105 protein-coding genes, 1 pseudogene and 1 riboswitch (2 of these 107 only partly in view) are annotated in these 111,918 nt (G+C 72.7%); of the genes and pseudogenes, 54 read left to right on the forward strand and 52 right to left on the reverse strand.

The window, feature by feature from the left end:
• On the forward strand, positions 1–72 hold the 3' portion of the coding sequence (locus SYYSPA8_RS30250; protein WP_323450574.1) for a poly-gamma-glutamate hydrolase family protein. Its footprint begins 393 nt before the window's first position; the window shows 72 of its 465 coding nt (coding positions 394–465); its start codon lies off the left edge, out of view; the stop codon is at positions 70–72.
• 72 nt (positions 73–144) lie between these two features.
• On the opposite strand, the gene pgl is transcribed toward SYYSPA8_RS30250, so the two are convergent.
• From pgl to tkt, 5 genes are read right to left on the reverse strand one after another with little or no spacing between them, the layout of a single operon-like run.
• Positions 145–936, reverse strand: a complete 792-nt coding sequence (pgl, locus tag SYYSPA8_RS30255) for a 6-phosphogluconolactonase (RefSeq protein ID WP_323450575.1) — start codon at positions 934–936, stop codon at positions 145–147.
• Positions 933–1,982, reverse strand: coding sequence for a glucose-6-phosphate dehydrogenase assembly protein OpcA (gene opcA, locus SYYSPA8_RS30260; protein ID WP_323450576.1), 1,050 nt, complete (start codon positions 1,980–1,982; stop codon positions 933–935). The genes pgl and opcA overlap by 4 nt, the downstream gene beginning before the upstream one ends.
• Complete coding sequence (gene zwf / locus SYYSPA8_RS30265) at positions 1,979–3,508, reverse strand: glucose-6-phosphate dehydrogenase (protein WP_323450577.1); 1,530 nt, start codon at positions 3,506–3,508, stop codon at positions 1,979–1,981. The genes opcA and zwf overlap by 4 nt, the downstream gene beginning before the upstream one ends.
• Before the next feature lie 6 nt (positions 3,509–3,514).
• A complete protein-coding gene (gene tal / locus SYYSPA8_RS30270; RefSeq protein WP_323450578.1) occupies positions 3,515–4,633 on the reverse strand; it encodes a transaldolase in 1,119 nt (372 codons plus the stop codon).
• 56 nt (positions 4,634–4,689) lie between these two features.
• Positions 4,690–6,777: a transketolase gene (gene tkt, locus SYYSPA8_RS30275; protein WP_323450579.1), complete on the reverse strand. Its 2,088-nt coding sequence runs from the start codon at positions 6,775–6,777 to the stop codon at positions 4,690–4,692.
• A 228-nt stretch (positions 6,778–7,005) separates the two neighbouring features.
• Between tkt and SYYSPA8_RS30280 the strand changes: the two genes are divergently transcribed.
• The 3 genes from SYYSPA8_RS30280 to SYYSPA8_RS30290 all read left to right on the forward strand — a co-directional run bounded on the left by SYYSPA8_RS30280 (position 7,006) and on the right by SYYSPA8_RS30290 (position 9,600).
• Positions 7,006–8,028: a heme o synthase gene (locus SYYSPA8_RS30280; protein WP_407706114.1), complete on the forward strand. Its 1,023-nt coding sequence runs from the start codon at positions 7,006–7,008 to the stop codon at positions 8,026–8,028.
• An 87-nt stretch (positions 8,029–8,115) separates the two neighbouring features.
• The gene (locus tag SYYSPA8_RS30285) at positions 8,116–8,436 is read left to right on the forward strand and encodes a hypothetical protein (protein ID WP_323450581.1); all 321 of its coding nucleotides are present in this window, start codon (positions 8,116–8,118) and stop codon (positions 8,434–8,436) included.
• A 69-nt stretch (positions 8,437–8,505) separates the two neighbouring features.
• Positions 8,506–9,600 (forward strand): amidohydrolase, encoded by a 1,095-nt coding sequence (locus SYYSPA8_RS30290; protein ID WP_323450582.1) that lies wholly within the window; start codon positions 8,506–8,508, stop codon positions 9,598–9,600.
• A gap of 106 nt (positions 9,601–9,706) precedes the next feature.
• On the opposite strand, the gene SYYSPA8_RS30295 is transcribed toward SYYSPA8_RS30290, so the two are convergent.
• The 4 genes from SYYSPA8_RS30295 to SYYSPA8_RS30310 all read right to left on the reverse strand — a co-directional run bounded on the left by SYYSPA8_RS30295 (position 9,707) and on the right by SYYSPA8_RS30310 (position 13,836).
• Entirely contained in the window at positions 9,707–10,699 is a 993-nt protein-coding gene (locus SYYSPA8_RS30295; protein WP_323450583.1) for a COX15/CtaA family protein, read from the reverse strand.
• Between the two features lie 7 nt (positions 10,700–10,706).
• Complete coding sequence (locus SYYSPA8_RS30300; protein ID WP_323450584.1) at positions 10,707–11,975, reverse strand: hypothetical protein; 1,269 nt, start codon at positions 11,973–11,975, stop codon at positions 10,707–10,709.
• A gap of 170 nt (positions 11,976–12,145) precedes the next feature.
• Entirely contained in the window at positions 12,146–12,913 is a 768-nt protein-coding gene (locus tag SYYSPA8_RS30305; protein WP_323450585.1) for an ABC transporter permease, read from the reverse strand.
• Positions 12,910–13,836, reverse strand: a complete 927-nt coding sequence (locus tag SYYSPA8_RS30310) for an ABC transporter ATP-binding protein (RefSeq protein ID WP_323450586.1) — start codon at positions 13,834–13,836, stop codon at positions 12,910–12,912. Before SYYSPA8_RS30310 ends, SYYSPA8_RS30305 begins: the two co-directional genes overlap by 4 nt.
• A 360-nt stretch (positions 13,837–14,196) precedes the next feature.
• On the opposite strand from SYYSPA8_RS30310, the gene SYYSPA8_RS30315 reads away from it, so the two are divergent.
• From SYYSPA8_RS30315 to SYYSPA8_RS30350, 8 genes are all read left to right on the forward strand, one after another.
• The gene (locus SYYSPA8_RS30315) at positions 14,197–14,934 is read left to right on the forward strand and encodes a helix-turn-helix transcriptional regulator (RefSeq protein WP_323450587.1); all 738 of its coding nucleotides are present in this window, start codon (positions 14,197–14,199) and stop codon (positions 14,932–14,934) included.
• Entirely contained in the window at positions 14,931–16,352 is a 1,422-nt protein-coding gene (gene sufB / locus SYYSPA8_RS30320) for a Fe-S cluster assembly protein SufB (RefSeq protein ID WP_323450588.1), read from the forward strand. Before SYYSPA8_RS30315 ends, sufB begins: the two co-directional genes overlap by 4 nt.
• A gap of 106 nt (positions 16,353–16,458) precedes the next feature.
• Positions 16,459–17,643: a Fe-S cluster assembly protein SufD gene (gene sufD, locus SYYSPA8_RS30325; RefSeq protein WP_323450589.1), complete on the forward strand. Its 1,185-nt coding sequence runs from the start codon at positions 16,459–16,461 to the stop codon at positions 17,641–17,643.
• The gene (locus tag SYYSPA8_RS30330; RefSeq protein WP_323450590.1) at positions 17,640–17,957 is read left to right on the forward strand and encodes a non-heme iron oxygenase ferredoxin subunit; all 318 of its coding nucleotides are present in this window, start codon (positions 17,640–17,642) and stop codon (positions 17,955–17,957) included. Before sufD ends, SYYSPA8_RS30330 begins: the two co-directional genes overlap by 4 nt.
• 7 nt (positions 17,958–17,964) lie before the next feature.
• Positions 17,965–18,729 carry a Fe-S cluster assembly ATPase SufC gene (gene sufC / locus SYYSPA8_RS30335; RefSeq protein ID WP_323450591.1) on the forward strand — a complete coding sequence of 255 codons (765 nt, stop codon included), beginning with the start codon at positions 17,965–17,967 and terminating at the stop codon, positions 18,727–18,729.
• A complete protein-coding gene (locus SYYSPA8_RS30340) occupies positions 18,726–19,982 on the forward strand; it encodes a cysteine desulfurase (RefSeq protein WP_323450592.1) in 1,257 nt (418 codons plus the stop codon). Before sufC ends, SYYSPA8_RS30340 begins: the two co-directional genes overlap by 4 nt.
• 13 nt (positions 19,983–19,995) lie before the next feature.
• Positions 19,996–20,460, forward strand: coding sequence for a Fe-S cluster assembly sulfur transfer protein SufU (gene sufU, locus SYYSPA8_RS30345; RefSeq protein WP_323450593.1), 465 nt, complete (start codon positions 19,996–19,998; stop codon positions 20,458–20,460).
• The gene (locus SYYSPA8_RS30350) at positions 20,457–20,798 is read left to right on the forward strand and encodes a metal-sulfur cluster assembly factor (protein ID WP_323450594.1); all 342 of its coding nucleotides are present in this window, start codon (positions 20,457–20,459) and stop codon (positions 20,796–20,798) included. The genes sufU and SYYSPA8_RS30350 overlap by 4 nt, the downstream gene beginning before the upstream one ends.
• A gap of 60 nt (positions 20,799–20,858) precedes the next feature.
• Here SYYSPA8_RS30350 and SYYSPA8_RS30355 read toward each other — a convergent pair whose 3' ends face one another.
• Together SYYSPA8_RS30355 and SYYSPA8_RS30360 are read right to left on the reverse strand one after the other, a co-directional pair.
• Complete coding sequence (locus tag SYYSPA8_RS30355) at positions 20,859–21,017, reverse strand: hypothetical protein (RefSeq protein ID WP_323450595.1); 159 nt, start codon at positions 21,015–21,017, stop codon at positions 20,859–20,861.
• A 148-nt stretch (positions 21,018–21,165) separates the two neighbouring features.
• Complete coding sequence (locus SYYSPA8_RS30360; RefSeq protein ID WP_323450596.1) at positions 21,166–23,352, reverse strand: tetratricopeptide repeat protein; 2,187 nt, start codon at positions 23,350–23,352, stop codon at positions 21,166–21,168.
• Between the two features lie 216 nt (positions 23,353–23,568).
• Between SYYSPA8_RS30360 and SYYSPA8_RS30365 the strand changes: the two genes are divergently transcribed.
• The 3 genes from SYYSPA8_RS30365 to dapD are packed head-to-tail and all read left to right on the forward strand — an operon-like array spanning position 23,569 to position 25,513.
• Positions 23,569–23,889: a DMT family transporter gene (locus SYYSPA8_RS30365; protein WP_323450597.1), complete on the forward strand. Its 321-nt coding sequence runs from the start codon at positions 23,569–23,571 to the stop codon at positions 23,887–23,889.
• A 28-nt stretch (positions 23,890–23,917) separates the two neighbouring features.
• On the forward strand, positions 23,918–24,514 hold the full coding sequence (locus SYYSPA8_RS30370) for a TetR/AcrR family transcriptional regulator (protein ID WP_323450598.1): 597 nt from the start codon (positions 23,918–23,920) through the stop codon (positions 24,512–24,514).
• Between the two features lie 9 nt (positions 24,515–24,523).
• Entirely contained in the window at positions 24,524–25,513 is a 990-nt protein-coding gene (dapD, locus tag SYYSPA8_RS30375) for a 2,3,4,5-tetrahydropyridine-2,6-dicarboxylate N-succinyltransferase (protein ID WP_323450599.1), read from the forward strand.
• Positions 25,514–25,517: 4 nt separating this feature from the next.
• Here dapD and dapA read toward each other — a convergent pair whose 3' ends face one another.
• Entirely contained in the window at positions 25,518–26,411 is an 894-nt protein-coding gene (gene dapA, locus SYYSPA8_RS30380) for a 4-hydroxy-tetrahydrodipicolinate synthase (protein ID WP_323450600.1), read from the reverse strand.
• A gap of 177 nt (positions 26,412–26,588) precedes the next feature.
• Here dapA and SYYSPA8_RS30385 point away from each other — a divergent pair, with 177 nt between their 5' ends.
• Complete coding sequence (locus SYYSPA8_RS30385; protein ID WP_323450601.1) at positions 26,589–27,314, forward strand: antibiotic biosynthesis monooxygenase; 726 nt, start codon at positions 26,589–26,591, stop codon at positions 27,312–27,314.
• Positions 27,315–27,682: 368 nt separating this feature from the next.
• On the opposite strand, the gene SYYSPA8_RS30390 is transcribed toward SYYSPA8_RS30385, so the two are convergent.
• Complete coding sequence (locus SYYSPA8_RS30390) at positions 27,683–27,910, reverse strand: hypothetical protein (RefSeq protein WP_323450602.1); 228 nt, start codon at positions 27,908–27,910, stop codon at positions 27,683–27,685.
• Between the two features lie 73 nt (positions 27,911–27,983).
• On the opposite strand from SYYSPA8_RS30390, the gene SYYSPA8_RS30395 reads away from it, so the two are divergent.
• From SYYSPA8_RS30395 to SYYSPA8_RS30410, 4 genes are all read left to right on the forward strand, one after another.
• Positions 27,984–28,844 (forward strand): helix-turn-helix domain-containing protein, encoded by an 861-nt coding sequence (locus SYYSPA8_RS30395; RefSeq protein ID WP_323450603.1) that lies wholly within the window; start codon positions 27,984–27,986, stop codon positions 28,842–28,844.
• Positions 28,841–29,047 carry a DUF397 domain-containing protein gene (locus tag SYYSPA8_RS30400; protein WP_323450604.1) on the forward strand — a complete coding sequence of 69 codons (207 nt, stop codon included), beginning with the start codon at positions 28,841–28,843 and terminating at the stop codon, positions 29,045–29,047. The genes SYYSPA8_RS30395 and SYYSPA8_RS30400 overlap by 4 nt, the downstream gene beginning before the upstream one ends.
• A complete protein-coding gene (locus tag SYYSPA8_RS30405; RefSeq protein WP_323450605.1) occupies positions 29,044–29,247 on the forward strand; it encodes a DUF397 domain-containing protein in 204 nt (67 codons plus the stop codon). Before SYYSPA8_RS30400 ends, SYYSPA8_RS30405 begins: the two co-directional genes overlap by 4 nt.
• 398 nt (positions 29,248–29,645) lie before the next feature.
• On the forward strand, positions 29,646–30,704 hold the full coding sequence (locus SYYSPA8_RS30410; protein ID WP_323450606.1) for an SGNH/GDSL hydrolase family protein: 1,059 nt from the start codon (positions 29,646–29,648) through the stop codon (positions 30,702–30,704).
• A 59-nt stretch (positions 30,705–30,763) separates the two neighbouring features.
• Here the strand turns inward: SYYSPA8_RS30410 and SYYSPA8_RS30415 are convergent, their stop codons facing one another.
• Positions 30,764–32,614 (reverse strand): endonuclease/exonuclease/phosphatase family protein, encoded by a 1,851-nt coding sequence (locus SYYSPA8_RS30415; RefSeq protein WP_323450607.1) that lies wholly within the window; start codon positions 32,612–32,614, stop codon positions 30,764–30,766.
• A 399-nt stretch (positions 32,615–33,013) separates the two neighbouring features.
• Here SYYSPA8_RS30415 and SYYSPA8_RS30420 point away from each other — a divergent pair, with 399 nt between their 5' ends.
• Positions 33,014–34,465: a hypothetical protein gene (locus SYYSPA8_RS30420; RefSeq protein ID WP_323450608.1), complete on the forward strand. Its 1,452-nt coding sequence runs from the start codon at positions 33,014–33,016 to the stop codon at positions 34,463–34,465.
• Between the two features lie 83 nt (positions 34,466–34,548).
• Here SYYSPA8_RS30420 and SYYSPA8_RS30425 read toward each other — a convergent pair whose 3' ends face one another.
• From SYYSPA8_RS30425 to SYYSPA8_RS30435, 3 genes are all read right to left on the reverse strand, one after another.
• Complete coding sequence (locus SYYSPA8_RS30425) at positions 34,549–34,746, reverse strand: hypothetical protein (RefSeq protein WP_323450609.1); 198 nt, start codon at positions 34,744–34,746, stop codon at positions 34,549–34,551.
• Between the two features lie 92 nt (positions 34,747–34,838).
• Complete coding sequence (locus tag SYYSPA8_RS30430; protein WP_323450610.1) at positions 34,839–36,008, reverse strand: sensor histidine kinase; 1,170 nt, start codon at positions 36,006–36,008, stop codon at positions 34,839–34,841.
• Positions 36,005–36,715 (reverse strand): response regulator transcription factor, encoded by a 711-nt coding sequence (locus SYYSPA8_RS30435; protein WP_323450611.1) that lies wholly within the window; start codon positions 36,713–36,715, stop codon positions 36,005–36,007. The genes SYYSPA8_RS30430 and SYYSPA8_RS30435 overlap by 4 nt, the downstream gene beginning before the upstream one ends.
• A gap of 192 nt (positions 36,716–36,907) precedes the next feature.
• Here SYYSPA8_RS30435 and SYYSPA8_RS30440 point away from each other — a divergent pair, with 192 nt between their 5' ends.
• From SYYSPA8_RS30440 to SYYSPA8_RS30455, 4 genes are all read left to right on the forward strand, one after another.
• On the forward strand, positions 36,908–37,570 hold the full coding sequence (locus SYYSPA8_RS30440) for a M15 family metallopeptidase (RefSeq protein ID WP_323450612.1): 663 nt from the start codon (positions 36,908–36,910) through the stop codon (positions 37,568–37,570).
• Between the two features lie 43 nt (positions 37,571–37,613).
• The gene (locus SYYSPA8_RS30445; RefSeq protein WP_323450613.1) at positions 37,614–38,438 is read left to right on the forward strand and encodes a S1 family peptidase; all 825 of its coding nucleotides are present in this window, start codon (positions 37,614–37,616) and stop codon (positions 38,436–38,438) included.
• Between the two features lie 241 nt (positions 38,439–38,679).
• On the forward strand, positions 38,680–40,107 hold the full coding sequence (locus tag SYYSPA8_RS30450) for an alkaline phosphatase PhoX (protein WP_323450614.1): 1,428 nt from the start codon (positions 38,680–38,682) through the stop codon (positions 40,105–40,107).
• A gap of 779 nt (positions 40,108–40,886) precedes the next feature.
• Complete coding sequence (locus tag SYYSPA8_RS30455; RefSeq protein WP_323450615.1) at positions 40,887–42,440, forward strand: vWA domain-containing protein; 1,554 nt, start codon at positions 40,887–40,889, stop codon at positions 42,438–42,440.
• 164 nt (positions 42,441–42,604) lie between these two features.
• Here the strand turns inward: SYYSPA8_RS30455 and SYYSPA8_RS30460 are convergent, their stop codons facing one another.
• The gene (locus tag SYYSPA8_RS30460) at positions 42,605–43,864 is read right to left on the reverse strand and encodes a TerD family protein (protein WP_323450616.1); all 1,260 of its coding nucleotides are present in this window, start codon (positions 43,862–43,864) and stop codon (positions 42,605–42,607) included.
• A gap of 110 nt (positions 43,865–43,974) precedes the next feature.
• Positions 43,975–44,799, reverse strand: coding sequence for an NAD-dependent epimerase/dehydratase family protein (locus SYYSPA8_RS30465; RefSeq protein WP_323450617.1), 825 nt, complete (start codon positions 44,797–44,799; stop codon positions 43,975–43,977).
• Positions 44,800–45,056: 257 nt separating this feature from the next.
• Here SYYSPA8_RS30465 and SYYSPA8_RS30470 point away from each other — a divergent pair, with 257 nt between their 5' ends.
• The 4 genes from SYYSPA8_RS30470 (at position 45,057) to araD (ending at position 50,345) form a co-directional block, all read left to right on the forward strand.
• On the forward strand, positions 45,057–46,001 hold the full coding sequence (locus SYYSPA8_RS30470; RefSeq protein WP_323450618.1) for a 5-dehydro-4-deoxyglucarate dehydratase: 945 nt from the start codon (positions 45,057–45,059) through the stop codon (positions 45,999–46,001).
• On the forward strand, positions 45,998–47,170 hold the full coding sequence (locus SYYSPA8_RS30475; protein WP_323450619.1) for a hypothetical protein: 1,173 nt from the start codon (positions 45,998–46,000) through the stop codon (positions 47,168–47,170). Before SYYSPA8_RS30470 ends, SYYSPA8_RS30475 begins: the two co-directional genes overlap by 4 nt.
• A 500-nt stretch (positions 47,171–47,670) precedes the next feature.
• Complete coding sequence (locus SYYSPA8_RS30480; protein WP_323450620.1) at positions 47,671–48,567, forward strand: dihydrodipicolinate synthase family protein; 897 nt, start codon at positions 47,671–47,673, stop codon at positions 48,565–48,567.
• Positions 48,568–48,629: 62 nt separating this feature from the next.
• On the forward strand, positions 48,630–50,345 hold the full coding sequence (gene araD / locus SYYSPA8_RS30485; RefSeq protein ID WP_323450703.1) for an L-arabinonate dehydratase: 1,716 nt from the start codon (positions 48,630–48,632) through the stop codon (positions 50,343–50,345).
• A 25-nt stretch (positions 50,346–50,370) separates the two neighbouring features.
• Here the strand turns inward: araD and SYYSPA8_RS30490 are convergent, their stop codons facing one another.
• The 4 genes from SYYSPA8_RS30490 to SYYSPA8_RS30505 all read right to left on the reverse strand — a co-directional run bounded on the left by SYYSPA8_RS30490 (position 50,371) and on the right by SYYSPA8_RS30505 (position 54,885).
• Positions 50,371–51,819 (reverse strand): peptidoglycan D,D-transpeptidase FtsI family protein, encoded by a 1,449-nt coding sequence (locus SYYSPA8_RS30490; protein WP_323450621.1) that lies wholly within the window; start codon positions 51,817–51,819, stop codon positions 50,371–50,373.
• A 98-nt stretch (positions 51,820–51,917) separates the two neighbouring features.
• Positions 51,918–52,592 (reverse strand): response regulator transcription factor, encoded by a 675-nt coding sequence (locus tag SYYSPA8_RS30495; RefSeq protein WP_323450622.1) that lies wholly within the window; start codon positions 52,590–52,592, stop codon positions 51,918–51,920.
• Entirely contained in the window at positions 52,589–53,989 is a 1,401-nt protein-coding gene (locus tag SYYSPA8_RS30500) for a histidine kinase (protein WP_323450623.1), read from the reverse strand. Before SYYSPA8_RS30500 ends, SYYSPA8_RS30495 begins: the two co-directional genes overlap by 4 nt.
• A gap of 125 nt (positions 53,990–54,114) precedes the next feature.
• On the reverse strand, positions 54,115–54,885 hold the full coding sequence (locus SYYSPA8_RS30505; protein WP_323450624.1) for an IclR family transcriptional regulator: 771 nt from the start codon (positions 54,883–54,885) through the stop codon (positions 54,115–54,117).
• Positions 54,886–55,107: 222 nt separating this feature from the next.
• Between SYYSPA8_RS30505 and SYYSPA8_RS30510 the strand changes: the two genes are divergently transcribed.
• The 3 genes from SYYSPA8_RS30510 to SYYSPA8_RS30520 all read left to right on the forward strand — a co-directional run bounded on the left by SYYSPA8_RS30510 (position 55,108) and on the right by SYYSPA8_RS30520 (position 58,759).
• On the forward strand, positions 55,108–56,727 hold the full coding sequence (locus SYYSPA8_RS30510; RefSeq protein ID WP_323450625.1) for an aldehyde dehydrogenase family protein: 1,620 nt from the start codon (positions 55,108–55,110) through the stop codon (positions 56,725–56,727).
• A 110-nt stretch (positions 56,728–56,837) separates the two neighbouring features.
• Complete coding sequence (locus SYYSPA8_RS30515) at positions 56,838–57,587, forward strand: DsbA family oxidoreductase (protein WP_323450626.1); 750 nt, start codon at positions 56,838–56,840, stop codon at positions 57,585–57,587.
• A gap of 65 nt (positions 57,588–57,652) precedes the next feature.
• Entirely contained in the window at positions 57,653–58,759 is a 1,107-nt protein-coding gene (locus SYYSPA8_RS30520) for an aminotransferase class V-fold PLP-dependent enzyme (RefSeq protein WP_323450627.1), read from the forward strand.
• A gap of 118 nt (positions 58,760–58,877) precedes the next feature.
• Here SYYSPA8_RS30520 and SYYSPA8_RS30525 read toward each other — a convergent pair whose 3' ends face one another.
• Positions 58,878–59,396: a MarR family winged helix-turn-helix transcriptional regulator gene (locus SYYSPA8_RS30525; protein ID WP_323450628.1), complete on the reverse strand. Its 519-nt coding sequence runs from the start codon at positions 59,394–59,396 to the stop codon at positions 58,878–58,880.
• Positions 59,397–59,563: 167 nt separating this feature from the next.
• On the opposite strand from SYYSPA8_RS30525, the gene SYYSPA8_RS30530 reads away from it, so the two are divergent.
• Entirely contained in the window at positions 59,564–60,640 is a 1,077-nt protein-coding gene (locus SYYSPA8_RS30530; RefSeq protein WP_323450629.1) for an alkene reductase, read from the forward strand.
• Between the two features lie 147 nt (positions 60,641–60,787).
• Here the strand turns inward: SYYSPA8_RS30530 and thpD are convergent, their stop codons facing one another.
• The 5 genes from thpD to SYYSPA8_RS30555 all read right to left on the reverse strand — a co-directional run bounded on the left by thpD (position 60,788) and on the right by SYYSPA8_RS30555 (position 65,708).
• Positions 60,788–61,717, reverse strand: a complete 930-nt coding sequence (gene thpD, locus SYYSPA8_RS30535) for an ectoine hydroxylase (protein WP_323450630.1) — start codon at positions 61,715–61,717, stop codon at positions 60,788–60,790.
• Between the two features lies 1 nt (position 61,718).
• Positions 61,719–62,123, reverse strand: a complete 405-nt coding sequence (locus tag SYYSPA8_RS30540) for an ectoine synthase (protein ID WP_323450631.1) — start codon at positions 62,121–62,123, stop codon at positions 61,719–61,721.
• A gap of 162 nt (positions 62,124–62,285) precedes the next feature.
• Positions 62,286–63,554, reverse strand: a complete 1,269-nt coding sequence (ectB, locus tag SYYSPA8_RS30545; RefSeq protein WP_323450632.1) for a diaminobutyrate--2-oxoglutarate transaminase — start codon at positions 63,552–63,554, stop codon at positions 62,286–62,288.
• Positions 63,555–63,614: 60 nt separating this feature from the next.
• A complete protein-coding gene (gene ectA / locus SYYSPA8_RS30550; RefSeq protein ID WP_323450633.1) occupies positions 63,615–64,268 on the reverse strand; it encodes a diaminobutyrate acetyltransferase in 654 nt (217 codons plus the stop codon).
• A 339-nt stretch (positions 64,269–64,607) separates the two neighbouring features.
• Positions 64,608–65,708, reverse strand: a complete 1,101-nt coding sequence (locus SYYSPA8_RS30555) for a pyridoxal-phosphate-dependent aminotransferase family protein (RefSeq protein WP_323450634.1) — start codon at positions 65,706–65,708, stop codon at positions 64,608–64,610.
• A gap of 286 nt (positions 65,709–65,994) precedes the next feature.
• Here SYYSPA8_RS30555 and SYYSPA8_RS30560 point away from each other — a divergent pair, with 286 nt between their 5' ends.
• Complete coding sequence (locus SYYSPA8_RS30560) at positions 65,995–67,086, forward strand: amidohydrolase family protein (protein WP_323450635.1); 1,092 nt, start codon at positions 65,995–65,997, stop codon at positions 67,084–67,086.
• Between the two features lie 285 nt (positions 67,087–67,371).
• Entirely contained in the window at positions 67,372–68,304 is a 933-nt protein-coding gene (locus SYYSPA8_RS30565) for an SCO1860 family LAETG-anchored protein (protein WP_323450636.1), read from the forward strand.
• 135 nt (positions 68,305–68,439) lie between these two features.
• Here the strand turns inward: SYYSPA8_RS30565 and cobC are convergent, their stop codons facing one another.
• Together cobC and SYYSPA8_RS30575 are read right to left on the reverse strand one after the other, a co-directional pair.
• Positions 68,440–69,504 carry an Rv2231c family pyridoxal phosphate-dependent protein CobC gene (gene cobC, locus SYYSPA8_RS30570; protein WP_407706116.1) on the reverse strand — a complete coding sequence of 355 codons (1,065 nt, stop codon included), beginning with the start codon at positions 69,502–69,504 and terminating at the stop codon, positions 68,440–68,442.
• A gap of 836 nt (positions 69,505–70,340) precedes the next feature.
• Positions 70,341–71,216: pseudogene (locus SYYSPA8_RS30575) on the reverse strand (cobalamin biosynthesis protein); the annotation flags it as partial.
• A gap of 154 nt (positions 71,217–71,370) precedes the next feature.
• Between SYYSPA8_RS30575 and SYYSPA8_RS30580 the strand changes: the two are divergent.
• Positions 71,371–72,093 (forward strand): ZIP family metal transporter, encoded by a 723-nt coding sequence (locus tag SYYSPA8_RS30580; protein ID WP_323450638.1) that lies wholly within the window; start codon positions 71,371–71,373, stop codon positions 72,091–72,093.
• A 116-nt stretch (positions 72,094–72,209) separates the two neighbouring features.
• Here the strand turns inward: SYYSPA8_RS30580 and SYYSPA8_RS30585 are convergent, their stop codons facing one another.
• The 7 genes from SYYSPA8_RS30585 to SYYSPA8_RS30615 all read right to left on the reverse strand — a co-directional run bounded on the left by SYYSPA8_RS30585 (position 72,210) and on the right by SYYSPA8_RS30615 (position 80,746).
• Positions 72,210–73,565 (reverse strand): cobyrinate a,c-diamide synthase, encoded by a 1,356-nt coding sequence (locus tag SYYSPA8_RS30585; RefSeq protein WP_323450639.1) that lies wholly within the window; start codon positions 73,563–73,565, stop codon positions 72,210–72,212.
• Complete coding sequence (cobO, locus tag SYYSPA8_RS30590) at positions 73,559–74,158, reverse strand: cob(I)yrinic acid a,c-diamide adenosyltransferase (RefSeq protein WP_323450640.1); 600 nt, start codon at positions 74,156–74,158, stop codon at positions 73,559–73,561. The genes SYYSPA8_RS30585 and cobO overlap by 7 nt, the downstream gene beginning before the upstream one ends.
• A complete protein-coding gene (locus SYYSPA8_RS30595; RefSeq protein ID WP_323450641.1) occupies positions 74,158–76,347 on the reverse strand; it encodes a putative cobaltochelatase in 2,190 nt (729 codons plus the stop codon). Before SYYSPA8_RS30595 ends, cobO begins: the two co-directional genes overlap by 1 nt.
• Positions 76,344–77,912, reverse strand: coding sequence for a cobyric acid synthase (locus tag SYYSPA8_RS30600; protein ID WP_323450642.1), 1,569 nt, complete (start codon positions 77,910–77,912; stop codon positions 76,344–76,346). Before SYYSPA8_RS30600 ends, SYYSPA8_RS30595 begins: the two co-directional genes overlap by 4 nt.
• Complete coding sequence (locus SYYSPA8_RS30605) at positions 77,909–78,874, reverse strand: cobalamin biosynthesis protein (RefSeq protein ID WP_323450704.1); 966 nt, start codon at positions 78,872–78,874, stop codon at positions 77,909–77,911. The genes SYYSPA8_RS30600 and SYYSPA8_RS30605 overlap by 4 nt, the downstream gene beginning before the upstream one ends.
• A 116-nt stretch (positions 78,875–78,990) precedes the next feature.
• Positions 78,991–79,123: riboswitch (cobalamin riboswitch) on the reverse strand.
• Between the two features lie 123 nt (positions 79,124–79,246).
• Positions 79,247–79,468, reverse strand: a complete 222-nt coding sequence (locus tag SYYSPA8_RS30610) for a hypothetical protein (protein WP_323450643.1) — start codon at positions 79,466–79,468, stop codon at positions 79,247–79,249.
• A 12-nt stretch (positions 79,469–79,480) separates the two neighbouring features.
• Positions 79,481–80,746, reverse strand: a complete 1,266-nt coding sequence (locus SYYSPA8_RS30615; RefSeq protein WP_323450644.1) for an inorganic phosphate transporter — start codon at positions 80,744–80,746, stop codon at positions 79,481–79,483.
• A 282-nt stretch (positions 80,747–81,028) separates the two neighbouring features.
• Between SYYSPA8_RS30615 and SYYSPA8_RS30620 the strand changes: the two genes are divergently transcribed.
• The 3 genes from SYYSPA8_RS30620 to SYYSPA8_RS30630 all read left to right on the forward strand — a co-directional run bounded on the left by SYYSPA8_RS30620 (position 81,029) and on the right by SYYSPA8_RS30630 (position 85,536).
• Positions 81,029–81,688 (forward strand): class II aldolase/adducin family protein, encoded by a 660-nt coding sequence (locus tag SYYSPA8_RS30620; RefSeq protein ID WP_323450645.1) that lies wholly within the window; start codon positions 81,029–81,031, stop codon positions 81,686–81,688.
• Between the two features lie 1,157 nt (positions 81,689–82,845).
• Complete coding sequence (locus SYYSPA8_RS30625; protein WP_323450646.1) at positions 82,846–83,979, forward strand: alpha/beta hydrolase; 1,134 nt, start codon at positions 82,846–82,848, stop codon at positions 83,977–83,979.
• Positions 83,980–84,069: 90 nt separating this feature from the next.
• Positions 84,070–85,536, forward strand: a complete 1,467-nt coding sequence (locus SYYSPA8_RS30630; protein ID WP_407706117.1) for a hypothetical protein — start codon at positions 84,070–84,072, stop codon at positions 85,534–85,536.
• 96 nt (positions 85,537–85,632) lie between these two features.
• Here SYYSPA8_RS30630 and SYYSPA8_RS30635 read toward each other — a convergent pair whose 3' ends face one another.
• The gene (locus SYYSPA8_RS30635) at positions 85,633–86,049 is read right to left on the reverse strand and encodes a VOC family protein (protein ID WP_323450647.1); all 417 of its coding nucleotides are present in this window, start codon (positions 86,047–86,049) and stop codon (positions 85,633–85,635) included.
• Between the two features lie 431 nt (positions 86,050–86,480).
• Between SYYSPA8_RS30635 and SYYSPA8_RS30640 the strand changes: the two genes are divergently transcribed.
• The 3 genes from SYYSPA8_RS30640 to SYYSPA8_RS30650 all read left to right on the forward strand — a co-directional run bounded on the left by SYYSPA8_RS30640 (position 86,481) and on the right by SYYSPA8_RS30650 (position 89,846).
• The gene (locus SYYSPA8_RS30640; protein WP_323450648.1) at positions 86,481–88,079 is read left to right on the forward strand and encodes an ABC-F family ATP-binding cassette domain-containing protein; all 1,599 of its coding nucleotides are present in this window, start codon (positions 86,481–86,483) and stop codon (positions 88,077–88,079) included.
• A gap of 515 nt (positions 88,080–88,594) precedes the next feature.
• Positions 88,595–88,816 (forward strand): helix-turn-helix domain-containing protein, encoded by a 222-nt coding sequence (locus SYYSPA8_RS30645; RefSeq protein WP_006123601.1) that lies wholly within the window; start codon positions 88,595–88,597, stop codon positions 88,814–88,816.
• A 226-nt stretch (positions 88,817–89,042) separates the two neighbouring features.
• On the forward strand, positions 89,043–89,846 hold the full coding sequence (locus tag SYYSPA8_RS30650; protein WP_323450649.1) for an enoyl-CoA hydratase/isomerase family protein: 804 nt from the start codon (positions 89,043–89,045) through the stop codon (positions 89,844–89,846).
• Between the two features lie 170 nt (positions 89,847–90,016).
• Here SYYSPA8_RS30650 and SYYSPA8_RS30655 read toward each other — a convergent pair whose 3' ends face one another.
• Positions 90,017–90,718 (reverse strand): hypothetical protein, encoded by a 702-nt coding sequence (locus SYYSPA8_RS30655; RefSeq protein ID WP_323450650.1) that lies wholly within the window; start codon positions 90,716–90,718, stop codon positions 90,017–90,019.
• A 124-nt stretch (positions 90,719–90,842) separates the two neighbouring features.
• On the opposite strand from SYYSPA8_RS30655, the gene SYYSPA8_RS30660 reads away from it, so the two are divergent.
• The 5 genes from SYYSPA8_RS30660 (at position 90,843) to amaP (ending at position 93,208) form a co-directional block, all read left to right on the forward strand.
• The gene (locus SYYSPA8_RS30660; RefSeq protein WP_323450651.1) at positions 90,843–91,319 is read left to right on the forward strand and encodes an Asp23/Gls24 family envelope stress response protein; all 477 of its coding nucleotides are present in this window, start codon (positions 90,843–90,845) and stop codon (positions 91,317–91,319) included.
• A 28-nt stretch (positions 91,320–91,347) separates the two neighbouring features.
• A complete protein-coding gene (locus SYYSPA8_RS30665) occupies positions 91,348–91,539 on the forward strand; it encodes a hypothetical protein (RefSeq protein WP_323450652.1) in 192 nt (63 codons plus the stop codon).
• Positions 91,540–91,634: 95 nt separating this feature from the next.
• The gene (locus SYYSPA8_RS30670; RefSeq protein ID WP_323450706.1) at positions 91,635–91,934 is read left to right on the forward strand and encodes an Asp23/Gls24 family envelope stress response protein; all 300 of its coding nucleotides are present in this window, start codon (positions 91,635–91,637) and stop codon (positions 91,932–91,934) included.
• The gene (locus SYYSPA8_RS30675) at positions 91,931–92,623 is read left to right on the forward strand and encodes a DUF6286 domain-containing protein (RefSeq protein WP_323450653.1); all 693 of its coding nucleotides are present in this window, start codon (positions 91,931–91,933) and stop codon (positions 92,621–92,623) included. The genes SYYSPA8_RS30670 and SYYSPA8_RS30675 overlap by 4 nt, the downstream gene beginning before the upstream one ends.
• Positions 92,624–92,629: 6 nt before the next feature.
• Entirely contained in the window at positions 92,630–93,208 is a 579-nt protein-coding gene (amaP, locus tag SYYSPA8_RS30680; RefSeq protein ID WP_323450654.1) for an alkaline shock response membrane anchor protein AmaP, read from the forward strand.
• Between the two features lie 181 nt (positions 93,209–93,389).
• Here amaP and SYYSPA8_RS30685 read toward each other — a convergent pair whose 3' ends face one another.
• The 5 genes from SYYSPA8_RS30685 to SYYSPA8_RS30705 form a co-directional block, all read right to left on the reverse strand.
• Complete coding sequence (locus tag SYYSPA8_RS30685; RefSeq protein WP_323450655.1) at positions 93,390–94,145, reverse strand: SDR family oxidoreductase; 756 nt, start codon at positions 94,143–94,145, stop codon at positions 93,390–93,392.
• Positions 94,146–94,149: 4 nt separating this feature from the next.
• Positions 94,150–95,955, reverse strand: a complete 1,806-nt coding sequence (locus tag SYYSPA8_RS30690) for a glycoside hydrolase family 15 protein (RefSeq protein WP_323450656.1) — start codon at positions 95,953–95,955, stop codon at positions 94,150–94,152.
• A 40-nt stretch (positions 95,956–95,995) separates the two neighbouring features.
• Positions 95,996–96,958 carry an SURF1 family cytochrome oxidase biogenesis protein gene (locus SYYSPA8_RS30695; RefSeq protein ID WP_323450657.1) on the reverse strand — a complete coding sequence of 321 codons (963 nt, stop codon included), beginning with the start codon at positions 96,956–96,958 and terminating at the stop codon, positions 95,996–95,998.
• Positions 96,959–97,107: 149 nt separating this feature from the next.
• On the reverse strand, positions 97,108–97,341 hold the full coding sequence (locus SYYSPA8_RS30700; protein WP_323450658.1) for a hypothetical protein: 234 nt from the start codon (positions 97,339–97,341) through the stop codon (positions 97,108–97,110).
• Between the two features lie 123 nt (positions 97,342–97,464).
• Entirely contained in the window at positions 97,465–98,475 is a 1,011-nt protein-coding gene (locus SYYSPA8_RS30705) for a DEDDh family exonuclease (protein ID WP_323450659.1), read from the reverse strand.
• Positions 98,476–98,646: 171 nt separating this feature from the next.
• Here SYYSPA8_RS30705 and SYYSPA8_RS30710 point away from each other — a divergent pair, with 171 nt between their 5' ends.
• From SYYSPA8_RS30710 to SYYSPA8_RS30720, 3 genes are all read left to right on the forward strand, one after another.
• Positions 98,647–99,366 carry a VIT1/CCC1 transporter family protein gene (locus SYYSPA8_RS30710; protein WP_323450660.1) on the forward strand — a complete coding sequence of 240 codons (720 nt, stop codon included), beginning with the start codon at positions 98,647–98,649 and terminating at the stop codon, positions 99,364–99,366.
• 165 nt (positions 99,367–99,531) lie between these two features.
• Positions 99,532–100,509: a sterol desaturase family protein gene (locus SYYSPA8_RS30715; RefSeq protein ID WP_323450661.1), complete on the forward strand. Its 978-nt coding sequence runs from the start codon at positions 99,532–99,534 to the stop codon at positions 100,507–100,509.
• A complete protein-coding gene (locus SYYSPA8_RS30720) occupies positions 100,506–101,297 on the forward strand; it encodes a lysoplasmalogenase (protein ID WP_323450662.1) in 792 nt (263 codons plus the stop codon). The genes SYYSPA8_RS30715 and SYYSPA8_RS30720 overlap by 4 nt, the downstream gene beginning before the upstream one ends.
• A 167-nt stretch (positions 101,298–101,464) precedes the next feature.
• On the opposite strand, the gene SYYSPA8_RS30725 is transcribed toward SYYSPA8_RS30720, so the two are convergent.
• Together SYYSPA8_RS30725 and SYYSPA8_RS30730 are read right to left on the reverse strand one after the other, a co-directional pair.
• The gene (locus SYYSPA8_RS30725) at positions 101,465–103,003 is read right to left on the reverse strand and encodes a S8 family peptidase (protein WP_323450663.1); all 1,539 of its coding nucleotides are present in this window, start codon (positions 103,001–103,003) and stop codon (positions 101,465–101,467) included.
• A 23-nt stretch (positions 103,004–103,026) separates the two neighbouring features.
• Positions 103,027–103,257: a hypothetical protein gene (locus SYYSPA8_RS30730; RefSeq protein WP_323450664.1), complete on the reverse strand. Its 231-nt coding sequence runs from the start codon at positions 103,255–103,257 to the stop codon at positions 103,027–103,029.
• Between the two features lie 31 nt (positions 103,258–103,288).
• Here SYYSPA8_RS30730 and SYYSPA8_RS30735 point away from each other — a divergent pair, with 31 nt between their 5' ends.
• From SYYSPA8_RS30735 to moaA, 3 genes are all read left to right on the forward strand, one after another.
• The gene (locus tag SYYSPA8_RS30735) at positions 103,289–103,663 is read left to right on the forward strand and encodes a DUF485 domain-containing protein (RefSeq protein ID WP_323450665.1); all 375 of its coding nucleotides are present in this window, start codon (positions 103,289–103,291) and stop codon (positions 103,661–103,663) included.
• Positions 103,660–105,297 carry a solute symporter family protein gene (locus SYYSPA8_RS30740; RefSeq protein ID WP_323450666.1) on the forward strand — a complete coding sequence of 546 codons (1,638 nt, stop codon included), beginning with the start codon at positions 103,660–103,662 and terminating at the stop codon, positions 105,295–105,297. The genes SYYSPA8_RS30735 and SYYSPA8_RS30740 overlap by 4 nt, the downstream gene beginning before the upstream one ends.
• A gap of 205 nt (positions 105,298–105,502) precedes the next feature.
• Complete coding sequence (gene moaA / locus SYYSPA8_RS30745; protein ID WP_323450707.1) at positions 105,503–106,489, forward strand: GTP 3',8-cyclase MoaA; 987 nt, start codon at positions 105,503–105,505, stop codon at positions 106,487–106,489.
• Between the two features lie 121 nt (positions 106,490–106,610).
• On the opposite strand, the gene SYYSPA8_RS30750 is transcribed toward moaA, so the two are convergent.
• Both SYYSPA8_RS30750 and SYYSPA8_RS30755 read right to left on the reverse strand, forming a co-directional pair.
• Entirely contained in the window at positions 106,611–106,895 is a 285-nt protein-coding gene (locus SYYSPA8_RS30750) for a hypothetical protein (protein ID WP_407706118.1), read from the reverse strand.
• A 171-nt stretch (positions 106,896–107,066) separates the two neighbouring features.
• Complete coding sequence (locus SYYSPA8_RS30755; RefSeq protein ID WP_323450667.1) at positions 107,067–107,429, reverse strand: DUF3099 domain-containing protein; 363 nt, start codon at positions 107,427–107,429, stop codon at positions 107,067–107,069.
• A gap of 204 nt (positions 107,430–107,633) precedes the next feature.
• On the opposite strand from SYYSPA8_RS30755, the gene SYYSPA8_RS30760 reads away from it, so the two are divergent.
• Entirely contained in the window at positions 107,634–107,909 is a 276-nt protein-coding gene (locus tag SYYSPA8_RS30760) for a GlsB/YeaQ/YmgE family stress response membrane protein (protein ID WP_323450668.1), read from the forward strand.
• Between the two features lie 78 nt (positions 107,910–107,987).
• Here the strand turns inward: SYYSPA8_RS30760 and tyrS are convergent, their stop codons facing one another.
• The 3 genes from tyrS to SYYSPA8_RS30775 form a co-directional block, all read right to left on the reverse strand.
• Complete coding sequence (tyrS, locus tag SYYSPA8_RS30765; RefSeq protein ID WP_323450669.1) at positions 107,988–109,256, reverse strand: tyrosine--tRNA ligase; 1,269 nt, start codon at positions 109,254–109,256, stop codon at positions 107,988–107,990.
• A gap of 109 nt (positions 109,257–109,365) precedes the next feature.
• Positions 109,366–110,760, reverse strand: a complete 1,395-nt coding sequence (locus SYYSPA8_RS30770; RefSeq protein WP_323450670.1) for a metallopeptidase TldD-related protein — start codon at positions 110,758–110,760, stop codon at positions 109,366–109,368.
• A 79-nt stretch (positions 110,761–110,839) separates the two neighbouring features.
• Positions 110,840–111,918: the 3' portion of a TldD/PmbA family protein gene (locus tag SYYSPA8_RS30775; RefSeq protein ID WP_323450671.1), read on the reverse strand. The gene runs 445 nt beyond the window's last position; 1,079 of the gene's 1,524 nt are visible here — the last part of the coding sequence; its start codon lies off the right edge, out of view — the gene reads right to left on this strand; its stop codon occupies positions 110,840–110,842.

Below are 111,918 nucleotides of genomic sequence, written 5' to 3' on the forward strand. Positions count from 1 at the left end.
AACTTCACGCCCTTCGTGACGGCCGTGCGCACCGCCATCACCCGGATCGAGGCGGGGCAGAAGCAGCTCTGACCCGCCGTCCCCCGGGCGTACGAAGGGGCCCGGCACGCCACTGACGGCGTACCGGGCCCCTTCGGGTGTCGCTCAGGCGGACGCCGGAGGGTAGAGCCCGCGCGGCAGTTCGCTCGCGGCGGCCGCGTCCAGCAGCCACAGCGTGCGGCTGCGGCCGCGCGCGCCCGCCGCCGGGGCCTGGATCTCGCCCGCGCCCGAGAGCGCGATCGCCACGGCCTTCGCCTTGTCCTCGCCGGCCGCCAGCAGCCAGACCTCGCGCGCCGCGCGGATCGCCGGCAGCGTCAGGGAGATCCGGGTCGGCGGCGGCTTGGGCGCTCCGTGCACCCCGACCACCGTGCGCTCGGTCTCCCGGACCGCCGGCAGCTCGGGGAAGAGCGAGGCCACATGGGTGTCCGGGCCGACGCCCAGCAGCAGGACATCGAAGACCGGCACCGGGCCGTGGTCCTCCGGGCCCGCCGCCGCGGCCAGCTCGGCCGCGTACGCGGCGGCCGCCGCGTCGGCGTCGCCGGTGGTCCCGCCGTACACCCCGTCCGACGCGGGCATCACATGCACCCGTGCCGGATCCACCGGAACGCTGTCGAGCAGCGCCTCGCGGGCCTGCGTCGCGTTGCGCTCGGGGTCGCCGTCCGGCAGGAACCGTTCGTCGCCCCACCACAGGTCGAGCCGCTGCCAGTCGACGGCGTCCCGGGCCGGGGAGGTCCCGAGGGCGGCCAGCAGCGCGTTGCCGTTGCGCCCGCCCGTCAGGACCACCGAGGCCGAGCCCCGCGCGGACTGCGCGTCCACGATCCGGGTGATCAGCCGGGCCGCCGCGGCCTGCGCCATCAGCTCCTTGTCCCGGTGGACCACCAGCTGGGGGGTGCTCACGCGGTCGCCGCCCTCTTGGCCGGGGCCTTCTTCGCGGCCTTCTTCGCCGGGGCCCCGGCGTCGTCGGCCGCCGCGTCGGCGACCGGCTCGGGCGCTGCGGGCGCCGGGGAGACCGGGTCCGCCTCGTTGAGCCGGTCCACCCCGTACCGCAGGGCCGAGGCGTAGGTGTCGTCCGGGTCGAGCCGGCGCAGTTCCTCCGCGATCAGCTCGGCGGTCTCGCGCCGCTTGAGCGCCACCGCGCGGTCCGGCTGCCCCTGGATGGAGAGGTTCGCCAGCGAACCGTCCGCCCGGTCCAGGACGATCGGGCCGCAGTTGGTCTCCAGCCGTACGGCGGTCAGCCCCGGCCCCGCGGACAGGGCCCGCGACACCGGCACGCCGAGGCGGTCCGCCAGCCACATGGCCAGCAGCTCCACGCTCGGGTTGAACTCCTCGCCCTCCACCTCGACCGCGTTGACCCGGCACGTCACCTGGTCCAGCGCGGCGGCGAGCATCGAGCGCCAGGGCGTGATCCGGGTCCAGGACAGGTCCGTGTCGCCGGGGGTGTACGCCTCGGCGCGCGCCGACAGTTCGCGGATCGGCTGCTCGGAGGCGTAGGTGTCGGTCACCCGGCGCTGGGCGAGCGCGCCCAGCGGGTCCTTCGCCGGGTCCAGCGGCGCGTTCACCGGCCACCAGACGACGACCGGCGCGTCGGGCAGCAGCAGCGGCAGCACGACCGACTGGGCGTGCTCGCTGACCTCCCCGTACAGCCGCAGGATCACCGTCTCGCCGGTGCCGGCCTCGGCGCCGACGCGGACCTCGGCGTCCAGGCGGGCCTGCGCCCGGGCCCGGGGGGTGCGCGAGACCCGCTTGATGACCACGAGGGTGCGCGAGGGGTGCTCGCGGGACGCGTCGTTGGCCGCCTTCAGGGCGTCGTACGCGTTCTCCTCGTCCGTGACGATGACCAGCGTGAGGACCATGCCGACGGCGGGGGTGCCGATCGCCCGGCGCCCCTGCACCAACGCCTTGTTGATCTTGCTGGAGGTGGTGTCCGTAAGGTCGATCTTCATGGCCGACGCCAGCTCCGTCCGTCTCGTGCGAGCATTTCGTCCGCCTCGATGGGGCCCCAGGTCCCCGACGCGTACTGCGCGGGCTTGCCGTTCTTCTCCCAGAAGGCCTCGATCGGGTCGAGGATCTTCCAGGACAGCTCCACCTCCTCCACCCGGGGGAAGAGGTTGGAGTCGCCGAGCAGCACATCGAGGATGAGCCGCTCGTACGCCTCCGGGCTGGACTCCGTGAAGGACTCGCCGTAGGCGAAGTCCATCGACACGTCCCGCACCTCCATCGAGGTGCCCGGGACCTTGGAGCCGAAGCGCAGGGTCACGCCCTCGTCCGGCTGGACCCGGATGACCAGGGCGTTCTGCCCCAGCTCCTCGGTCGCGGTGTGGTCGAAGGGGGAGTGCGGCGCCCGCTGGAAGACCACCGCGATCTCGGTGACCCGGCGGCCCAGACGCTTGCCCGTCCGCAGATAGAACGGCACCCCGGCCCAGCGCCGGTTGTCGATCCCCAGCTTGATGGCGGCGTACGTGTCGGTCTTGGAGGACGGGTCGATGCCCTCCTCCTGGAGGTAGCCGACGGCCTTCTCGCCGCCCTGCCACCCGGCCGCGTACTGCCCGCGCACGGTGGTCTCGCCCAGGTCGGCCGGGAGCCGCACCGCGCCCAGGACCTTGACCTTCTCCGCCGCGAGCGCGTCCGCGTCAAAGGAGGCGGGCTCCTCCATCGCGGTCAGCGCCAGCAGCTGGAGCAGATGGTTCTGGATGACGTCGCGGGCGGCGCCGATGCCGTCGTAGTACCCGGCCCGGCCGCCGATGCCGATGTCCTCGGCCATGGTGATCTGGACATGGTCGACGTAGGACCGGTTCCAGATCGGCTCGAAGAGGGTGTTGGCGAACCGGAGCGCCAGGATGTTCTGGACGGTCTCCTTGCCCAGGTAGTGGTCGATCCGGAAGACCTCGTTCGAGGGGAAGACCTCATGGACGACCTGGTTCAGCTCCTTGGCGGACGCCAGGTCGTGCCCGAACGGCTTCTCGATGACCGCGCGGCGCCAGGAACCTTCCTTCTCGGCCAGTCCGTGCTTCTTGAGCTGCTGGACGACCTTGGGGAAGAACTTCGGCGGCACCGAGAGGTAGAAGGCGAAGTTGCCGCCCGTGCCCTGGGCCTGGTCCAGCTCGGTGATGGTCTTCTTCAGGGTCTCGAAGGCGTCGTCGTCGTCGAAGTCGCCCTGGACGAAACGCATCCCCTGGTTGAGCTGCTGCCAGACCTCCTCCCGGAAGGGGGTACGGGCGTGCTCCTTGACGGCCTCGTACACCTCCTGGGCGAAGTCCTCGTCCTGCCATTCACGGCGGGCGAAACCGATGAGGGAGAAACCTGGGGGCAGCAGACCGCGGTTGGCCAGGTCGTAGACCGCGGGCATCAGCTTCTTGCGGGAGAGATCGCCGGTGACACCGAAGATCACCAGGCCCGACGGCCCCGCGATGCGCGGGAGCCGTCGGTCTGCGGCGTCACGAAGCGGGTTGGCTTCGCCAGTACCGGACAAGGTGGTTCAGCCCTCCGAAGGGGCGAGGCGCTTGAGCTCCGCCTCGGTCGACTTGAGCAGATCGTTCCAGGACGCCTCGAACTTCTCGACGCCCTCGTCCTCCAGCAGCTGCACGACCTCGTCGTACGCGATGCCGAGGGCCTCGACGGCCGCCAGCTCCGCACGCGACTGCTCGTACGTGCCGCGCACCGTGTCACCGGTGATCACACCGTGGTCGGCGGTGGCCTGGAGGGTGCCCTCCGGCATGGTGTTGACCGTGCCCGGGGCCACCAGCTCGTCCACGTACAGGGTGTCCTTGTACGCCGGGTCCTTCACACCGGTCGACGCCCACAGCGGACGCTGGCGGTTGGCACCCGCCCGGTCCAGAGGGGCCCAGCGCTCCGATGAGAAGACCTCCTCGTACGCCTCGTAGGCCAGCCGGGCGTTGGCCAGACCGGCCTTGCCGCGCGCGGCCTTCGCCTCGTCGGTGCCCAGGGCGTCGATGCGCTTGTCGATCTCCGTGTCCACCCGGGAGACGAAGAAGGACGCCACCGAGTGGATCTTCGAGAGGTCGAGCCCGCGCTCCTTGGCCTTCTCCAGACCGGCCAGGTAGGCGTCCATCACCGCGCGGTAGCGCTCCAGCGAGAAGATCAGCGTCACATTGACGCTGATGCCCAGGCCGATGGTCTCGGTGATGGCCGGCAGACCGGCCTTGGTCGCCGGGATCTTGATCAGGGTGTTGGGGCGGTCCACCAGCCAGGCCAGCTGCTTGGCCTCGGCCACCGTCGCCGCCGTGTGGTGGGCGAGCCGGGGGTCGACCTCGATCGAGACCCGGCCGTCCAGGCCGCCGGTCGCGTCGAAGACCGGCCGCAGGATGTCGGCGGCGTCCCGGACGTCCGCCGTGGTGATCATGCGAATGGCCTCGTCGACCGTGACCCTGCGGGTCGCCAGCTCGGTGAGCTGCTGCTCGTAGCCGTCGCCGCCGGAGATCGCCTTCTGGAAGATCGACGGGTTGGTCGTCACACCGACCACATGCTGCTGGTCGATCAGCTCGGCCAGATTGCCCGAGGTGATCCGCTTGCGCGACAGGTCGTCGAGCCAGATCGCGACGCCCTCGTCGGAGAGGCGCTTGAGTGCGTCTGTCATAAGAGTCTGCATCTCCTGCTGGAACATGTATGCGTGGATGTATCGGCTGTTCAGCGTCAGCGCGCTGCGGCGGCCAGAGATTCCCGGGCGGCGGCGGCGACGGCGTCGGCGGTGAAGCCGAACTCGCGGAAGAGGACCTTCCCGTCGGCCGAGGCACCGAAGTGCTCCAGCGAGACGATGCGGCCCGCGTCCCCGGTGTACCGGTGCCAGGTCAGCCCGATGCCGGCCTCGACCGCGACCCGCGCCCTGACGGCCGGCGGCAGCACCGCGTCCCGGTACTCCTGGTCCTGCTCCTCGAACCACTCCACCGACGGCATCGAGACCACCCGCGTGGGCACGCCCTCGGCCTGGAGCCGCTCCCGCGCCTCGACGGCGAGCTGCACCTCCGAACCGGTACCGATCAGCACGACCTCCGGCGCTCCGCCGTCGGCCTCGAACAGCACGTACCCGCCGCGTGCCGCGTCCTCGTTGCGCGCGTAGGTCGGCACGCCCTGACGCGTCAGCGCCAGCCCGTGCGGGGCACCCACTCCGAACTTCTTGGTGTACCGCTTGAGGATCTCGCGCCAGGCGATCGCCGTCTCGTTGGCATCCGCCGGACGGACGATGTTCAGCCCCGGGATGGCCCGCAGCGACGCCAGGTGCTCCACCGGCTGGTGGGTCGGGCCGTCCTCGCCCAGACCGATCGAGTCGTGCGTCCACACGTACGTCACCGGCAGGTGCATCAGCGCCGACAGCCGCACCGCGTTGCGCATGTAGTCCGAGAACACCAGGAAGGTGCCGCCGTAGATGCGCGTGTTGCCGTGCAGCGCGATGCCGTTCATGACCGCGGCCATCGAGTGCTCGCGGATGCCGTAGTGGACGGTGCGCCCGTACGGGTCGGCCTCGGGCAGCGGGTTGCCCACCGGCAGGAACGACGACGTCTTGTCGATGGTGGTGTTGTTCGAGCCGGCCAGGTCGGCGGAGCCGCCCCACAGCTCGGGCACCACCGCGCCCAGCGCCTGGAGGACCTTGCCGGAGGCGGCACGCGTGGCGACGCCCTTGCCCGGCTCGAACTCCGGCAGCTTCTCCTCCCAGCCCGCCGGCAGCTCGCCCGCGCGGATCCGGTCGAACGTGGCGGCGCGCTCCGGATTGGCGGTGCGCCAGGCGGCGAAGGTCTTCTCCCACTCGCCCTTGGCCTCACGGCCCCGGTCCAGCGCCTGCCGGGTGTGCCCGATGACCTCGTCGGAGACCTCGAAGCTCTGCTCCACGTCGAAGCCCAGCACCCGCTTGGTGGCCGCGACCTCCTCGTCGCCCAGCGCCGAGCCGTGCGCGGCCTCGGTGTTCTGCGCGTGCGGCGCGGGCCAGGCGATGATGGAGCGCGCGGCGATGAAGGAGGGACGCTCCGTCTCCTCCCGCGCCGCCTTCAGCGCCCGGTACAGACCCGCCGGGTCCAGGTCGCCGTTGGCCTGCTGCTCCACCCGCTGGACGTGCCAGCCGTACGCCTCGTACCGCCCCAGGGTGTCCTCGGAGACGGCCGTCTCCGTGTCGCCCTCGATCGAGATGTGGTTGTCGTCCCACAGCAGCACCAGATTGCCCAGCTTCTGGTGCCCGGCGAGCGACGACGCCTCGGCCGAGATGCCCTCCTGGAGGCAGCCGTCACCGGCGATGGCCCAGATGGTGTGGTCGAACGGCGAGGTGCCCGCCGGCGCCTCCGGGTCGAACAGGCCGCGCTCGTAGCGGGCGGCCATCGCCATGCCCACGGCGTTGGCGACACCCTGGCCCAGCGGCCCGGTGGTCGTCTCCACCCCCGTGGTGTGGCCGTACTCCGGGTGGCCGGGGGTCTTCGAACCCCAGGTGCGGAACGCCTTCAGATCGTCCAGCTCCAGGCCGTACCCGGCCAGGTAGAGCTGGATGTAGAGCGTCAGTGACGAGTGGCCGGCGGACAGGACGAAACGGTCACGGCCGGTCCAGTCCGCGTCGGCGGGGTCGTGGCGCATGAGCTTCTGGAAGAGCACATACGCGGCGGGGGCCAGGCTCATGGCCGTACCGGGGTGGCCGTTGCCGACCTTCTGTACGGAATCCATGGCCAGGACGCGGGCGGTATCGACGGCCCGCTGGTCCAGATCGGTCCAGTCGAGGTCTGTGGTGGTCGGCTCGGTGCTCACCCTGGGTCAGGGCTCCTCTCCACATGCTCCATGTCGTGTTTCCCGGCGGCGCAAGGAGCCACCGGGCGTTGTCGAGCCTACCCGCGACACGGCGCACGGCCCCTCCGCGACAGTGGTCCCCGGGGCCGCGGACCGCCGCTCAACACGACCCCACCCCCGTGCGGAGCGACACGGGGGCAGCCTCTACAGTGGCGTCGTACGCGCAAGTCATTAACCGGGCCTTCATGTATGTCCGCATGCGGCCAGGACTTGCTGGAGTCTCTGTCAGGGGTGTGCGTGACGGCCGTCGAATCCCGTCCAGTGGGTGGGGACATCTCTCATACCCACGGGGCCGCGGGGGAACTCGGGACGAGCCCCGGCCGCCGGTCGTTCGGCGCTCGCGTCATGGGGTTCGTGGCGCTGACCAAGCCGCGGATCATCGAACTGCTGCTCATCACCACAGTGCCGGTGATGTTCCTCGCCGCGCAAGGGGTACCGGACCTCACCCTGGTCCTCGCGACCTGCTTCGGCGGCTATCTCTCCGCTGGCGGCGCCAACGCGCTCAACATGTACATCGACCGCGACATCGACGCGCTGATGGACCGCACCTCGCAGCGCCCGCTGGTCACCGGCCTGATCTCGCCCCGTGAAGGCCTGGTCTTCGGCCTCTCCCTCGCGGTGGTCTCGACCCTCTGGTTCGGCCTCACCGTCAACTGGCTCTCCGCCTGGCTGGCGCTCGGCGCGCTCCTCTTCTACGTCGTCGTCTATACGATGATCCTCAAGCGGCGCACCTCGCAGAACATCGTCTGGGGCGGCATCGCGGGCTGTATGCCGGTGCTCATCGGCTGGTCGGCCGTGACGAACTCGGTCTCCTGGGCCGCCGTCGTCCTCTTCCTCGTCATCTTCTTCTGGACGCCGCCGCACTACTGGCCGCTCTCCATGAAGGTCAAGGAGGACTACGCCCGGGTGGGCGTGCCGATGCTGCCGGTCGTCGCCTCCAACAAGGTGGTCGCCCGCCAGATCGTCCTCTACAGCTGGGTGATGGTCGCCGTCTCCCTGCTGCTCACCCCGATGGGCTACACCGGCTGGTTCTACACGACGGTCGCGCTGGCCGCCGGCGGCTGGTGGCTCTGGGAGGCGCACGCCCTCCAGAACCGGGCCAAGGCGGGTGTGACGGGCGGCAAGCTCAAGGAGATGCGCCTGTTCCACTGGTCCATCACCTATGTGTCGCTGCTCTTCGTGGCCGTGGCGGTCGACCCCTTCCTGCGCTGACGCCTTCTCGCCCGGTGCCCCGGGCCGTGGCCGCCGTCACCCTCCCCGGCCATGGCCCCCGGCTCTACCCGCGAGTAGCATCCGATCATGGCAGACACCAAGCACGCCGAGCGCAGGGCCGCCAGGCTGGCGCGTGAGATCACCGCGTTCGCCGGGGCCCACGGCGGCGCCGAGGGACAGCTCGCGTACATCGGCCAGGCCGGCACCCGGATCGTCCTCGTCGGCGCCGACGGCGCCTGGGGCGACCTGGTCGCCCCCACCCACGACATCGCGGCGGCCGCCGCCGAGAAGGCCGGACTCACCCTGAGGGAAGCCTTCGACGGCGAGATGGCCGCCAAGGTCCGTACCGGCCCCTACGAGTGGACCCGGATGGCGGGCATCCAGGTCGGTGGCCCCTCCAACGGGTGACCCAAACCCGGGCGGGGTACCACTGCTGACGATCGCGCACGCGCCGTCGCCGCCGACCGGGGAGCCCCGATGATCGACACACCGAGCCTCGTGGACCAGCACTGCCACGGCGTGCTCCGCAGCGAACTGGGCCTCGGCACCTTCGAGGCACAGCTCTCCCCCACGGGGGCCCCGCCCGCGCCCGGCACCACCTTCTTCGACACCCAGACCGGGTTCGCCGTACGCCGCTGGTGCCCGCCGCTCCTCGGTCTGGAGCCGCACTGCGCCCCGGCCCGCTATCTCGCCCGGCGGCGCGAGCTGGGCGCGACCGAGACGGCCCGGCGGCTGCTGCGCGGCAGCGGCATCGGCGTCCATCTGGTCGACACGGGCCTGGCCGGGGATCTCACCCCGCCGCCCGAGCTGGCGGCGATGGCAGCGGCCGAGACCCATGAGATCGTCCGGCTGGAACCACTGCTCAGGACCGTCGCCGACCGCTCCGGCACGGTCGGCGAACTCCTCTCGGGACTCGCCGGGGCCGTGCACGCGGCCGCCGCGACCGCCGTGGCCTTCGCCTTCTCCGCGGTGGTACGGGCCGAACTCGCCACGATGCCGGGGCCGCCCGGCCCCGGGGAGGTACGCCGGGCCGCCGGGCACTGGCTCGCCGCCCGGCACCCGGGGGACACCCCCGACCCGGTCCTGTTACGCCACGCGCTGTGGACGGCCGTCGGCTCCGGCCGCCCGGTCCAGCTCCACCTGGGCGACGCGGACCCGATGCCCCTCGCGGACCTCGCCGCCGCGACGGCGGGCGCCGGAGGCCCGCTGATCCTGCTCCACGGCTCCCCGCACCACCGGGCCGCCGCCCGGCTCACCGGGCTCTTCCCCCATGTGTACGCGGATCTGGGCACCGCGCTCGCCACCACCGGGGCACGGGCCGCCGCCGTGCTCGCCGAGACCCTGGAACTGGCCCCCTTCGGCAAGCTCCTCTTCTCCAGCGGCGCCCGGGGCCTGCCGGAGCTGCACGTCGTGGCCGCCCGGCTGTTCCGCGAGGCGGTGGGCCGGGTCCTCGGCGGCTGGGTCGCGGACGGGGCCTGGTCGGCCCGGGACGCCGAACGGGTCGCCGGGCTGCTCGCGGCGGGCAACGCCCGCCGGGTCTACGGACTGACGGCTCAGGGCCCGCCGGGGTGAGCAGCGCGCCGGTGTCGTCATCGGCCTGGGGCGGCGGTCGGCCCGGGGACGACCCGGGCACGCGTACGAGCACGGGCTGCTCGGGGTGGACCGGCGCCCGGAGGGCTCAGACGCGGGACAGCTCCGGGCCCGCCGGAGCGGGCATCTCGGCCGCCGGGGCCGCCGGGCGCTCGCGCACGCTCAGCAGCAGCCGCACCACCGCGATCCACATCAGCGCGGAGCCCAGCATGTGCGCGCCCACCAGGATCTCGGGGACCCCGGTGAAGTACTGGAGATAGCCGATCCCGCCCTGCGCCAGCAGCACGATCAGCAGATCACGGGTGCGCGCCCGGATGTCGTCCGGCGCGGCCACCGACCGCAGGACGAGCCACATCGCGACGGCGAGCGCGCAGACCACCCACGCCGACGCGGCGTGCAGCTGCGCCGCCTTGGCCCAGTCCCACGGCATCCGGGCGATGTCGCTGCTGTCGCCGGCGTGCTTGCCCGCGCCGGTCACCGCCGTACCCAGGACGATCAGCAGACCGGAGACGACGGTGATGGCCCACGCCAGCCGGCCGACCGCGCGCGGCACCCGGGGCCGGGCGGCCCCGTCGCCCTCGCCCGTGCGGTGCCAGGTCATCACGGCCACCGTGAGCAGCGCGTTCGCGAGGAGGAAGTGGCCCGCCACCGTCCAGGGGTTGAGACCGGCCCAGACGGTGATGCCGCCCAGCACCGCGTTGCTCATGACGATCCAGAACTGCGCCCAGCCCATCCGGGTGAGCGAGCGGCGCCGGGGCTTCTCGGAGCGGGCGGCGATGATCGCCCAGCCCACGGCGGCCGACAGCACATAGGTCAGCATCCGGTTGCCGAACTCGATCGCGCCGTGCAGCCCCTGCTCGGGTGTGGCGAAGAGGCTGTCGTCCGTGCACTTGGGCCAGGTGTCGCAGCCGAGACCGGAACCGGTCAGCCGGACCGCGCCACCGGTGACGATGATGACGACAGTCATCACGACTGCGGAGAGCGCGGCCCGCCGGACCGTGGCGGGGGCGGGCGTCCAGCGCCGGGCGATGTGGGCGAGGGGGGTCTGCACGCGCTCCATCGTAGGACGGGTCTTGTGCATGTTTTCACTAGGGGGGCGGTTGCGGTGTGCCGCGCGGTGCGAGCCCGCCGTCGGCGTACGTCCCCGGGGGCAGTCCGGGGCCGTGCGGCGGCGTGTGGGTACGGCGGAAACACGCCCCCTCCGGGCGGCCCTCGTCCTCCCACCAGACGGCGATCCGCCAGTGCGTGGCCTCCCCGGGCCGGTCGGGCCCGGTCAGCAGGGCGTCCGTCAGCTCCGCCGCCACCTCGGCCGCGCTGCGGTCGGTGACCGCGTCCATGCCGCGCCAGGGGTACGGCATCGGGGTCCACGGGGTGTCCGGCGCGGCGCGGGTGTCGAACCGCCAGACCGCGCGCCAGCAGTGGGCCCGCAGGATCCGGGCCACCTCGGCGGGGGGTACCCGCAGCTCCCGGGCGATCGTCCCCTGGGCGACGCCCGCGACCCGTGCCGCCACCACCGCCAGCGGCAGCAGCCGTTCGGGCAGCAGGTCCTCGGCCCGCAGCCGGGTCAGGCCGCCCTGGAAACGGCACCGCCGCAGCCGCCGGGTGAGCTGGTCGGAGAGGTGCTCCAGCGTGTTCGCGTGGCGGGAGCCGGCCATACCGGGGAGCGGGTCGTCGGCGGTGTCGGTGCCGTCGGTGTCGTCGGTGGTGTCCGTGCCCTGCCCCTGCCCCCGCCCTCGCTCCTGTTCCTGTTCCTGGAGGGCTTCGAACTCCCGCTCCGCCCGCACCGCCCAGGCCACCGCCGTCACCGGGTCGCCCAGCTCCTCCAGACGGTCGCCGAGGAAGGCGCGGGCCTGCGCGAGTCCTTCGCGGTTGCGTGGATCGCCGCTGTCCAGGCCCTCCCAGACCGCCAGGGCCCGCCGGGTCGCGTCCAGCGCCGCGAGCCCGTCCGCCCGGGCGCCGGCGGGCGGCCGCTCACCCCGCTCCGGGAAGGCGTAGCGCGGCAGCCCCAGTTCGTCGCTGAGCGGTTCGGCGAGGTAGACGGCCTGGCTGAGCAGGGCCCGCGCGTACCACCGGGCGTGCTCCTCGTCATGCCGGGCCGGTCCGGCACAACGGCGGATCGCCTCGGCGACCGCGCGCAGCGCCTTCGCCCGGCGGCCCGCGTCGAAGTGGTGCCGGGCGAGGTCCGCGTAGCGCAGGCTCAGCCGGGCGGTGAGGTCGGGATCGTTCGTGGCGTGCGGGGTGAGGGCCGATATCAGGTCGAGCAGCATCCGCTCGCGCTCACCGGGCGGCACTCCCGCCCGCCCGGTCCTGACCTTGGTCCACTCCGCGTCCAGCCGCAGTGCGGCGGTGCGCTCCATCGGGCCTCCCTGCGCCGGGCGCGCGGACCGGCCCCACCAAGGCCGATCTTGCGCAGGCTCATACTGGCGCGGGTGCGGGCCGCCGGGGAAGACTCCGGCGCCGTGCGCCGCTCACTCCCCGAGGCCGGGGAACTCCCCAAGGACGGGGAACTCCCGGCGGCCGGGACGGGTCACTCCCAGCGGAAGAAGCGGGCCGCCGCCGCGAGCGAGGCCACCGCCCAGGCCGTCAGCAGGCCCAGCGCGCCCCAGGGCAGCGACTGCCCGTCCTGGAGGACGTCGCGCAGCCCGTCCGAGAGGGCGGAGATCGGCAGCAGGGAGAGCACCTGCTCGGCCCCGTCCGGGAACCGGTCCAGGGGCACGATCACCCCGCCGCCCATGAGCAGCAGCAGGAAGACCAGGTTGGCGGCGGCGAGCGTCGCCTCGGCCCGCAGGGTGCCGGCCATCAGCAGCCCCAGTCCGCTGAACGCTGCGGTGCCGAGCGCGAGCAGCAGCAGGACGGAGAAGGGGTCACCGGCCGGGGACCAGCCGAGCGCCAGCGCGATCGCGGTCAGCAGGGCTATCTGGAGCAGTTCGGTGATGAGCACCGACAGCGTCTTCGCGCACATCAGGCCCCAGCGGGGGAGCGGCGAGGCGCCGAGCCGCTTGAGGACCCCGTACCGCCGCTCGAAGCCGGTGGCGATGGCCTGGCCGGTGAAGGCGGTGGACATCACCGCGAGGGCGAGCACCCCCGGGGCGAGGAAGTCGACGGGCTCCTTCGAGCCGGTGTCCACGATGTCGACGGTGGAGAAGAGGACGAGCAGCAGCGACGGGATGACGATGGTGAGCAGCAGCTGTTCGCCGTTGCGCAGCAGCATCTTCGTCTCGAACGCGGTCTGTGCCGCGATCATGCGCCCGACCGGGGCCGCGCCCGGCCGGGGGGTGAACGTACCGGCGGTCATCCGCGCAGCTCCTTGCCCGTGAGTTCCAGGAAGACGTCCTCCAGCGTGTGGCGCTCGACCGAGATCCGGTCGGGCATGACTCCGTGCTGCGCGCACCAGGAGGTGACGGTCGCCAGCAGCTGGGGGTCGACGCTGCCGGTGATCCGGTATCCGCCGGGGGCGGGTTCGTCGGCGCCGCTGCCGTCGGGCAGGGCCTTGAGCAGGGAGGAGAGGTCGAGTCCCGGGCGTCCGGTGAACCGCAGGGTGTTCTCGGCGCCGCCCCGGCAGAGCTGCTCGGGGGTGCCCCGGGCGATGACCCGGCCGGCGTCGATGATGGCGATGTCGTCGGCCAGCTCCTCCGCCTCGTCCATGGCGTGGGTGGTGAGGACGGTGGAGACGCCGTCGGCGCGCAGTTCGCGCACGAGTTCCCAGGTGGCGCGGCGGGCCTGTGGGTCGAGTCCGGCGGTGGGCTCGTCCAGGAAGACCAGTTCCGGCCGGCCGACGAGGGCCATCGCCAGGGAGAGCCGCTGCTGCTGGCCGCCGGAGAGCCGGCGGAAGGGGGTGCGGCCGCAGCCGTCGAGTCCGAGCCGCTCGATGAGGGAGTCCACGTCGAGGGGGTGGGCGTGCAGCTTCGCCATATGGCGGAGCATGTCGCCGGCGCGGGCCGTGGTGTAGACGCCGCCGGACTGGAGCATGACACCGACCCGGGCGCGGAGCCGGGGCGCGTCGGCGACGGGGTCGAGCCCGAGGACGCGCACGGTGCCCGCGTCGGGGCGGCGGTAGCCCTCGCAGGTCTCGATGGTGGTGGTCTTGCCGGCTCCGTTGGGGCCGAGGACGGCGGTGACCCGGCCCTGGTCGACGTCGAGATCGAGGCCGTCGACGGCGGTCTTGGAGCCGTACCGCTTGACCAGGCCCTGGATCTGGACGACGGACTCGCTACGCATGCCGGGAAGTCTAGGCGGGCGCCCGGACCGTCCCGGTCGCGCCCCCGCACCGGCCGGATCGCGCCCCCGGGCGCCCGCCCGCGCCCCGCCCCCGCGCTGATTGTTTTTATGGTTTTCCCCGTCGTGCCCTCGTCGCGTCCCCGTGACGGACGCTTGAGCGCCGCTTTTTCCACGGGGTCGCCGAGCCGTTTTCCGGCCCAGGGTCCGCAGGTCCGACGGGTGGGAATGTTGGCAGGTCACAGCCTGTTTCAGCAGGTTACTGAGGGGAGCCTTCGTTAGGTGACCCTAAGTGACGAAGCGCACCGCGCAAGGGGCCTTCGACGGTTGTCACGCTCACGGGAATTACGCAACAATGGCGTTGTGAAAAACGTTGGCGAGGCCCCGAGGGAGGACTTCGCGACCGGTTCGCGCACCGATCATCCGACGCGCAACCGGGTCGCGCGGTCCATCCTGGATCACGGCCCGTCCACCGTCGCGGACCTCGCGGCACGGCTCCGCCTCACTCAGGCGGCCGTCCGCCGGCATCTCGACACCCTGGTGGCCGAGACCATGGTCGAAGCCCGTGAGCAGCGGGTCTACGGCGCCCGGACCCGGGGCCGCCCGGCCCGGGTCTTCGCGCTGACCGCCTGCGGCCGGGACGCCTTCGACCAGTCGTACGACTCGCTGGCCGTCGACGCCCTCCGCTGGATCGAGCGGCACGCGGGCGGGGAGGCGGCGGTCGCCGCCTTCGCCCGGGAGCGCGCCGAGGCCCAGGCGGGCCCCTATCGCGAGGCCGTCGACGCGGCGGCCCCCGGGGAGCGGACGGAGGCCCTGGCGAAAGCCCTGAGCGCCGACGGGTACGCTGCTACAGCGCGTAGCGCTCCCAGCCCTCAGCAGGGCGAGCAGCTCTGTCAGCACCACTGTCCGGTCGCCCATGTCGCCGAGCAGTACCCGCAGCTGTGCGAGGCGGAGACCGAGATCTTCTCCCGTCTGCTCGGGACCCATGTGCAGCGTCTGGCCACCATCGCCCACGGTGACGGTGTGTGTACGACGTTCATTCCGCGCAGCACCACAACCCCATCAGCATCTGCCAGCACGGCCGGGAGGAACCCCGCATGACTCTCCCCACGGAGACTGCCCACCCCGAACTTGAAGGGCTGGGTACGTACGAATTCGGCTGGGCCGACTCCGACGCGGCGGGCGCCGCCGCCAAGCGCGGTCTGTCCGAGGAGGTCGTACGTGACATCTCGGCGAAGAAGAACGAGCCGGAGTGGATGCTGAAGCTGCGCCTCAAGGGTCTGCGGCTGTTCGACAAGAAGCCCATGCCGAGCTGGGGCTCCGACCTCTCCGGCATCGACTTCGACAACATCAAGTACTTCGTCCGCTCCACCGAGAAGCAGGCGGCGTCCTGGGAGGACCTCCCCGAGGACATCAAGAACACCTACGACAAGCTGGGCATCCCGGAGGCCGAGAAGCAGCGTCTCGTCGCCGGTGTCGCCGCCCAGTACGAGTCCGAGGTCGTCTACCACCAGATCCGTGAGGACCTGGAGGAGCAGGGCGTCATCTTCCTGGACACCGACACGGCGCTCAAGGAGCACCCGGAGCTGTTCCAGGAGTACTTCGGCACCGTCATCCCGGTCGGCGACAACAAGTTCGCGTCGCTGAACACGGCCGTGTGGTCCGGTGGCTCCTTCATCTACGTCCCCAAGGGCGTGCAGGTCGACATCCCGCTCCAGGCCTACTTCCGTATCAACACGGAGAACATGGGCCAGTTCGAGCGGACGCTGATCATCGTGGACGAGGACGCCTACGTCCACTACGTCGAGGGCTGCACCGCCCCGATCTACTCCTCGGACTCGCTGCACAGCGCCGTCGTGGAGATCATCGTCAAGAAGGGCGGCCGCTGCCGCTACACGACCATCCAGAACTGGTCGAACAACGTCTACAACCTGGTCACCAAGCGCGCCGTCGCCTACGAGGGCGCGACCATGGAGTGGGTCGACGGCAACATCGGCTCCAAGGTGACGATGAAGTACCCGGCCGTCTACCTGATGGGCGAGCACGCCAAGGGCGAGACCCTGTCCATCGCCTTCGCGGGCGAGGGCCAGCACCAGGACGCCGGCGCCAAGATGGTCCACATGGCCCCGAACACCTCGTCCAACATCGTCTCCAAGTCGGTGGCGCGCGGCGGCGGCCGTACCTCCTACCGCGGTCTGATCGAGATCGGCGAGGGCGCCCCGGGCTCGAAGTCCAACGTGCTCTGCGACGCGCTGCTCGTGGACACGATCTCCCGGTCGGACACCTACCCCTATGTCGACGTCCGCGAGGACGACGTCTCGATGGGCCACGAGGCGACGGTCTCCAAGGTCTCCGAGGACCAGCTCTTCTACCTGATGAGCCGGGGCATGACGGAGTTCGAGGCGATGGCGATGATCGTGCGCGGCTTCGTCGAGCCGATCGCCAAGGAACTGCCGATGGAGTACGCGCTGGAGCTGAACCGGCTGATCGAGCTCCAGATGGAGGGCTCGGTCGGCTGACCCCGGCCGCAGCGGTGGGGCGGAGCCCGACAGCGGGCTGCCCGCCCCACCGACGAGAAGTCCCCTAGACGTGACCAGAAGGCAGAGAGAGAGCACGACGACAGCCATGGCTGAGGCTCAGAACATTCCGGCCGGATCCACCACCGCCGGCGCGATCGCGGTGGCCGCCGAGTCGACCGTCGCCACCCGTATGAGTGCGCCCCCGTCGTTCGACGTGGCGGACTTCCCGGTCCCGCACGGCCGCGAGGAGGAGTGGCGCTTCACTCCGCTGGAGCGGCTGTCCGGCCTGCACGACGGCACCGCCGTCGCCACCGGCGACGGCGTCAAGGTCGCGGTGGAGGCCCCCGAGGGCGTCACCGTCGAGACCGTCGACCGGGACGACGCCCGCCTCGGCCGGGCCGGCACCCCCGTCGACCGGATCGCGGCCCAGGCGTACACCTCCTTCGCGCAGGCGTCGGTCGTCACCGTCGCCAGGGAAGCCGTGCTCACCGAGCCGATCCGGATCACCGTCCGGGGCGAGGGCGGCGTGGCCTACACCCACCAGGTGGTGGAGCTGGGCGCGTTCGCCGAGGCCGTGGTCGTCATCGACCACACCGGTGACGCCGTGCTCGCCGCCAACGTCGAGTACGTCCTCGGCGACGGCGCCAAGCTGACCGTCGTCTCCGTCCAGGACTGGGACGACAAGGCCGTCCACGTGGGTCAGCAGGACGCGCTGATCGGCCGGGACGCCACCTTCAAGTCCGTGATCGTCACCTTCGGCGGCGATCTGGTCCGGCTGCACCCCCGGGTCACCTACGCGGCCACCGGCGGCGAGGCCGAGCTGTTCGGCCTCTACTTCACCGACGAGGGCCAGCACCAGGAGCACCGCCTGCTGGTCGACCACAACCAGCCGCACAACAAGTCCAACGTGGTCTACAAGGGCGCGCTCCAGGGCGAGGGCGCGCACGCGGTATGGATCGGCGATGTGCTGATCCGGGTCGCCGCCGAGGGCACCGACACCTACGAGATGAACCGGAACCTCGTCCTCACGGACGGCGCGCGGGTCGACTCCGTGCCCAACCTGGAGATCGAGACCGGCGAGATCGTCGGCGCCGGGCACGCGTCCGCGACCGGCCGCTTCGACGACGAGCAGCTGTTCTACCTGATGGCCCGGGGCATCCCGGAGCAGGAGGCCCGCCGTCTCGTCGTCCGTGGCTTCTTCGCCGAGCTGGTCCAGCAGATCGGTGTGCCGGATGTCGAGGAGCGCCTGATCGCCAAGATCGATGAGGAGCTGGAGGCGTCGGTCGCATGAGCTTCGTCCGCGTCTGCTCTCTGAGCGAGCTGGAGGACTCCACCCCCAACCGGGTGGAGATCGACGGCACGCCCGTCTCGGTCGTGAAGACCGAGGGCGAGGTCTTCGCGATCCACGACATCTGCTCGCATGCGAACGTCTCGCTGTCCGAGGGCGAGGTGGAGGACTGCCAGATCGAGTGCTGGCTGCACGGCTCCGCCTTCGACCTCCGTACCGGCAAGCCGTCCGGGCTGCCCGCGACGCGCCCCGTCCCCGTATACCCCGTCAAGATCGAAGGGGACGATGTGCTCGTCTCCATCACCCAGGAGTCCTGAGTCACCCATGGCAACGCTTGAAATCCGCGACCTGCACGTCTCCGTCGAGGCCGAGAACGGCCCCCGGGAGATCCTCAAGGGCGTCGACCTGACCGTGAAGCAGGGCGAGACCCACGCCATCATGGGCCCCAACGGCTCCGGCAAGTCGACCCTGGCGTACTCGCTCGCCGGTCACCCCAAGTACACGATCACCGGCGGTCAGGTCACCCTGGACGGCGAGGACGTGCTGGAGATGAGCGTCGACGAGCGCGCCCGCGCCGGCGTCTTCCTCGCCATGCAGTACCCGGTCGAGGTCCCGGGTGTCTCGGTCTCCAACTTCCTGCGCACCTCCGCCACCGCCATCCGTGGCGAGGCGCCCAAGCTGCGCACCTGGGTGAAGGAGGTCCGGGAGGCCATGGAGCGGCTGAACATGGACCCCGCCTTCGCCGAGCGCAACGTCAACGAGGGCTTCTCCGGCGGTGAGAAGAAGCGCCACGAGATCCTTCAGCTGGAGCTGATGAAGCCGAAGATCGCGATCCTGGACGAGACGGACTCCGGCCTGGACGTCGACGCGCTGCGCATCGTCTCCGAGGGCGTCAACCGCGTCCGCGAGTCCGGCGAGGTCGGCACCCTCCTGATCACGCACTACACGCGTATCCTCCGTTACATCAAGCCTGACCACGTGCATGTCTTCGCCAACGGGCGCATCGCCGAGTCCGGCGGCCCCGAGCTGGCCGACAAGCTGGAGGCGGAGGGCTACGAGGCCTATGTGAAGGGTGGCGCATCTTCGTGACACAGCTGCCGGGCCTCCTCGACACCGAGGCGATCCGCAAGGACTTCCCGATCCTCGACCGGGTGATCCACGGAGACAAGAAGCTGGTCTACCTGGACAGCGCGGCCAGCTCGCAGAAGCCGCGCCAGGTGATCGACGCCCTCAGCGAGTACTACGAGCGCCACCACGCCAATGTGCACCGGGGCATCCATGTACTCGCCGACGAGGCCACGGCGCTCTACGAGGGCGCCCGGGACAAGGTCGCGGCCTTCATCAACGCGCCCAGCCGCGATGAGGTGATCTTCACCAAGAACGCCTCGGAGTCGCTGAACCTGGTCGCGAACATGCTCGGCTGGGCGGACGAGCCCTACCGCGTCGACCGTGACACCGAGATCGTCATCACGGAGATGGAGCACCACTCCAACATCGTGCCGTGGCAGCTGCTCGCGCAGCGCACCGGCGCGAAGCTGAAGTGGTTCGGGCTGACCGACGACGGCCGGCTCGACCTCTCGCACATCGAAGAGGTCATCACCGAGAAGACGAAGATCGTCTCCTTTGTCCTGGTCTCCAACATCCTGGGCACCGTCAACCCGGTCGAGGCCATCGTGCGCCGCGCCCAGGACGTCGGCGCGCTGGTACTGATCGACGCCTCGCAGGCGGCCCCGCACGCCCCGCTGGACGTGCAGGCCCTCGGCGCGGACTTCGTGGCCTTCACCGGTCACAAGATGTGCGGTCCGACCGGCATAGGCGTGCTCTGGGGCCGGCAGGAGCTGCTGGAGGACCTTCCTCCGTTCCTCGGCGGCGGCGAGATGATCGAGACCGTGTCGATGAACTCGTCCACCTACGCCCCCGCGCCGCACAAGTTCGAGGCCGGTACGCCGCCGATCGCCCAGGCCGTCGGCCTCGGCGCGGCCGTGGACTACCTCAACGCCATCGGCATGGAGAAGATCGCGGCGCATGAGCACGCGATCACCGAATACGCGGTCAGGCGCCTCCAGGAAGTCCCCGACCTGCGGATCATCGGCCCCGTCTCGGCCGAGGACCGGGGCGCGGCGATCTCCTTCACGCTGGGGGACATCCACCCCCACGACGTGGGCCAGGTCCTGGACGAACAGGGCATCGCGGTCCGTGTCGGCCACCACTGCGCACGGCCGGTCTGCCTGCGGTACGGAATTCCCGCGACCACGCGGGCGTCGTTCTATCTGTACTCCACGCCCGGCGAGGTCGACGCGCTGATCGACGGGCTGGAACACGTCCGTCAGTTCTTCGGGTAGAGCGGGGTCCTCAGTGAAGCTGGATTCGATGTACCAGGACGTCATCCTGGACCACTACAAGCACCCTCACGGGCGCGGTCTGCGCGATGGCGACGCCGAGGTGCACCATGTCAATCCGACCTGCGGGGACGAGATCACGCTGCGGGTGAAGTACGACGGCTCGCGCGTCGAGGACGTGTCGTACGACGGCCAGGGCTGTTCCATCAGCCAGGCCAGCGCGTCCGTCCTCAATGAGCTGCTCGTCGGCAAGGAACTGGCCGAGGCGCGGAAGATCCAGGAGACCTTCCTGGCGCTGATGCAGTCCAAGGGGCAGATCGAGCCGGACGACGCGATGGAGGAGGTGCTGGAGGACGCGGTCGCGTTCGCCGGCGTCTCCAAGTACCCGGCGCGGGTGAAGTGCGCCCTGCTCAGCTGGATGGCGTGGAAGGACGCGACCGCCCAGGCCCTGGGCGAAAGCTCCGAGAGGAAGACGGTATGACCGAGAACACCGAGGCCGCGGCGCTGAAGCCGGCCTCCGAGGAAGAAGTCCGCGAGGCGCTGTACGACGTGGTCGACCCCGAGCTGGGGATCGACGTGGTCAACCTCGGGCTGATCTACGGGATCCATGTGGACGACTCGAATGTCGCCACGCTGGACATGACGCTGACGTCGGCGGCCTGCCCGCTGACGGATGTGATCGAGGACCAGGCGAAGTCGGCCACCGACGGCATCGTCAGCGAGCTGAAGATCAACTGGGTCTGGATGCCGCCGTGGGGCCCGGACAAGATCACGGACGACGGGCGCGAGCAGCTGCGGGCGCTGGGCTTCAACGTTTGAGCGAGCCTGATGATCGAGGGCCCCGGTGCACAGCACCGGGGCCCTCGATATTTCTAGTTTCTAGCGGCGACTCCTGAGTGCGTTCGCGAAGAGCCGGAACGCGTGCACCCGCTGATGGCCGTGCAGGCCACGCAGGGTGGCCAGGTGCGCGGTGAGCAGGGCCGCCGTGACTGCGATAGGTAGAGCGGCGAGCAGCAGGATTCCTGGGACCAGGGACATAAAACGGAACCTTTCCGAGATTGCTTCGGCGGTGTGCCGAGGACCCCAGGCAACCCCGTTTGCCGTGCTCTGAGTGGAGAGTTCTTGCAAGCCGCAGGGGTACGCCCAGGTCACGGCGGGCGAACGGGAAATCCCGGCGGGACACGAGTCATCGGCGGAAGCCGCGTTCAGGGTCGCGCTGGCGGGTCTTCCGGAACGGCTCGAACCAGCGGTCGGCCTCCAGGGCGGCTATGCCGAGGAACTGGTTGATGGTGTTGTCGGGGTCCTCGATCCCCTGGGACCATGGTTCGTAGAGAAACAGAACGTCGGTGTCCTCCAGGAACAGATCGAGGCACATGTCGAAGTCGTAGTCCTCCAGGGTCTCCGGCAGTCCCTCGGTCAGTGTGAGGACGAGCTCCGGGTCGTACGACGCCAGCTGGCCCGCGTGCTCCACGGCGAGGTGCATGGCCATCTCCTCCCCGGTGCAGGTGGGCTGGGGCCAGGTCCCTTTCTCGATGTCACCGGCCAGATCGTCGAAGCAGCGGGCCAGCTGACGGCGCCACTGACGGTTCTGGCCCCATGTCACCACGGGCAGCTCGCTGAATATGGGGACGTAGTTGTCGCGCAGGTTCACCCGCGTATCGCCGGCTTCCTCCACCGAGTCGTACGCCTCGTCGGCGATGAGGGAGAACGCTGCCTGAAGCACCCGCATGGTTCGGGGCGCGGGCTCCCAGGGCTTGTCCTCGTCGTACCACTCCTCGTCCTCTGAGGCTGGCCCGGTTGCCCGGACAGGCTCCGGGGCAGGGCCGGTCGGCACTGCCGGCTCCTGAGGAGCCGGCGCGAATTCCTCGGAGGGCTCGTCGCAGTACGCCTGGCACACCTCGTCACCAGCATCCGCTGCTCGGCGGTACCAGTCGTCCGCCGCTTGGTAGTCGCGCATGCGACGCTGCAGATTGCCCATGAGCCGCATGGCCAGGGAGTCTCCTGCGTCGACGGCCAGCTGGAGCCACTTTGCGGCTTCCTCGCGGCTTCTGCGTTGGCAGATCACTCCCAGGGCGTGTATCGCGTGCATGCTTCCGGCTTCCGCGAGCGGCCCGAGTGACCGCACCGCGATGTCCACGCGGTCATTGGCATGGGCCGCCACGGCGATGCTGAAGCGCTGGTGGTCGTTCCCGTGCCGGAGGGCCGTGTCCCAGATCCTCTTCGGGAGCAACTCAGGGGAGGGCTGCCGATCCCGCAGGTGGGCGTCCACGAGGTAGTCGAACGCACGGAATCCCGTACCGTCCGGGATCAGCAGTCGTGTGACACCCAGACGAGGTTCGGTTGCCCAGGCCAGTGCGTCCGCCAAAGGCTCGGGACCGATGAGCCGCTTGTTGGTGCCGGGCAGATAGTGCTCGTGGAGTTCCTCCAGGACTTCCGGGGCGATCGGGGTCTCCCAGCCTGCCAGCGCCAGGTCGATCGCCACCTTGACCAGCGCGGCGCCCCGGGGGTTGCCACCGATGACCGAGGCACCTCGCAGCATGCGCCACAGCTCGGGCCCGGCGGCGAGCGACTCGGCGATTCCGAAGTCTTCGGCCTGCTGAAGGGCCAGCCGCAACCGCTGATCACGAGTTGCTCGCCACTGCTTCAGCGTCCGCTCGATCTCGCCAGGTGACCACAACCTGCTCACCTGGAACTCCTCGGCCAGCCGGGTCAGCTCACAGGCGGGGAGTTCGCGGCGGATACGGGACCGTATCGTCCCCAGGACGGCCGCCCGGGCGGTACGCAGCTGCCGGAGAGCCGGAAGGCCCAGTCCGGTCGGGCCCGTGAGGAATCGTTCCGCGTCGTCGAGCCACAGGAGACAGTTCTCACCCTGTGAGGCGGCAAGCGTGAGTGCGTCGAGGGCCTCGGCGAGTTCGTCGGCGCTGGCAGGGACGAACAGCAGATGGTCCGGCAGGACCGCGTGCATGGCTTCGTAAGCGCACCGAGTCTTCCCAGCGGTCGAGTCCCCGACCAGCAGAAGCACTCCGCCGTCTTGACCTGTTCGAGCGAGAGCCCGCCGGACAGCTCCGTCCACGTCCCGCTCGATGTAAGCGGGCACCGCGTTTCCACCCGCAGTCGTGCGGGCACGGTGGACCATCAGTTCAAGGGGGTCGGAGTCCCGTACCCGGAGCGTGGTGACCCCCGGCTGCGGCTCGGCCGGTTTCTCCTTCCGCGCCATTTCGAGGAGGCGCTTCAGGGTCTTGCGCTCGTCGTCCAGTTTTCCCCGCGGCAGCCCGGCGGCCTTCTCGATGGCGGTCAGAAAGGAGTTGAGAGCCGAGTAGGAGCCGGGGATGCGCTCCCCCTTGCGCCAGGCACTGATGGCTGTGGTGCTCACTTTTGTCAGCCGAGGGTCGGTCTCTGTCGCCTGGGCGATTCGTTCCTGGGTGAGCCGTCTGTCACCCTGGTCCATCGCGGCTTGGATGCACTGCGCCAGCTGCGCTCGCGCGCTGCCCTGACGTGGAGGTGGGTTCATGGACCCATCCTGAGGGGGCGCACCGACAGTGTCAGCATGTGTGTACGCTCGTACACATCGATGCGTACACTCGCGCCCATGGGATACGGACTGCTCGCAGCGGCCATAGCGGCGGAAGTGGCCGGCACCACGGCCATGAAGTACAGCGACGGCTTCACCCGCTTCTGGCCCTCGCTCCTCACCGTCGTCGGCTACGGCATCGCCTTCTCACTGCTCGCGCAGACGCTGAAGACGCTGGAGGTCGGCACCGCCTACGCGATCTGGGCCGGCGTCGGCACGGCGGCCATCGCCGCGATCGGGATGATCTTCCTCGGGGAGAGCACGAGCCTCGTCAAGGTCGCCGGGATCCTGCTGGTGATCGCCGGGGTCGTCGTGCTCAATGTGGGCGGGGCACACTGATGGGCGTTCCTGATCCGGGCCGGGCCCGGTGAGGGCCCGGCGTCACGACCCCGAGCGGCGGGAGCGGATCATCGACGCCGCGCTGAGGGTCGTCGCCCGCGACGGCATCGCGGGACTCAGCCACCGGACCGCCGCCGCCGAGGCCGATGTCCCCCTCGGCTCCACTACGTACCACTTCTCCTCCCTGGACGAACTCCTCGTCGCCGCACTGCGCCGCACCAACGAGAACATCGCCGCGACGGTCGGGCGGTCCCCGGCGCTCGCGCAGCCCGGCGCCGACGTCGCGGACGTGCTCGCCCGGCTGATCGGCGACTGGCTCACCACCGGGCGTGCGCGCGTCGAGCTGGGGTACGAGCTGTACCTCGCCGCCCTGCGCCGGCCCGCGCTGCGGCCCGTCGCCGCCGAATGGACCGAGCAGGTCGTCGCCGTCCTCGCCCGGCACACCGGCCCCGCCGACGCGCGGGCCCTCGTCGCGGTCGTGGACGGGATCTGCCTCCAGACCCTTCTGACGGACACCCCGTACGACGAGGAGCGCACGCGCGTGATCCTGGCCCGGATCCTCACCCCGGGCGGCGTCCGACCGCAGCGTGGGACCGGTTCGCCCGGGAGCCCGGCCGGAGGTTAGGTTTTCCCCATGACCGATACCACCGCCCCCCGCACCACCGGCGCCGTCGCCGCCGGACTCGCCACCCTCGCCGCCGACGGCACCGTGCTCGACACCTGGTTCCCCGCCCCGGAGCTGGCCGAGGCCCCCGGCCCCGCCGGCACCGAGCGGCTCACCGCCGAGCAGGCCGTGGACATCCTCGGCGCGGGCGCGGCCAAGGCGATCGGCTCCGACGCCCGGCGCGGTGTCGAGGTCGTCGCCGTGCGGACGGTCATCTCCTCCCTGGACGAGAAGCCCATCGACGCGCACGACGCCTACCTCCGCCTCCACCTGCTCTCCCACCGGCTGGTCAAGCCGCACGGCCAGAGCCTGGACGGCGTCTTCGGCCTCCTCGCCAACGTCGCCTGGACCTCGCTCGGCCCCGTCGCCGTCGCCGACGTCGAGACCGTCCGTCTCAACACCCGTGCCGAGGGCCTGCACCTCCAGGTCACCAGCATCGACAAGTTCCCCCGGATGACGGACTACGTCTCCCCGCAGGGCGTCCGCATCGCCGACGCCGACCGCGTCCGCCTCGGCGCGCACCTCGCCGAGGGCACCACCGTCATGCACGAGGGCTTCGTCAACTTCAACGCCGGAACCCTCGGCACCTCCATGGTCGAAGGCCGCATCTCCGCCGGTGTCGTCGTCGGCAACGGTTCCGACATCGGCGGCGGCGCCTCCACCATGGGCACCCTCTCCGGCGGCGGCAACGTCATCATCTCCATCGGCGAGCGCTGCCTCGTCGGCGCGGAGGCCGGTGTCGGCATCGCCCTCGGCGACGAGTGCGTCGTCGAGGCCGGTCTGTACGTCACCGCCGGTACCCGGGTCACCCTCCCGGACGGCCAGATCGTCAAGGCCCGCGAGCTGTCCGGCGCCAGCAACATCCTCTTCCGCCGCAACTCCGTCACCGGCGCGGTCGAGGCCCGGCCCAACAACGCGGTCTGGGGCGGCCTCAACGACGTCCTGCACAGCCACAACTGACGCGTTACGCCTGGTGTTGTGAGGCGTTCAGTACGGTGAGCGCCGCCCGCAGCCCGTCGACCGTCCCCCGGTTGGCGGGCTGCAACGGTTCCCGCACCGGGCCCGCGCCCAGCAGCGCCTTCGCCGTCACCGTCCCCGGCAGGCCCCCGTACATCATCAGCTCCACCAGCGGCAGCAGCCGGGCGTTCAGCCGGGCCGCTGTGGCCGTCTCCCCCCGGTCGAAGGCGTCCAGCACCGCGCGCGTCGCCGCCGGAGCCGCGTTCGCCACCGTGCTCACGTACCCGGCGCCGCCCACCGCGTACAGCGGAAGGTTCAGCTCCTCGCTGCCCGAGTAGTACGCCAGACCGGTCCGGTCGATCACCCGGGCGGCGGCGAGGAGATCGCCCGCGCAGTCCTTCACGGCGGTGATGCGCGGGTGCTCCGCCAGCCGCAGCATCGTCTCGGGCGCGATCCGGGTCCCCGTGCGGCCCGGGATGTCGTACACCATCACCGGTACGCCCACCGCGTCCGCGACCCTGCGGAAGTGCGCCTCCACGGCGGGCTGCGGGGGCCTGCTGTAGTACGGGGTCACCACCAGCAGCCCGTCCGCCCCCGCCGCCTCGGCGGCCCGCGCCAGCTCCACCGTGTGGCGGGTGTCCGCCGAACCCACACCAGCGAGCAGGGGGACCGACGGGCCCACCGCCTCCCGTACGGCCCGCAGCAGCGCGGTCTTCTCCGCGTCGGAGGTGGTCGGCGACTCACCGGTGGTGCCGTTCAGGACGAGGCCGTCGCACCGCCCGGTGCTGGTCAGCCGGGTGGCGAGGGCTGCCGCCGCGTCCAGGTCCAGGTTCTGGCCGTCCTTCGTGAACGGGGTGATCATCGCGCAGAGGGCCCTGCCGAAGGGCGGTGGAGTGGTCATGCTCGCAGTCTGCGTGGACCCGACGGCCGAGGTCCACGTAGATCTGCTTCGCCAGATGGTGAAGAGGAGCTGAAGAGTCGGGGCCCTTGACGGCCCTTGACCTCCAGCGCGCTGGAGGTTCCACGATGGTGATCCACCGCGCACCATGGGGGAGCGCGTGAACGGAGGGAACCCGTCATGCCCAGGCCCGCCATCGCCCGTACCCCGGCCCGTCCCTCCTTCGAGCGCCCGGACGCCGGGCTGATCGGCATCTCCACCTGGGACGTCCAGACCCCCGAACGCCAGCGGGCGACCGTCGCCGCCATCGAACGGGCCTGGCTCAGCCGCCCCTGGCCCGAGGGCGGGCCGCTCTCGTACACCGTCCACATCGGCGACGACGGCCGCACCCTGCTGCACTACTCGCAGTGGCCCGACAAGGCCGCGTACGACCACTTCGTCCGGACCTTCCGGGACGAGCGGAACGCCGAGATCGACGCGGCCGTGCCCGGGATCGAACGGATCCGGCTCGACTTCTACGAGCTGTACCGGGGGCGCGGGGACGCGGAACGGGAGCCGGGTTCCGTGGTCGTCGTGGAGGTCGAATTCGACGGGCCGGACGCGGGGCGGCAGCGGGACTGGGTCGACACCGTGTTCGCGGCGCTCGAATCGGACGGGACCGAGGGGGAGGGCGGGCCCCGGGCGGCAGGTATCGGTGGCTGGTTCCACGTCGGCACGGAGGGCGACCGGGTCCTGAACTACGCCGAGTGGGAGAGCGCCGAAGCCCACGAGAGGGCGCTCACCGCGCCGGGCGAAGGGATCGGCACCGGGACGCCGGAGTGGGATCGCGTGCGGGGGTTCGCGGGGGTGACGGGGAATCGGGTACGGAGATATGTGTCGGGTGTCGCACTGGTCCCTGGCGGCTGAGGGCCGCACGATCCCAGCCCTTGGGGGAGTTTGAGGCGCGGGATTGTGTGCGGGTGGGTCTCCGCCGATCCCCTGCGGGGGCGACCCTGCACCCCCGCCCACACAGCAAGCGAAGGTGGCCGGTACCCCGTGCCGGGGGGAAGAAGGGGTGGCCCCGGTCGTCCCTGTGCGGGGGGCAGGTGGCGACCGGGGCCGGGGAGCGCGAGGCGTGGGGCGCTCCCCCTTCCTCCCGGGTGCGGTCCGGGAGGGGACTGGGGGCTGGGCCTAGTTCCAGCCATGCGGGGGTATCAGGGGCGGCTCCCACGCGAGGCATAGGTAGCCGACGCCGAGCAGCGCGACGGTGATGCAGCAGCGGATGCGGCTCACGCCTACACCCCCAGCCGGCTGTTCGCGTTCCGCTCCGCCAGAGCGGGAGACAGTTGTTCGGACAGGGTCGCCCTGCGGGTGAACTCGCGCAGCCCGTCCCACTCGATCCCACCCTTCGGCGGGCGGAGCGCGTAGTGGGTCTCGTAGATCTCCATGACCTCTCCGACCACGCATTTCGCGGTGTCGTACGCGAGGTCGCCGACGCTGAGTTCGTCGCCTTCGGCAGGCATGGACCGCTTCCTCTCCGTGATGGAGTCGCTACCAAGTGCCGTCATGGTGGCCTAGAGTTGGCCGCCCTTCAACGTGCTGGAACGGGAGGAAACTTTGGTAAACCGCAAGGAGTTGAACCCCGAAGCGAGCCCTTGCGCGGCTTACGGGGCCCGTCTGCGCAGTTCGCGAGAGGCCCGTGGTTGGACGCAGGATGACCTTGCCGAACTCATGACTTACTCCGGCAGGCACATCTCGGCCGTCGAAACTGCTCGCAAACCCCCTACCCGCCACTTTTCGCTGTGCGCCGACGCCGCGTTCGGGCTCGAAAACACGACCGACACCTTTGAGCGCGCATGGCGGGAGATCCGTACGGGCGCGCTGCTGGAAGGCTTCCCCGAGTACGTCGCGTACGAGGCACGGGCCATTGAGATCCGGCTGTACGAGGTCGGGATCATCCCGGGCTTGTTGCAGATCCCGGCGTACGCGCGGGCGATGGCGGACGGCGATGTGTATCGGGGCAGCATCCCGTCCGAGCTGGCCGACGAGCGAGTGGCGTTCGTGGCTGAGCGACAGGCGGCTCTGGCGCGGTCCCGGCCGCCCATGATGTTCGTGGTGATGGACCAGAGCTGCATCCGGAGGCAGGTGGGCGGGCCCGAGGTCATGCGTGCCCAGTACGACCGGCTGCTGGAGTTCGCGGAACAGCCGAACGCCGTGCTTCAGATCGCCACCGATCAGATAGGAGAACGTCGCCCGTTCAATCTGCCGATCAACCTGCTGACGCTGGCGGACTGGACCGTGATGGCGTACGCCGAGTCCCAGATGCAGGGGTATCTGGAACGTGAGATCACCGCTGTCCGGCCGTTGCTCCGGGAGTACCATCAGCTCCAGGCCGTATCCGCCTCGCAGGCGGAATCCCTCGCCATGATCCGCGAGTTACGAAAGGGCACCCCGTGACCACCACGACCGATTCCCTCCGCTGGATCAAGTCCTCCTACAGCTCCAACGGCGGCAACTGCATCGAGTTTGCCCCCGCCTACGCGTCCGCCACCGGTGTCGTCCCGGTTCGGGACAGCAAGCAGGTCGGCGGACCGGTGCTCATGGTCTCGGCCCCCGCCTTCGCGGGTCTGGTCACCCTCGCGCGGGGGGCCGACCTGTGACGACGGCCGATTCCCTCCGCTGGATCAAGTCCTCGTACAGCTCCAACGGCGGCGACTGCATCGAGATTGCCCCCGTGTATGCGTCCACCACCGGCATCGTCCCCGTCCGGGACAGCAAGCAGGCTGGCGGGCCCGTGCTCATGGTCTCCGCCCCCGCCTTCGCCGGGCTCCTCACCCTCGCGCGAGGCGCCGGCATCTGACGGTCGTGCACGCTGATACCCGGTCCGGGTCCTCCCGGGCCGGGTATCACGCGTTCCGGGTGCGGTTCGCTGTCCAGGCACCCAGGGCGACTTTCAGCCATCCGCACCGAGCCGACAGCGTCGGCCGGGGAAACGCGTCTGCGACGGCCGTCCCTCCGTTCGCCATGGCCGCGTAGAGGCAGGGGAGGCCCTTCCTCTTTCGGGTCAAGATCACACCGGGACTCGCCATCGCCCCTCCCCGGCACCACTGCTGAGCAGGCAAAACGGGCGCACGCGCAGGCGTTGTCCAAGAACACCACGTTGCGGATCACGGTAACTGGAGCAGCGCGTTCCGTTCGTGAGTGAATGCGGATCGCTTCAGATCGTTTTCCTTGTGGGCCCGACGAAAGGGTACGGACATGCCTTCGGCCATGCGCAAGACGACGAATACTCCGGTGGTACGGCGGCTGATCGCGGCGGCCGTCGCGCTGGGCAGCTGCCTGGCCCTCGCCGGCCCGGCGGGAAGCGCCGGTGCCGCGCCCGCAGAACCCGTACCGACGGTCTTCTTCGGCGACTCCTACACCTCCAACTTCGGCATCGCCCCGTACCACGAGGACGGCGAGAGGACCTTCTGCTTCCGGGCGAAGGAGAACTATCCCGCCGTCGCCACCCGGAGCCTCGCGGACAAGGGCATCACGCTCGACGTCCAGGCGGATGTCTCCTGCGGGGGCGCCCTCGCCCAGAACTTCTGGACGGACCAGGAGCTGCTGCTGCCCGGCATGAAGGTCCCGCCGCAGCAGGACGCGCTCAAGCAGGACACCCGGCTGACCGTGGGCAGTCTGGGTGGCAACACGCTGGGCTTCAACCGCATCCTGAAGCAGTGTTCCGACGAGCTGCGGGGCCACGCCCTGCTGCCGGGAGAGCCGGTGGACGCGGACGACCCGGCCGCCAAGTGCGGTGAGTTCTTCGAGTCCGGAGCCGGAAAGCAGTGGCTGGACGGTCAGTTCGAGCAGGTCGCCGGGGACCTGGAGGAGTTGCTCGACCGCATCGGCTACTTCTCACCGGATGCCAGGCGCGTCCTGGTCGGCTACCCCCGGCTTGTGCCCGAGGACACCACCAAGTGCCTCACCGCAGCGCCGGGCCAGACCAAGCTGCCGTTCGCCGACATCCACCAGGACGCCCTGCCGGTCCTGGACCGGATCCAGAAGCGGCTGGACGACGCCATGAAGAAGGCCGTCGCCGACGCCGCCGCCGACGCCGCCACCGACGGTGGTGCCGACTTCGTGGATCTCTACGGCCAGACCGGCGGCAACACGGCCTGTGACGGTGCCAACCGGGGCATCGGCGGCCTCCTGGAGGACTCCCAGATCGGAACCGGCGACGCCCACATCCCCTGGTACGCGCACCCCAACGACAAGGGCCGCGACATCCAGGCCAAGCAGGTGGCCGTGAAGGTGGAGGAGATCCTCAACCGGTGACGCCCCCGTGGGCCGGATCAAGCCAATGGCAGTGGCTCGATCTGGCCCACGGTGCTGTCCTAGGGGCGGAAGCGCAGCACCTGCGGGTCGTGGTCGCTGTTCTGCGCCGCGAACTCCGCGTTGATGTGCACGCTGTCGTAGCGGAAGTCCCGGATCGACGGGCTCGTCAGGATCTGGTCGAGCACCTGGCTGTTGCCCTGGAAGACATAGGAGTAACGGTCCTTCCGGGGCAGCGACTTGACCGCCGGGTACAGTGCGCCGCCGTCGGTGAGGGCCTTCGTGGTCGCGGAGAACTCGAAGTCGTTGATGTCACCGACGACCAGGACGTCCGCCCGGCGGTCCGCCTTCAGGATCTTCTTGACGAAGGCGTTCACCGACTGCGCCTGCTGGAGCCGCTTCACCTCGGAGCTGCGGTTCGGGGGCTGGTACTGCGAGGTCAGGCCCTGGTCGCCACCCTTCGAGCCGAAGTGGTTGGCGATCACGAAGACCGTCTCGCCCCGGAAGGAGAACTCGCCCGCGAGCGGCTTGCGGCTGTCCTCCCACGCCGGGTTCGCCGGGTCGACCCGGCCCGGCGACAGGGTCAGCGCCGCCCGGGAGCCCTGGCCCGTCACATCGGTGGGCGTCGTCGCGTCGCCGCCCGCGCGGTCCGTGAAGGAGACCCGCTCCGGGTTGAAGAGGAAGACCTGGCGGATGTTGCCGCCCGGCTCGCCGCCGTCCTCGTTGTTCACCGGCGAGATGCTGCGCCAGTCGTACGCCGGGCCGCCCGCCGCGATGATCGCGTCCGTGAACTTCTTGACGGTCTGGTCCGCCGCGACCACGCCGTTGTTGGTCCGGCCGGTGTTGTCCTGGATCTCCTCCAGGGCCAGGATGTCGGGCGACGACAGGTTCTCCACCACGGCCCGCGCCAGCGAGTCGAACTTCTCCTGCGGGTCCGACGGGTCCAGGTTCTCCACGTTGTACGTGGCCACCGCCAGCTCGCCGCCGCGCTGCGGGCGGGTCGTCTCCGGCTTCAGGCCCCGGTCCTGGACGGTGCCCAGGGTGCGGGCGGTCAGCGTGTAGCCGCCGTGCTGGTTGAAGTCGAGCGGGCCCTCGGTGACACCGGTGAGCACGTCGCCGACGTTCGCGGTGGGGAACGGCCGCTCCGCGAGGGGTATCAGGGACTGGATCTTCAGCCGGCCGCTGTTCTGCGAGGTGTACGAGCCGTAGAGCGCGCCGCCGCGCGGGGTGCGGTTCTCGTGCGGCTTGACCGTCACCCACAGCTCGGCGAAGTCGTTGCTCGCGCCGACGACCCGGGACGTGCCGACGCGGACGTTCACGCCCTCCAGGGACTCGTAGTAGTCCAGGGCGTACGCGCGGGGGCGCAGCGGCAGCCCGTTGACGCTGCCACCGGCCGCCGGGTCGCCCTCGGGGGCGTACGCGGAGGGAACGCTCCGGGAGGTGAGGGTGACGGGCGCGGGAATCTCGTTGCCGGAGGAGACCACGGTGACGGTGGGGCGGCTGATCTGCGTCAGCGACTGGTTGCCGGAGGAGGCGCCGCCGGGGACGAATTCAGTCACCGTTCCGGAAACCTTCACCTCGTCGCCCGCCCGCACGGTCGGGGTCGAGCCGGTGAAGACGAAGAGGCCCTCACTGGTCGCCGGGTTGTCGTCGGGGGTGCGCTCCTGGATCCAGAAGCCGCGCGACGAGCCGTAGCCGCGTACCCCGGTGACGATGCCGGGGACGTCCGTCACGGTCTGGCCGGCCAGCGGCGATATTCGGGTGGTGCCCTGGATGTCGTGGACACGGACGTCGGCGGGGTCGGCGGCGGCGGTGGAGCCCGCGAGCAGGCCGGCGGCGAGCGCGGTGGCGACGGCGGCGGAGAGGACGACGGCGTTTCTCGGGGTCGCGGACGAGGAGAAGGGCGACGGCATGAATGATCTCCGGGTGAGAGAACGGGAGAGGGTGGAAGCGCTGCCCTGATGCGTCATCACGGCAGCTCTACGCGCGTCAATGTCGGTGCTGCCCCCGGAACTTGTCAAGGGCGGTCACCCGGTCCGTACCCGGACAGCCGTACGGGAACCCGTGCGCATCGGTCACCAGGGTGCTCGCAGGCGTGTGCGGAGGGTGTCAGAGGATTGCGGGCCGCGCGGCGAAACCCGGTGATATACGTCTACGCTGGAGCCCGCCCGGAGCCCTGCGCGGACCCTTGGCCCAGAGCCCTGGCCCGAGCGCGCCGCCTTCGGCCCGGGCCCGGCGGTGCCCGACCGACCCGCCGGACACCGACCGCCGGAGCCCTGACCGGATCCGTACGCCCGAGGAGACACAGCCCGATGCCCCAAGACGGCCCCACCCTGCCGCCCGTACGGCTGCGCCCGGACGCGGAGCTGGCGCGGGACGCCCTGTCCACCCCCCTGCTCGCCAGGGCCGTCCGTCTCGCCCGGTGGGCCGGGCCCGACACCCGGGTCGGCGCGGGCGGCGAGCTGGCGGACGACCTGCTGCCCCTGGCGGCGAAGGAACTGGGGCTCGACACCGACGGGGACGGGCCCGCGTACGCCAGCGAGGCGTGGCGGGTCGCCGTGGACGCGGGCCTCATCGAGGTGAGCGATCCCGAGGAGGACGCCGACGCGGAGGCCTGGGGTGCCGCCGGGCCGGGGGAGAACCTGGCGCTCGTCACCGGCGGCAGCCCGCAGGACGTGCTCGCCGTCTGGCTGGAGGCCCTGGAGGCGGTCCACGCCGACGCCATCGCGCCGCTGCTCGACGATCTCGACGACGTCATCGGCGAGGACGGCGAGATCGACTTCGGCCGGCTGGACTGGGACCCGGACGCGGAGGCCGAATTCCTCGACGGGGTCCTCGGCAACCTGTATCTGCTGACCGTCTCCGAGACCGGCGCGGGCGACGAGCCGGTGCCGCTGCCCGCGCTCGCCGCTTCCATGATCGTCCCCGATGACATGGGCGAGCCCACCAATGACGTGCTGGAGCAGGTCTCCGACGCGATGATGCGGCTGGACGACCAGTTCCGGCTGCTGGAGCCGATCGGCCTGGTCGAGTACCAGCCGGTGGACGAGGCCCTGATGGCCGAGGACGACGGCAGCGCGCCCCTCACCGACGAGGACGTCTCCCGGTACGGGCTGGTCCGGCTGACCCCACTCGGACTCCACGGCGTCCGCGCGCGGATGCTGGAGGCCGGCGTCGACGCGCCCGCCGTGGGCGAACTGGCCGACAAAGGCGCTGACGCGCTGCTGGACGGTCTGGCCCATTACCCGGAGCGGGCCGCCCGCGCCGAGGTCGAGCAGTGGCTCGCCCGGCGCGAGCCCGTGACCGCCGCCGGGGAGCTGCTGGCGGCGGCGCGCGGCGGCGACGAGGGCGGCCCGCTGCGGCGGCTCCGCGCCCAGCAGGCCCTGGCGCTCGTCGGCGACCAGGCCGAGCCCGAGGTCCGCGCGGTCCTGGACGACCCCGAGCTGGGCGGCCTCGCCCGGGTCTGGCTCGCCGAGCGCGGCGCCGCCGATGTGCCCGCGCCGCCGGAGTCCCTGATCTTCTGGCTCTCCATCGACACGATCGCCGCGCAGCTCGACGCCGAGGGCGAGTCGGCCGAGCTGTGCGACCTGATCGAAGGGCTGACCGGGCAGCACAGCGGCTTCTTCGACGCGGCCTGGCGGGTGGACCACCCCGCGACGGCCGACGTCCTGGAGGCCATGGGCCGTCTCCACCCGGACCGGCAGTCCGCGAAGGCCGCCCGGAAGGCCGCGTTCCGCGCGCGCTCACGGGCAGGGTCCCGCTGACGTCCGCCTGATACCGGGCCGCGTCGCGGGGACCTGGGTGCGTCGGCATGTCCCGCCTGTCCTGGGAACAGGCGGGGCGGCCGTCACGAGCCCGCCGGGCCCTGCCGCACCACCCTGAACCGCTGATCCACCAGATCGACACACGCGTGCAGACCCGGAGTCGGCGGGTCCACACGCTCACGTATCAGCGCGATCGCGTGCACGTTCCGGCCTGCCGAGACGAGGCTGTCCACCTCGGCGCGTATCTGATCCGGGAGCCGGTCCCACAGGTCGACGTCCATCCCCGCAGGGAACCACAGGAGCGGCCTGGGACGGCGGCCCGATCCGCGTGGGCCGGGACCGGCCGCACGACCCTGCTGGAGCGAGCCCCCTCTCAGCCCGGCGCCGACGGCAGCCGCAGCGACGCCGTCAGACCCCCGGCCGCCCCGGGGGCCAGCGTCAGCGCCCCGCCGTGACGGCCGGTGATCGCCGCCGCGATGGACAGCCCCAGACCGTGCCCCCGGCGGCCCGCCGTCGTCGTCCGGCCCTGCCCCCGCAGGAAAGGCTCCGTGAACGTGGCCACCGCCGCCGCGCTCAGCACCGGACCCGTGTTCCGTACGGTCAGCAGCGCACCGCCCGCAGGATCCGTCCCGGTCGTCAGGGTGAGCGAGCCGCCCGACGGCAGATTGTGACGTATCGCGTTCTGGAGAAGATTCACCGCGACCTGCCGCAGCAGCACGTCGTGCCCGGTCACCCAGGTCTCGCCCAGCTCCGCCGTCACCGCCACCCCCCGGTCCGCCGCCTCCTCCCGGACCAGCTCCAGCGCCTCCCCGGCGACGCCGGCCAGCTCCAGCGGGCGCGGCCGCAGCGGCTCGTGGCTCAGCGACGAGAGCTGGAGCAGCGCCTCCACGATCTCTATACCGCGCTGGTTCGTCTCGTCCAGCCGGGTCGTCAGCCGGTCCCAGTCCTGGCCCTCCGGGTCCGCGCGGGCCACGTCCAGCATCGCGCGGGTTATCGACAGCGGGGTGCGCAGCTCGTGGGAGGCGTTCGCCGCGAACCGCTGCTGCATCTCGAAGGCCTCCTGGAGCCGGTCGAGCATGTGGTCGAAGGCGTCGGAGAGGTCCGTGAACTCGTCCCGGCGGCCCGTGAGCCCGATCCTGTGGTCCAGCGCGCCCGTGGCCGCCTGGTGCGCGGCGGCCGTGATGCTCTGGAGGGGCCGCAGCACCCGGCCCGCGATCACATAGCCGGCAGTGAGGCCGACGATCCCGAGAAGGATCAGGGCGTACCCGGATGCCTCGATCAGGGCGTCCATGATCTGGTTCCGGGTGGGGGCCACCGGCCGGTCGCGGGGGTTCGACGCGGTCAGCGGATAGTTGGGGATGAAGCGCATGGCCGTGATGATCATCGCGAGCGAGGCCGACCCCGCGACCAGGGTGAAGAAGGCGTAGCTGAGGGTGAGCCGCCAGCGGGCGGTCAGCCGCCGGCGCCGCCACACCAGCAGCGGACCCGCCGCCGGATCCCCGGGCGTGAGCACCCCGGCGGGGTGCTGGGCCGCGGCGCTCATGCCCGCACGCCCCGGTCCGCCGCTCCGGGCGCTCCCTGCGCGCCACCCGTGTCGTCCATGGCGTAGCCCACCCCGGGGACCGTCCGGACCACCCACGGCTCGCCCAGGCGCTTGCGCAGGGTGGAGATGGTGATCCGGACGGCGTTGGTGAACGGGTCCGCGTTCTCGTCCCACGCACGCTCCAGCAGGGTCTCCGCGCCGACCACCCCGCCCCGCGCCGCCATCAGCACCTCCAGCACGGCGAACTGCTTACGCGTGAGCGCGATGTGCCGCCCGGAGCGGAAGACCTCCCGCCGGAACGGGTCGAGCCGGATCCCCGCGTACTCCAGGACCGGCGGGGCGCACTCCCCGGGACGGCGGGCCAGCGAGCGCAGCCGGACCACCAGCTCCCGCATCGCGAAGGGCTTGGTGAGGTAGTCGTCCGCGCCGAGCTCGAAGCCGGTCACCTTCTCCTGGAGGCGGCTCGCGGCCGTCAGCATCAGCACCCGGCAGCCGAACCGCTGCTCCACGATGACACGGCAGACCTCGTCTCCGTGGGTGCCCGGTATATCCCGGTCCAGGACGACCACGTCGTACGTGTGGACGGCCAGCCGCTCCAGCGCCGTGTCGCCGTCGGCCGCGATGTCGGCGGCTATCGCCTCCAGGCGCAGCCCCGCCTGCACCGCCTCGGCGAGATAGGGCTCGTCCTCGACAATCAGCACCCGCATACGGCGTCGTTCCTTTCCACGTCTGTGACCGGCCGATCCCGTGCGGCACTGCACAGGGCTTCATGAGACCACGGCGGGCATATCAGCGGCGTATCGGAAAAGCGAGACGCTCCCGCAACACGCCTCCCCCTTCACTGGTGACATCGGAACGCGACAGGCACCGATACCCACACGACGTCCGGAGGGCGGCCCATGACCGTGCGCCAGAACGAGCACCGCACCACTGGCGCGGAGGCCGCGCCCCCTTCGGGGCGCCGCGGGTCCGGACTCCGCGTGACGGCCGCGGCCGGTGCGCTGCTGGTGCTCGCGGCCCTGCTCGTGTGGCTGGTGACCGACCCGGGGAGCGGGCCCGCGGTGCGCGCCGCCGGCGCCGCCGAAGTCGCCGGCATCGTCGGTGCCGGCCCGGCGGGCGAGAAGAGCAAGGGAGACGGTTCCATCGGGGACGAGCGGAGACTCACCCCCTTCGACACCGGGCACCCGGCGGTCGACCGCCTCGATCCGGCGCTGCGCACCGCGCTCCGGCAGGCGGCCACCAGGGCCCGCGAGGACGGGATCGAGCTGCGGATCACCTCGGGGTGGCGCAGCAAGGCGTACCAGCAGCGGCTGTTCGACGGAGCCGTGATCAAGCACGGCGGCACGGACCGGGCACGGCAGTGGGTGGCCACCCCGGAGAAATCGGCGCACGTCTTCGGGAAGGCGGTCGACATAGGCCCGACCGACTCCGCCGACTGGATGGTCCGCAAGGGCGCCGCGTTCGGTCTCTGCCAGGTCTACGCGAACGAGATGTGGCACTTCGAGCTGCTCACCACCCCGGGGGGCGAGTGCCCGCAGCAGCGGTCGAACGCGGCCGGCTGAGAATCCACCTTTTGAGACAGGGAGTTTCCTCTTGTACAAGTCAATGAACCGACGGGTGTTCGCCTGCCTCGCGGGTGTCGGAGCGTTCGGCATCGCGCTCACCACGGCACCGTCCGCGTCGGCGATCGTCGGCGGGACCCCGGTCGCGGACGGCAAGTGGCCCTTCATGGCGCAGATCGAACAGCAGCTTGACGACGGATCGTGGGAACACCGCTGTGGCGCGGCACTCATCGACAAGCGGGTCGTCGCCACGGCGGCACACTGTTTGATGCCCGACCTGAGCAAGGACAGGATCCGGCTCGTCCTGGGGCGGACCGATGCGAATTCCCCCGGGGGCACGGTGGTCAACAAGGACCGCTTCTCCGCTTACAGGATCCCGTTCTCGACACAGACCAACACCGACCTCGCCCTCCTCGTGCTCGACCGTTCCGTCAAGCAGAAGACCGCGGCCCTTCCCCCGCTGAACACGCGACCGCAGCCCGGGCAGCTCCTGCACGTCGCGGGCTGGGGACGCACCATCCTCGAAGACCCGAACTCCAGGCCGACCCGTATGCGCGAAGCGATGCTCCCGGTCACCGAGTTCAACACCGAGGGAGGCATGTGGAGCAAGGAGTTCATCTGCGCGGGCACCGAGGAGACGCGGGTCGCGGGCAGGGACAGCGGAGGGCCGCTGTTCTCCACGACCAAGTCCGGTAAGACCGTGGTGCACGGTCTCGTGACCGGAGAGACCAACACCTGCACGGGACTCTTCACCAACCTGGGCGACCCGACCATATGGGAACCGTTCCGGAAGCCGCTCGCCTCCCACGGTCTCGCCCACGTCCTGCCGAAGGCCGCCAAGACCGTGACTGAGCAGCCGGTGGGGTGACCTCGGGATCCGGTGGCGGCCCGCTTCGCGGACCAGGCGGAGCGGGCCGCCGCCGGATCGCACCGGACCGAGTGGATCAAGCCAAGTGGACGGCCGATTATGAGCCCCCCGTGTCGCCGGGTGTTCAAAAGCGGTTCGTACGAGGGAGGAATCGTTTGCTCGCACGCCCAACATGCGCGCGGCACCAGCAAGCGAACCCACCGGATCCTCAGGTCCACCCCCTGACCCCAGGAGTCAACAGATGCCGCTCACCCGCAGGGAATTCAGCAGACAATCCGCGCTCACCGGCGCGGGTGTCGCTCTCACCGGCGCCGTCGGGGCGCTCTCCACCGCACCCGGGGCGCTCGCCGCCGATGAGCCGGCGGCCCGGGACCACACGGAGAGCCCCCGCCTCGGCTACGGACCGCTGATAACCGACCCGGAGGGACTGCTCTCGCTGCCGGAGGGCTTCTCGTACCGCGTCCTCACCCACGCCGGGGAGACCCGGCTGGAGAGCGGCGAGTTCACCCCGTCGAGCCACGACGGCACCGCCGCCTTCCCCGGCCCCCGGGGCGCGACCCTTCTCGTGGTCAACCATGAACTGCGCGGCACCCGCGACCGCTGGGACCACCCCGTACCGCTCACCGAGGGCCTGGTGTACGACCCGGCGGCCTCCGGCGGCTGCACCGTCGTGGAGTCCCGGCCCGACGGCCGTGTCGCCCAGTGGGTCGGCGTCGCCGGCACCTCCACCAACTGCGCGGGCGGCAGCACCCCCTGGGGCACCTGGATCACCTGCGAGGAGAACGAGGACCTCGCCGGGCAGAACGGCATGACCAAGGACCACGGCTACGCCTTCGAGGTCGACCCCTACGACCGCCGGGCCAACCGCGACCCCAAGCCGATCAAGGCGTTCGGCCGCTACCCCCACGAGGCCGTCGTCATCGACCCCGCGCGCGGCCACGCCTATCTGACCGAGGACGCGAACACCCCTCACGGGCTCCTCTACCGCTGGGTCCCCCCGCGCGGCTTCCGCCACGGCCGGGGCCGGCTGCGCGCCCTCGCCGACGACGCCGGGCAGCTCCAGGCCCCCCGCTGTTTCGACGCGGGCGGCCGGCTCATAGACGACCTCTCCCGGGCCACCCGGATCGGCACCGTCTACGGCGTGGACTGGGTCGACGTACCCGACCGGGACGCCCGCACCACCCCGGTGCGCCGCCAGTTCGCCGACGGCGAGATCACCCGGGGCCGCAAGCTGGAGGGCATGTGGTGGGGTGACGGCGGCGCCTACTTCGTCTCCTCGTACGCCCGCGCGGACAGCCCCGGCGGCGCGCACAACGGCCAGGTCTGGTTCTACAACCCCCGGCGGCGCACCCTCACCCTCAAGGTGCTCCTCGGTGTCGCCGACGGCTACGACGGCCCCGACAACATCACGGTCTCCCCGTACGGCGGACTGGTCATCGCCGAGGACGGCGACGGGGCACAGCACCTCTTCGGCGCGACCGACCAGGGGCGGACCTACCCGATCGCCCGCAGCGAGCTGAACAACGGCTCCGAGGAGGCCCCCGAGTACAGCGAGTTCGCCGGGGTCTGCTTCTCCCCGGACGGACGGACCCTCTTCGCCCATATGCAGTCCCCGGGGATCATGTTCGCCATCACCGGCCCGTGGCGGAGGCAGCCCCACCGCCACTGAGACCACCGAGGTCACTGAGGTCACTGAGCGGTGACCCGGTTGTACGCCTGTACCGTCCGCTTGTCGGCGGTACGGGCGTACCAGCCCCGCTCGTCGGCGGCCGGGTTCTTTGGGCAGGCGCGGCCCAGAAGCGCAGGGCACTCCTGCTGCGGAGGTTTCCGGTCACCTCCCGGCTCTCTTCGCCCCCTGCCGTCCCTCCCGGGCCGACCGATGGGATTCGGCCCTGTGGCGGGATCCTGCTCCCCGGCGGGGCCTGTCAGCGGGATCCGTCCCCTCCGTATCCCGTGCAGCGATCATCGCGACCGGACCGGGCCGCTCCCACGGCGCCGCCGCCCGCGCCGAGCGGCGCGACGATCCGGTACCCGGCGACCCACTCCATTTGGCCCCCCATGGCCGACAGTTGCCATTCTTCCCGTCACATCGACGCCGCCGCCACAATGGCCGGTTGCGATTCCCGAACGCCCGGTGCGCGGTGCTGCGGACCTCCTACAGTGATCCTGTCCAGGTGTGCGGGAGGACCCTTCCCGGGGGCGGTGCCGGGATCCGAACCACGAAATCCGGCCGTGACCGGCGCGGATCGGCCGACAATACGTTCCACCGGTTCCACGGGCTTGTTCCGCGTGGGCGGGCCCCTATGATGGGCGAACCTCCCGGTGCGCGGGCTGCGGCTCCTTCCTGCAAAGAAACCGCCGCCGTTACTTCATCTCGGGAGGCTCATTGCGAGGCGCCTTTGGGGGCCTTTGCGCTGTGCTTCCCCCCGTGAGTTCGGGGGAATTCACATGGCACGTTTTTTCACTCCTGACGTCCGCCGACCCACGGGCCCCGGCCCCGAGCGCGATGCCCGGTCCGAGCTGTTCCAACTGGTCGTCACCCATTTCCTGGTCCCGGGCGCACTGCGCGCACCCGGTGGTGAACGGTCCGAACGCTTTGTCGCGCTGGTGCGGAAACTCGCCGTCGACGACCCGGAGTGGACGGCCGGTCTGATCGGCTGGCTGCGATCCCAGAGGCCCATGCGGACGGTGTCCCATGTCGCGGCCGCGGAATATGTCAAGGCACGTACGGAGGGCCCGGCAGCCGATGGCCCCCCGGGCCGTTCCGTCGTCGGCTCGGTGCTCCGCCGCGCCGACGAGCCGGGCGAATTGCTGGCCTACTGGATGGCCAGGCACGGCCGTGCGCTGCCCAAGCCGCTCAAAAGAGGATTGGCCGACGCGGTGACCCGGTTGTGGAATGGCCGGGCGCTGCTGGAGTACGACGACGCCACCAGCGGTTTCCGCTTCGGTGACATCCTCAGCCTGGTGCACGCCGTGCCCGATCCCGCGAAGCCGTGGCAGCGCGAGCTGTTCCGGTACGCGGTGGAGCGCCGGCACCGCCCGGACACCGCCCGGCCGCCCGCGGCGGTCAAGGATCTGGCGGCCCATCACGCCCTGCTGGCGCTGCCCGTCGCCGCACGCCGGGCGGCGGTCCTCGAACCGGGCGCGGTGACCCGGCTGGCCGCCCTGGGCCTCGGCGCCGAGGAGATCGTCCGGCTCCTCCAGGGCGCGGTGGACGCCGCCGTGTGGGAGGCCCTGGTCCCGGTGATGGAGCCGATGGCCCTGGTCGACCAGTTGTGCACCTTCGACCGGGGAGGGCTCGGGGAGGCGGCCGCCCGCGGGATAGCGGAGCGGATCGCCGACCCCGCCCGGGTCGCCCGCGCCGGGGCGCTGCCGCTGCACTACCTCGGCGTCTACCAGCAGACCCCGTCCCTGCACTGGTCGCACGCGCTGGAACAGGCCCTCGGCCATGCGCTGGCGCTGGTGCCCAGGCTGCCCGGGCGCACCCTGGTCCTGGTCGACCGCTCCGCCTCGATGTGGTCCATGCTCATGGACGGCTCCCGGCTCACGAAGGCGGACGCGGCGGCCGTCTTCGGGATCGCCGTCGCGATGCGGGCCGAACGGGCCGACCTGGTGCAGTTCGGCTCCTCCAGCGCGGTGGTGCGGTTCCGGCCGGGTGAGCCGGTCCTCGTGGTGCTGGAGCGCTTCGTCAGCATGGGCGGCACCCACGCCGCCGAGGCCCTGCGCGAGCGCTACCGGGGCCACGACCGGGTGATCGTCGTCACCGACGAGCCGCTGGGGCACCGCCCCGGCGACTCCTGGCAGGCCGCTCCGGCCCCCGGACCCGGCGCGGCGGGGACGGGCGCCCCCGTCTACTCCTGGCATCTGGCGGGCCGAAGATCCGTCCGCGTACCGGAGCCGGGGGCCCCGCGCCACTACGCCTTCGACGGACTCTCCGACGACGCCTTCCTGATGGTGCCGCTGCTGGAGCGCGGCGAGCGGGGCGACTGGCCCTGGCAGTGACGCCCCGGGCCCGGGAAGGACCCGGGCCCGGGTCCTTCCCGCCCGCGTCCGGGAGTGCGCCGGCCTGCGGTCCTCAGCGGGCCCGGGCTCAGAGGGCCCGGTCCGGGAGAGCCTGCTCTCAGTGGGCCCGGGTCCGGGAGAGCCTGGTCTCGGTGGGCCCGGTCTCAGAGGGCCTGGGCGGCGGGCTTCACCATGTCGCGCACGGTCTTCGCCTTGACGAAGTCGCCCATCGCCGTCATCTCCCACTCGCCCGAGTACTGCCGGATCAGCTTCGCCATCATCACGCCGGTCTTGGCCTCGGCGCTGGTGAGGTCGAAGCGGACCAGCTCCTCGCCGCTGGCCGCGTCCAGCAGACGGCAGTACGCCTTGGCGACCTCGGTGAACTTCTGGCCGGTGAACGAGTTCACCGTGAAGACCAGGCCGGTGGCCTCGGCGGGGATCCGGCCCAGGTCCACCGTGATCGTCTCGTCGTCCCCGGCGCCCTCGCCGGTGAGATTGTCCCCGGAGTGCTTGATCGCGCCGCCGAGGATCGACAGCTTGCCGAAGTAGCAGGCGTCCAGCACATTGCGCTGGGGGCCGTAGGCGATGACGGACGCGTCGAGGTCGATGTCCCGGCCGCGGTAGGCGGGCTCCCAGCCGAGCCCCATCCGCACCTGGGAGAGGAGCGGACGGCCGCCCTTGACCAGCGACACCGTCTCGTTCTTCCGCAGGCTGACCCGGCCCTTGTCCAGATTGACCTTCCCGGCGCCCAGCGGCGGGGCGGCGGGCGCCGAAGGAGCGGCGGGCGCGGCGGGTGCGGAGGGCGCGGCGGCGGGGGCCGGAGCGGCGCCCGCGCGGGCCCGGGCCGGCGGGGCGGGAGGCGCGGGGGGCGCCGGAGCGGCCGGTGCCGGGGGCGGGGTGACGGCGGCGGCGGGCGCGGCCGGCTCCTCCACCGAGACCCCGAAGTCCGTGGCGATGCCCGCCAGCCCCTCCGCGTATCCCTGGCCGACCGCGCGGACCTTCCAGGCGCCGTTCCGCTGGTAGATCTCGACCACGACGAGCGCCGTCTCGGTGCCCAGCCGGGGCGGGGTGAAGCTGGCCAGCACCGCGCCGCTGTCCGCGTCACGCACGGTGGCGGTGGGCTCGATGCCCTGGAAGGTCTGGCCGGCGGCGTCCGGGCTCGCGGTGACGACGATCTTCTCGATCCCCGCGGGCACCGCCCCGGTGTCCACCACGATGGCGTCCGGGGCGCCCTGGCCGCCGGGGCGATGGGTCACCCCGGGGCCCGCCGGCTGGTTGTAGAAGATGAAGTCGTCGTCGGAGCGCACCTTGCCCTGGGCGGTGAGCAGCAGGCCCGAGACGTCGAGCCGCACCGGCGCGGCGACGTCCACCGCCACCCGCGCGGCGGTGAGGGGAAGGTTCGATCCGGGGGTCATGGCTGTCATACCCGGAACAACGAGCCAGGGCGCTTTGCCGTTCCCTTACCGATGCCGCCCGTGTCCCCCGACCGGGTGAGGTATCCGGCCCCGGACCGGGTATCGGGAGGGCCGGTGGATCAGTGCGGCCACATCGGCGGCCGGGTGACGAAATGCCCCCCGAGATGCCGGTGGTCCGGGTTCCGCGGGTCCAGTTCGCCCTGCTCGGCGATGAGATCGGCCGCGAACCGCTCCGAGTCGTCCCGCGGCTCGTACCCCAGGGCCCTGGCCGGTCCCAGGTCCCACCAGACCCGGGTGTTCGCCGACGATCCGTAGACCACCGTATGGCCGACACCCTCGGCGGTGAGCGCCGCGTGGAAGAGCCGGGCGCCGTCCTCGGGGCTCATCCACACCGAGAGCATCCGCACCGAGGTGGGCGCCCGGAAGCAGGAGCCGATCCGGACCGAGACCGTCTCCACCCCGTACTGGTCCCAGTAGAGCTGGGCCAGATCCTCGCCGAAGCACTTGGAGAGCCCGTAGTAGGTGTCCGGGCGGCGCGGGGCGTCGACGCGGATCAGATCCCCGGGCGCGACACGGGGGCCGCCCGGGGGCCGGGGCGTGAAGCCGACCGCGTGGTTGCTGGAGGCGAAGACGACCCGCCGCACCCCCTCGGCGCGCGCGGCCTCGTAGAGGTGGTACGTCCCCTCGATGTTCGCGCGCAGGATCCTCTCGAAGGAGGACTCCAGGGAGATCGCCGCCAGATGGAGGACCGCGTCCACGCCCCGCACCGCCGCGCGCAGCGCCTCCCGGTCGGCGAGGTCCGCGACGATCGCGTCCGGTGCGCCCGTGACGGGCCGGACATCGAAGAGCCGCAGGGCGTAGCCGTGCGCGGGCAGCAGTTCCCGCATCAGTGTGCCGAGTCCGCCTGCTGCGCCGGTGAGCAGAACCGTGCGGGGAGCGGTCATGGATGAGTCTCCTCGAAATGCTCAGGTCCATGGACGGCATTCACATGCATGGACACGCTAGGGAGTGGTCCCGACACCGTCAAGTGTGGCCCGGAGCAGCCGAATCCGCCTCGGGGGTCGGTGTTTTCCTTCTTGACCGGCCCCGGGTGGGGGCCTTAGCGTGACGGCGTTCAGGGATCGTTCAGGGACATGGACAACGTGCATATCGATGCACGAGTTCGTTCTTGGGAGGCTCGATGCCCGGCCAGGGAGCACCCGTGACCACAGCCCCGCTCGCCACCCGCCTCACCCGCGCCCAGGGACCGCTCTTCTTCCCCGTCACCCCCTTCGGCCCCGACGGCACCGTCGACCTCGCCGTCTACCGCGCCCACATCCGGGCCGGAGTGGAGGCCGGGGCCGCCGCCGTCTTCGCCTGCTGCGGCACCGGCGAATTCCACGCGCTGACCCCCGAGGAGTTCGAGAGCTGCGTCGCCACCGCCGTGGACACCACCGCCGGCGCGGTCCCCGTGGTCGCCGGAGCGGGCTACGGAACCGCCCTCGCCGTGCGATACGCCCGCACCGCCGAGGCGGCCGGCGCCGACGGACTGCTCGCCCTGCCCCCCTACCTCGTCGTCGCCGACCAGGCCGGGCTGCTGCGCCACTACACCGAACTGGCCGCCGCCACCTCCCTCGACATCGTCGTCTACCAGCGGGACAACGCCGTCTTCACCCCCGAGACCGTCGTGGCCCTGGCCCGCGACCCCTCGATCGCCGGGCTCAAGGACGGCGTCGGCGACCTCGACCTCCTCCAGCGCACCGTCAGCGCCGTCCGCCGCGACCTGCCCGGCCGCGACTTCCTCTACTTCAACGGGCTGCCCACCGCCGAACTCACCGGCCCCGCCTACCGCGGCATCGGCGTCACCCTCTACTCCTCCGCCGCCTTCGCCTTCGTCCCCGACATCGCCATGGCCTTCCACCGGGCCCTCGCCCAGGGCGACGACAAGACGGTCGGACGGCTCCTCGACGGCTTCTTCACCCCCCTCGTCGCCCTGCGCAACCAGGGCCGCGGATACGCCGTCTCGCTGGTCAAAGCGGGCGTACGGCTCGCCGGGCTCGACGTCGGCGGCGTCCGGTCACCACTGAGCGACCCCGCCGCGGCCCACGTGGAAGCCCTCGCCGAGCTGATCGGGCAGGGCCGCGGGCTGCTGGAGGACCCGGCATGAGGGCCGCGGCCTTCCTCTACCCGTGGGACGTCGTCGGCGACCCCGGCGCCGCCACCCGCACCGCCGCGCTCGGCGTACAGCAGGTCACCCTCGCCGCCGCCTACCACTCGACCCGGGCACTCACCCCCCGCCACCCCCGGCACCGGATCGTCACCGCCGCACACTCCGCCGTCCTCTACCCGCCCGACCCCGCGCGCTGGGCGGGACGGACACTGCGCCCCTACCCGGCGGGGCAGTGGGCCTCCGGCGACGCCTTCGGCGCGGCCGCCGAAGCGCTCACCGCCGCCGGCCTGGACGTGCACACCTGGGTCGTGCTCGCCCACAACTCCCGCCTCGGGACCGAACACCCCGGCAGCTGCGTCGTCAACGCCTACGGGGACCGCTACCCCTGGGCGCCCTGCGTCGCCCGGCCGGAGGTCCGCTCCTACCTGACCGCCCTCGCGGCGGAAGCGGCCACCCGGCCCGGCGCCCGCGGCACCGAACTGGAATCCTGCGGCTGGTACGGACTCGCCCACCTGCACGCCCACGACAAGATCGCGGGCGTGGGGATGGGGGACGCGGAGCGGTATCTGATGTCCCTCTGCTTCTGCGACATCTGCGGCGACGGATACGCCCGCCACGGCACCGACCCCGACCGGTTCGCGCACACCGTACGGACCGCCCTCGCGCCCCTGTGGGCGGGGACGGCCCCCGCCGGCGCGGGCATCGAACGGCTCATCGGCGCCGAACCGACCGCCGCGACCCTGGACTTCCGCACCCGCGTCGCCCGCACGCTCCAGGAAGACGTGGTGGCCGCGGTGCGGGCGGCCGCCCCGGTGGGCTTCCGGGTACTGCTGCACGCGCACCCGGTCGCCTACCACTGCGGCGCCGACGCGGGCGTGGACCCCGCGCACATCCTGTCCGTCGCCGACGGCGTCGTCGTCCCCTGCACCGGAGGTGCGCAGGCACTGCGGCCGTTCGCGGATCGGGCCGCCGTGACCGGGACGGATCCGGTGCTGGCGGCGAACCTCACGGTGGTCAGGGGGATGGGTGGCAGGCCGGACAGGTTGGCGGAGGACGCGCGGGCGGCGGCGGGGGTGGGGGCGACGGAGCTGCGGCTCTATCATGCGGGGCTGGCGGCGGATGGCGATCTGTGCGCGGTGCGGGTGGCGTTGTCCGGGCTCTCCTGAGTGGTGCGGGTGCGTTGTCTGGGCTTGGTTTGTGCGGGTGGTCGTCGGGGACCAGTCCCCGAACCCCTGCGCCTCAATCGCCGGCGGGGCTTGTTTTGTGCGGGTCGACCCGGCCCGGGTGTGGTGCGGGTTGGCGGGGCCTCCGGGCTCACCTCCTCGGGGTCGGCGGACACAAGGCCATCCGTCAGTGCAAGCCGGACTTCCCGCCGATCCCCTGCGGGGGCGACCCTGCACCCCCGCCCACGCAGCCAGTGGACGTGGACAGTACCCCCGCCGGGGGGAAAGAACAGGTGCGGGCTCCTGTACCGACGCGGGCGGGCAGGCCGGGCCTTGGACGAGCGCGATGTCCTTGTATCGACGCGGGTCCCGCAGCGCAAGGGCCGGCTTGTGCAGGTGGGGAGGGTTCCTTGACGGGGATCAGGGCCGGTCCTAGCGTCGAGTGGCCCGTTCCGGGCGCCGTACCCGCAGCCCGTACCGCCCCGCCGAGGAGATGGATCCCCATGGCCCAGGCACTTCGCGCAGCGCTCGCCGATGTGGTGGCGATCCCCGTCACCCCGTTCGCCGCCGACGGCACCGTGGACGAGGGGGCCCAGCGCGCGCTGCTGCGGCTGCTCGTCGACAGCGGCGTCAATACCCTCACCCCCAACGGCAACACCGGCGAGTTCTACGCCCTCACACCCGACGAGCGCTACCGGGCCGTCGAAGTCACCGTGGAGGAGGCGGGCGCCGCCACCGTCGTCGTCGGGATTGGGCAGGAGATCCCCACCGCCGTCGCCGCCGCCCGGCACGCCGCCGCCGTCGGTGCGCGGCTGGTGATGATCCATCAGCCGGTGCACCCCTATATCTCCCGGGGTGGCTGGATCGACTACCACCGGGCCCTCGCCGACGCGGTGCCGGAGCTGGGTGTCGTCCCGTACGTCCGCGACCCCCGGCTCCCCGGTGCCACCCTCGCCGAACTGGGCCGGCTCTGTCCGAATGTGATCGGCGTGAAGTACGCGGTCCCGGACGCCGTGACCTTCGCCGCCTTCGCCCGGGACGCGGGGCTGGAACGCTTTGTCTGGATCGCGGGCCTGGCCGAGCTGTACGCGCCCGCCTACTGGGCGGTCGGCGCCACCGGCTTCACCTCGGGGCTCGTCAACGTCGCCCCCGGGATCTCCCTCGCGCTGCGGGACGCGCTGCGGGCCGGCCGGTACGGGGAGGCGATGGAGCTGTGGGAGCGGATCCGGCCCTTCGAGGAACTGCGCGCCCGTGACGGGTCCGCCGACAACGTGAGCGTGGTCAAGGAGGCGCTCGCGGCACTCGGCCGCTGCCGCAGGGACGTCCGCCCGCCCAGCCGCACGCTCCCGGACGACCGGCGGGCCGGGGTCGCGGCCCTGGTCCGGGAGTGGGACGTGTGATGGGACCGGCGCCCGGTTCCGACGGCGTGCCCGGCCCCCGCGACGCGCCCGACGGCCCGCTCATGCCCGCCGAGAGGCTGCGCAGCCACCAGTGGTACGGCGCCGGGGGCCTGCGCGCCTTCAGCCACCGGGCCCGGACCCGCCAGCTCGGCTACCTCCCCGAGGAACACCTCGGCAAACCGGTGATCGCCGTCCTCAACACCTGGTCCGACATCAACCCCTGCCACGTCCATCTCCGCGACCGGGCCCAGGCCGTCAAGCGCGGGATCTGGCAGGCCGGCGGCTTCCCGCTGGAGTTCCCCGTCGCCACCCTCTCCGAGACCTTCCAGAAGCCCACCCCGATGCTCTACCGCAATCTGCTGGCGATGGAGACCGAGGAACTGCTGCGCTCCTACCCCGTCGACGGCGCGGTGCTCCTCGGCGGCTGCGACAAGTCCACGCCCGCGCTGCTGATGGGCGCCGCCAGCGTGGACCTGCCCGCCGTGTTCGTCCCCGCCGGACCGATGCTTCCCGGCCACTGGCGCAATGAGGTGCTGGGCTCCGGCACCGACATGTGGAAGTACTGGGACGACCGGCGGGCCGGGCTCATCGGTGACCGCGAACTGGCCGAGCTGGAGACCGGACTCGCCCGCTCACCCGGGACCTGCATGACCATGGGTACGGCGTCGACGCTGACCGCCGCCGCCGAGGCGCTGGGCGTCACCGTTCCCGGGGCGTCGTCCATCCCGGCCGTCGACTCCGGCCACGAGCGGATGGCGGCGGCCGCCGGACGGCTCGGTGTCGGCCTCGTCCACCGGGGCCTGCGCCTCTCCGGCGTGCTGACCCGCCCGGCGTACGAGGACGCCGTCGCCGCCGTCCTGGCGCTGGGCGGCTCTACCAATGCCGTGATCCATCTGATCGCGCTCGCGGGCCGCTCCGGTGTCCGGCTCACCCTGGACGACTTCGACCGGATCGCGCGGACCGTGCCCGTCCTCGCGGACCTGCGCCCCGGCGGCCGCTATCTGATGGAGGACTTCCACTTCGCCGGCGGGCTGCCCGCCTTCCTCACCCGGATCGCGGACCGGCTCCATCTGGACCGGCCCACCGTCGCCCACCGCACCCTGCGGGAGCAGCTGTCCGGGGCGCTCGTGCACAACCCCGAGGTGATACGCCCCCGTGAGTGGCCGCTCGCGGCGGAGGGCGGGGTGGCGGTGCTGCGCGGCAACCTCTGCCCGGACGGCGCCGTCATCAAACACATCGCCGCGGAGCCCCGGTTGCTGCGGCACACCGGGCCCGCCGTGGTCTTCCCCGACTACCGCACGCTGCAACGCACCATCGACGACCCCTCCCTCGGCATCACCCGCGACCATGTCCTGGTGCTCCAGAACGCGGGCCCGATCGGCGGCCCGGGGATGCCCGAGTACGGGATGCTGCCCCTCCCCGCCCATCTGCTGGAGCAGGGCGTACGGGACATGGTCCGCATCTCCGACGCGCGGATGAGCGGCACCAGCTACGGCGCCTGCGTGCTGCACATCGCGCCCGAGTCGTACGTCGGCGGGCCGCTGGCGCTGGTGCGCGACGGGGACCTCGTCACCCTCGACGTCCCCGCGCGCACCCTGCGGCTGGAGGTGTCCGACGCGGAGCTGGCCCGCCGGCGGGCGGCCTGGACCCCGCCCCCCGAGCGGTACGAACGGGGGTACGGGGCCCTGTACGCCGAGCACGTCACCCAGGCCGACACCGGCTGCGACTTCGGCTTCCTCGCCCGCCGGGGCCGCGTCCCCGACCCGTACGCGGGCTGACCCGCCGGCCCGCGGGGGACACCGGTCACTTCAGGGCGGCGGCCATCATCTTCTGGGCGACGGGCGCGGCCAGTCCGTTGCCGCTGACCTCGGACCGGGGCCCGCCCGCGTCCTCGATCAGCACCGCGACGGCGACCTCCTTGCCGGTGTCGGCGTCCTGGGCGTAGGAGGTGAACCAGGCGTACGGATTCTCGCTGTTGTCCACACCGCGCTGGGCGGTGCCGGTCTTGCCGCCGACCGTGGCGCCCGGGACCTGGGCGTTGGATCCGGTGCCGCCGTCCGCCACCACGGTCTCCATGGCGCTGCGCAGCTGCTGCGCGGTCCGCTCGGAGACGATCCGCCGCTCGCCCCCGTCGTGGGACTCCAGCGTCCTGCCCTCGGAGTCGATCACCTCGGAGACCATGTGCGGGTCCTTGAGCACCCCGTCGTTGGCGATGGCGGCCGAGACCATCGCCATCTGGAGCGGGGTCGCGGTCACGTCGAACTGCCCGATGCCGGTGAGCGCGGTCTGCGCCGGGTCGAGGTCCTTCGGGTAGACACTCGCGTACGCCCGCACGGGGACGTCCAGCTCGTCGTCGTTGAAGCCGAACCGCTCCGCCGTCTCCCGGACCTTGTCCTGCCCCAGGTCGACGGCGAGCTGGGCGAAGACGTTGTTGCAGGACCAGCGCAGGGCGGTGCGGATCGACGCGTTCTCGCAGGGCGCGGAGGCGATGTCGTTGGGCAGCTCGCGGACGGTGCCGGGCAGGACGTACGGGGACGGGCTGTCGGTCCGCTCGTCCACCGAGTCGTACAGCCCCTCCTCCAGCGCGGCGGCCGCGACCACCACCTTGAAGGTGGAGCCGGGGGCCAGCGGCTGCCGGATGGCCCGGTTGACCATGGGCTTGTCGGGGTCGGCGAGCAGCGCCTCCCAGGCGTCCTGGTCGTCGACGCCCGCGATCGTGGACGGGTCGTACGACGGGGTGCTGACCATGCCGAGGATCTTCCCGGTCGCGGGGTCGAGGGCGACGGCCGCGCCCTTGGCGTCCCCGAGCGCCCGGTAGCCGGCCTTCTGCACGTCGGGGTCGATGGTGGTCAGCACGGAGCCGGGCTGCTGCGGTTCGCGGGTGAGCGCGTCGAGGGGGTTCTTCAGCCGGTCGTCGCTGCCGTCGAGCACATCGCTGTGGATGCCCTCCAGCTGGGAGCTGCCGTACGCCTGCGAGCTGTAGCCGGTCACCGGCGCGTACAGCCCGCCCTCGGGGTAGGTGCGCTGGTACGCGAGCGAGCTGTCCGACGATCTCGCCGAGCCGGTGACGGGCGTGCCGGCCACGACGATGTCGCCCAGCGGCTGGGCGTACTGGGCGATCCTCTTGCGCTGGTTGCGGTCGTTGTCCGCCAGCGCCTCGGCCTGGTGGAACTGGAGCCAGGTGGCCCGCAGCAGCAGGGCGAGGACGAGCAGCAGAGTGAAGACGGCGGTGTGCCTGATCGTTTTGTTCATCCCCTCAGCAGACGAATGGAATCGTGAATTCCGTTCCGGCTGGGGGGAGATTCTCAGACAATCCTCATTTTCTGGCCTGATTCTGACGCCGGCCCCGGCTAACCGGGCACCACGAACCCCGACTCGTACGCCGTGATCACCGCCTCGGTGCGGTGCCGCGCCCCGGTCTTCGCCAGCACCGCCGCGACATGCGACTTCACCGTCGCCGGGCCCACGGCCATCCGCTCCGCGATCTCCGTGTTGGTCAGACCGGTGGCCATCAGCCGCAGCACGTCCGCCTCGCGCTCCGTCAGCCGCTTCACCCAGGGCGACCGACCCGTCCGCTCCCGGTTCCCGTGCGCGGCGGCGAGCGACCGCACGGCCGCCGGGAAGAGCAGCGAGTCGCTGCCGGCGACCAGCCGCACCGCCTGCACCAGCTCCTCGACGGCGATCCGCTTCAGCAGGAAGCCCGCGGCGCCCGCGCGCAGCGCGTCGTACACGTAGGCGTCGTTCTCGAAGGTCGTCACCACCACGATCCGCGGTGGCGGAACCACGCTCTCCATGATCCGCTCGGTCGCCGCTATGCCGTCCAGTTCCGGCATCCGCACATCCATCAGGACCACGTCCGGCCGCAGCTCCGTCACGGCCGTCACCGCCTCCGCGCCCGTCGACGCCTCGCCGACCACGGTCAGGCCCGGTTCGGCGTCGATGATCACCCGCAGCGCGGTACGGACCATCCGCTCGTCGTCGGCGAGCACCACCCGTACCCCGGTCGCTCCTCGTACCCCGGTCACCGCCCGCCCTCCCGTGTGCCGTCGCGGCGGTCCAGCGGCAGCCGGACGACGAGCCGCCAGACCGCGTCGCCGGGGCCGGTGGGCACGGAGCCCGCCGTGGCCCGGCCGCCGAGCAGCGCGGCCCGCTCGGTGATGCCTTGCAGGCCCCGGCCGCCGCCCCGCCGTGCCGGGGCCGACGCGGGCAGCGGATTCTCCACCGTGATCTCCAGCTCCCGGCCCCCTCGGCCGTCACCCGCCCGCTGCCCCTCGCCGGTCGCGTCCGCCCGCCTCGCGGCCGCCCCGCCGAACAGGAGCGACCACCAGGGGGCCGTCGCGGACGGGCGCCCGCCCGCGACGGCGTCGCGCAGCCGGATCTCCACATGGGCCGGGGCGTTCCCGCTGTGGCGCAGGACGTTGGTCAGCCCCTCCTGGACGATCCGGTACGCCTCGCGCGAGAGCCGCTCGGGGACGGCGGAGAGGTCGTCGCCGCTCAGTGCCACGGACAGTCCGCTGTGGGCCAGCAGTCCGTCCAGGGCCTCCAGGCCCGGACCCGTGGTGTCGTCCATCCGATCCTCCCTCAGCAGCCCGAGGACCGCGTCCAGTTCGCCCACCGTGCGGCGGGTGGTCTCCTCGATGGCGGTCAGCGCCTCCCGGACGAACGCCGGGTCCCGGTCCAGCACCCGGCGCGCGGCCCCCGCCTGGAGGGTGACCGCGCTCAGCGCGTGGCCCACCGAGTCGTGCAGCTCCCGGGCGATCCGGTTGCGCTCCGCCAGGTGCGCCGCCCGCCGTTCGGAGGCGGCCAGCCGGTCGGCGGGGGTCGGGCCGAGCAGCCGGGGCGCGAGCGCGGCCAGCAGCCGGCCGGTCAGGGCGGCGCAGACGGCGAGCGCCAGCAGCATGCCCGTACCGGCCACCGGGAGGAGCGCCAGGATCCACGGCGGGGAGTCGGCCACCCTCATCGGACCCTGCAACCGGGGCAGGAACGGTGTCAGGATCACGACGCTCGCGAACGGCGGCACCGCCAGCGTCGCCCCGCTGACGAGCGCCCCGAGGCCGGAGTGCACGGAGAACCAGGCCGACACCCGCAGCCGCGCCGACCAGGTGCGCGCGGGCCCGTCCTCCAGCGCCGTGGCCGGAACCGAGCACAGCGCCCGCGCCGCCGCCACCGACAGCGGCCGGGCCACCGGGGCGAGCGCGGTCACGGCGGCGACCGGCAGCGCCGCCGCCCACACCCAGAACCAGGACGCCAGCGTCCCCGTGAAGAGCGGGACGTCGTCCTCGGTCACCGGGGTGAGCAGGACACCCGCGAAGAGCCAGCACGGCATCATCAGCGCGCCGCCCAGCAGCAGATGGAACCAGCGCAGCCGGGCGGTCCGGCCGAACAGGGCCCGTACGGGACCGGAGGCCCGCCGCGCGCTCACGCACCGCCCCCCGGCGAACCGATCATCATCCTGTCAGCTTAGATCGCGTCCCCCGGGGAGCGCCCCGCGCCGGTTCGGTCCGTTTCCGGGCGGTTTCCGGCCGGTTTTCGGCTGGCCTGAAAGGGTCAGAGCCTCCGGGTCGCCAGCGTCAGCCGGTCCCGCGCGTCGAACAGCGCGTCCTTGATCAGCTGTTCGTGGGCCGGGGTGAGCCGCGCCACCGGCACCGAGCAGCTGATCGCGTCCCGCGCCGGCGTCCGGTACGGGATCGCCACCCCGAAACAGCGCAGCCCCAGCGTGTTCTCCTCGCGGTCCACCGCGTACCCCTGCTCCCGGATCACCTGCAACTCCCGGATCAGCTTCTCCCGGTCGGTGACGGTGTGCTCGGTCAGCGACGGCAGCGCCGCCGGGAGCATCCTGCGCACCTGCTCGTCGCTGTGGGTGGCGAGCAGCGCCTTGCCCAGCGATGTGGAGTGCGCGGGCAGCCGGCGGCCCACCCGGGTGAAGGGCCGCAGATAGTGCTGGGACTGACGGGTGGCCAGATAGACCACGTTGGTGCCGTCGAGCCGGGCGAGGTGGATGGTCTCGGTGGTGTCGTCGGAGAGCCGGTCCAGGGTGGGGCGGGCCGCCGCCACGACCTCGTCGCCGTCGATGTAGGAGGTGCCCACCAGCAGGGCCCGCACCCCGATGCCGTACCGGGTGCCGGTCGCGTCCGTCTCCACCCACCCCAGCTCGACCAGGGTGCGCAGCAGCATGTACAGGCTGGACTTGGGGTAGCCGACCGCTTCCTGGACGGCGGCCAGCGAGTGCATGCCGGGCCGCCCCGCGAAGTACTCCAGCAACTCCACCGTCCGCACCGCGGACTTGACCTGTGATCCACCGGAATCGATCGTCGGCATCCTTCTCCGCCCTTCTCGACCGCGCGGCTCTGCCGGCCGCGCGGGCCTCGGTCCGCACGGGCCCTCGCGACCGTGCGGGCTCCCTCGATCCGCCTTCTTGACCGCTCTGAACGCCCGGAAATAGAGTCCCCTTGCCGTTCATCACCGGGAACGCTGTTCACGATACCGAACAAGCGCTGGTGAGGGCCCCTAGAGGGAGAAAATCCAGGAAGGAGGCCACGGGTGGCAGCACCAGTCTGGAGCGTCGACCCCCGGACCGGGAAGCAGCGGGAGAAGGTCGCGGCGGAGTCGTCGGCCACCGACGTCGACCGGGCCGTACGCGCCGCGCACGGCGCCCGCGCCGCCCTCGCCGACCGGGAGGCGCGCGCCCTGCTCCTGTGCGCCGCCGCCGACGCGCTCGACGGCGCCGGTGACCGGATCGTCGCCACCGCCGACGCCGAGACCGCCCTCGGCACCGCCCGCCTCACCGGCGAACTCGCCCGCACCACCGCCCAGCTGAGGGCCTTCGCCGAGGTCGTGACCGACGGCTCGTTCCTCGACATCCGCATCGACCACGCGGACCCCGGACGCGTCCCCCCTTGGCCCGACCTGCGGCGCTACCGCGTCCCCCTCGGCGTGGTCGCCGTCTACGCGGCGAGCAACTTCCCGCTCGCGTTCTCCGTCCCCGGCGGCGACACCGCCAGCGCGCTCGCCGCCGGCTGCCCCGTCGTCGTCAAGGCCCACCCGGACCACCCCGCCACCTCCGCGCTCTGCGCCGGCCTGCTGCGGAAGGCCGCCCGCGCGACCGTCGCCACCGAGGACGCCGTCACCCTGGTCCACGGCTTCGACGCGGGTACGGAGCTGATCCGCCACCCGCTGGTCGCCGCGGCCGGATTCACCGGCTCGGTACGCGGCGGACGCGCCCTGCACGACCTCGCCGCCGCCCGCCCCGTCCCCATCCCCTTCCACGGCGAACTCGGCTCGCTCAACCCGGTCGTGGTGACCGGGGCCGCCGCCGCCGAGCGCGCCGGGGAACTCGGCACCGGACTCGCCCTCTCCATGACGCTGGGCGAGGGACAGTTCTGCACCAAGCCGGGGCTGGTCCTGGTCCCGGCGGGCCCGGCGGGGGACGCGCTCCTCGCCGCTCTGGCCGGGGCTGTCGCCGACCATGCCCCGGGGGTGCTCCTGGACCACCGGATGCGGACCGCGTTCCTGGACGGGGTACGGGAACGGGCGGCGCTGCCCTCGGTCGAGGCGCCCGTCCCCCCGGGCGCGGGCCCCGACGGCGGCCACGGCGGCAGCGGCGGCGACGGCGGCGGCAGCGATGGCGATGGCGGCAGCGACGGCGATGGCGATGGCGACGGCGGGCACACCGTCACCGCCGGATTCCTGACCGTACCGGCCCGGCTCCTCGCCGCCGGAGGACCGTACGACCTGCTGTACGACGAGTGCTTCGGACCGGTCACCGTCGTCGCCCGCTACACCGCCGCCGACGAGATCGAGGCCGTCCTCGACCGGCTCCCCGGCAGCCTCACCGCCACCCTCCACCTCTCCATGGCCGAGGCGGCGGGCGACGCCACCGCCGCGGCCCTGCTCGCCCGGCTCACCCCGCTCGCCGGACGCGTCCTGGTCGGCGGCTGGCCCACCGGGGTCGCCGTCGCCCCCGCCCAGCACCACGGCGGGCCCTACCCCGCCACCACCTCCACCGGCACCTCCGTCGGCGCCACCGCCGTCGAACGCTGGCTGCGCCCGGTCACGTACCAGTCCGCACCGCAGCCGCTGCTCCCGCCCGAACTGCGCGAGGACAACCCGCTGGGGCTGCCGCGCAGGGTCGACGGCGAAGCGTTCCCCGGACAGGGGTGACCTGGTCCAAGGGGAATCAGCCGGGGTGGCTCGTTGTTGTCGCCGGGGGCGGTACGCGCGGTGCCGTCTCCCATGCCACCCCCCCCTCGCTACCCCTGGAGAGAACCGTCATGCGTGTCGAGATCTGGAGCGACATCGCCTGCCCGTGGTGCTACATCGGCAAGGCCCGCTTCGAGCGGGGGCTCGCCGCCTTCCCGCACCGGGACCGGGTGGAGGTCGTGCACCGCTCCTTCGAACTCGACCCCCGCCGGCCCCGGGGCGCCACCGAGGCCGTGACCGACATGCTGGTCGCCAAGTACGGCCGCACCCCCGACGAGGCACGGGCGATGGAGGAGCACGTCGCCGCCTCCGCACACGCCGAGGGCCTGGCGTACGTCACGGCGGGCCGGGACCACGGCAACACCTTTGACCTGCACCGACTGCTCCATCTGGCCGCCGCGCGCGGCCTTGGGGACGCCCTGCTGAACGGTCTCTACCGGGCCAACTTCGCCGAGGAGCGCTCCGTGTACGACCCGGCGGCCGCCCTCGCCGTCGCCGTCGAAGCCGGTCTGGACGAGGCCGAGGCCCGCGCCGTCCTCGCCGACCCGGACGCCTACGCGGCGGAAGTGCGCGCCGACGAGCGCGAGGCCGCCGACCTCGGCGCGACCGCCGTGCCGTTCTTCGTCCTCGACCGGCGGTACGGGATCTCCGGCGGCCAGCCCGCCGAGGTCTTCACCCGGGCCCTGGAACAGGCGTGGCAGGACCGGGCGGACGTGGCCGACCCCGCCCCGGAGCCGGTTGCCGACCCCGCTCCCGAGCCGGTGGGCGGGCCCGCTCCCGAGTGCGGCCCCGACGGCGCCTGCGAGGTCCCGCGCGATTGAGCCGCGCGGCGGGTGGCCGAGTCCCATCGGTTGACCCACCGTACGCAGCCCACCACTGTGGTCCCATGGACACCGTGGACGCCGGGGATGCCGTGGACGCGCTGGAGACACCGGGTGGCGCGGAATTCACACCGGGGACGACCTATCTGAACACCGCCGGCTGCGGGCTGCTGCCCGCCCGCGCCGCCGCCGCGATGACCGGGCTGATCCAGGAGCTGACCGAGGGCCGCACCGGCGGCGCCGGTGACGAGGCGCCCATCGCCGCCGCGCGCCGGTCCTTCGCCCGGATCGCCCACGTCCCCGAGGACCGCGTCGCCGTCGGCGGCGCGGTCGCCGTCCATGTGGGCATGATCGCCCAGTCCCTCCCGCCCGGAGCGGAGGTGCTGCTCCCCGAGGGGGAGTTCACCTCGGTCGTCACCCCGTTCACCATCCGTGACGACCTCCGGGTCCGGTACGCGCCGCTGGACCGCCTCGCCGACGCGGTACGCCCCGGAACGGCCCTCGTGGCCTTCTCCCTCGTCCAGTCCGCCGACGGCCGCTTCGCCGACGGGGCCGCCGTGCGCGCCGCGGCCGGGGCCCACGGCGCGCGCACCCTGGCCGACGCCAGCCAGTCCGCCGGATGGCTGCCCCTGGCGGCGGGGGAGTGGGACTACACCGTCACGGCCGGTTTCAAGTACCTGCTCTGCCCGCGCGGGGTCTCCTTCCTCACCGTCGGCGAGGACGCGCAGGAGTCGCTGCCGCCGATCCACGCCGGAGCCGTCGCGGCCGAACGGCCCGGCAGTCTCTACGGGCCCGTCGAGGAGCTGGCCCGCTCCGCCCGCCGCTACGACGAGCCGGTCTCCTTTGTCCCGTACTACGGCGCCGAGCAGGCGCTCGCCCTCGTCGAGGAGATCGGGGTCGACGCCCTGCGCGCACACGCCACCGCGCTCGCCCGGCGGTTCCGCTCCGGGCTCGCGGACTCCGGGCTCGCGGAGCTGGGCCAGCCGCTCCCGGAGGAGGAGTCCGCCGTCGTCTGTGTGCCGGGGCTCGGCCACCGGGCGGCCGATCTGGAGCGCGCCGGAGTCGTCGTCTCGGCCCGCGCCGGGCATCTGCGGACCGCGTTCCACCTGTACAACTCGGCGGCGGACGTGGACCGTGCCCTCGACGTGCTGGCTGCGGCCCCGCGTACCTGAGCCCGCGTACCTGAGCCCGCGTACCTGAGCCCGCGTACCTGAGCCCGCGTGCCGTACCGCAGGGTGGGCCGCTGGGTGGGCCGCAAGGCGGTGTGCCGTACCGCCGGGCCGGGCGTGATCAGCAGACCGGACCGCACTCCGGCGGCGGGCAGTCCGCCGTCTGCGCGCACAGGTTCTCCTCCACCCGCCCCAGCAGCCGGCTCAGCTCGGCCCGCTCCGCCTCGCTGAGGCCGGTCACCGTGTGCTCCTCCAGCCGCTCCCAGGCCCGCTCGACCTCCTGCCGGAGCCCGCAGCTGCGCTCGGTCGCCTCCACCAGCACCGCCCGCCGGTCGGCCGGGTCGGGCCGGCGGCGCACATGCCCCGACTGCTCCAGCCGCTGGAGCATCTTGGTCACCGTGGACGGGTCCAGCTCCAGCCGCTTGATCAGCTCGGACTGGCGGACCGCCCCGGCCTCCCACAGGCACATCATCAGGAACTCCTGCCCCGGGTAGAGGCCGAGCCCCCGCAGCAGCTTCGCCGCCGCCATCCGGTGCAGCCGCCCCACCCGGGAGATCCCCCGGCTGGTGGGCCCGTCCAGCAGACAGTCCAGCTGGGGCAGGCCGGTGGAACACTCCGTGGTCTCGGATCCGGCTCTCATGGGGGACCTCCTCGGGGCGACATGACGGCGCACGATCCCACCGCGACCGGCCGGTGTCCATCCTGGGGCACCGCTCTGCCGAAATTTTACCTTGGTCGACCAATCATTGCGCTACAGTTGCTTCCGTCGAATTGATTGGCCGACCACATAATTTTTCTGGAGCCCTCATGCCCACCGCCTTCGACCCCATCGACCTCTCCGGTGTCCGCCTCGCCAGCCGCATCGCCATGGCCCCGATGACCCGGAGCCGCGCCTACGGCCCGGGGCTCACCCCCACGGAATCCACGGTCCGCTACTACGCCCAGCGGGCCGGCGCCGGCCTGATCATCACCGAGGGCATCCAGCCCTCCGCCACCGGCCAGGGCTACCCCGACACCCCGGGGCTGCACACCGACGAGCAGGTCGCGGCCTGGCGCGAGGTCACCGCCGCCGTCCACGCCCGGGGTGGGCGGATCTTCGCCCAGCTGATGCACGCGGGCCGGATCGGCCACCCGCTGCTCTTCCCGGACGGACGCTCCAGCGTCGCCCCCTCCGCCGTGGCCGCCGCCGGGCAGATCTACACCCACGAGGGCATGAAGGACTTCCCCGAACCCAGAGCCCTCGCCGCCGAGGAGATCCCCTCGGTGATCGCGGAGTACGCGCACAGCGCCCGCAACGCGATCGCGGCCGGTTTCGACGGCGTGGAGATCCACGGGGCGAACGGCTATCTCATCCACCAGTTCCTGGCGCCCAACACCAACCGGCGCACCGACGGGTGGGGCGGCTCCGTCGAGGGCCGGATCCGCTTCGCCACCGAGGTCACCGAGGCCGTCGTCGCCGCGATCGGCGCCGCCCGCACCGCCATCCGGCTGTCGCCCGCCAACCCGTACAACGACATGGACGAGCCGGACGCGGGCGAGGTCTACCCCGAGCTGATCCGGCGGCTGGAGCCGCTGGGCCTGGCCTATGTGCACGTCACCGAGATCACCGAGGCCGCCCGGGACATCACCCTGGCGCTCCGCAAGGAGTACAGCGGGACCCTCGTCCTCAACCCGGTGACCGAGGGGCCGACGGACCACCGCGCCCTGCCGCTCATCGAGGACGGCATCGCCGACATCCTCGCCTTCGGCTCCCTCTACCTCGCCAACCCGGACCTGCCCGAGCGGCTGCGCCAGGCGGGCCCGTACAACACGCCGGACCCGGCGGCCTTCTTCGGCGGCGGCGACCAGGGCTACACCGACTACCCGGAGCTGGCCGCCGTCTGACCTCGGACGCGGCCGCCCGGCCTCGGCAGCGGGGCCCGGCCTCCGGCACGGCGGCCGACCTCGGACACGGCGCCCGGCCTCGGGCGCGGCGGCGGGCCGACCCCACGGGGGTGGGCCGGCCCGCCGCCGTCCCTCGCTCCGTACCGGTCAGCGCACGGGGGTGAAGTCCCGGGCCCCGATGAACTCCGGCCGGGGCGCGGGCGCCGCGTACGGCCGGACCGCCGCGTTCTCCACGCTGTTGAACACGATGAACACATTGCTGCGCGCGTACGGCGTGATGTTGTCCCCGGATCCGTGCATGCAGTTGCAGTCGAACCAGGTCGCCGACCCCGCCCGGCCGGTGAAGAGCCGGATGCCGTGGTCGTCGGCGAGCCGGGTCAGGGCCGCGTCCGATGGCGTACCCGCCTCCTGCATCCGCAGGGACGACTTGTAGTTGTCGTCGGGGGTCGCGCCCGCGCAGCCGAGGAAGGTCCGGTGCGACCCCGGCATGATCATCAGACCGCCGTTGGTGTCGCGGTTCTCGGTCAGCGCGATGGAGACGGACACCGCCCGCATCCGGGGCAGCCCGTCCTCGGCGTGCCAGGTCTCGAAGTCGGAGTGCCAGTAAAAGCCCGAGGCGCCGAAGCCCGGCTTCACATTGATCCGCGACTGGTGGACGTAGACGTCCGAGCCGAGGATCTGCCGGGCGCGGCCCACCACCCGCTCGTCCCGCACCAGGGCGGCGAAGACCTGGCTCAGCCGGTGCACCTCGAAGATCGAACGCACCTTCCGCGACGCCGGCTCCACGATCGCGCGCTCGTCGGCCCGCAGGACGGGGTCGGCGACCATCCGGTCCAGCTCGGCCCGGTAGAGGGCGACCTCGTCGTCCGAGATCATGTTCTCCACCCCCAGGAAGCCGTCCCGCTCATAGGCGAGCAGCTCGTCCGTGGTGGCCGGCCCGGGAGCGCCCGGCGCGGACCACAGGACCGGGTCCTGGCGCGGGGTCAGCACTTCGGCGGCGCCCCGGGTCGGGTAGAGGTCGGTGGGTACGGCGGTGGCGGTGGTGGCGGTGGTGGTGCTCGTGCCGGCGGTGGTCATGTCAGCCCTCCTCGGTCTCGGTCAGCAGCGGATAGACGCCGTTCTCGTCGTGGTCCTCCCGGCCGGTGACCGGCGGGTTGAAGACGCAGACACAGCGGAAGTCGGTCTTCGGGCGGAGCGTGTGCCGCTCGTGCCCGTCCAGCAGATAGAGCGTGCCGGGGGAGATCCAGTGGGTCTCGCCGGTCTCCTCGTCGGTGAGTTCGGCCTCGCCCTCGACGCAGAGGACGGCCTCGACATGGTTCGCGTACCACATCGACGTCTCGGTCCCCGCGTAGAGGACGGTCTCGTGGAGCGAGAAGCCCACCCGCTCCCGGGCGAGGATCAGACGTTTGCTCTCCCAGGTCCCGGACGCGGACCTGAGGTGGCGGTCGGTGTTCTCGATCTCCCGGAGAGAACGGACGATCATGGTGGTACGGCCTTTCGGTACGGGATGCAGGGGTACGGGATCAGGGGGGGCGGGGACGAAGGGGTGCGGCCGGGCGAAGGGCGGGCGCGGCGCCGGGGATTCGGGGGAGTCCGGGGATTCGAGGCGTCCGGGGGACTCCGGGGCGTCGGGGGAGTCCGGGCGTCAGGCGGTCTCGCGGACGGAGCGGGCCAGGATCCGCAGCCCCTCGTCCAGCTCCTCCGGGCTGATCGTCAGCGGCGGCAGCAGCTTCACCACCTCGCCGCGCGGCCCCGAGGTCTCCAGCAGCAGCCCCAGGCCGAAGGCGCGGGAGCAGACGGCCGACGCCCGCGCCGGGTCGCCGAACTCCAGCCCCCACACCAGCCCCCGGCCCCGGAACCGGGCCTGAGGGTCGCCGCTCTCCGCCGCGATCGCGAGCAGCGCCTCCTCCACCTGTTCGCCCCGGGTCAGGGTCTGCTTCTCCATCTGGCCGTCCGCCCAGTACGTGTCGAGCGCGGCGGCGGCGGTGACGAAGGCGGGGTTGTGGCCCCGGAAGGTGCCGTTGTGCTCACCGGGCTCCCACACGTCCAGCTCCGGCTTGAACAGGCAGAGCGACATGGGCAGTCCGTAGCCGCTGATGGACTTGGAGAGGGTGACGATGTCCGGGGTGATCCCGGCCTCCTCGAACGAGAAGAAGCCGCCCGTGCGGCCGCAGCCCATCTGGATGTCGTCGACGATCAGCAGCATGTCCCGGCGTTCGCACAGCTCCTGGAGCGCGCGCAGCCACTCGGCGCGGGCCACGTTGATCCCGCCCTCGCCCTGGACGGTCTCCACGATCACGGCCGCCGGGTGGTTGAGCCCGGACCCCCGGTCCTCCAGCAGCCGTTCGAACCAGAGGAAGTCCGGCACCCGGCCGTCGAAGTAGTGGTCGAACGGCATGGGCGTGCCGTGCACCAGCGGGATCCCGGCCCCGGCCCGCTTGAAGGCGTTGCCGGTGACGGCGAGCGAGCCCAGCGACATCCCGTGGAAGGCGTTGGTGAAGGAGACCACCGACTCGCGGCCCTTCACCTTGCGGGCCAGCTTCAGCGCCGCCTCGACGGCGTTGGTCCCGGTGGGGCCGGGGAACATCACCTTGTACGGGAGGTCGCGCGGGCGCAGCACGATGTTCTGGAAGGACTCCAGGAACGCCCGTTTCGCGGTGGTGGCCATGTCGAGGCCGTGGACGAGACCGTCCCGCTCCAGATAGTCGAGGAGCGCCCGTTTCAGTACGGGGTTGTTGTGGCCGTAGTTGAGCGAACCCGCTCCGGCGAAGAAGTCGAGATAGGCGTGGCCGTCCTCGTCGTGGAGTCGGCTGCCGCGCGCGTGGTCGAAGACGGCGGGCCAGCCCCGGCAGTAACTGCGGACCTCGGATTCCAGGGTCTCGAAGACACTCAGGGCGGGCGGGGTGATGGTCACAGCGTTCTCCTGAAGGTGGGTGGGCCGGCGCGGGGAGGGGAGGGGGTGCGGAGGGGCGGTTCAGCCGGGGAAGGGGCCGATCCGGTAGAGGACTTCCGGCTGATGGGCGGGGAGCGCGTCGCCACCGGGGCCGGGGCCGGGGCCGGGGCCGTCGGGACCGCCGTCGGGGCCGCTGCCGGGGCCGCTGCCGGGGCCGGGCTCCGGCTCGCGGGGGAAGAGCGAGCCGTCGAAGAGGACCTCGCGGGCGAGCCCCACCCCGTGCCGCCGGGCGTAGGCGGTGAACAGCCGGTGGGACGCGGTGTTGTCGGGGGTGATCGTGGTCTCGATCTCCCGCACCCCGTGCTGGGCGGTGACCCGGGCGGTCAGCGCGTCCAGCAGCTCCCCGGCGAGCCCCCGCCCCCGGTGCGCGCGGTCGACGGCGATCTGCCAGACGACCAGCGCGCGCGGGCGGTCGGGCCGGACATAGCCGGTCACGAAGGCGATCGGGGCGCCCGTCGCGTCCCGGGCCACCAGCGAGGTCGCGGCGAAGTCCCGGCACCAGAGGAGATAGCTGTACGAGGAGTTCAGGTCCAGGACCCGGGAGTCGCGGGCGATCCTCCAGAGCGCGGCTCCGTCCTCCACCCGTGGGCTCGTGAGGGTCGTCGATCCACGTGTCGCGGTCGTCGAATCACGGGGGGCATCGGCTCGTACCAGGTCTTCTTGCGCGGCGGTCATGCCCTGGCAATTTACCGATCGACAGCGGAATATTCATGGGTCCAAAAACTTGGGGAGAATGCTCCTCTGTGTTATCGCGCGGGCGCGAGTCGCCCTTCTGTAGCCCGATGTTGCCAGGCGAATGGAGGGGTTTGTCCTGGATATATACGGCAAAGTGGACCGATTGTGGGGTCGGTCACAAAGGCCCCCGCCCTTGTTGAAATCTTGGCGTTTGCTGGCGGAGAACCGGGGAAAAAGAAATACGGGAAGCGGCCAGAAAAGGCGCTTCCCGTATTTCTTCTATATTCTTGTTCTGCTGTGAATTGCCCGGCTGCGGGCTGTGGGCTGCGGGCAGTGCCGTCAGGCCCAGACCTCCGAGACCGCGCGGCCCGCCGCCACCGGATCGACCGTGGCACCCGTCTCGGCCAGCGCCGCGCCCAGGGCGGCCAGCGACGACCGCACCGCGCCCCGGGTGGCGTCCACGCCGTAGTGGTTGACGCGGATCATCTCCTTCGCGAGCGCCCCGCCACCCGCGATCAGCGGCAGCGTGGGGTCGGTCGCCAGCGCCTTCGCCACCAGCTCGGAGGCGTCCGTCCCGGCCGGGGCGCGCAGCGTGGTGGCCACCGGGGCCGCGTCCCCGGCCTCGTACACGTACGGCTCCAGGCCGCCGCCGAGGGCCAGGGCGCCCGCGCGGGTGGCCGAGGCCGCCGCCGCGTGCCGCTCCATCACCGCCGTCAGCCCCTCCGACTCGATCCGCTCCACGCACGCCTCCAGGGCCAGCATCTCCAGCTGGGCGGGGGCGTGCAGCAGCGCCTTGCGCCCGCCGTCGATCCACCGCTCCTTCCAGTCCAGGAGCGAGAGGTACGAGCGGCGCGGCGCGGCCGGGTTGGCGGCGAACCGCTCCCAGGCGCGGGGGCTCACCGACACCGCCGACACCCCCGCCGGGCCGCCCATCGCCTTCTGGGCGCCGATCACGCAGAGGTCCACGCCCCAGACGTCCGGCAGCAGCGGCTCGGCGGCCACGGACGCCACCGCGTCCAGCATGAACAGGGCCCCGTGGCGGCGGACCACCTCACCGATCTCCGCCACCGGGTTGGTGTTGCCGGTCGCCGCCTCCGCGTGCACCAGCGAGACGAAGTCGATCTCCGGGTGGGCGGCGAGCGCCCGTTCCACCTGCTCGGCGGTGACCGCCGTGTGGAAGGGCACCTCCAGGTCGACCACGCGGGCCCCGCAGTCGCGCAGCCAGTTGCCGAAGGTCTGCCCGTACGGGCCGGTGACCACGTTCAGCGCGGTCGAACCGGCACGGGCCCCGGAGCGGATGCAGCCCTCCAGCGGCAGCAGCGCCTCACCCTGGGTGATCACGACGTCCTGCTCGGTGTCGAGCAGGGCGGCGACGCGGGCCTCGATGCGCGCGAAGTGCTCGGCGGTGAGCGGGGGCAGGTCCAGCAGCGGATGCGTCACGGCGGTGCCTTCTCAGGGGGTGTTTCCCGGGTGGATGGACTCGGGTGAGGTGAATGGGCTCGGGTGAACGGACTCGGGGGAATGGATGTGCTTCGACCGGATCGCCCGGTCTCCCGGACGAGGGTAGCCGGACCGCCCTCCCACGGCCCCGGCGCCGTCCCCGTCCCCGTCCCCGTCCCTGTCCCTGTCCCTGTCCCATCTCCGCCTCCGTCCCCGCCTCCGTCCCCGTCCCGTCCCCGTGCGGTGACCGCTCCCGGCGCGCTCGCCGCCCTCGTACAGTGCGGATATGAGCGATCACGTGGAACTGCATGTGAAGGGGCGGGTGCTCGTCGGACCCGAGGAGGTGCGGGACGAACTCTGGGTGGCCGGCGGCCGGATCACCTTCCGGCGGCCCCCGGGCGCCGACGCGGCGCCGACCGTGACCGGCTGGGTGCTGCCGGGCCTGGTCGACGCCCACTGCCATGTCGGCCTCGACGCGCACGGCCCGGTGGACGACGCCACCAGCGAGAAGCAGGCGCTCACCGACCGTGACGCCGGCACCCTGCTGCTCCGGGACGCCGGATCGCCCTCCGACACCCGCTGGATCGACGGCCGCGAGGACCTGCCGAAGATCATCCGCGCGGGGCGGCACATCGCGCGCACCCGCCGCTACATCCGCAACTACGCCCATGAGATCGAGCCCCGTGACCTGGTCGCCTACGTCGCCCGCGAGGCCCGGCGCGGCGACGGCTGGGTCAAGCTGGTCGGGGACTGGATCGACCGGGACGCCGGGGACCTCACCGCCTGCTGGCCGCGCGACGCCGTCGAGGCCGCCATCGCCGAGGCGCACCGGCTGGGCGCCCGGGTGACCGCCCACTGCTTCGCCGAGGACTCGCTGCGGGACCTGGTGGAGGCCGGCATCGACTGCGTCGAGCACGCCACCGGACTCACCGACGACACCATTCCGCTCTTCGCCGAGCGCGGGGTGGCCATCGTGCCGACGCTGGTGAACATCGCCACCTTCCCGGTGCTCGCCGACGGCGGCGCGTCCAAGTTCCCCGCCTGGTCCGCCCATATGCGACGGCTCCACGCCCGGCGGTACGAGACGGTCCGCAACGCCTACGACGCGGGCATCCCCGTCTTCGTCGGCACCGACGCGGGCGGCTCGCTCCCGCACGGCCTGGTCGCCGCCGAGGTCGCCGAACTCGTCACGGCGGGCATCCCGCCGCTGGCGGCGCTCGCGGCCACCACCTGGGACGCCCGTTCCTGGCTGGGCCGCCCGGGGCTGACCGAGGGGGCGCCCGCCGACCTGGTGGTGTACGACACGGATCCGCGCGCCGACGTCCGGGCGCTGGCCGCCCCGCGCCGGATCGTCCTGGCCGGCCGCGTGGTCGGCTGAGCCTCCTCGCCTCCCGCGTCGCCGCGCCGGGTTGACGGCGCGTGACCCCGTACCACCCCGGAGCGTTGAGCACCCGGCGCACCGGGGTCGGTACCGGGGCGGATGGGAACTCCCGTGCCGCCGGATTCGAATACGGGCTCGGAAACCCCCCGTTGGGGTGAACTGACGCCAGGTGTCTGTCAGTTCACTCTCAGTGCGTAAGTATTCCGGTGTCCCGGTCGCCGCCGCCCCCGGTCCCAGGGGGTGGGCGGACGGCGCCATGCCTTCTGTGGGGGTTCCACCACCGTGAACAGCAACACCTTCCGCATGCCCGCGCGCAGCCGCCGCACCGCCGCCGTCGCGGCCTGCCTCGCACTGATCGCCGTGCCCGGGGCCCTGGCGGCTCCGGCGCAGGCCACCGGAGGCGGGGGCGGGGCCGACGGCCGGGCGAGCGCGGTCGTCCTGCGGGCCGGGCTCGACGTCTCCCTCGCCGACCGGGCCGTGCAGGTCCCCGTCCGCGCCGCGCTCAACGAGGTCACGGCGCCGGCCACGGCCTCCCGTACCGCCCTGGACGTCGAGGTGGCCGGCATCGGCGGGCCCACCACCGTCCCGCTGGTACGGGCCCGCGCCGCCACCGCGCGGGCCACCGCCGAACGGGGCCGGGCCGAGGGGTACGCGGAGCTGGCGCGGGCCCGGGTGCAGGTGCCCGGACTGCCGGCGCTCACCCTAGTGGAGGTCCAAAAGGCCACCTCGCGGGCCGTCTGCGTGCCGGGCGCACGGCCCGCCGCGCACGCGGAACTGGTGGGCCCGGTCACCGTGCTCGGGCGGCCCGTCACGCTCACGGCGGGCGGCCGCACCAAGGTCACGGCGGAGGGCGTCGGCGAGGTCACCCTCGATCTGGCCCGCAAGGCGGTGACCTCCCGCCAGGCGACGGCCACGGCCCTGGAGCTGACGGTCGCGGTCAATCCGCTCAAGCTGAACATCGCCTCCGTGAGCGGCACGGTCACCCTGGTCAGTGCGGCGTGCACGACCCCGGCGGCACCGGCCCGCACGGCGGAGCCCGGCAAGCCCGGCATCGAGCCGCAGGGCCCCACGGAGAACCTGGCCGAGACCGGCGGCAGCGCCACGACCGGGTACATCGCCGGGGGCGCGGCGGTCCTGCTGGCCCTGGGCGGTGGCACCGTGCTGCTGGCCCGCTCCCGCTCCCGCTCCCGCGCCCGGGCCCGGGCCCGGGGCTGAACGGCCGGGCCCGGGGGACGGGGACGGCCCCGCCCCCCGGGCCCGGTGCGGTGAGATGCGGTGTCCGGCGCGGTCCCGGGGTGCGGTCGGCGTACCCCCGCGAACGGCGCCGGGCACGCCGCCCGGCACCCCCGCTCAGCCGCAGACCATGGCCAGCGCCTGATCCAGGGCCTGGAGGAAACGATTGGTCGTGACCCGGTCCCGGACCGCGATCCGCAGCCACCCGGGACCCAGCCCCGGGAAGGTGTCGCCCCGCCGCACGGCGAACCCCAGCAGCCGCAGCCGCTCCCGTACCAGGTCACCCTGGTGCACATGGACGAGGACGAAGGACGCCTCGGCCGCCGACACCACCCGGACCTCCTCGAACTCCGCGAGACCGGCCAGCAGATGGGCCCGCTCCACGGCGATCCGCCGGGCGGCCTGATCGGCCTCCTTCAGCGCGGCGGGCGTCACACACGCCTCCGCGGCCGCCAGCGCGGGGGTGGAAACCGGCCACAGCGGCTGGGCCCGTTCCAGAGCGGCGATCGTCTCCGGCGCGGCCAGCGCGTAGCCGATCCGCAGCCCGGCGAGCCCCCAGGTCTTGGTGAGGCTGCGGAGCACCACCAGACCGGGGATGTCGGTACGGTCCGCCAGGGTCTCGGACTCGTCCGGTACGGCGTCCATGAACGCCTCGTCCACGACCAGCGTCCGGCCGGGCCGGGCCAGCGCGGCGACGGCGTCGGCCGGGTGGAGCACCGACGTCGGATTGGTGGGGTTCCCGATCACCACCAGGTCCGCTTCCTCCGGTACGGCGTCCGGGTCGAGCCGGAAACCGTGCTCCTCGCGCAGCAGCAGCCGGTCCACCGTGTGGCCCGCGTCCCGCAGCGCCGCCTCCGGCTCGGTGAACTGCGGATGCACCACCAGCGGATGACGGGCCGGCAGGGCGCGGGCGAGCAGCACGAACGCCTCGGCCGCCCCCGCCGTCAGCAGCACCCGGTCGGTGGGCAGACCGTGCCGGTCGGCGACGGCCGCGCGCGCGGGCCGGCCGTCGGGGTAGGCGGCGAGCGAACGCAGCGAACGCGCGACGCACTCGTGCAGCCAGTCGGGGGGCGTGCCCGCGCGGACGTTCACCGCGAGATCGGTCAGCAGCCCCCCGGAGTCGCGTATCTCCGCGTCGCCGTGGTGGCGCAGGTCGTGGGGGCCGTCAGTGTGCGTATGCATGAGCGTGGCCGCCGTGGTGGTGCGGGCCCGTGACCCGGTCGTACAGGGGTCGGTCGGCTCCGAGGGGGCGGAGCCCGTCCACGCCGGGGCGCGGTGGCGGCGCGGCGGCTCGTCTCTCGCGGTGACCGGCGGGTTCACCGCTCGGTCTCGCCGTGCCGGTGCGGGTGGCATGGCCGACGTTCATCAGCGTTCTCCTAGGGGGTGGGGGAAGGTGTCGCAAGGTCGTGGGGGCGGCACCCCGGGCTGCTGGGACGCCTGGGCCGGCGGGGGATGGGGACAGCGGCAGGTGGGGCAACAGGTCCGCCGGTGGTACGGATGGCGGTACGGACGGTGGTACGGACCGCTGGGGGACGGCGGTACGGGTGCGGACGGGCGTACGGGCGCGGACGGGTGGGGACGCGCGCGGGGACGGCATCCCGGATCCCTGCCCACCGGGTCCCTGATCCGGTACGAACGGGGGCCGCGGCCCGGACCGGAGCGCCCCCGGGCGGTGCGGGACCCCGGTCCGTCCGATGCCCCTGTGTCCCCGCCGGCGGATGGGCGCACCGCGGCCGGGGGAGCGGTGGGCGCTGCCCGCACGCCCGGTCCGGCCCCGCGTCCGGGCCCCGGGCGCAGGGTACGAGGATCGCCACCGCCGGTGAACCCGCGGTGGACCGGGCGAGGAGTCCGGTGAAGCTCCGGGCGAACGCCGGGGGACGCCACTCCGCCGTCCCCGGCTCTGGCACCGGCACCGTCCCTGACCCCGTGCCCGGCGCCGGGCAGCGCGGAGCACCCCCCGCCCTCCGGCGGAAGGACCGGCGCGCGGTGCGCGGCTCTGGGCGCGGGGCCGCGCGGGATCACGCCTGCCACCGATGACCGGGCGGGGTCGCCGCGCGGCCCGCGATGGCGCGGGTGGCTGATGTGCCGACCGTCACGACGGACATCATGTCCACCAGCGCGGGATCCACTCCGGCCAGCACGGTCACACGGCTCGATTCCCCCGTTCGTGACGCGTTCTCGATGATTCTCACCGGTGTACAGGGTGGCCTCTCCTCTTGGAGAAGCGCCAGTATTCTGCCGAGTCGCTGCTCTCCTTGCAGGTCAAAGGGGTTGAGCAGGGTGAGGTCCGCGCCGGTGGCGGCCACGGCCCGCAGCCGGGCGCGCTGGAGGTCCCATGGCGGAAAACCGTCGGAGAGTCCGATCCAGAACGGGTCACCCCCGGGCCGGCCCGCCCCGGGGAGGCCGCCGCCCGCCGCCGCCCCGGGCCGCCGGGCCACCGCGCACGTGGCACGGGCGGGCCGTCCTAGGGGGGCCGACTTCCGCTTGGGTACCAGCAGTTCCCCGCCACCGGCCAGTGCCGCCGCCTCCGCGACCGACGCGGTGCCGAGCGCCCGCAGCACGGCCCCGGACGGATGCGGTACGGGGACGGCGGCCAGCCGCTCGGCCGGATGGGTCACCAGCGGCACGGCCAGCCGCCGGGCCGCCGCCACGATCCCCGGCTCCCGGGCCTTCGCGGCGGCCGTGGCCACCTCCGCGACGCTGAGCACCGAAAGACCGGCCGCCGCGAGCGCCGTCACCACCAGCTCCACGATCTCGTCGGCGGACACCCCACGGGCCCCGCCCACACCGACGACCAGGGACGGCGGGCGCAGCACCGCCTCCCCGGGGCCGAACGGCACCACCCGGTCGGTGACCGTGAACGCGCCGGGACCGAAGGGCGCCGGAGGCGTGGGCGGTCCCCCCGGTCCCCCCGGTCCCCCCGGTCCCCCCGGATCCCCCGGCTCCCCCGGCTCCCCGGTGCGGGAGGCGGACGCGGCGAACGGGTGATTCGGGCGGGCGGCCTCCCGGCCGGGGGCGGTGCGGCGGGCGGATCCGCTACAAAGGCGCATGGCGGTGTTTGTCGCGCTCGGCGCGTTCGTGATGACGCTGGTCGGCGGTTGGACGGCGCGGCGCGTCACCGACCGCCGCCATCTGGTGCTCGGCCTCGCGGGCGGGCTGATGCTCGGCGTCGTCGGGCTCGACCTGCTGCCCGAGGCACTGGAGACGGCGGGCGATGACCTGTTCGGCGTCCCGAGGGCACTGCTGCTCTTCGTGGCGGGCTTCCTCGGGGCCCATATGGTCGAGCGGCTGCTCGCCGGGCGCCAGGCCGCGCACGGGGCGGGGGAGAGCCGCGTCCCCCAGGTGGGGCTGACGGCCGCCGCCGCGATGGTCGGGCACAGCCTGCTGGACGGGGTGGCGATCGGCGCCGCCTTCCAGGTGGGCGAGGCGATGGGGCTCACGGTGGCGCTGGCGGTCATCGCCCACGACTTCGCGGACGGGTTCAACACGTACACCCTCACCAGCCTGTACGGGAACACGCGGGCCAAGGCGGTCGCGATGCTGGTGGCGGACGCCTGCGCCCCGGTGGTCGGCGCCGCCTCCACGCTGCTGTTCACGATCCCGGCCGAAGCGCTCGGCAGCTACCTCGGCTTCTTCGGCGGCGCGCTGCTCTACCTCGCGGCCGCGGAGATCCTGCCGGAGGCGCACCACGCGCACCCCGCCGGCCCCACCCTGCTCTGCACGGCGGCGGGCGTGGGGTTCATCTGGCTGGTGGTCGGGCTCTCGCACTGAACGGCACGCCGCCGGCCGGTGCTTCGGGGCGGCCCTGAGCGACGAGGAAACGATTCTGCGCCGCCGCCGCAAGACCGCCGCGCCGACGGCCGCCGTCACCGCGCCGACGGCCCCGGTCACCGCGCGCACCGCTCCACGAACCGCCGCGCCACCGCCGGCTCCGCCGCCCAGTGCGTATGCAGATAGCTGGCGTGCACCCCCTGCCGCACGAACCCCTCCACCCGGCGCTCCGGCCGGTGCATCCCCCACGCGGGCGCGGGCCCCGCCCCGGGCTCGATCACCGTCCGGTGGAACTCGTGCCCCCGCATCCGCGTACCGACCGGCGCGAGACAGCTGTCGGTCACCGCCACCGCCTCCCGGTAGCCCAGCGTCAGCCGCTTCTCCATCCGGGCGTCCGCCTCCAGCACCCCGCACATCGGCAGCCCGTCCAGCGAACGCGCCAGATACAGCAGCCCCGCGCACTCGGCCGCCACCGGACCGCCCGCCAGCGCGAACGCCGACACCTGCGCCCGCAGCTCCTTGTTCGCGGACAGCTCCGGCGCGTACACCTCCGGGAAGCCGCCGCCGATGACGACCCCCGAGGTCCCCTCCGGCAACTCCGTGTCCCGCAGCGGGTCAAAGACGACGACCTCGGCGCCCCGGGCGGCCAGCAGCTCCGGGTGCTCCGCGTACGCGAACGTGAACGCGGGCCCGCCGGCCACGGCCACCACGGGCCGCCGGCCCTCCGCCGTCACCACCGGGCCGCCCGCGTCCTCGGGGCTCCACACGCCGCCGCCCAGCGGCGGCGCCGACCGGGCCAGCGCCAGCAGCCCCGGCAGGTCGCAGCCCTCCCGTACCAGCTCCGCCATCGCCGCCACCGAGCCGACCGCGTCGGCGGCCCGCTCCGCGACCGGGACCAGACCCAGATGGCGCGAGGGCGTCGCCACGGCGGCCCGCCGCCGCACCACCCCCAGCACCGGCACGCCCACCTCCTCCAGCGCGTCCCGCAGCAGCCCCTCGTGCCGGTCGGTCGCCACCTTGTTGAGGATCACCCCGCCGACCCGGACCTCCGGGTCGAACGAGACGAAGCCGTGCACCAGCGCCGCCACCGACCGCGACTGCGACGAGGCGTCCACCACCAGCACCACCGGCGCCCGCAGCAGCTTCGCCAGCTGTGCCGTGGACGCCAGCTCACCGGCGCCGGACGCGCCGTCGTACATGCCCATCACGCCCTCGACCACGGCGAGGTCCGCGCCCGCCGCGCCGTGCGCGAACAACGGGGCCATCAGCTCCGTACCGCACAGATACGCGTCGAGATTGCGCCCCGGGCGGCCCGTCGCCAGCGAGTGGTACCCCGGATCGATGTAGTCGGGGCCCACCTTGTGCGGGGAGACGGTCAGGCCCGCCGCCGTGAAGGCCGCCATGAGGCCCGTCGCGACGGTGGTCTTGCCGGTGCCCGAAGCGGGCGCCGCGATGACGAGTCTCGCTACCACTCGATGCCCCGCTGGCCCTTCTGACCCGCGTCCATCGGGTGCTTCACCTTGGTCATCTCGGTCACCAGATCGGCGAAGTCCAGCAGCTCCGCCGGGGCGTTCCGGCCGGTGATCACCACATGCTGGTTCCCGGGGCGGTCCCGCAGCACGGAGATCACCTCCGCCGTGTCCACCCACCCCCAGTGCAGCGGATACGCGAACTCGTCCAGCACGTACAGCCGGTAGGTCTCGGCCGCGAGGTCCCGCTTGACCTGCTCCCAGCCCTCCCGGGCCGCCTCCTCGTTGTCGTACTGGGCGTCCCGCTGGACCCAGGACCAGCCCTCGCCCATCTTGAACCAGTCCACCCGGCCGCCCTCGCCGGACGCGCCCAGCACCTTCAGCGCGTTCTCCTCGCCCACCTTCCACTTCGCGGACTTGACGAACTGGAACACCCCGATCGGCCACCCCTGGTTCCAGGCGCGCAGCGCCAGCCCGAACGCGGCCGTCGACTTGCCCTTCCCGGTGCCCGTGTGGACGAACACCAGCGGCCGGTTGCGCCGCTGACGTGTGGTGAGCCCGTCATCGGGGACGACGGACGGCTTTCCCTGGGGCATTACGCGGCCCTTCTGTCGGTACGGAACGATCCGGAGGCACCCGCCGCCGCCGGGGTGCGGGCAGGGGTACGGGCGGGGGAGCCGGCGGCCGGGCCGCCCCGCGCGCCGCGCACCAGCGAGGTGATCGCGTCCGCGCGCAGCTCGTCCAGGGTGACGGCCGTGCCCCGCAACTCGGCGGCCAGGGAGCCCGCGAGCCCCAGCCGGACCGGCCCCGCCTCGCAGTCCACCACGATCGCGGCGGTGCCGTCGGCGGCGTGCAGCCGCGCGGCACGGGACGCGAGCGCCACCGGGTCGGCGCCGCCGCCCGTCGCCCGCCCGTCCGTCACCACGACCAGCAGCGGACGGCGCGACGGGTCCCGCATCCGCTCCACCCGCAGCACGTCGTGCGCCTTCAGCAGCCCGGCACCCAGCGGCGTACGGCCACCGGTGGGCAGCCGTTCAAGACGGGCCGCCGCCGCGTCCACGGACGACGTCGGCGGCAGCGCCAGCTCCGCCTCCCGGCCCCGGAACGTCACCAGACCCACCTTGTCCCGGCGCTGGTACGCGTCCAGGAGCAGCGACAGCACCGCGCCCTTGACCGCGCTCATCCGCCGCCGGGCCGCCATCGAACCGGACGCGTCCACCACGAACAGCACGAGATTGGACTCACGGCCCTCCCGGACCGCCTGCCGCAGATCGTCCCGCCGCACCACCAGACCCGGCCCGCCGCGCCCCCGCGCCCGCTGGTACGGGGCGGCCGCCCGGACGGTCGCCGCCAGATGGAGCCGCGTCAGCGGGCCCCGGGGGAGCCGGGACCCCGTCGTCCGGCCGTGCTCCGACCGCGCGCGGGACCGGCGGCCCGCCGCACCCTCGCCGATACCGGGCACGCTCAGGATCCGGGTACGGAACGGCTCGGCCGCCGCGACCGCCTGCTGTTCCCGACCGCCGCCGGGACCTTGGGGCGCGGGCGCCCCGTCCGTGCTGTCCGCCGGCTGCGCCTGCTGCTCCTGAGGGTCCTGCTCCGCCGCCGGGCCGTTCGGGTCGCGCTGCGGCGGCACGCCACCGCCCCCGCCACCGGGGCCGCCGCCCCCGCCGTCGGGATCGGTGTCCGGATCCGGGTCCTCGGGGCCTTCCTGCGGCTCCTGTCCCTGCTCCTGTTCCTGCTTCTGCTCCTGCGCGGGCTCCGGCTCCTGCTCCTGCTCCGCGAACTCGTCCAGCGTCCGGTCCAGCTTCTCCTCGTCCAGACCCGGCGCGTCGAACGGATTGCGCCGCCGCCGGTGCGGCAGCGCCAGCAGCGCCGCCTGCCGGACGTCCTCCGCCAGCACCTCCGTACGCCCCGCCCACGCGGCGAGCGCGGTCGCGGTCCGCGCCATCACGATGTCCGCGCGCATCCCGTCCACCTCGAACGCGGCACAGGTCGCCGCGATCTGACGGAGCACCCCGTCGCCGAGGACCACGGACGGCAGCAGCGCCCGCGCCACCCGGATCCGCTCCCGCAGCTCCTCCTCCGCACCGGCCCACCGGTCCGCGAAGGAGGCCGCGTCGTCCTCGTACGCGAGCCGCCGCCGCACCACCTCGACCCGCTGCTCCGGCTCCCGGGACGCGGCGACCTCCACGGTCAGCCCGAACCGGTCGAGCAGCTGCGGACGCAGCTCGCCCTCCTCCGGGTTCATCGTCCCCACCAGCAGGAAGCGCGCCGCGTGCCGGACCGACACCCCTTCGCGCTCCACATGGGACGCGCCCATCGCGGCGGCGTCCAGCAGCACGTCCACCAGGTGGTCGTGGAGCAGATTGACCTCGTCCACGTAGAGAATGCCCCGGTGCGCGTCGGCGAGCAGGCCCGGCTCGAAGGCCTTGACCCCCTCCGCCAGCGCCCGTTCGATGTCGAGCGCCCCCACGAGCCGGTCCTCGGACGCGCCCACCGGCAGCTCCACCATCCGCGCGGGACGTCCCACCACCGCCGTGCCGTCGTGGGGGCCGTCCGGGCAGCGCGGGTCGGGGTCCGCCGGATCGCAGGAGAAGCGGCAGCCCGTGACCGTGTCCACCGGCGGCAGCAGCGCCGCGAGCGCCCGTACGGCCGTCGACTTGGCGGTGCCCTTCTCGCCGCGCACCAGCACCCCGCCGACCCGTGGCGAGACGGCGTTCAGCAGCAGCGCGAGGCGCAGATCGTCCTGTCCGACGACGGCGGTGAACGGGTACGGCGTGCTCATACGGTCTCCTCGACCAGTTCGGGCGCCCCGGGCGCGACAAAGGGAAGGCCGGCCGGCGGGCCCTGCTCGATCAGCCGCAGCAGCGCGTCCGTGTCCGTGTGCTCCTCGATCAGATCGCCGAGGCGGTCCAGCTGCTCCTCGCGCAGCGTCCCGAACGAGGTGTCCGGGGCGGGGACGAAGCGCCTTCCCGCGGCGTCGGCCACCCGCCGCAGGAACTCCCGCCGGAAGCCGTCGCTCTCCAGCGAGCCGTGCCAGTGGGTGCCCCAGACCGCGCCGGAGCGGCAGCCGTCGAGGAACGGCTCCCCGCCCAGCACCTCGGCCACGCCGTGATGGATCTCGTACCCCTCCACCCGCTCGCCCAGCGCCGTGCCCACCGGCCGGGCCAGCGTCTTCGCCGCGTGGAACCGCACCCGTACCGGTAGCAGCCCCAGACCCGGAACGGATCCCTCCCGGGACTCGACCTCGTCCTCGATGTGCTCGCCGAGCAGCTGGAACCCGCCGCAGATGCCCAGCACGGGACGGCCGGCGGCGGCCCGCCGCGCCAGCTCCCGCGCGAGACCCCGCTCGCGCAGCCACGCCAGGGCCCGGACGGTGCCCCGGGTGCCGGGGACGACCACCAGGTCCGCGTCGGCCAGCTCCTCCGGGCGGTCGACGAAACGGACCACCACCCCGGGCTCGGCCGCCAGCGCGTCCACATCGGTGAAGTTCGACATCAGCGGCACCGCGCAGACCGCTACCCGCAGCACGTCCTCGCCGACGGGCGGCGCGAGGGCGGACTCGCGGACGGTGCCCCGCAGGGAGACCCGCAGCCCGTCCTCCTCGTCGATGCCGAGGCCGTGGGCGTACGGCAGCACCCCGTACGTCGGCCGCCCGGTCAGCCCCCTGAGCATGTCGAGCCCCGGCTCCAGCAGCGACACATCCCCCCGGAACTTGTTCACGAGATACCCGGCGACCAGCCGCTGGTCCTCCGCCGCGAGGAGCGCCGTCGTCCCGAAGAAGGAGGCGAAGACGCCGCCCCGGTCGATGTCGCCGACCACGAGCACCGGCAGCCGCCCCGCCCGCGCGACACCCATGTTCACGATGTCGGTACGGCGCAGATTGATCTCGGCGGGGCTGCCGGCGCCCTCGCAGATCACCGCGTCATGGGTGGCCCGCAGCTCCTCCAGGCACTCCACGACCGTCCCGAACAGGGCCTCCCGGCCGCCGCCGCGCAGCGGACCCGGCACGGCGGGGTCCCCGGGCGTGCCGAAGAAGCCCCGGGCGCTCAGCTCGCCCACCGGGCGCCCCAGCAGCACCACCTGGCTGCTGCGGTCGCCGCCGGGCTTCAGCAGGACCGGGTTCATCAGCGCCGTCGGCTCCACCCGCGCGGCCTGCGCCTGCATCGCCTGCGCCCGGCCGATCTCGGCGCCGTCGCGGGTCACGTACGAGTTGAGGGACATGTTCTGTCCCTTGAACGGGGCCACCTTCAGCCCCTGGCGCGTCAGCCAGCGGCAGATCCCGGCGGTGACGACGCTCTTGCCCGCGTCCGACGTGGTGCCCGCGACGAGCAGTCCGCCTCCGGTCATCGTGTCCCTCCCTGTGTTCCTCGGCGGGCCGCCCGCCCGGCGGCCCAGCGGCCCGCGGCGGCCGCGCCGAGCGCCAGCAGGCCCACCCGTCTCGACAGCCGGACCGCGCGTTCGATGTCCGCGACCGCCACCGGGCGGCCCGGCGCGTTCAGCACCGGGCGGTGCTCGACCCGTCCGGCGTACGAGAGGGTCCCCCCGAGCCGTACGCCCAGCGCGCCCGCGAAGGCGGCCTCCACGGGGCCCGCGTTCGGGCTGGGGTGCCGGTGGGCGTCCGCGCGCCAGGCCCGTACCGCCCCCCGGGGGTCGCCCCCGGCGGCCACGGCGAGCACGGCCGTCAGCCGGGCACCCGGCCAGCCTGCGAGATCGTCCAGCCGGGCGGAGGCCCAGCCGAACCGCAGATGGCGTGGTGAACGGTGGCCGACCATCGCGTCCAGGGTGTTCACCGCGCGGAACGCGGCGAGGCCCGGCACCCCCGCGAGCGCCCCCCACACCAGCGCGCCGACCACGGCGTCGGAGGTGTTCTCGGCGACGGATTCGACCACGGCACGGGCGATGCCCGCCTCGTCCAGGGCGTGCGGATCACGGCCGCACAGATGGGGCAGGCGCTCCCGGGCCCGCTCGGTGTCACCGGCCGCGAGAGCGGCGCCGACGGCCCGCGCCTCCCGGCCCAGCGAGGTGCCGCCGACGACGGCCCACGTGGTGGCGGCGGTCAGGGCCACACCGAGCGCGGGGCTGCGGCGCGCACCCCGGGCGAGCAGGGCCGCCCCGGCGGCCGTACCACCGGCGCAGACGGCCGTGTGTAGGGCTCCCCAGCCCCGGTGGTCGTGCCAGAGCAGCCGCTCGACGGCGGTCGCGGCCCGTCCGAAGGCGGCGACGGGGTGGCCCCGGCGGGGATCGCCGAACAGCAGATCCCCCAGCAGCCCGGCGGTGGCACCGCAGACGAAGACACGGTCGGCCCGCACGGCCTCAGGCACCGCTTCCGGGCCGGGGTACGGGGGCGGGCGGTACGACGGGGGGCGGGGCGCAGCCGCGGCCGGGCATGGCGATATGTCCTCACTCAGGGTGTCCGCGCCCTGGTTCGACGTGATCGGCGGCGAGAGTTCCTGGCTCCCGGGTCTCCCCGGTGACAGTGGCGGGACCGCGCCGGATTCGCACCGGCTTCCTCTGCTGCCGCCCAATGGCCCCGGCAGTCCACCACGCTGCGAGAACACCCGTCAACCTGCCGTTGACCTGCGGCGGGGGCAGTGTGCTCAGCCCCACACCCGGGCCGCCGGGGCATGCGGAACGGGCCGGACACCCCAGGGGGTGTCCGGCCCGTTCGTGTGGACGGCCGGTCAGACGACGATCAGGTAGATGCCGAAGCTGACCGCCACCAGGCAGAGCGTGAAGCAGAGGTAGGCGCCGGCCCGGGCGACGGCTGCCGAACCGCCGGCCTGCGAGGCCACCTCCTGCTTGCTGAGGCCGACGAGCCCCAGGACGAAGAGGCCCGCGATGGTCACGGTGGCGAGGAGGCTCACGCCGAAGACGGAGCCGAGTGCTACCCAGTCGATGTTCATGCTGATCTGTCCTTACACCGCGGCCGGGCTGGCCGGGCCGGATTCGGTGGCCGGGGCGGCCGGGGTCTTGTGCTCGTCCTGCGCGGGGATGATGCCGGCCGGCGGCGGGGTGACGGCGGCGATGGCGGCGGTGACCACGCCCTGCTCCGCCTCGGCGGCCTCGGTGGCCGCGGCGTCATCGGTCTCGTTGACGTTGGTGTGGTCGACGACCTGGCGGCGGGAGTAGATCCAGATCGCGACGGAGGAGCCGACGAGGAAGGCGGCCACGACGCCGACACCCCAGTCGCCCTGCTTGGTGACCAGCTCGGAGAGCGCGGCGACCAGACCGGCCGCGGGCAGGGTCAGACCCCAGGCGACGAACATCCGGGTGGCGGTCGACCAGCGGACGACGCCGCCCTTGCGGCCGAGGCCCGAGCCCATGACGGCGCCGGAGCAGGAGTGGGTGGTGGAGAGCGAGAAGCCCAGGTTGGACGAGGCCAGGATGACGCTCGCGGCGCTGGTCTGGGCGGCGAAGCCCTGCTGCGGCTGGAGGTCGGTCAGGCCCTTGCCCATGGTGCGGATGATGCGCCAGCCGCCCAGGTAGGTGCCCAGCGCGATCGCGACACCGGCGGAGACGATGACCCACAGGGGCGGGTTCGAGCCGGGGGCGAGCACATTGCCGGCGACCAGGGCCAGCGTGATGATGCCCATCGTCTTCTGGGCGTCGTTGGTGCCGTGGGCGAGCGAGACCAGGCCGGCGGAGGCGATCTGGCCCGCGCGGTAGCCCTTCGAGCTGGTCTTGTCGTCGATGTTCTTGCCGAGCTTGTAGGTCAGCTTCGCGGCGAGGTAACCACCGATGCCCGCGACCAGCGGGGCCGCGATGGCGGGGATGAGCACCTTGGTCACGACGGTGCCGCCGTTGACGCCGCTGATGCCGACCGAGGCTATGGTCGCGCCGATCAGACCGCCCATGAGGGCGTGCGAGGAGCTGGACGGCAGTCCGACCAGCCACGTCAGGAGATTCCAGAGGATGGCGCCGACGAGCGCCGCGAAGATCACTTCTGGTGTTATGCCTGCCTCGTCGACCATGCCGCTGGAGATCGTCTTGGCGACCTCCACGGACATGAAGGCGCCGACGAGGTTGAGCACGGCGGACATGGCCACCGCGGCTTTGGGCTTCATGGCGCCGGTCGAGATGGTCGTCGCCATCGCGTTGGCGGTGTCGTGGAAACCGTTCGTGAAATCGAACACGAGAGCCGTCACGATCACGATCGCGAGCAGCAGCGTGATGTGTTCCATTTACCCAGGCAATCTTTGGACGTCAGTGGCTCGGTGAACGTAGGTAACCTGAGTGAACGGAAGGTGAACTCGGACCGGATTCCGGGTGGCTCCATGTGGGGTCAGGGGTTCCGCTTGCCACTCTCCAGGGGCTGGATGGGCCTCTGTGGCGGGTTGGGCGAGCCTCTAAGTGGCTTTCGTCACCTTTTCCTATGATCAAGCCGCCTTCGCCCCGCGAAACGTTCCAGCCCCACTTTGGTGGCCCTCTGTAGTCACGTGTTCGATCCTGACAGGATCGCTCGTATGACCGATTACGTACGGCAGGACGCGATCGACGAGACCTGGCGGGCCGTGGTGGACACCGCCCGCCGAACCGCCCGGGACGGCCTCGTCGTGGGAACCTCGGGCAACGTCTCCGCCCGGGTCGGGGACCTGGTCCTCGTCACCCCCAGCGGGGTGCCCTACGACCGGCTCACCCCCGACGACACCGTCGCCGTCGACCTCGACGGCCGACAGGTCCTCGGCAGCCTCAGACCCACCAGCGAGCTGCCGCTCCACCTCGCGGTCTACCGCGAGACCGACGCCCGCGCCGTGGTCCACACCCACGCGGCACACGCCACCGCCGTCTCCACACTCGTGCCCGAGCTGCCGCCCATCCACTACATGACCGCCGAACTGGGCGGACCGGTCCGGGTCGCCGACTACGCGCTCTACGGGACGGAGGAACTCGCCCGCAACCTGATCCGGGCGCTGGACGGGCGCTCCGCCGCGCTGCTGAGGAACCATGGCACCGTCGTCCACGGCGCCACCCTGGACCAGGCGCACGCCCGCACCGCGCAACTGGAGTGGATGTGCCACGTCTGGCTCCTCGCGTCGTCGGTCCCGGGCCGCACCCCGTCCCTGCTGACCCCGCCCCAGCTCGCGGAGGCATCCACCCAATTCCAGACCTACGGCCAGCCCTGACCCGGCCTTCGCGCTGCGGGGCCCGCGCCGGTACGTGTGCGGGGCGCTCGTCCGGGGTTCCGGCCTGTCTGGCCCGTGTCGGTACGGGGGCCTCGGCCTCCCGTCCAGGGTCTCGGCCGCGTGGCCCGTGCCGACGGGGTGGCCCGCACCCTTTTTTCCCCGGCTCGGGGTACCGGCCACCCTCCGGCTGTTCCGTGGGTGGGGGGTGCAGGGTCGCCCCCGCAGGGGATCGGCGGTAAGTCCGGCGTGCGTTGACCGTGGGCCTTCGGTCCGCCGACCCCGAGGAGGTGAGCTCGGAGGCCACCGCCAACCCGCACCACACGGTGCGCCGGGACCACCCGAACAAATCCAGCCTCGCCGGCGTTTGAGGCGCGGGGGCTCGGGGGCTGGCCCTCGACAAGGGCCCGCACATGCCATGTGCCCGAGAACCTGTCCGCCCCTGCGGCAACCCGGGAAACTCAGCCTCGCTGACGATCACCCGAACAAATCCAGCCTCGCCGGCGATTGAGGCGCGGAGGTTCGGGGGCTGGCCCCCGACCGCAGTGTGCGGGCCCGTGTCGGGGACCAGTCCCCGAACCCCTGCGCCTCAATCGCCGGCGAGGCTGAATTTGCTCGGGTCGCCGGTCCCCCAGGGGTGGTGGTGCGGCTGCTTCGGTCACCCCTGGGCGGGGTGCGGGTCCGTCCTCAAGCGCCGGACGGGCTCAGTTTGTGCGGGTCGGCCCGGGACCGGGTGGTGGTGCGGGTTGGCGGGGCCTCCGGGCTCACCTCCTCGGGGTCGGCGAGCGTACTCACCAGGTCCGGTGCGGGTCGGGCTCCGCCGATCCCCTGCGGGGGCGACCCTGCACCCCCGCCCACGGACCAGCCGGAGGTGCCCGGTACCCCCGGGCGGGGGGAGGGAAGGTGCGGGACCCCGTACCGACACGGGCCGGTCGGGGTGAAGCCGACCTCGTACAGGGTGCGGGTGGCCGGTACCCCGAGCCGGGGAAGGGTGCGGGACCCCGTACCGACACGGGCCGGACAGCCGGGACCCCGGACGAGCGCGAGCAAACCGTACCGACACGGGTCGGGGCCGGGTCCGGGTCGGCCCGGGGAAATTGGGGGGCCGGCGCACGGGGTGTCCGCTGGCAGGGCGAGGGGCGGGCCCCGACACTGGAACGGTGCGACCGGTCACCGCGGCAGCCGCCGTCACCACCCTGCTCGGCCTCGGCGCAGCCACTTACGCCGCCGGCCGCTACGCCAGCGACTCCGTGCTCCGCCCCTCCCCGGACCGCCCCTTCCCCGGCGACCCCCGGCTCACCGTGCACGCCCTGGACGCCGACCGGGTCACCCTGACCCGCAGCCTCGCGTCCGGCCGCCCCGGGACCTACGGGCTCCGCGGTGACGGGGTGCACGCCGTGGTCGGCCCGGTCCTGGAGGAGGTGACCCGTTCCGCCGACACCCTGGTGCGCCGGCTGGAGCGGGTCGTGCACGGCGTCCTGGAGCCGGGGGCGCGGGTCCGGCTGACGCCGCAGCTCCATGTCGGCGACCCCGCGACCGCCCTCGGTATCGACTCCGCCGACGTCAGCATCCCCGGTGAACTCGGCCCGCTGCCCGCCTGGTCCGTCCAGGGCCCGCGGGAGACCTGGGTGATCGCCGTGCACGGTCTGGGCGCCACCCGTGAACATCCCATGAACCTCCTTCCCTTTCTGCACCGCCGCCGCATCCCGGTGCTGGGTCTCGGATACCGGGGCGACCCGGACGCGCCCCGGCCTCCCGACGGCCTCGGGCACCTCGGCGACACCGAGTGGCGCGACCTGGACGCGGCCCTCCGCTTCGCCGTCGCGGGCGGTGCCCGCAGGGTCGTTCTCTACGGCTGGTCCACCGGCGCCACGATGGCCCTGCACACCGCCGCGGATTCCGCGCTGCGCGACCGGATCAGCGGTCTGGTCCTCGATTCCCCGGTCCTCGACAAGGACGCGACCCTGCGGGCGCTGGCCGCCGCCCGCCGCACCCCCGCCGCCCTCGTCCCGCTGGCCCTGCGCGCGGCCCGGGGCCGGGCCGGGCTCTACGACGGCCGTGAACTGCCCGCGCCCGCCGCCGCGGACGCCGACGCGCTCCGCGTCCCGACGCTGATCTTCCACGGTCCCGACGACGCCGTCGCCCCCTGGGCGGCGTCCCGCGAACTCGCCGCCCACCGGCCGGGGCTGGTGTCGCTCATCACCGTGCCCGGCGCTCCGCACGCCGCGATGTGGAACGCGGACCCGGCGCGTTACGAAGAGGCGCTGCGCCGCTTCCTCACCCCCTTGATGTGACCGCGCCGGGGCGCACCCCGGCGCGGATCTCCCCGGTATCCATCGGCTTCCGATTGGGCTTTCGGGCCGTCAACGGGAACACTGCTCCTTGTGACGTCCCGAAAGCCTGATGAGCAATTGGCGCGCAACTCCAGACTCCGTCTTGTCCGCCCCCGGCCCCTGGCCACCGCCCGGCGGGCGGTCACGACCCGGCGCACCCGCCCGGCTGCCAGGCCCCCCGAGGGCACCCCACCCCCCGCCGAGCTGGCCCGCCAGGCCAGAGAAGTCCTCGCCGATGCCGTGCGCATCGCCCGCTGGGCGGCCGTGGAACGCGATCCCGGCGCCGCACCCCTCGCCGCCCCCGCCCGGGAACGGGCCGCCGCGGCACTCGACATGACCCCCCTCCAGGTGCGGGCCGGCTGGGACCGGGCCCGCCTCGCCGGCCTGGTGGAGCTGCACGGCGACACCGCCCGCCCCGGCTGGCGGCTGCGTGCCTGGGACCGGGACGACATGGCCGTGCTGCGCGGCTGGGTCGCCCTCTTCGACGCCTGGTCGCTGGCCCACCCGGCGCCCGCCGACGTCCCTCCCACCGCCGTCGCGGAAGTGGTGGAGGCCGTCCCCCAACTCCTCTCCCTGCTCCAGCTCTCGGCGGGGCCCGTCCTGGTGCCCGCCCTGCTGGATCTGCTGGAGCAGCGGGTCCAGGAACTGCGCGAGGAACGCTGTGAGGTCCCGTACGCCCCGGAGGGCCCGGTGCCGCCCCCCGAGGGCGGCCCGGACGGCTCCCGCCGGGACCCGTACACCCAGGGCACGTCCCCGGCGACCGCTGCCGGTGACGCCGTGCTGCACGGTCTGCCATCGGTCTCCCCCCTTCTCGACTGGGCCCTCGAAGGGCTCGCCGCCGTCGGCGCGCTCACCCTGGACAAGGGCCGCTCCGCCACCCTCACCCCGCTGGGCAACTGGGCGGTCTGGGTCAAACTGGAACAGATCTGTGTCGCCGCGCAGAGCCCGGCGGGCAATATCGAGCAGCCCGCCGACGACATGCTCCGCGGCTGCGCCCGGCTCACCCCCGGGCCCGCACGCGCCGAGTACCGCGCCTGGCTCGCGGCGCGCACGGTCTCCGCCGCCGTGATCGAACTCCTGACCGTCGCCCGGGGCGAGGACGCCCTGCTGCGGGGCCTCGCCTTCGAGGCCCTGCGGGTCGTGGGCGCCCCCGCCGAGGCCGAGGTGCGCGCCGCCGCGGGCGAACCCTCCCTGCGGCCGTACGCCCTCCTGTGGCTGGCCGAGTACGACGGGATGGACCCCGAGGACGCCCAGGACGTCCTCACCCGCGAGGAAGCCACCTGGCTCTGGGTCGACACGGCCGCCGCCGTCGCCGACCACGGGGAGCCCCAGCTGCTGCTGCGCCATCTCGACTCGGCGGTCCAGGGCACCGTCCCGGCGCTGCTGGAGGAGGTCAGGTCCGGGGGTCACCCGCGCACGGTGCAGGTCCTGGTCGCCCTCGCCGCTGCCCACCCCGACCCGGCCCTCGCGAAGGCCGTGCGCCGGGCCGCCTTCCAGGTCCACACCGGCGGGGCGTAGCCCGCTGTCCGGCGGGGCCGCGCACCGGGCCCCGCCGGCACCCCGCACCCGCTCCGGACCTCCCGTGAACCCGCGGACCCGGCGGGGCCGGTGGCCTCAGCCCTCCCGGGACCCCCGGAACCCCTGGGGTATGTAGTCCCCGAAGCTCCACACGTGGCCCTCCAGATCGCGCGCCAGGTACTCCCGCGCGCCGTACTCCTGGTCGGTGGGTGGCGACAGCACCTCCACGCCGTGCTCCACCGCCCTGCGGTGATGCGCGTCCACATCCTCGACGTGGACGAAGACCCCGGCCGGGCCGCCGGCCCCCAGTGCCTTGTCGTACTCCCCGCCCGTGCCCTTGCTGCCCAGCATCACGAGGCCGTCGCCGTGGCGCAGCTCCGCGTGGACCACGAGGCCGTCCCCGTCCTCGTACACCGCGTGCTCGGTGAAGCCGAACGCCCCGGTGAGCTGCCTGATCGCGGCCTTCGCGTCCTCGTACAGCAGGGACGGACAGATGCTCGGTGCCCGCTCCATCTCCCTCACTCCTTCCCCACTCCTTCCCCGTGCCACCGGTCGGACCCGATCCGGCGCGAGCGCCGCGGTGGACTCCGACCCACTGCCGATCGCACGGTCGATGTGAACTGCGTCTCAGTCTGGCACCCCCCACTGACAATGCCCGCCGAGCAGGCATCCCCGCAGGTCACAGCCGTACCACCGCCCCCGGTACCGGCCCGCCGGCCGGCCGGGGCCGTGCCCGGCCGCCCGAAACCGCGCCCCGGGCCGCACCCCCCGGCCCGCACCGCCTCCCACGCCCCGCACCCGGCGCCCCGGGCCCGCCCGAAGCCGTAAAACCACTTGCAGGCCACCGTTAGACTGGCCGTATGGCCTTTCTCCCTGTGCATTAGACGGCGTCGAAGCCCATCCCGCCCGTCCTTCCGCCGTCCCGTCCGCCCTGGAGTCTGTCCGTGATCACCGCTTCCGGTATCGAGCTGCGCGCCGGTGCCCGCATCCTCATCGAGTCCGCTTCCTTCCGTGTCGCCAAGGGCGACCGCATCGGCCTGGTCGGCCGCAACGGAGCGGGCAAGACCACGCTCACCAAGTGCCTCGCGGGCGAGGGCATCCCCGCCTCCGGCACCATCAGCCGCTCCGGCGAGGTCGGCTACCTCCCCCAGGACCCGCGCACCGGCGACCTCGACACCCTCGCGCGCGACCGCATCCTCTCCGCCCGTGAACTCGACAGCGTGCTGCGCCGGATGCGGGAGAACGAGGAGCGCATGGCGAACGGGAAGGGCGCCACGCGCGAGAAGGCGATGAAGAAGTACGAGCGCCTGGAGACGGAGTTCCTGACCAAGGGCGGCTACGCGGCGGAGGCCGAGGCGGCCACCATCGCCGCCGCGCTCGGCCTGCCCGACCGGGTCCTCGGCCAGCCCCTGCACACCCTCTCCGGCGGCCAGCGCCGCCGGGTCGAGCTGGCGCGCATCCTCTTCTCGGACGCCGACACCCTGCTCCTGGACGAGCCCACCAACCACCTCGACGCCGACTCGATCGTCTGGCTGCGCGACTACCTCAAGTCCTACCGCGGCGGCTTCATCGTGATCTCCCACGACGTCGACCTGGTCGAGACGGTCGTCAACAAGGTCTTCTACCTGGACGCCAACCGCTCCGCCATCGACGTCTACAACATGGGCTGGAAGCTCTACCAGCAGCAGCGCGAGGCCGACGAGAAGCGCCGCAAGCGCGAGCGGCAGAACGCGGAGAAGAAGGCCGCCGCCCTCAACGCCCAGGCCGACAAGATGCGCGCCAAGGCCACCAAGACGGTCGCCGCGCAGAACATGGCCCGCCGTGCCGAGCGGCTGCTCTCCGGCCTGGAGGCCGCGCGGGTCTCCGACAAGGTCGCCAAGCTCCGCTTCCCCGAGCCCGCGCCCTGCGGCAAGACGCCGCTGCGGGCGGAGGGCCTCTCCAAGTCGTACGGCTCGCTGGAGATCTTCACCGATGTCGACCTCGCCATCGACAAGGGCTCCCGCGTCGTCATCCTCGGTCTGAACGGCGCCGGCAAGACCACGCTGCTGCGGCTGCTCGCGGGCGTGGAGCAGCCGGACACCGGTGCCGTCAGCCCCGGTCACGGCCTCAAGCTGGGCTACTACGCCCAGGAGCACGAGACCCTGGACCCGGAGCGCACGGTCCTGGAGAACATGCGCTCCTCCGCCCCCGACCTCGATCTGGTGGAGGTCCGCAAGACCCTCGGCTCGTTCCTGTTCTCCGGCGACGACGTCGACAAGCCCGCCGGGGTGCTCTCCGGTGGCGAGAAGACCCGGCTGGCCCTGGCCACCCTGGTCGTCTCCTCGGCGAACGTCCTCCTCCTGGACGAGCCCACCAACAACCTCGACCCGGCCAGCCGGGAGGAGATCCTGGGCGCGCTGCGCACCTACAAGGGCGCGGTCATCCTGGTCACCCATGACGAGGGCGCGGTCGAGGCACTGGAGCCGGAGCGGATCATTCTGCTGCCCGACGGCGTCGAGGACCTGTGGGGCGCCGACTACGCGGACCTGGTCAGCCTCGCCTGACCGGCGCCTGGCTCCGGCGCCTGACCGGCGCCGCGCTCCGGAGGCGCCGGTCCGCCGGCCGCCGCCGACCCGCTCGGTGACTTTGGCTCGGCGACTTTGGCTCGGTGACTCCGCAGAGTCACCGGCCGACCCTCCGCCGGTGATCGGCACCGTCCCTCCGGGGGCGACGCCGACCCCGGCCAGCACACTGATCCACTCCCTATGGATCATTCGGCTCACGGGTGATCCATCATCTGAGTGAGCGTGTCTCATCCCCCTGCCGGAGTACGGCCCGCCGCGCGCCCGGCGTGCGGCGATCCGGGCCCTTTCCGGCCCACCCGTTCTGACCTGGTCATTTTCCTTGGTGAACCGTTCTGATGTGCGGAATCCTGCGCTGGGAATGAACCTTTCCGGACCTCTGGGACGTATATCGGCTCACCAAGGTCCTCCCATGGACCTTGCCGAATGGGTGGCCAGGAAGGGCGCAAGGGGTGATCATGAGAAGTCCAGAGCGCACTTCCCATGAGGAGGCACGGGTGGCCGAGACTCTGAAGAAGGGCAGCCGGGTTACCGGCGCCGCGCGCGACAAGCTCGCGGCAGACCTGAAGAAGAAATACGACTCCGGTGCGAGTATCCGGGCGCTGGCCGAAGAGACCGGCCGGTCCTATGGATTCGTCCATCGGATGCTGAGTGAGTCCGGAGTCACACTGCGGGGACGCGGTGGAGCCACACGGGGAAAGAAGGCCGCTTCGGCCTGAGGGCGGGCCGGGCCCGACAGGCCCGGTTCCCCTCCGGTTCCGAGGTGTCCATCCGGTCGGCCGGACGGCGGTCCGGATGGACACCGTCGGTCACTGGTGGTCTTCGCCCGTCGGCGGTCGGTCGCACCGGCCGCCGGGCCCCGGAGTGCCGGGCGGGTGGTTACTGTGCGGTCGCTTAGCTAGTCTGCGACTGCACGGCTCACCTCACCCGAACCGGAGGCGCCCCATGACTTCGCCCGGCTCCGCGCACGACCCCGTCCTGGACCAGGACGGCGTACGGCTCACCGTCGAGGACACGGTCGCCACGGTGACCCTGGCCAACCCGGCGAAGCGCAATGCCCAGTCACCCGCCCTGTGGCGGGCCCTGGCGCACGCGGGCCGTTCGCTGCCCGGCACCGTGCGGGTCGTCGTGCTGCGCGCCGAGGGCAAGTCGTTCTCCGCCGGGCTCGACCGGCAGGCGTTCACGCCCGAGGGCTTCCCGGGCGAGCCGTCCTTCCCCGAACTCGCGCGCCTGTCCGACGACGCGCTCGACGGCGTGATCGCCGAGTACCAGGAGGCGTTCACCTGGTGGCGCAGGAGCGACCTCGTCACGGTCGCGGCCGTCCAGGGGCATGCGATCGGCGCCGGCTTCCAGCTGGCCCTCGCCTGCGATCTGCGGGTGGTGGCCCAGGACGTCCAGTTCGCCATGCGCGAGACCGGCCTCGGGCTCGTCCCCGACCTCACGGGCACCCATCCGCTGGTGTCCCTCGTCGGCTATGCCCGCGCGCTGGAGATCTGCGCGACGGGCCGGTTCGTCCACGCCGAGGAGGCCGAGCGGATCGGCCTCGCCAACCTCGTGGTCCCCGGGGCCGAGCTGGACTCGGCGGTACGGGACCTCACGGCCGCGCTGCTCGTCGCCCCGCGCGACGCGGTGATCGAGACCAAGGCGCTGCTGCGGGGAGCCACGGACCGCTCCTACGAGGAGCAGCGCGCGGCCGAGCGCGCGGCACAGGCCCGCCGGCTGCGGGATCTCGCGGACCTCGGCGACTAGGGCCTGTCCGACGGGTCAGGCTGGGGTCCGCGTGCCCCGCCACACCGCCCCGCCACACCCCGGAGGCCACCTCCACCCTCCGTCGTGCGATCCGTCCTGCCAGGCCCTGTGGCCCGGGAACCCCCTGCCTTCGGCGCAACCGGTGACCCGACGAGCCGCACCCCGGCGGGTCACACCGCCACCTCGGTGATCAGGACCGCGAGCGGGCGGTCCGCCGGGAGTTCCGCCGACGCCGCCGCGCGCACCGCGCGGGCCACGGCGAGGGGGCGGTGGCCCGCCGCGACCGCGATCTCCACCCGGGCCCGGTCCGCGCCGACGCTGACGGCCGGGCCCAGCACGGTGGTCAGCCGGGCCACGCCGGGTACGGCGACCACGGCGGCCGTGACCCGTCCGACCGGCCCGCCCGTGGCGGAATCCCCCTCCGTTCCCGGCCGCCTGGTCCCGGTCGCCGGTTCCGGTTCCGGGTGCGGGCCGGCCTCGCGCGGGTCCGCGACATCCGTCACCCGGATGTCCGCCTCCACCGCCGGCAGATCCAGTACGTCCGTGGCGGCCGTGAGCAGCGCCGTCCGCAGGGCCGCCGCCGGCTCCGGCAGGGGCCGGGTCCAGTCGGTCCCCGCGCACTCGGCCTCGATCCGCAGCGGCCCCGCCGGCAGCGCGCCCGGAGGGGGCGGCACCAGCGGCCCCTGTGCCCGCTCCGGGTCCACCAGGGAGAGCCGTACGCGGCTCAGCACCGCCCCCGGGACGCCCGCCGCCGCCCGCCGCAGGACCTCCCGCGCCGCCCGCTCCGTCAGCCAGGTGCCGTCCGCGGCCCCGCCCAGCGCCAGCAGCCTGCCGATGCCCAGCCATCCCCGTACCGCGTCAGCAGTGGTCATTGCCCCAGCCTGCCGCATCCCCGGCGCGCGAGCCGACATACGCGCTTAATGTGGTCAAAAGGGGTTCTTTTTGCCCCGTGCCCGCTCCGGGTGCGGCAGGCGGCAGCGGAAAGGACACAGGGCGATGACGGAGACCACCGGCAGGGATGCCGCCGGCTCGGGTGACGAGCACCGCAGGACACAGGGCGGCAAGCGCGGCGGCGGAGACCCCGGCGGCCGGGGCCGTACGACCATCTCCGACGGCGTCGTCGAGAAGATCGCCGGGCTGGCCGCCCGGGACGTGGTCGGCGTCCACGCGATGGGCAGCGGCCTCTCCCGGACCTTCGGCGCGGTCCGCGACCGGGTGCCGGGCGGCGCCCGCGCCAGCGTCACCAGAGGGGTCAAGGCCGAGGTCGGCGAGGTGCAGACCGCGCTGGACCTGGAGATCGTCGTCGACTACGGCGTCTCCATCTCCGGCGTGGCGCGCGCGGTGCGCGAGAACGTGGTCTCCGCCGTGGAGCGGATGACCGGCCTGGAGGTGGTCGAGGTCAATATCGCGGTCACCGATGTGAAACTGCCCGACGAAGAGGACGAGGACGAACCGGAACCCCGCCTCCAGTGATCGCCGGAAACGAAGGAGAGGCGCTGAAATGAGCATGGCTGTGGCCGGAATGCTGGCCGGAATCGCGCTCGGTTTCGCCGGGTACTTCGGTGGCTTCGGGGCGTTTCTGCTGGTCGCCGCGTTGGGCGCGGTCGGATTCGTGGCAGGCCGCTTTCTCGACGGCGATCTGACGCCCGGAGAGTTCTTCCGTGGCCGCGAGCGCGGCGACCGGACCCGGTGACCCCGCGTACCCGGGCCGCCCCCCGGCGGCCGGACGACCGGGACGGCGGCGGCCCGGCGGCCCCGGTCGCCGCCGCCGACCGGGGAGCCACCGTCATCGCCGACCGGGTCGTCGCCAAGATCGCGGCACGGGCCGCCCGGGAGGCGGTCGGGCCCGTGCCCGGCGGCCGGCCCCCCTTCGCCTCCGTGACCGTGCGTGAGGGAGCCGCCCGGGTCAGGGTCGGTCTCGAACTCGGCTACCCCTCCGACATCGGCGCCCAGTGCCAAGCGGTACGCCACCGGGTCGCCGAACGCGTCGGCGCGCTGGCCGGGATGACCGTCCCCGAGGTGTCCGTCCTGGTGGAACGGCTGCACTCGGCACACACCCGTGGCACGGCGGACCGGAGGATCCGATGACCGAACGGACCGGCACCGGGCCCGCACCGTCACAGGGACGCGGTGAGCCACCGGAGGACGTACCGGGCGAGCCGCCGGGGGAGGTGCCGCCTCCGGAGTCCGCCGACCCGCCCGGCCCCTTCCTCGTCCGCAACCCCAAGTCCGGCACCGGCCGCTTCTGGTCGGCCCGCCGGATCCCGGCCGCGCTGCTCGCCGCCGTCACCGCGGGCGGCACGGGCCTGTTCCTCTACGACATCGCCGCCGTCCGGGCGGGCCGTCCCGGCATGGAGTGGCGCCGCGAGGCGGCCGGCCGGCTGGCCCGCTGGCGGCTGGACGAGACCTGGGTGCAGGCGGCCGCCGCCGCCCTCGCCGCCATCGGCCTCTGGCTGATCGTGCTCGCCGTCACCCCCGGGCTGCGCCGGTTGCTGACCATGCGCCGCGACGGCACCCCCGTCCGGGCCGGCCTGGACCGCCGCGCCGCCGCCCTGGTGCTGCGGGACCGGGCCATGGAGGTGCCCGGCGTACGGTCCGTGAACGTCCGGATGGGGCGTTCCCGGCTCAGGGTGCGCGCACGCTCCCACTTCCGTGACCTCGACGACGTCCGCCGTGACCTCGACGGGGCCCTCGCCACGGCCGTCGGCGAACTCGGCCTCGTGAAAACCCCGTCGCGTTCCCTGCGGGTCTCGCGGCTCCCCGTGCGGAAGAGGTGACGCGTGATGCTGAGAGCCGTCAACCGTGTGGTGCTCGGCGTAGCGGGCGCGGTGCTGCTCTGCGCGGGCGGGGCCGCCCTCGCGGCGGGGCTCGGCGCGGACGTGCCGTCCTGGTGGCCCTGGGACGGGCGGCGCGATGTGCTCCTGTCCACGGCGGACCGGGAGCGCTGGCGCGACGAGGGCTGGTGGTGGCCCACCGTCATCGCCGTCCTCGCGGTCGTCGTGGTGCTCGCGCTCTGGCTGCTGCTCGCCCAGCTCCACCGGGGCAGACTCGCCGATCTGCGGGTCGACAGCGGTGACGACGAAGGCGCGCTGCTGCGGGGCCGGGCCCTGGAGGAGGTGCTGGCGGCGGAGGCCGGCGCGCTCGCCGGGGTCTCCCGCGCCCGGGTCCGGCTGACCGGCCGCCCCAGGGGCCCGCGGGCCCGGATCGGGCTGCTGCTGGAGCCGTACGCCTCACCGCGGCGCACCCTGGAGGGGCTGGCGGCCGGGGCGGTGGAGCACGCCCGGGCCGCCGCCGGGCTCGGCGAACTCCCGGCGGAGGCACGGCTGCGCGCGGTACGCCACGGCGCCCGCCGGGTCGGCTGACACGCTCCAGCAGGCCCGCGCAGCCCGGCGACCCGGCGACCCGGCGACCCGGCACACCGGACACCCGGCTTCGTGCCCCGGCCCGCCGCAGTTCCCCGGCCGCCCGGTCGCCCGGTCGCCCGGCCGCCCGGTCGCCCGGTCGCCCGGTCGCCGGCCCGCCCCAGTACCCGACCCCGTACCGTCAGAAACCGCGCCGCATGCCCCCGTCGACCGGCAGCATCACACCCGTCAGATAGGACGCGGCCGGGGAGAGCAGGAACGCCGCCACGCGGCCGAACTCCTCCGGTGTCCCGTACCGCCGCAGCGGAATCCGGGATTCGCCCGCGGCACGGGCCGCCTCCGCGTCCCCCGACAGGGCGTCGAGTTCGCGTACCCGGTCCGTGTCGATACGGGCCGGCAGCAGCCCCACCACGCGGACGCCCCGGGGCCCCAGCTCGTCCGCGAGCGACTTGGCGAAGCCCGCGAGCCCCGGCCGCAGCCCGTTGGAGATGCTCAGCCCGGGGACCGGCTCGTGGACCGAGGCGGAGAGCACCAGTCCGATCACCCCGCCCTCCTCCAGCGCGGCGGCCGCCGAGCGGGCCAGCCGTACGGCTCCGAGGAACACCGACTCGAACGCCGCCCGCCACTGCTCGTCGGTGTTGTCCGCGCTGAAGCCGGGCGCCGGCCCGCCCACGCTGATCAGCACCCCGTCGAACCGGCCGAAGTGCGCCCGGGCGGCGGCGATCAGCCGCTCCGCGCCCTCCGGGTCGGCGTTGTCCACGGCCAGCCCCACGGCGTCCGGTCCGAGCCCGGCCGCCGCCTCCAGCACCGTCGCCTCGTCCCGCCCGCTGATGACGACCTTCGCGCCCTCGGCGACCAGCGCCCGCGCGGAGGCGTGACCCAGCCCCCGGGAGGCGCCCGTCAGCACATAGACACGGTCCTTCAATCCAAGATCCATGGCGCTATCCTGCCCGTTCCTCCCGGCCGAGCGCGAGGGCCGTGGTCACCAGGGCGATATGGCTGAACGCCTGCGGGAAGTTCCCCAGCTGGCACCGCGCCACCGGGTCGTACTCCTCGGCCAGCAGCCCCACGTCGTTGCGGAGGTCGAGCAACCGCTCGAACAGCTCCTTGGCCTCCCGCACCCGGCCGGTCATCCGCAGCGCGTCGGCCAGCCAGAACGAGCAGGCGAGGAAGGCGCCCTCGACCCCGGGCAGGCCGTCCACGTCCACCGTCCCGCCCTCGGTGGTGTAGCGGCGCACCAGGCCCTCCGGGGTCCCGAGCCCGTCCCGGACCGCGTCGACCGTGCCCACCACCCGGGGGTCGTCCGGCGGCAGGAAGCCGGTACGGGGGATCAGCAGCGTCGCCGCGTCCAGCTCGTCGGAGCCGTAGTACTGGGTGAAGGTGTTGCGCCGGGGGTCGTACCCCTTCGCGCACACCTCCTCGTGGACCGCGTCGCGCATCGCCCGCCACCGGTCCACGTCGCCGCGGAGCGCGGGATCGGACTCCAGGGTGCGCACGGCCCGGTCCGCCGCCACCCACGCCATCACCTTGGAGTGGACGAAGTGCCGCCGGGGGCCGCGCACCTCCCACAGCCCCTCGTCCGGCTCCCGCCACCGGGTCTCCAGGAAGCCCAGCAGGCTGAGCTGGAGGAACCAGGCGTGCCGCTCCGCCGGGATCCCCGCCTCCCGGGCGAGATGGAAGGAGTCCATCACCTCGCCGTAGACATCGAGCTGCAACTGGTTCACGGCGGCGTTCCCGGTGCGTACGGGGGTGGAGTCCGCGTACCCGGAGAGCCAGGGCAGCACCGTCTCCGGAAGCCTGCGTTCCCCGCCGAGCCCGTACATGATCTGGAGGTCCGCCGGATCGCCCGCGACCGCGCGCAGCAGCCAGTCCCGCCAGGCCGCCGCCTCGTCCCGGTAGCCCGCGTCGAGCAGCGCGTCCAGCGTGAGTGTGGAGTCCCGCAGCCAGCAGTAGCGGTAGTCCCAGTTCCGTACGCCGCCGAGCGACTCGGGCAGCGAGGTCGTCGGCGCGGCGACGATGCCGCCGGTCGGTTTGAACGTGAGCGCCTTCAGGGTGATCAGCGAACGGACCACGGCATCCCGGTACGGGCCCTGCGTGCTGCACCGGGTCGCCCACGCGGACCAGTCGCGCAGGCTGCACTCCAGCGCCTCGTACGGATCGACCAGTGTGGGCCGCGACCGGTGCGAGGGATGCCAGGTCAGGGTGAACGCCACCCGCTCGCCGGGGCCCACCCGGAACGAGGAGACGGTGCTGAAGTCCTGCCCCCAGGTCTTGACCTTCGGCTCGCTGCGCAGCCACACCGAGTCGGGCCCGGCGACCGCGACCCGCTGACCGCCGGAGCGGCGCATCCAGGGCACCACGGACCCGTAGTCGAAACGGATCCGCAGCACCGCCTCCATCTCCACCGAACCGCTGACGCCCTCCACGATCCGTGTCAGATCGGGGGCCTCGTCGCGCTGCGGCATGAAGTCGATGACCTTCACCGTGCCGTCGGCCGTCTCCCACACCGACTCCAGGACCAGCGAGTCCCCGATGTAGGAGCGCCGGGTGCAGACGCCCGCGCCCCGGGGCGCGATCCGCCAGTGGCCGTTCTCCCGGTCGCCGATGAGCGCGGCGAAACAGGCGGCGGAGTCGAAGCGGGGCAGACAGAGCCAGTCGACGGAGCCGTCCCGGCCGACCAGTGCCGCTGTCTGGAGATCACCGATGAGGGCGTAGTCCTCGATGCGTTGGGTCACGCAGTGGCGCATTCCCGTCCGGCGCGCGCCTCTATCAGCCCGGTGGCGGCTGTCAGGCGTTCGCCGGTGCCGGATCGGCGGGTTCCCCGGACGCCCCGGATCCCCCGGACCCTTCGGACTCCCCGGATTCCTCGGCCGGCCCGGACTCCTTGGTCGGCCCGGACTCCTTGGTCGGCCTGGAATCCTCGGCCGGCCCGGACGCGGACGGCTCGGATTCGGACTGTCCGGATACGGTCGGCTCGGATGCTGCCGCCGTCGCCTCGGCGTCCCGCGCCGCCCGCCGGTCGCGCAGCTCGCGGCGGACCAGGATCACCCAGCCGATCGGCACTCCGGCGGTGAACAGCCACCACTGGACCGCGTACGCCATGTGCGCGCCGATCGAGTCGTGGTCGGGCTCGCCGATCAGCTCGGGCTGCTTCGAGACGGGCCGGGGCTCCGCCAGCTCCAGATAGCCGCCGAGCACCGGCCGGCCCAGGGCCTTCGACCGCTGCCCGCTGTTGATCAGCATCACCTGGCGGTCGGGCAGCGCCCGGTCCTTGATGCCGCTGGTGCCCGTCGTCTCGTCGGCCTTCAGCTGCCCGACGACGGTGACCTCGCCCTTCGGCGGGGGCGGTACGGGGGGGTACGCCCGGGGGTCGGCGGAGGAGGGGATCCAGCCACGGTTGACGAGAACCGCCCGGCCGTCGGCCTGGACCAGCGGGGTCAGGACATGGAATCCGACCCGCTCGTCGGCGTTGGTGCGGAGCCGGACGACGACCTCGCCCCTGGTGTCGAAGACACCGGTCGCGGTGGCCCGGCGCCAGTAGTCCGAACGGGGCACGGTGTGCCCGGGGGAGGTCAGCTCGGCCACCGGGACCGGCTTCGCCCGCAGATTCCGTTCGATCAGCGCGTTCTGCTCGACCCGGCGCTCATGGCGGTGGTACTGCCAGAAGCCCAGCTCGATCATGGTCGGGACGAGCGCGAGGCCGACGAGGGTGAGGATCACCCACTGGCGGGTCAACAGAAAGCGGTACACGGCTTCGACCGTACCTCTTGCCCCGGACGCTCCTGGGAGCGGGGCCACCCAGGGACGCTCCCGGACCCGCTCCGGTCCTCGCGCCCGGCCCGGCCGGGCTCGCCCCGTGGCCGCCCCGGGCCTCTTTCGGCTCTGCCGGCGCCCGCCCCTCACACGTGGTCCACCACCCCCGCCTTCCCCTCCGCGCGGGCGCAGTGGGCACCGCAGTACCAGTGCCCCTGCACCTCCACTCCCTGGCCGATGACCTGGACCCGGCAGTGCTCGCAGAGCGGTGCCATCCGGTGGATCGCGCAGGCGAAGCAGTCAAAGACGTGCACGGCCCCCTGCGCGTGCACCTCGAACGACATCCCGTAGTCGTTTCCGCAGACCTCACAACGTGCCATGCGCCACAGCGTGCGGCGCGCGGGCGCGGAACCGGCGCACGGCACGCCAGGCCGTCACCCGTCTGCGCCGCCGCGCGCCCCCGGCTTCCGCCTCAGCTGCCCGCCCCGGCCGTCCGCCTCCGCCTACGGGTCCTGCCGTGCGGGAGCCACGTCCCGCAGCAACTGCGTGAAGGCGGCCTCGTCCAGCACCGGCGTGCCGAACGACCGCGCGCGGCTGGTCTTGGTGGTCGGCGACTGCGGATCGTTGGTCACCAGCAGACTGGTCAGCCGGGAGACGCTGCTCGCGATGTGCAGCCCCGCCTCCACCGCCCGGTCCTCCAGCAGCTCCCGGTCGACGGAGGTGTCCCCCGAGAACGCCACCCGCATCCCCTGCCGCAGCAGCCCTCCCGGCTCGTACCGCCCCGGGTTGGGATAGGGGCACGGCGGCCGCTTGCGCGAGGGACGCCAGCTGCTCTGCCCCCCGTACGCGCCGCCGCCCGCACGGCCGTGCGAGGGCTGATGGCCGACGCGGGGGACGGCGGGGGAGTCCGACCACTCGATCAGCGGACGGCACTCCAGAAGCGGCAGCCGCACCCCGTCCCGCGCCGCCGCCCGCAGACTCGGACGGAACGCCTCCGCCAGTACCCGGGCATCGTCCAGCGCGTGGTGCGCCCGCTGCTGGACCACGCCGAAGTGGGCGGCCAGGGACTCCAGCTTGTGGTTGGGCAGCGGCAGCCGCAGCTCCTTGGCGAGCGCGATGGTGCACAGCCGCTGCCGGGTCGGCGCGGTCAGCCGGGCGCGCGCGTACTCCCTGGCGATCATGGACCAGTCGAAGACCGCGTTGTGCGCGACGAGGACCCGGCCGTCGAGCCGGGCCGAGAACTCGTCGGCGATCTCCCCGAAGAGCGGCGCCCCTTCGAGGACGTCCGACGTCAGCCCGTGTATCCACACCGGCCCCGGATCCCGCTCCGGGTTGACCAGGGTGTACCAGTGGTCCTCGACCTCGCCCAGGGCGTCCAGCCGGTACACGGCAGCGGAGACTATCCGGTCGTCGCGGGCGAGTCCGGTGGTCTCCACGTCGACGACCGCGTATCCCTGGGGATACGCGGTCGGCCACGCCGGCGCTGCTGTCGTGCTGTCGTCGGGCATGGTCACAGAGAATACGGCCCGCCACTGACAGCATTCGATCCGCCCGCCGATCCGCCCGCCGATCCGGACGGGCCGTTCGGAGGTCCGCGCCGGTCGTTCAGGGGTTCGCGCGGGTTGTTCAGCGGTCCGCGCGGGTCGTTCAGGGGTACGGGGCCGGTGGAATGGGACCCTCCCCGGGTGAACCAGTCCTCCCGCGCGGCCCACGACGCGGCCCGGGCCGGCTCCCTCGGCCCCCGGCTCAACTGGCTGCGCGCCGCCGTCCTCGGCGCCAACGACGGCATCGTCTCCACCGCCGGCCTGGTGGTCGGCGTGGCCGGCGCCACCGACGACCGCTTCGCCCTGCTCGCCTCCGGGCTGAGCGGGCTGCTCGCGGGCTCGCTCTCCATGGCCGCCGGCGAGTACGTCTCCGTCTCCAGCCAGCGCGACTCGGAACAGGCCGCCCTCGCCGTGGAGAAGCGCGAACTGCGCGAACGGCCCGACGCCGAACTCGACGAACTGACCGGCCTGCTGACGGACCGGGGGCTCTCCCACGAGGTGGCCCGCGAGGCCGCCGTCCAGCTCACCGAGCGGGACGCGCTGCGCGCCCACGCCCGGGTGGAGCTGGGCATCGACCCCGACGCCCTCGCCAACCCCTGGCACGCGGCCGGCGCCAGCTTCCTCGCGTTCACGGCGGGCGCGCTGCTGCCGCTGCTCGCCATCGTGCTGCCGCCCTCCTCCACGCGGCTCGCGATCACCGTCTGCTCGGTGCTCGTGGCGCTCGCCTGCACGGGCTGGGGGAGCGCCCGGCTGGGCGCGGCGAACCCCCGGCGGGCCGTCGCCCGCACTGTCGGCGGGGGAGCGGTGGCGATGGGGGTGACCTACGCGGCCGGCTCGCTCCTCGGCTCCCTCGGGGTCTGACGGGCCCGCCCGGCGCCTCCGTTCCGAGCGGGCCGCCCGTCCTGCGCCCCGCTTGCCTGCGCCCCCGCTTGGCGGAACCCACCAAATCTTGCTGACAATTTGTCTCGCATACTTGTAAGTAACACTATCTAGCCCGGCCCCGACCGGCGCGCTTACCGTGCCCTCATGCCGAATCCCCCCGATGTCGTGCTGTGGTCGATCCCCGCTTTCACCCTGCTCACCGCCCTCGAATGGGCCGTCATCCGGCGCCACTCCGACGACATCGGCGACTCCGGGGGGCCCGGCGGGGCGGCGGGGTACGACACCCGGGACGCGGCCACCAGCATCGGGATGGGCGTGGGCAGCGTCCTCTTCGACCTGCTGTGGAAAATCCCCATCGTCGCCGTGTACACGGCCGTCCATGAACTCACCCCGGCCCGGATCCCCTTCCTCTGGTGGACCCTCGCGCTGACGCTGCTCGCGCAGGACTTCCTCTACTACTGGTCCCACCGGAGCCATCACGTCGTACGGATCCTCTGGGCCTGCCACGTGGTCCACCACTCCAGCCGCAGATTCAACCTCACCACCGCGCTGCGCCAGCCCTGGACCGGCCTCACCGTGTGGCCGTTCTATCTGCCGCTGATCGCCCTCGGGACGCACCCGGCCATGGTGGCCCTCTGCTCGTCCGTCAACCTCGTCTACCAGTTCTGGGTGCACACGGAGCGGATCGGGCGACTGCCGCGCCCCTTCGAATACGTGCTCAACACGCCCTCCCACCACCGGGTCCACCACGCGTCCCAGGGCGGCTACCTGGACCGCAACTTCGGCGGCATCCTCATCATCTGGGACCGGCTCTTCGGCACCTTCGTCCCCGAGACCGCCCCACCCGTCTACGGCCTCACCAAGAACATCGACACGTACAACCCGCTGCGGGTCGCCACCCACGAGTACGTGGCCATCGCGCGCGATCTGCGGGCCGCCGACGGCTGGCGGCAGCGCGCCGGACATCTCCTCCGGGGCCCCGGCTGGAAACCGGCCCCACGGCCCACGCCGCCCACGCCGCCAGTGCCGCCCGCGTCACCCGCACGGCTCGCGCCGCCCGTATCCCCCGAATCGCCCGCATCCCCCTCCGCCCCGACGACCGACGCAGGACGTGCCCCATGACCTCTGCACCGCACACCCCCGGGCGGACCCTCGTCCCCCGGGACACCCTGGGCCTCGCCCTGCTCGCCGCCTTCGGCCTGGCCCTCCTCGCGGACCTCGGCTCGCTCGCCGTGGACGCGGAGACGGGCCACCGCGTGGCGAAGCCGCTGCTGATGCCGCTGCTCGCCGCGTACACCCTGATACGGGGCGGGCCCCGGCTGCTCGCCGTCGCCCTGCTGCTCGGCTGGGGCGGCGATGTCCTGCTGCTCCTCGACGCCGAGTGGGCCTTCCTGGCCAGCATGGGCTCGTTCGCGCTCGGCCATGTCTGTTATCTGACCCTGTTCGGGCGCTGCCGCACCCCGAAGCCGCTGCCGCCCGTCTACGGCACCGCCCTGGCGCTCGCGGTGGTGCTGCTCTGGGCCGACCTCCCCGCAGATCTACGGATTCCGGTGGCCGGATATGCACTGCTGCTCACGGCCATGGCATGGCGGTCGAGCGGTGTCGGACGGGTCGCCGGGGTGGGTGGGGCACTCTTTCTGGCCTCGGATCTGATCATCGCCACCGAGGTGGCGGCCTGGCCGCAGCCTCCCGTGGCCGACCTCTGGATCATGCTGCTGTACGGGGTGGGCCAACTGCTGCTGACCCTGGGGCTGCTGAACCGCGCCGACGCCGCCAGGACGGCCGGCACGGGGGCCGGCCTCCCGGCGGGTCCGGCCGCACCCGTATCCGGAACACCCGTATCCGGAACACCCGTATCCGGAACACCCGTATCCGGAGCGGCGGGACCCGGATCGACCGGGCCGGAGTAGGACGACGGAGAGTCCGAAAGGGCAGGCCAAAGGGGGCCGGGCACCAGGCCCGACCCCCTCCGGTTCGACCGATTCCGCTCAGCGACCCAGCGACCCAGCGACCCAGCCACTCAGGGGCTCGGCGGCTCAGGGGCTCAGCAGTTCAGCGGCTCAGGTGGCCCGCTGCCTCAGCGGCGCACCGCGTCCAGCGCGTCCGCGACACCGGTGCCGTAGAAGCCGTTCTTCGTCTTCTTGCCCTCGCACACCGCGTCGATGGTGCCGTCACCGTCGATGTCGTACGGGTTGGTGCACGCGGTGTCGTCCGACTGCGCGTGCAGCATCGCCTTCACCGCGGCCGGGGAGGCCTTCGGGTGCTTCGACTTGATGAGCGCGACGACACCGGCGACATGCGGCGACGCCATCGACGTACCGCCCTTGTAGACGTACTTGCCGCCCACCGTGGTGGAGAGGATGCGGCCGTCGGTGGCCGGGGCGTCCGGCTTCTGGTAGGCCGTGCGGTCTCCGCCGGGGGCGGAGATGTCGACCACGCCGTTGCCGTAGTTGGAGTACGACGCCTTCAGGCCCTTCGCCCCCAGCGCGGAGGTGGTCACGACACCCGGCAGCTGCGTCGGGATGTCCAGGCACTGCTTCGGGTTGATGTACCGGGTGCCCGGGGTGGTGTCGTTGGGGCTGGTCTCGTCGGTCAGCTCCTGGGCCGACAGGTCCAGACCGTCGTTGCCGGCGGCGGCGACGTTCACCGCGCCCTTGGACTCGGCGTACCGGGTGGCCCGCTGCACGGCCTCGACCAGGGCCTTCTGGTCGGGGTCGTTCTTGCAGGCGAACAGCCACGGGTCCACGTAGTAGCTGTTGTTGGTGACCTCGACGCCCTTGTCCGCGGCCCAGACGAAGCCGCAGACGACCGCCTCGGTGTAGAAGAAGCCGGCCGTCGTCGACACCTTGATGCCGGAGACCTTGACGCCCGGGGCGACACCGGTGACGCCGATGCCGTTCTTGGCGGCGGCTATGGTGCCGGCGACATGGGTGCCGTGGTCGCTCTCGCCCGCGGCCGGACGCCAGGAGCCCTCGGTGGTGACCGGCTTGCCCGAGACGCAGTTCGCCGAGGCGTTCCGGTCGAAGTTGGCCGTCAGGTCGGGGTGGGTGTCGTCGACGCCCGTGTCGATCACGGCGACCGTGACCTTCTTGCTGCCCAGGGTCTTCTTGTGGGCCTGGTCCGCCTTGATGGCGGGCAGGCTCCACTGGAGCGGCTCCAGCGGGTCCTCACCGGCCTCTGCCCGGCGGGCGGCGGAGCGGGCCTCCTCGGCCGTCAGCGGGCGGCTGGAGTCCGTCGCGTTGTCCGTGGCGGCCTGGAGCGGCGCCGTACGCGTGGCACCCGCCGACACGACGCCCTTGGCCTTGCGGATCGTCGGGGCGAACGCCGGGTTCTGGGAGTGGACGACGATGACGCCTATCTTGTCGTAGGCGATCACTATGGAGCCACCGGCCCTGGCTATGGCCTTCTTGACGTCCTTCGCGGTCTGGGCGCCGCTCTTCACGTTCACCACGTACGACAGCTTCGGTCCGGGCGCGGCGGACACCGCCGGCGCGGACGTCTCACCGGCGGGCGCGGCCGTGGCCGCCGCCGTGGGGAGGAAGCCGAGCGAGGCAGTGAGCGCCAGACCGACGGGCAGGGCGAGCGCGCGCCGCCGTCCGGTTCCCAGAAGAGCCATGGATTCTCCAGATCATGGTGTGCCTACCGCCCCCGCACGGCGTGCGCGTGGGCGCGTACATGACCAGCGAAGTTATCGCCCTTGGTGATCAGCAGCAATGAGTACGAGCGGAAAATCTCAACAAGATCCGGCGGTCGTGAAGAAAAAAGGCCGATGTTGAACCGTCCCGGCGTGCTCTCCGTGCCGTTGTCAGGAGGAGGAGCAACATCAATCCGCCCTCCTGAACCAGCCAAAACGAGGTCCGCCTTGTCCAACCCCGCCGCTCCCGCGTCACGAGGAGAGTCCGTGACTACCGACGCACCACCGCCACCGCCGCCCACGGGCGGTCCGGGCACCCACCGCGCGCAGCCCACCACCGAGCAGTACGTCGAGGTGCAGCGCAGCGCGGACTTCGGCGAACTGCGCCGTACCTACCGCTCCTTCGCCTTCCCGCTGACCGTCGCGTTCATCGCCTGGTACCTGCTGTACGTCCTGCTCTCCAACTACGCCGGTGCGTTCATGGGCACCCAGGTGGTCGGCAACATCAACGTGGCCCTCGTCCTCGGCCTCGCGCAGTTCGCCACGACCTTCCTCATCGCCTGGCTCTACTCCCGGCACGCGGCCGCGAAGCTCGACCCCAAGGCCGACGCGATCAAGGCCCGGATGGAGGCGGATCTGTGAGCACCACGCTCCAGCTCGCGGCGGCGAGCGCCACCACCGAGCACCGCCCCCTGATCATCACCCTCTTCGCCGCCTTCGTCGTCGCCACCCTCTTCATCACCGTCTGGGCCGGCCGCCAGACCAGGAGCGCCGCCGACTTCTACGCGGGCGGCGGCCAGTTCACCGGCTTCCAGAACGGTCTGGCGATCTCCGGGGACTACATGTCCGCCGCCTCGTTCCTCGGGATCGCCGGCGCCATCGCCCTCTTCGGCTACGACGGCTTCCTCTACTCCATCGGCTTCCTCGTCGCCTGGCTGGTGGCGCTGCTCCTCGTCGCCGAACCGCTGCGCAACTCCGGCCGGTTCACCATGGGCGACGTCCTCGCCTACCGCATGCGCCAGCGGCCCGTGCGCACCGCCGCCGGCACCTCCACCATCGTCGTCTCCATCTTCTATCTGCTCGCGCAGATGGCGGGCGCCGGTGTCCTGGTCTCCCTGCTGCTGGGCATCACCAACGACACCGGGAAGGTCCTCATCGTCGGCCTCGTCGGCGTCCTGATGATCCTCTACGTCACCATCGGCGGGATGAAGGGCACCACCTGGGTCCAGATGGTCAAGGCGGTCCTCCTCATCGCCGGCACCCTCCTGATCACCTTCCTGGTGCTGCTGAAGTTCAACTTCAACATCTCCGACCTCCTCGGCACGGCGGCCGACAAGAGCGGCCACGGCGCGGCCTTCCTGGAACCCGGACTGAAGTACGGCGCCACCGAGACCTCGAAGCTGGACTTCATCTCCCTCGGCATCGCCCTGGTCCTCGGCACCGCCGGACTGCCGCACATCCTCATCCGCTTCTACACCGTGCCCACCGCCAAGGCCGCCCGTAAGTCCGTCAACTGGGCCATCGGCATCATCGGCGCCTTCTACCTCATGACGATCGCCCTCGGCTTCGGCGCCGCGGCCATCATCGGCCCCGAGGAGATCAGCGCGTCCAACAAGGCGGGCAACACGGCCGCGCCGCTCCTCGCCCTCCATATCGGCGGCACCGACTCCGCCTGGGGCGCGATCCTGCTCGCCGTGATCTCCGCGGTCGCCTTCGCCACCATCCTCGCGGTGGTCGCCGGGCTCACCCTCGCCTCCTCCTCGTCCTTCGCCCACGACATCTACGCCAATGTCATAAGGCGCGGCCAGGCCACCGAGAAGGAGGAGGTCCGCGCCGCCCGCTGGGCCACCGTCGCCATCGGTGTCGTCTCCATCGCCCTCGGTGCCCTCGCCCGCGACCTCAACGTCGCCGGACTGGTCGCCCTGGCCTTCGCCGTCGCCGCCTCGGCCAATCTGCCGACCATCCTCTACAGCCTCTTCTGGAAGCGCTTCACCACCCAGGGCGCGCTCTGGTCCATCTACGGCGGACTCACCGCCTCCGTGGTCCTGGTGCTCTTCTCGCCGGTCGTCTCCGGGAAGCCCACCTCGATGTTCAAGAACGCCGACTTCTACTGGTTCCCGCTGGAGAACCCGGGCCTGGTCTCCATCCCGCTGGGCTTCCTCCTCGGCTGGCTGGGCTCCCTGCTCTCCAAGGAGAAGCCGAACGCGGAGAAGTACGCGGAGCTGGAGGTCAAATCCCTCACCGGGGTCGCCGTCGGCACCCCCATCTCCCACTGACCCGTCTCCCACCGACCCGCCGACGCACCTCCCGCCGACGCACTGCCCACCGACCCACCGACCCACCGCGCCCGTCCCCGGGGAACGCACCCCGGGGACGGCCCGCCCCCTCCGGCCCCTGCCTCCGGGAAGCGGCGGATACGGGAGTGTCGGACCCCTGACGTAGGCTCGAAGCAGCTGATCCTCCAGGGGAAGGGGGCCCGTGGTGCTCGTCGACACCTATGGCCGGGTCGCCACCGACCTGCGTGTCTCACTGACGGACCGGTGCAATCTCCGCTGCACCTACTGCATGCCGGAAGAAGGGCTCCAGTGGCTCGCCAAGCCCGATCTGCTCACCGATGACGAGATCGTCCGGCTGATCCGGCTGGCCACCACGGAGCTGGGCGTCACCGAGATCCGCTTCACCGGCGGCGAGCCCCTGCTCCGCCCCGGCCTCACCGGCATCGTGGAGCGCTGCGCCGCGCTCGACCCCCGCCCCCGGCTCTCCCTCACCACCAACGGCATCGGACTCGCCCGCACCGCGCCCGCCCTGCGCGCCGCCGGCCTCGACCGGGTCAATGTCTCCCTCGACACCCTGCGGCCCGAGGTCTTCCGCCGGCTCACCCGCCGCGACCGCCACCAGGACGTCCTGCGCGGCCTCGAAGCCGCCCGCGCCGCCGGACTGACCCCCGTCAAGATCAATACGGTGCTGATGCCCGGAGCCAACGACGACGAGGCCCCCGAGCTGCTCTCCTGGGCCATCACCGAGGGGTACGAGCTGCGCTTCATCGAGCAGATGCCACTGGACGCCCAGCACGGCTGGCGGCGCGAGGGCATGATCACCGCGGATGACGTACTGCGCTCGCTGCGCACCCGCTTCACCCTCACCCCGGAGGAGGAGGGCCGTGGATCGGCGCCCGCCGAGCGGTGGATCGTGGACGGCGGCCCGCACCGGGTCGGCGTGATCGCCTCCGTGACCCGCCCGTTCTGCGGCGCCTGCGACCGCACCCGGCTCACCGCCGACGGGCAGATACGCAACTGCCTCTTCGCACGCGAGGAGACGGATCTGCGGGCCGCGCTGCGCTCCGGCGCCCCGGACGGGGAGATCGCGGAGACATGGCGGGCGGCCATGTGGGGCAAGAAGGCGGGCTCGGGCCTGGACGACCCCTCGTTCCTCCAGCCGGACCGGCCCATGTCGGCGATAGGCGGCTGACCGGGACCGGCGCCGGGAGCCGGGGAGGGATCGGGCCCGGGGCGGGTCCGGGCTCCGTGACTGACCGGCCGATCAGCCGATCAGGGCAGCGGGTGGCAGCCGGGGGCAGCCGTGGGGCGGCTCAGCCGCCCCGGACGGTCCCCTCCGGGCCGTCGCCGCTGCCGCCGTCACCGTCGCCGGAGCCGGTCTCCCGGGCCTCCCACTCCGCCAGCGTCACGACATCCTTCAGGAAGCCGCGCACCCCGAGGAAGGACGAGAGGTGCTCGCGGTGCTCGTCGCACGCCAGCCAGGTCTTGCGCCGCTCGGGCGTGTGCAGCTTGGGGTTGTTCCAGGCCAGTACCCAGACCGCCGCGGCACGGCAGCCCTTGGCGGAACAGATCGGGGGCTCGGCGGTCACGGCGTTCACTGCTCCACTGCACGAAGGGGCCGCGTACCCGGGCGGGGCCCGGCACGGCCGCACATGGCGACGCCGGGCAGCCACGGGGGGAGCTGCCCGGCGTCGGTCCACAGCTCCGACGGGGGATGCGGAGCGCGTACGAAGTATGTCACGGGTAACGGGGTGTGGTGCACAGGAACTTCAGGATTGCGTCTGAGCTTTTTTTGAGGTTTCCCGGTCCGCTTCGTCCGTCGCGTCCGCCGCCGGCGCCGGCTCGATCATCGGCCGGGGCGGGGAGCCCAGATAGGTCGAGGGCAGCGACGGGGACGTCTCGCGCCCCGCGTTGGCGATGACCACCGCGACATAGGGCAGCAGCATCCCCAGCACCAGGGCGACGATCGCCACATGCCGCTCGATGTTCCACAGCAGGGCGGCGAGCAGGAAGGACAGGGTCCGTACCAGCATCGAGATCACATAGCGGCGCTGCCTGCCACGGACGTCCTCGGCCAGCCCACGGCGGGCGCCCGTGATCCGGAAGACTCCCGCGTCCGACTGCTTCCGCATCGCTCCACCACCTGTTGTTCCGCCGGTCCCGGCAGGTTCCACGGTACGCCGACCACCCGGCCACGACGAGGGCGGGTGCCCGTTCGGCCCTACGTGGGAGGGGTCCGCCGCAAGCCGTACGGCCCTGCCCGACATGCGCCGTATGGCGGATGGGCCGACACTGACGGCGTAACTGCTCACACGGAGCCGTACGAGGAGGCAGCCATGGGCTGGTTGTGGGCGATCATCGTGGGATTTGTGCTGGGTCTGATCGCCAAGGCGATCCTTCCCGGGAAACAGCACCTTCCCTTGTGGCTTGCCACCATCTGCGGCATCGGCGGGGCCGTCCTCGGCAACTGGCTCGCGGCGGGCCTCGGGGTCGCGCAGACCGCCGGCATCGACTGGAGCCGACACGCCTTCCAGCTCGTCGCCGCGATCATCCTGGTCTTCCTCGGCGACCGCGCCTGGATCGCGATGAAGGGCAGACACCGCACGGCCTGACGGCCCGAGAGCCCGAGAGCCCGAGAGGAGAGCGGTGGGGGTACCGGCCCGGAACCGGACCGGTACCCCCACCGAACCTCAGGAGGAGGCGACCTCGATGGCGGCGAGGTTCTTCTTGCCGCGGCGCAGGACCAGCCAGCGGCCGTGCAGCAGCTCGCCGGCGGCCGGGACCGCGTCCTCGGCGGTGACCTTGACGTTGTTCACGTAGGCCCCGCCCTCCTTCACGGTCCGGCGGGCCGCGGACTTGCTCGCGGCGAGCCCGACCTCGGTGAAGAGGTCCACCACCGGCGCCAGCTCGGCGACCGTGGCGTGCGGCAGCTCCAGCAGCGCCGCCCGCAGGGTCGGCTCGTCCAGTTCGCCCAGCTCACCCTGGCCGAAGAGGGCCTTCGCCGCGTACTCGGCGGCCGCGCACTGCTCGGCCCCGTGCACCAGCGTCGTCAGCTCCTGGGCCAGCGCCCGCTGGGCGGCCCGCGCCTGCGGGCGCTCGGCGGTCAGCCGCTCCAGCTCCTCGATCTCCTCCCGGGACCGGAAGCTGAAGATCCGCAGGAACTTCGCCACGTCCCGGTCGTCCGCGTTCAGCCAGAACTGGTAGAACGCGTACGGAGTGGTCCGCTCCGGGTCCAGCCACACCGTGCCCGACTCGGTCTTGCCGAACTTGGTGCCGTCCGCCTTGGTGATCAGCGGTGTCGCCAGCGCGTGCACCTCGGCCTGGGGCTCCACCCGGTGGATCAGGTCGGTGCCGGCCGTCAGATTGCCCCACTGGTCGCTGCCGCCGGTCTGGAGCACGCAGCCGTGCCGCCGGTACAGCTCCAGGTAGTCCATGCCCTGGAGGATCTGGTAGCTGAATTCGGTGTAGCTGATGCCCGCGTCCGAGTTCAGCCGCCGGGCGACCGCCTCCTTCGCGATCATCTTGTTGACCCGGAAGTACTTGCCGACGTCCCGCAGGAAGTCGATCGCCGACAGCCCGGACGTCCAGTCCAGGTTGTTGACCATGGTCGCGGCGTACGGGCCCTCGAAGTCGAGGAAGCGCTCGATCTGCCCGCGCAGCCGGTCCACCCAGGCGGCGACCGTCTCCGGCGCGTTCAGCGTGCGCTCCGCGTTCGGCTTGGGGTCGCCGATCAGACCCGTCGCCCCGCCGACCAGACCCAGCGGACGGTTCCCCGCCTGCTGGATCCGGCGCATGGTGAGGATCTGCACCAGATTGCCCAGATGCAGACTGGGCGCGGTCGGGTCGAAGCCGCAATAGAACGTGACGGGACCGTCCGCGAACGCCTTGCGCAATGCGTCCTCGTCAGTGGACTGGGCGATCAGCCCGCGCCACTGCAACTCGTCGACGATGTCCGTCACGGTTCTCGGCTCCTCGGAAAAACTCGGAAGTATTCGGTGATCATCGGAAAGGGCGGGCCCGCCCGGCTCCGCACGAGACGGGTCGTACGGGTGAACCCACCCCCCGAGGTTATACGCCCTGGCTCACCGAACTCATATTGAAATCGGGGACCCGGAGCGCCGGCATCGCCGCACGGGTGAACCAGTCGCCCCACTCGCGCGGCAGCGTCCGCTCCGTACGGCCCGCCTCGGTCGCCCGGGAGAGCAGATCCACCGGCGACTCGTTGAAGCGGAAGTTGTTCACCGCGCCGGTGACCTCGCCGTTCTCCACGAGGTAGACACCGTCCCTGGTCAGCCCCGTCAGCAGCAGGGTCGCCGGGTCGACCTCCCGGATGTACCACAGACAGGTCAGCAGCAGCCCCCGCTCCGTCGCCGCCACCATCTCCTCCAGCGAACGCCCGCTCCCGCCGTCCAGGATCAGGTTCCCGGCCCCGGGCGCGACCGGCAGCCCGGTCAGCGCCGCGCTGTGCCGGGTGGTCACCAGATGCTCCAGCCAGCCCTCGCGCACCCAGTCCACCGGCGGCACCGGCAGACCGTTGTCAAAGACGGACGCGTCGTCGCCCGAGGAGTGCGCGATCACGAAGGGCGCCGACTCCAGCCCCGGCTCCCCGGGGTCGCTGCGCAGATTCAGCGGCAGCGGGGACAGCGTCTCGCCGACCCGGGTACCGCCGCCGGGCCGGGAGAAGACCGTACGGCCCTCCACCGCGTCCCGCGCCGCCGACGACCACAGCTGGTAGATCAGCAGATCGGCCACGGCCGTCGGCGGCAGCAGCGTCTCGTACCGCCCGGCGGGCAGCTCGATCCGCCGCTCGGCCCAGGCCAGCCGCTGCGCCAGGGCGGCGTCGAGCGCCCCCGGGTCCACATCCGTGAAATCGCGCGTGGCCTGCCCAATCCAGGCCGACCGGGAGAGGTCCGGCGACTTGGCGTTCAGCTCCAGCGTCCCGTTCGGCTGGTCGTGGCGGAGCCGCAGCCCCGTCGAGGTGCCGAGATAGGTCGAGGTCAGCTCGTGGTTGGCGAAGCCGTACAGCTCCCGCCCCCCGGCACGGGCCCGCGCGAACGCCTCGCCCAGCGCCGGCGCGAAGTTCGCGAACACCGACGACGAGGTCTCCGCCGGCTCCTCCATGAACCGCGGATCCGCCGCGCCCCCGGCGACCAGCGGCTGCGCGTCCTCCGCCGGACCCGAGGTCCGGGCCGCCTCCTCCGCCGCCCGGACCAGCGTCTCCAGCTCGCCCGGGGTCACCCCGGACCGGGAGACCACACCGGAGGCGGTGCCCTCGGCGCCGCCGACCGTCGCGATCACGGTCAGGGTCCGGCCCCGGGTCACCCCGTTGGTGGTGAGCGCGTTGCCCGCCCAGCGGAGATTGGCGGAGGAGTGCTCATCGGCGATGACGACACAGCCGTCCGCCTTGGAGAGACCGAGGGCGCGTTCGACGATCTCGTACGGCTTGCTCGCGCTGCGGCTCATCGACCCGCCTCCTGCGTCGTATTGAGACTGTGCCGGCCCGGGGGGCGCCCCCCGGACCCCCGGCAGAACGACCTGCGGCTCATCGACCCGCCTCCTGCGTCGTATTGAGGATGTTCACGCCCCGGAAGAGGGCGGACGGGCAGCCGTGCGAGACCGCGGCGACCTGGCCCGGCTGGGCCTTGCCGCAGTTGAACGCGCCACCCAGGACATATGTCTGCGGGCCGCCGACCTGCTCCATCGAGCCCCAGAAGTCCGTCGTGGTCGCCTGGTAGGCCACGTCCCGCAGCTGGCCCGCCAGCCGCCCGTTCTCGATCCGGAAGAACCGCTGCCCGGTGAACTGGAAGTTGTACCGCTGCATGTCGATGGACCAGGAACGGTCCCCGACGACATAGATCCCGCGCTCGACGCCGCCGATCAGATCCTCCGTGGACAGCCCCCCGGGGGCCGGCTGGAGCGAGACATTGGCCATCCGCTGCACCGGGACATGCGCGGGGGAGTCCGCGAAGGCGCACCCGTTCGACCGCCCCAGGCCCGTCAGCTTCGCGATCCGCCGGTCCAGCTGGTAGCCGACGAGCGTGCCGCCCTTCACCAGGTCCCAGGACTGCGCCTCGACGCCCTCGTCGTCGTACCCGATCGTCGCGAGCCCGTGCTCGGCCGTCCGGTCCCCGGTCACATGCATCACCGAGGAGCCGTACTCCAACTTCCCCAGCTGGTCGAAGGTGGCGAACGAGGTCCCCGCGTACGCCGCCTCGTAGCCCAGCGCCCGGTCCAGCTCGGTGGCGTGCCCGATCGACTCGTGGATCGTGAGCCAGAGGTTGGACGGGTCCACCACCAGGTCGTACCGGCCCGCCTCCACGCTCGGCGCGCGCATCTTCTCGGCCAGCAGCTCCGGGATCCGCTCCAGCTCGCCCGCCCAGTCCCAGCCGGTGCCGGTCAGATACTCCCAGCCCCGGCCCACCGGCGGCGCGAGCGTCCGCATCGAGTCGAACTCGCCCGTGGTCTCGTCCACCGCGACGGCCGTGAGCTGCGGATGCAGCCGCACCCGCTGCTGCGTGGTGACGGTGCCCGCCGTGTCCGCGTAGAACTTGTTCTCCTGGACCGTCAGCAGCGAGGCATCGACATGGGCCACCCCGTCGGCGGCCAGCAGCCCCGCGCTCC

The sequence above is a fragment of the Streptomyces yaizuensis genome, assembly GCF_034961445.1.
Classification (GTDB): Bacteria; Actinomycetota; Actinomycetes; order Streptomycetales; family Streptomycetaceae; genus Streptomyces; species Streptomyces yaizuensis.

Coding starts and splice junctions, on each gene's coding strand:
- opcA (WP_323450576.1), bottom strand. CDS start 1,982: ATGAAGATCGACCTTACGGACACCACCTCCAGCAAGATCAACAAGGCG.
- tal (WP_323450578.1), bottom strand. CDS start 4,633: ATGACAGACGCACTCAAGCGCCTCTCCGACGAGGGCGTCGCGATCTGG.
- SYYSPA8_RS30280 (WP_407706114.1), top strand. CDS start 7,006: ATGTCCGCATGCGGCCAGGACTTGCTGGAGTCTCTGTCAGGGGTGTGC.
- SYYSPA8_RS30285 (WP_323450581.1), top strand. CDS start 8,116: ATGGCAGACACCAAGCACGCCGAGCGCAGGGCCGCCAGGCTGGCGCGT.
- SYYSPA8_RS30290 (WP_323450582.1), top strand. CDS start 8,506: ATGATCGACACACCGAGCCTCGTGGACCAGCACTGCCACGGCGTGCTC.
- SYYSPA8_RS30295 (WP_323450583.1), bottom strand. CDS start 10,699: ATGCACAAGACCCGTCCTACGATGGAGCGCGTGCAGACCCCCCTCGCC.
- SYYSPA8_RS30300 (WP_323450584.1), bottom strand. CDS start 11,975: ATGGAGCGCACCGCCGCACTGCGGCTGGACGCGGAGTGGACCAAGGTC.
- SYYSPA8_RS30305 (WP_323450585.1), bottom strand. CDS start 12,913: ATGACCGCCGGTACGTTCACCCCCCGGCCGGGCGCGGCCCCGGTCGGG.
- SYYSPA8_RS30310 (WP_323450586.1), bottom strand. CDS start 13,836: ATGCGTAGCGAGTCCGTCGTCCAGATCCAGGGCCTGGTCAAGCGGTAC.
- sufB (WP_323450588.1), top strand. CDS start 14,931: ATGACTCTCCCCACGGAGACTGCCCACCCCGAACTTGAAGGGCTGGGT.
- sufD (WP_323450589.1), top strand. CDS start 16,459: ATGGCTGAGGCTCAGAACATTCCGGCCGGATCCACCACCGCCGGCGCG.
- SYYSPA8_RS30330 (WP_323450590.1), top strand. CDS start 17,640: ATGAGCTTCGTCCGCGTCTGCTCTCTGAGCGAGCTGGAGGACTCCACC.
- sufC (WP_323450591.1), top strand. CDS start 17,965: ATGGCAACGCTTGAAATCCGCGACCTGCACGTCTCCGTCGAGGCCGAG.
- SYYSPA8_RS30350 (WP_323450594.1), top strand. CDS start 20,457: ATGACCGAGAACACCGAGGCCGCGGCGCTGAAGCCGGCCTCCGAGGAA.
- SYYSPA8_RS30355 (WP_323450595.1), bottom strand. CDS start 21,017: ATGTCCCTGGTCCCAGGAATCCTGCTGCTCGCCGCTCTACCTATCGCA.
- SYYSPA8_RS30365 (WP_323450597.1), top strand. CDS start 23,569: ATGGGATACGGACTGCTCGCAGCGGCCATAGCGGCGGAAGTGGCCGGC.
- dapD (WP_323450599.1), top strand. CDS start 24,524: ATGACCGATACCACCGCCCCCCGCACCACCGGCGCCGTCGCCGCCGGA.
- dapA (WP_323450600.1), bottom strand. CDS start 26,411: ATGACCACTCCACCGCCCTTCGGCAGGGCCCTCTGCGCGATGATCACC.
- SYYSPA8_RS30385 (WP_323450601.1), top strand. CDS start 26,589: ATGCCCAGGCCCGCCATCGCCCGTACCCCGGCCCGTCCCTCCTTCGAG.
- SYYSPA8_RS30390 (WP_323450602.1), bottom strand. CDS start 27,910: ATGCCTGCCGAAGGCGACGAACTCAGCGTCGGCGACCTCGCGTACGAC.
- SYYSPA8_RS30410 (WP_323450606.1), top strand. CDS start 29,646: ATGCCTTCGGCCATGCGCAAGACGACGAATACTCCGGTGGTACGGCGG.
- SYYSPA8_RS30415 (WP_323450607.1), bottom strand. CDS start 32,614: ATGCCGTCGCCCTTCTCCTCGTCCGCGACCCCGAGAAACGCCGTCGTC.
- SYYSPA8_RS30420 (WP_323450608.1), top strand. CDS start 33,014: ATGCCCCAAGACGGCCCCACCCTGCCGCCCGTACGGCTGCGCCCGGAC.
- SYYSPA8_RS30425 (WP_323450609.1), bottom strand. CDS start 34,746: ATGGACGTCGACCTGTGGGACCGGCTCCCGGATCAGATACGCGCCGAG.
- SYYSPA8_RS30430 (WP_323450610.1), bottom strand. CDS start 36,008: ATGAGCGCCGCGGCCCAGCACCCCGCCGGGGTGCTCACGCCCGGGGAT.
- SYYSPA8_RS30435 (WP_323450611.1), bottom strand. CDS start 36,715: ATGCGGGTGCTGATTGTCGAGGACGAGCCCTATCTCGCCGAGGCGGTG.
- SYYSPA8_RS30440 (WP_323450612.1), top strand. CDS start 36,908: ATGACCGTGCGCCAGAACGAGCACCGCACCACTGGCGCGGAGGCCGCG.
- SYYSPA8_RS30445 (WP_323450613.1), top strand. CDS start 37,614: ATGAACCGACGGGTGTTCGCCTGCCTCGCGGGTGTCGGAGCGTTCGGC.
- SYYSPA8_RS30450 (WP_323450614.1), top strand. CDS start 38,680: ATGCCGCTCACCCGCAGGGAATTCAGCAGACAATCCGCGCTCACCGGC.
- SYYSPA8_RS30455 (WP_323450615.1), top strand. CDS start 40,887: ATGGCACGTTTTTTCACTCCTGACGTCCGCCGACCCACGGGCCCCGGC.
- SYYSPA8_RS30460 (WP_323450616.1), bottom strand. CDS start 43,864: ATGACAGCCATGACCCCCGGATCGAACCTTCCCCTCACCGCCGCGCGG.
- SYYSPA8_RS30465 (WP_323450617.1), bottom strand. CDS start 44,799: ATGACCGCTCCCCGCACGGTTCTGCTCACCGGCGCAGCAGGCGGACTC.
- SYYSPA8_RS30475 (WP_323450619.1), top strand. CDS start 45,998: ATGAGGGCCGCGGCCTTCCTCTACCCGTGGGACGTCGTCGGCGACCCC.
- SYYSPA8_RS30480 (WP_323450620.1), top strand. CDS start 47,671: ATGGCCCAGGCACTTCGCGCAGCGCTCGCCGATGTGGTGGCGATCCCC.
- araD (WP_323450703.1), top strand. CDS start 48,630: ATGCCCGCCGAGAGGCTGCGCAGCCACCAGTGGTACGGCGCCGGGGGC.
- SYYSPA8_RS30490 (WP_323450621.1), bottom strand. CDS start 51,819: ATGAACAAAACGATCAGGCACACCGCCGTCTTCACTCTGCTGCTCGTC.
- SYYSPA8_RS30505 (WP_323450624.1), bottom strand. CDS start 54,885: ATGCCGACGATCGATTCCGGTGGATCACAGGTCAAGTCCGCGGTGCGG.
- SYYSPA8_RS30515 (WP_323450626.1), top strand. CDS start 56,838: ATGCGTGTCGAGATCTGGAGCGACATCGCCTGCCCGTGGTGCTACATC.
- SYYSPA8_RS30520 (WP_323450627.1), top strand. CDS start 57,653: ATGGACACCGTGGACGCCGGGGATGCCGTGGACGCGCTGGAGACACCG.
- SYYSPA8_RS30525 (WP_323450628.1), bottom strand. CDS start 59,396: ATGAGAGCCGGATCCGAGACCACGGAGTGTTCCACCGGCCTGCCCCAG.
- SYYSPA8_RS30530 (WP_323450629.1), top strand. CDS start 59,564: ATGCCCACCGCCTTCGACCCCATCGACCTCTCCGGTGTCCGCCTCGCC.
- thpD (WP_323450630.1), bottom strand. CDS start 61,717: ATGACCACCGCCGGCACGAGCACCACCACCGCCACCACCGCCACCGCC.
- SYYSPA8_RS30540 (WP_323450631.1), bottom strand. CDS start 62,123: ATGATCGTCCGTTCTCTCCGGGAGATCGAGAACACCGACCGCCACCTC.
- ectA (WP_323450633.1), bottom strand. CDS start 64,268: ATGACCGCCGCGCAAGAAGACCTGGTACGAGCCGATGCCCCCCGTGAT.
- SYYSPA8_RS30560 (WP_323450635.1), top strand. CDS start 65,995: ATGAGCGATCACGTGGAACTGCATGTGAAGGGGCGGGTGCTCGTCGGA.
- cobC (WP_407706116.1), bottom strand. CDS start 69,504: ATGCATACGCACACTGACGGCCCCCACGACCTGCGCCACCACGGCGAC.
- SYYSPA8_RS30580 (WP_323450638.1), top strand. CDS start 71,371: ATGGCGGTGTTTGTCGCGCTCGGCGCGTTCGTGATGACGCTGGTCGGC.
- cobO (WP_323450640.1), bottom strand. CDS start 74,158: ATGCCCCAGGGAAAGCCGTCCGTCGTCCCCGATGACGGGCTCACCACA.
- SYYSPA8_RS30595 (WP_323450641.1), bottom strand. CDS start 76,347: ATGAGCACGCCGTACCCGTTCACCGCCGTCGTCGGACAGGACGATCTG.
- SYYSPA8_RS30600 (WP_323450642.1), bottom strand. CDS start 77,912: ATGACCGGAGGCGGACTGCTCGTCGCGGGCACCACGTCGGACGCGGGC.
- SYYSPA8_RS30610 (WP_323450643.1), bottom strand. CDS start 79,468: ATGAACATCGACTGGGTAGCACTCGGCTCCGTCTTCGGCGTGAGCCTC.
- SYYSPA8_RS30615 (WP_323450644.1), bottom strand. CDS start 80,746: ATGGAACACATCACGCTGCTGCTCGCGATCGTGATCGTGACGGCTCTC.
- SYYSPA8_RS30620 (WP_323450645.1), top strand. CDS start 81,029: ATGACCGATTACGTACGGCAGGACGCGATCGACGAGACCTGGCGGGCC.
- SYYSPA8_RS30635 (WP_323450647.1), bottom strand. CDS start 86,049: ATGGAGCGGGCACCGAGCATCTGTCCGTCCCTGCTGTACGAGGACGCG.
- SYYSPA8_RS30650 (WP_323450649.1), top strand. CDS start 89,043: ATGACTTCGCCCGGCTCCGCGCACGACCCCGTCCTGGACCAGGACGGC.
- SYYSPA8_RS30655 (WP_323450650.1), bottom strand. CDS start 90,718: ATGACCACTGCTGACGCGGTACGGGGATGGCTGGGCATCGGCAGGCTG.
- SYYSPA8_RS30660 (WP_323450651.1), top strand. CDS start 90,843: ATGACGGAGACCACCGGCAGGGATGCCGCCGGCTCGGGTGACGAGCAC.
- SYYSPA8_RS30665 (WP_323450652.1), top strand. CDS start 91,348: ATGAGCATGGCTGTGGCCGGAATGCTGGCCGGAATCGCGCTCGGTTTC.
- SYYSPA8_RS30675 (WP_323450653.1), top strand. CDS start 91,931: ATGACCGAACGGACCGGCACCGGGCCCGCACCGTCACAGGGACGCGGT.
- amaP (WP_323450654.1), top strand. CDS start 92,630: ATGCTGAGAGCCGTCAACCGTGTGGTGCTCGGCGTAGCGGGCGCGGTG.
- SYYSPA8_RS30685 (WP_323450655.1), bottom strand. CDS start 94,145: ATGGATCTTGGATTGAAGGACCGTGTCTATGTGCTGACGGGCGCCTCC.
- SYYSPA8_RS30690 (WP_323450656.1), bottom strand. CDS start 95,955: ATGCGCCACTGCGTGACCCAACGCATCGAGGACTACGCCCTCATCGGT.
- SYYSPA8_RS30700 (WP_323450658.1), bottom strand. CDS start 97,341: ATGGCACGTTGTGAGGTCTGCGGAAACGACTACGGGATGTCGTTCGAG.
- SYYSPA8_RS30715 (WP_323450661.1), top strand. CDS start 99,532: ATGCCGAATCCCCCCGATGTCGTGCTGTGGTCGATCCCCGCTTTCACC.
- SYYSPA8_RS30720 (WP_323450662.1), top strand. CDS start 100,506: ATGACCTCTGCACCGCACACCCCCGGGCGGACCCTCGTCCCCCGGGAC.
- SYYSPA8_RS30725 (WP_323450663.1), bottom strand. CDS start 103,003: ATGGCTCTTCTGGGAACCGGACGGCGGCGCGCGCTCGCCCTGCCCGTC.
- SYYSPA8_RS30755 (WP_323450667.1), bottom strand. CDS start 107,429: ATGCGGAAGCAGTCGGACGCGGGAGTCTTCCGGATCACGGGCGCCCGC.
- SYYSPA8_RS30760 (WP_323450668.1), top strand. CDS start 107,634: ATGGGCTGGTTGTGGGCGATCATCGTGGGATTTGTGCTGGGTCTGATC.
- SYYSPA8_RS30770 (WP_323450670.1), bottom strand. CDS start 110,760: ATGAGCCGCAGCGCGAGCAAGCCGTACGAGATCGTCGAACGCGCCCTC.